The sequence below is a fragment of the Acinetobacter sp. DMC2 genome, assembly GCF_056314305.1.
In genome coordinates this window covers 761,180-876,522 of sequence record NZ_JBQUYP010000001.1, presented here as the reverse complement: position 1 = coordinate 876,522, position 115,343 = coordinate 761,180, and the positions used below count along the sequence as shown (strand labels likewise).

At 38.0% G+C, this 115,343-nt stretch carries 93 protein-coding genes, 1 tRNA gene and 2 pseudogenes (2 of these 96 running past the window's edge); 52 read left to right on the top strand and 44 right to left on the bottom strand.

From position 1 onward, the window contains the following. On the top strand, window positions 1-738 hold the 3' end of the coding sequence (gene glpD, locus ACT53H_RS04145) for a glycerol-3-phosphate dehydrogenase (RefSeq protein WP_476008677.1). The gene continues 780 nt to the left of window position 1, outside the view; the window shows 738 of its 1,518 coding nt (coding positions 781-1,518); its start codon lies off the left edge, out of view; its stop codon occupies window positions 736-738. Window positions 739-779: 41 nt separating this feature from the next. Here the strand turns inward: glpD and ACT53H_RS04140 are convergent, their stop codons facing one another. After that, entirely contained in the window at window positions 780-2,612 is a 1,833-nt protein-coding gene (locus ACT53H_RS04140) for a phosphoenolpyruvate carboxykinase (GTP) (protein WP_005307903.1), read from the bottom strand. A 389-nt stretch (window positions 2,613-3,001) separates the two neighbouring features. Here ACT53H_RS04140 and ACT53H_RS04135 point away from each other — a divergent pair, with 389 nt between their 5' ends. From ACT53H_RS04135 to groL, 5 genes are all read left to right on the top strand, one after another. After that, the gene (locus ACT53H_RS04135; RefSeq protein WP_476008676.1) at window positions 3,002-3,940 is read left to right on the top strand and encodes a diacylglycerol/lipid kinase family protein; all 939 of its coding nucleotides are present in this window, start codon (window positions 3,002-3,004) and stop codon (window positions 3,938-3,940) included. Further along, window positions 3,921-4,679 carry a metallophosphoesterase family protein gene (locus ACT53H_RS04130; protein WP_476008675.1) on the top strand — a complete coding sequence of 253 codons (759 nt, stop codon included), beginning with the start codon at window positions 3,921-3,923 and terminating at the stop codon, window positions 4,677-4,679. Before ACT53H_RS04135 ends, ACT53H_RS04130 begins: the two co-directional genes overlap by 20 nt. Window positions 4,680-4,982: 303 nt before the next feature. Further along, entirely contained in the window at window positions 4,983-14,336 is a 9,354-nt protein-coding gene (locus ACT53H_RS04125) for an Ig-like domain-containing protein (RefSeq protein WP_476008674.1), read from the top strand. Window positions 14,337-14,576: 240 nt separating this feature from the next. Beyond that, entirely contained in the window at window positions 14,577-14,867 is a 291-nt protein-coding gene (locus ACT53H_RS04120; protein WP_002120604.1) for a co-chaperone GroES, read from the top strand. 58 nt (window positions 14,868-14,925) lie between these two features. Then, a complete protein-coding gene (gene groL, locus ACT53H_RS04115) occupies window positions 14,926-16,560 on the top strand; it encodes a chaperonin GroEL (protein WP_004790490.1) in 1,635 nt (544 codons plus the stop codon). Window positions 16,561-16,730: 170 nt separating this feature from the next. Here groL and ACT53H_RS04110 read toward each other — a convergent pair whose 3' ends face one another. Next, complete coding sequence (locus tag ACT53H_RS04110; RefSeq protein WP_004790498.1) at window positions 16,731-17,105, bottom strand: diacylglycerol kinase; 375 nt, start codon at window positions 17,103-17,105, stop codon at window positions 16,731-16,733. Window positions 17,106-17,210: 105 nt separating this feature from the next. On the opposite strand from ACT53H_RS04110, the gene ACT53H_RS04105 reads away from it, so the two are divergent. Then, window positions 17,211-18,173 (top strand): MBL fold metallo-hydrolase, encoded by a 963-nt coding sequence (locus ACT53H_RS04105; protein WP_476008673.1) that lies wholly within the window; start codon window positions 17,211-17,213, stop codon window positions 18,171-18,173. 44 nt (window positions 18,174-18,217) lie between these two features. On the opposite strand, the gene ACT53H_RS04100 is transcribed toward ACT53H_RS04105, so the two are convergent. Continuing rightward, window positions 18,218-19,360, bottom strand: coding sequence for a glycerophosphodiester phosphodiesterase (locus ACT53H_RS04100; RefSeq protein ID WP_476008672.1), 1,143 nt, complete (start codon window positions 19,358-19,360; stop codon window positions 18,218-18,220). 263 nt (window positions 19,361-19,623) lie between these two features. On the opposite strand from ACT53H_RS04100, the gene ACT53H_RS04095 reads away from it, so the two are divergent. After that, complete coding sequence (locus ACT53H_RS04095; RefSeq protein ID WP_476008671.1) at window positions 19,624-22,719, top strand: multidrug efflux RND transporter permease subunit; 3,096 nt, start codon at window positions 19,624-19,626, stop codon at window positions 22,717-22,719. Between the two features lie 72 nt (window positions 22,720-22,791). Next, window positions 22,792-23,367, top strand: a complete 576-nt coding sequence (locus ACT53H_RS04090; protein WP_440202688.1) for a DUF4112 domain-containing protein — start codon at window positions 22,792-22,794, stop codon at window positions 23,365-23,367. A gap of 49 nt (window positions 23,368-23,416) precedes the next feature. On the opposite strand, the gene htpX is transcribed toward ACT53H_RS04090, so the two are convergent. Both htpX and ACT53H_RS04080 read right to left on the bottom strand, forming a co-directional pair. Next, window positions 23,417-24,322, bottom strand: coding sequence for a protease HtpX (gene htpX / locus ACT53H_RS04085; RefSeq protein WP_002118851.1), 906 nt, complete (start codon window positions 24,320-24,322; stop codon window positions 23,417-23,419). A gap of 246 nt (window positions 24,323-24,568) precedes the next feature. Next, window positions 24,569-24,685, bottom strand: a pseudogene (locus ACT53H_RS04080) (lytic transglycosylase domain-containing protein); the annotation flags it as partial. A gap of 189 nt (window positions 24,686-24,874) precedes the next feature. Between ACT53H_RS04080 and ACT53H_RS04075 the strand changes: the two are divergent. Continuing rightward, window positions 24,875-25,675 (top strand): hypothetical protein, encoded by an 801-nt coding sequence (locus ACT53H_RS04075; protein ID WP_440202687.1) that lies wholly within the window; start codon window positions 24,875-24,877, stop codon window positions 25,673-25,675. A 107-nt stretch (window positions 25,676-25,782) separates the two neighbouring features. On the opposite strand, the gene ACT53H_RS04070 is transcribed toward ACT53H_RS04075, so the two are convergent. Next, window positions 25,783-26,640 (bottom strand): lytic transglycosylase domain-containing protein, encoded by an 858-nt coding sequence (locus tag ACT53H_RS04070; protein ID WP_476008670.1) that lies wholly within the window; start codon window positions 26,638-26,640, stop codon window positions 25,783-25,785. 505 nt (window positions 26,641-27,145) lie between these two features. Here ACT53H_RS04070 and ttcA point away from each other — a divergent pair. Together ttcA and ACT53H_RS04060 are read left to right on the top strand one after the other, a co-directional pair. After that, entirely contained in the window at window positions 27,146-28,051 is a 906-nt protein-coding gene (gene ttcA, locus ACT53H_RS04065) for a tRNA 2-thiocytidine(32) synthetase TtcA (protein ID WP_238613029.1), read from the top strand. 205 nt (window positions 28,052-28,256) lie between these two features. Beyond that, window positions 28,257-28,640: an SCP2 sterol-binding domain-containing protein gene (locus tag ACT53H_RS04060; RefSeq protein WP_002118641.1), complete on the top strand. Its 384-nt coding sequence runs from the start codon at window positions 28,257-28,259 to the stop codon at window positions 28,638-28,640. Window positions 28,641-28,730: 90 nt separating this feature from the next. Here ACT53H_RS04060 and ACT53H_RS04055 read toward each other — a convergent pair whose 3' ends face one another. Further along, window positions 28,731-29,843 carry an MltF family protein gene (locus ACT53H_RS04055; protein WP_004790511.1) on the bottom strand — a complete coding sequence of 371 codons (1,113 nt, stop codon included), beginning with the start codon at window positions 29,841-29,843 and terminating at the stop codon, window positions 28,731-28,733. A 372-nt stretch (window positions 29,844-30,215) separates the two neighbouring features. On the opposite strand from ACT53H_RS04055, the gene greB reads away from it, so the two are divergent. From greB to ACT53H_RS04030, 5 genes are all read left to right on the top strand, one after another. Further along, a complete protein-coding gene (greB, locus tag ACT53H_RS04050; protein WP_004790517.1) occupies window positions 30,216-30,710 on the top strand; it encodes a transcription elongation factor GreB in 495 nt (164 codons plus the stop codon). A gap of 89 nt (window positions 30,711-30,799) precedes the next feature. Further along, window positions 30,800-30,889 (top strand) — tRNA-Ser (locus ACT53H_RS04045). Window positions 30,890-31,227: 338 nt separating this feature from the next. Then, a complete protein-coding gene (gene posA, locus ACT53H_RS04040) occupies window positions 31,228-35,226 on the top strand; it encodes a delta-poly-L-ornithine synthetase PosA (RefSeq protein ID WP_476008669.1) in 3,999 nt (1,332 codons plus the stop codon). Between the two features lie 465 nt (window positions 35,227-35,691). Further along, on the top strand, window positions 35,692-36,570 hold the full coding sequence (locus ACT53H_RS04035; protein ID WP_005307722.1) for a MetQ/NlpA family ABC transporter substrate-binding protein: 879 nt from the start codon (window positions 35,692-35,694) through the stop codon (window positions 36,568-36,570). 172 nt (window positions 36,571-36,742) lie between these two features. Further along, on the top strand, window positions 36,743-37,249 hold the full coding sequence (locus ACT53H_RS04030) for a hypothetical protein (RefSeq protein ID WP_476008668.1): 507 nt from the start codon (window positions 36,743-36,745) through the stop codon (window positions 37,247-37,249). Window positions 37,250-37,455: 206 nt separating this feature from the next. Here ACT53H_RS04030 and ACT53H_RS04025 read toward each other — a convergent pair whose 3' ends face one another. Next, window positions 37,456-37,941: a hypothetical protein gene (locus ACT53H_RS04025; protein ID WP_476008667.1), complete on the bottom strand. Its 486-nt coding sequence runs from the start codon at window positions 37,939-37,941 to the stop codon at window positions 37,456-37,458. Window positions 37,942-38,670: 729 nt separating this feature from the next. Between ACT53H_RS04025 and ACT53H_RS04020 the strand changes: the two genes are divergently transcribed. Further along, complete coding sequence (locus ACT53H_RS04020) at window positions 38,671-39,240, top strand: TetR/AcrR family transcriptional regulator (RefSeq protein ID WP_476008666.1); 570 nt, start codon at window positions 38,671-38,673, stop codon at window positions 39,238-39,240. 69 nt (window positions 39,241-39,309) lie between these two features. On the opposite strand, the gene ACT53H_RS04015 is transcribed toward ACT53H_RS04020, so the two are convergent. After that, window positions 39,310-40,173, bottom strand: a complete 864-nt coding sequence (locus ACT53H_RS04015) for a metal-dependent hydrolase (protein WP_476008665.1) — start codon at window positions 40,171-40,173, stop codon at window positions 39,310-39,312. A 107-nt stretch (window positions 40,174-40,280) separates the two neighbouring features. Here ACT53H_RS04015 and ACT53H_RS04010 point away from each other — a divergent pair, with 107 nt between their 5' ends. Next, window positions 40,281-40,898: a TetR/AcrR family transcriptional regulator gene (locus ACT53H_RS04010; protein ID WP_476008664.1), complete on the top strand. Its 618-nt coding sequence runs from the start codon at window positions 40,281-40,283 to the stop codon at window positions 40,896-40,898. Window positions 40,899-41,020: 122 nt separating this feature from the next. Here ACT53H_RS04010 and ACT53H_RS04005 read toward each other — a convergent pair whose 3' ends face one another. Beyond that, entirely contained in the window at window positions 41,021-41,638 is a 618-nt protein-coding gene (locus ACT53H_RS04005) for a TetR/AcrR family transcriptional regulator (protein ID WP_005307701.1), read from the bottom strand. 79 nt (window positions 41,639-41,717) lie between these two features. Here ACT53H_RS04005 and adeD point away from each other — a divergent pair, with 79 nt between their 5' ends. Together adeD and adeE are read left to right on the top strand one after the other, a co-directional pair. Further along, complete coding sequence (adeD, locus tag ACT53H_RS04000; protein WP_476008663.1) at window positions 41,718-42,842, top strand: multidrug efflux RND transporter periplasmic adaptor subunit AdeD; 1,125 nt, start codon at window positions 41,718-41,720, stop codon at window positions 42,840-42,842. A gap of 9 nt (window positions 42,843-42,851) precedes the next feature. Next, window positions 42,852-45,965 (top strand): multidrug efflux RND transporter permease subunit AdeE, encoded by a 3,114-nt coding sequence (gene adeE / locus ACT53H_RS03995; RefSeq protein WP_476008662.1) that lies wholly within the window; start codon window positions 42,852-42,854, stop codon window positions 45,963-45,965. A 77-nt stretch (window positions 45,966-46,042) separates the two neighbouring features. Here adeE and ACT53H_RS03990 read toward each other — a convergent pair whose 3' ends face one another. Beyond that, on the bottom strand, window positions 46,043-46,648 hold the full coding sequence (locus ACT53H_RS03990; RefSeq protein ID WP_174731911.1) for a nitroreductase family protein: 606 nt from the start codon (window positions 46,646-46,648) through the stop codon (window positions 46,043-46,045). Between the two features lie 52 nt (window positions 46,649-46,700). Next, window positions 46,701-47,843, bottom strand: coding sequence for a glycerate kinase (locus ACT53H_RS03985; RefSeq protein ID WP_476008661.1), 1,143 nt, complete (start codon window positions 47,841-47,843; stop codon window positions 46,701-46,703). A gap of 398 nt (window positions 47,844-48,241) precedes the next feature. On the opposite strand from ACT53H_RS03985, the gene ACT53H_RS03980 reads away from it, so the two are divergent. The 5 genes from ACT53H_RS03980 (at window position 48,242) to epmA (ending at window position 54,202) form a co-directional block, all read left to right on the top strand. Then, complete coding sequence (locus ACT53H_RS03980; protein ID WP_476008660.1) at window positions 48,242-50,650, top strand: FdhF/YdeP family oxidoreductase; 2,409 nt, start codon at window positions 48,242-48,244, stop codon at window positions 50,648-50,650. Between the two features lie 78 nt (window positions 50,651-50,728). Continuing rightward, window positions 50,729-51,514 (top strand): formate dehydrogenase accessory sulfurtransferase FdhD, encoded by a 786-nt coding sequence (gene fdhD, locus ACT53H_RS03975; RefSeq protein ID WP_476008659.1) that lies wholly within the window; start codon window positions 50,729-50,731, stop codon window positions 51,512-51,514. Between the two features lie 150 nt (window positions 51,515-51,664). Then, window positions 51,665-52,057: a YkvA family protein gene (locus ACT53H_RS03970; protein ID WP_049837281.1), complete on the top strand. Its 393-nt coding sequence runs from the start codon at window positions 51,665-51,667 to the stop codon at window positions 52,055-52,057. A 106-nt stretch (window positions 52,058-52,163) separates the two neighbouring features. After that, window positions 52,164-53,231: a 4-phosphoerythronate dehydrogenase gene (locus tag ACT53H_RS03965; RefSeq protein WP_476008658.1), complete on the top strand. Its 1,068-nt coding sequence runs from the start codon at window positions 52,164-52,166 to the stop codon at window positions 53,229-53,231. Next, the gene (gene epmA, locus ACT53H_RS03960; RefSeq protein WP_005307666.1) at window positions 53,228-54,202 is read left to right on the top strand and encodes an EF-P lysine aminoacylase EpmA; all 975 of its coding nucleotides are present in this window, start codon (window positions 53,228-53,230) and stop codon (window positions 54,200-54,202) included. Before ACT53H_RS03965 ends, epmA begins: the two co-directional genes overlap by 4 nt. A gap of 58 nt (window positions 54,203-54,260) precedes the next feature. On the opposite strand, the gene ACT53H_RS03955 is transcribed toward epmA, so the two are convergent. Both ACT53H_RS03955 and radA read right to left on the bottom strand, forming a co-directional pair. Continuing rightward, window positions 54,261-55,253: a Tim44 domain-containing protein gene (locus ACT53H_RS03955; RefSeq protein ID WP_013197042.1), complete on the bottom strand. Its 993-nt coding sequence runs from the start codon at window positions 55,251-55,253 to the stop codon at window positions 54,261-54,263. An 82-nt stretch (window positions 55,254-55,335) separates the two neighbouring features. Then, window positions 55,336-56,724: a DNA repair protein RadA gene (gene radA / locus ACT53H_RS03950; RefSeq protein WP_004790569.1), complete on the bottom strand. Its 1,389-nt coding sequence runs from the start codon at window positions 56,722-56,724 to the stop codon at window positions 55,336-55,338. A gap of 342 nt (window positions 56,725-57,066) precedes the next feature. Between radA and ACT53H_RS03945 the strand changes: the two genes are divergently transcribed. The 7 genes from ACT53H_RS03945 to ACT53H_RS03915 all read left to right on the top strand — a co-directional run bounded on the left by ACT53H_RS03945 (window position 57,067) and on the right by ACT53H_RS03915 (window position 64,375). Further along, window positions 57,067-58,560, top strand: a complete 1,494-nt coding sequence (locus ACT53H_RS03945; RefSeq protein ID WP_476008657.1) for an alanine/glycine:cation symporter family protein — start codon at window positions 57,067-57,069, stop codon at window positions 58,558-58,560. A gap of 315 nt (window positions 58,561-58,875) precedes the next feature. Beyond that, window positions 58,876-60,282, top strand: coding sequence for an amino acid permease (locus tag ACT53H_RS03940; RefSeq protein ID WP_174731640.1), 1,407 nt, complete (start codon window positions 58,876-58,878; stop codon window positions 60,280-60,282). A 140-nt stretch (window positions 60,283-60,422) separates the two neighbouring features. Beyond that, window positions 60,423-60,644 (top strand): LPS translocon maturation chaperone LptM, encoded by a 222-nt coding sequence (lptM, locus tag ACT53H_RS03935; RefSeq protein WP_004790575.1) that lies wholly within the window; start codon window positions 60,423-60,425, stop codon window positions 60,642-60,644. Between the two features lie 22 nt (window positions 60,645-60,666). Continuing rightward, window positions 60,667-61,917 (top strand): diaminopimelate decarboxylase, encoded by a 1,251-nt coding sequence (lysA, locus tag ACT53H_RS03930; RefSeq protein ID WP_151964215.1) that lies wholly within the window; start codon window positions 60,667-60,669, stop codon window positions 61,915-61,917. 5 nt (window positions 61,918-61,922) lie between these two features. Beyond that, window positions 61,923-62,768 carry a diaminopimelate epimerase gene (dapF, locus tag ACT53H_RS03925; RefSeq protein WP_005307649.1) on the top strand — a complete coding sequence of 282 codons (846 nt, stop codon included), beginning with the start codon at window positions 61,923-61,925 and terminating at the stop codon, window positions 62,766-62,768. A gap of 79 nt (window positions 62,769-62,847) precedes the next feature. Next, on the top strand, window positions 62,848-63,771 hold the full coding sequence (locus ACT53H_RS03920; protein ID WP_476008656.1) for an ADP-ribosylglycohydrolase family protein: 924 nt from the start codon (window positions 62,848-62,850) through the stop codon (window positions 63,769-63,771). 1 nt (window position 63,772) lies between these two features. Next, on the top strand, window positions 63,773-64,375 hold the full coding sequence (locus ACT53H_RS03915) for an alpha/beta fold hydrolase (RefSeq protein WP_476008655.1): 603 nt from the start codon (window positions 63,773-63,775) through the stop codon (window positions 64,373-64,375). Between the two features lie 50 nt (window positions 64,376-64,425). Here the strand turns inward: ACT53H_RS03915 and ACT53H_RS03910 are convergent, their stop codons facing one another. Next, entirely contained in the window at window positions 64,426-65,049 is a 624-nt protein-coding gene (locus ACT53H_RS03910) for a LysE family translocator (protein WP_476008654.1), read from the bottom strand. A gap of 169 nt (window positions 65,050-65,218) precedes the next feature. Between ACT53H_RS03910 and xerA the strand changes: the two genes are divergently transcribed. From xerA to gyrA, 6 genes are all read left to right on the top strand, one after another. Beyond that, a complete protein-coding gene (gene xerA, locus ACT53H_RS03905; protein ID WP_476008689.1) occupies window positions 65,219-66,109 on the top strand; it encodes a site-specific tyrosine recombinase/integron integrase in 891 nt (296 codons plus the stop codon). A 461-nt stretch (window positions 66,110-66,570) separates the two neighbouring features. Then, window positions 66,571-67,320 (top strand): electron transfer flavoprotein subunit beta/FixA family protein, encoded by a 750-nt coding sequence (locus ACT53H_RS03900; RefSeq protein ID WP_133747167.1) that lies wholly within the window; start codon window positions 66,571-66,573, stop codon window positions 67,318-67,320. 17 nt (window positions 67,321-67,337) lie between these two features. Then, on the top strand, window positions 67,338-68,270 hold the full coding sequence (locus ACT53H_RS03895; RefSeq protein ID WP_013197050.1) for an electron transfer flavoprotein subunit alpha/FixB family protein: 933 nt from the start codon (window positions 67,338-67,340) through the stop codon (window positions 68,268-68,270). Window positions 68,271-68,348: 78 nt separating this feature from the next. Further along, entirely contained in the window at window positions 68,349-69,191 is an 843-nt protein-coding gene (locus tag ACT53H_RS03890) for a helix-turn-helix domain-containing protein (RefSeq protein WP_476008653.1), read from the top strand. 90 nt (window positions 69,192-69,281) lie between these two features. Next, window positions 69,282-70,241 carry an MBL fold metallo-hydrolase gene (locus ACT53H_RS03885; protein ID WP_476008652.1) on the top strand — a complete coding sequence of 320 codons (960 nt, stop codon included), beginning with the start codon at window positions 69,282-69,284 and terminating at the stop codon, window positions 70,239-70,241. Window positions 70,242-70,646: 405 nt separating this feature from the next. Continuing rightward, a complete protein-coding gene (gene gyrA / locus ACT53H_RS03880; protein ID WP_476008651.1) occupies window positions 70,647-73,361 on the top strand; it encodes a DNA gyrase subunit A in 2,715 nt (904 codons plus the stop codon). A gap of 53 nt (window positions 73,362-73,414) precedes the next feature. Here gyrA and ACT53H_RS03875 read toward each other — a convergent pair whose 3' ends face one another. The 8 genes from ACT53H_RS03875 to ACT53H_RS03840 all read right to left on the bottom strand — a co-directional run bounded on the left by ACT53H_RS03875 (window position 73,415) and on the right by ACT53H_RS03840 (window position 82,325). Then, complete coding sequence (locus tag ACT53H_RS03875; protein WP_174740044.1) at window positions 73,415-75,061, bottom strand: ArnT family glycosyltransferase; 1,647 nt, start codon at window positions 75,059-75,061, stop codon at window positions 73,415-73,417. 9 nt (window positions 75,062-75,070) lie between these two features. Further along, entirely contained in the window at window positions 75,071-75,451 is a 381-nt protein-coding gene (locus tag ACT53H_RS03870; RefSeq protein ID WP_151964208.1) for a GtrA family protein, read from the bottom strand. After that, a complete protein-coding gene (locus tag ACT53H_RS03865) occupies window positions 75,451-76,431 on the bottom strand; it encodes a glycosyltransferase family 2 protein (protein ID WP_151964207.1) in 981 nt (326 codons plus the stop codon). The genes ACT53H_RS03870 and ACT53H_RS03865 overlap by 1 nt, the downstream gene beginning before the upstream one ends. Beyond that, window positions 76,428-77,222: a ChbG/HpnK family deacetylase gene (locus tag ACT53H_RS03860; protein WP_476008650.1), complete on the bottom strand. Its 795-nt coding sequence runs from the start codon at window positions 77,220-77,222 to the stop codon at window positions 76,428-76,430. The genes ACT53H_RS03865 and ACT53H_RS03860 overlap by 4 nt, the downstream gene beginning before the upstream one ends. Before the next feature lie 259 nt (window positions 77,223-77,481). Then, complete coding sequence (locus ACT53H_RS03855) at window positions 77,482-78,573, bottom strand: A1S_2622 family ABC transporter permease subunit (RefSeq protein WP_476008649.1); 1,092 nt, start codon at window positions 78,571-78,573, stop codon at window positions 77,482-77,484. Continuing rightward, window positions 78,570-79,700, bottom strand: coding sequence for an ABC transporter permease (locus tag ACT53H_RS03850; RefSeq protein ID WP_476008648.1), 1,131 nt, complete (start codon window positions 79,698-79,700; stop codon window positions 78,570-78,572). The genes ACT53H_RS03855 and ACT53H_RS03850 overlap by 4 nt, the downstream gene beginning before the upstream one ends. Window positions 79,701-79,703: 3 nt before the next feature. Beyond that, a complete protein-coding gene (locus ACT53H_RS03845; RefSeq protein ID WP_013197057.1) occupies window positions 79,704-80,825 on the bottom strand; it encodes an HlyD family secretion protein in 1,122 nt (373 codons plus the stop codon). Between the two features lie 12 nt (window positions 80,826-80,837). Continuing rightward, the gene (locus tag ACT53H_RS03840; protein ID WP_476008647.1) at window positions 80,838-82,325 is read right to left on the bottom strand and encodes a TolC family protein; all 1,488 of its coding nucleotides are present in this window, start codon (window positions 82,323-82,325) and stop codon (window positions 80,838-80,840) included. Between the two features lie 385 nt (window positions 82,326-82,710). On the opposite strand from ACT53H_RS03840, the gene serC reads away from it, so the two are divergent. After that, complete coding sequence (gene serC / locus ACT53H_RS03835) at window positions 82,711-83,790, top strand: 3-phosphoserine/phosphohydroxythreonine transaminase (protein WP_476008646.1); 1,080 nt, start codon at window positions 82,711-82,713, stop codon at window positions 83,788-83,790. A gap of 59 nt (window positions 83,791-83,849) precedes the next feature. Here serC and ACT53H_RS03830 read toward each other — a convergent pair whose 3' ends face one another. Together ACT53H_RS03830 and ACT53H_RS03825 are read right to left on the bottom strand one after the other, a co-directional pair. Beyond that, a complete protein-coding gene (locus tag ACT53H_RS03830; RefSeq protein WP_217487420.1) occupies window positions 83,850-83,996 on the bottom strand; it encodes a hypothetical protein in 147 nt (48 codons plus the stop codon). Window positions 83,997-84,029: 33 nt separating this feature from the next. After that, window positions 84,030-84,971: a hypothetical protein gene (locus ACT53H_RS03825; protein ID WP_174742139.1), complete on the bottom strand. Its 942-nt coding sequence runs from the start codon at window positions 84,969-84,971 to the stop codon at window positions 84,030-84,032. Window positions 84,972-85,216: 245 nt separating this feature from the next. Here ACT53H_RS03825 and ACT53H_RS03820 point away from each other — a divergent pair, with 245 nt between their 5' ends. Further along, window positions 85,217-85,705: a YaiI/YqxD family protein gene (locus ACT53H_RS03820; RefSeq protein WP_144732160.1), complete on the top strand. Its 489-nt coding sequence runs from the start codon at window positions 85,217-85,219 to the stop codon at window positions 85,703-85,705. A 7-nt stretch (window positions 85,706-85,712) separates the two neighbouring features. Next, window positions 85,713-86,621: a DMT family transporter gene (locus tag ACT53H_RS03815; protein ID WP_144732157.1), complete on the top strand. Its 909-nt coding sequence runs from the start codon at window positions 85,713-85,715 to the stop codon at window positions 86,619-86,621. A 29-nt stretch (window positions 86,622-86,650) separates the two neighbouring features. Here the strand turns inward: ACT53H_RS03815 and ACT53H_RS03810 are convergent. Next, window positions 86,651-86,731 (bottom strand): annotated as a pseudogene (locus tag ACT53H_RS03810) (PilZ domain-containing protein); the annotation flags it as partial. Window positions 86,732-86,880: 149 nt separating this feature from the next. On the opposite strand from ACT53H_RS03810, the gene ACT53H_RS03805 reads away from it, so the two are divergent. From ACT53H_RS03805 to ACT53H_RS03795, 3 genes are all read left to right on the top strand, one after another. Beyond that, a complete protein-coding gene (locus ACT53H_RS03805; protein ID WP_004790618.1) occupies window positions 86,881-88,116 on the top strand; it encodes a lipoprotein-releasing ABC transporter permease subunit in 1,236 nt (411 codons plus the stop codon). Then, window positions 88,109-88,795, top strand: coding sequence for a lipoprotein-releasing ABC transporter ATP-binding protein LolD (gene lolD, locus ACT53H_RS03800; protein ID WP_005307591.1), 687 nt, complete (start codon window positions 88,109-88,111; stop codon window positions 88,793-88,795). The genes ACT53H_RS03805 and lolD overlap by 8 nt, the downstream gene beginning before the upstream one ends. 83 nt (window positions 88,796-88,878) lie before the next feature. After that, entirely contained in the window at window positions 88,879-91,311 is a 2,433-nt protein-coding gene (locus ACT53H_RS03795; RefSeq protein ID WP_476008645.1) for a DNA internalization-related competence protein ComEC/Rec2, read from the top strand. Here ACT53H_RS03795 and ACT53H_RS03790 read toward each other — a convergent pair. Next, on the bottom strand, window positions 91,264-92,247 hold the full coding sequence (locus tag ACT53H_RS03790) for a lysophospholipid acyltransferase family protein (RefSeq protein ID WP_476008644.1): 984 nt from the start codon (window positions 92,245-92,247) through the stop codon (window positions 91,264-91,266). The two genes, ACT53H_RS03795 and ACT53H_RS03790, sit on opposite strands and share 48 nt — an antisense overlap. A gap of 133 nt (window positions 92,248-92,380) precedes the next feature. Between ACT53H_RS03790 and sppA the strand changes: the two genes are divergently transcribed. After that, window positions 92,381-93,397, top strand: coding sequence for a signal peptide peptidase SppA (gene sppA, locus ACT53H_RS03785; RefSeq protein ID WP_004790623.1), 1,017 nt, complete (start codon window positions 92,381-92,383; stop codon window positions 93,395-93,397). A 21-nt stretch (window positions 93,398-93,418) separates the two neighbouring features. Next, a complete protein-coding gene (locus tag ACT53H_RS03780) occupies window positions 93,419-94,228 on the top strand; it encodes an alpha/beta fold hydrolase (RefSeq protein WP_476008643.1) in 810 nt (269 codons plus the stop codon). 67 nt (window positions 94,229-94,295) lie between these two features. On the opposite strand, the gene purN is transcribed toward ACT53H_RS03780, so the two are convergent. Together purN and purM are read right to left on the bottom strand one after the other, a co-directional pair. Beyond that, window positions 94,296-94,925, bottom strand: a complete 630-nt coding sequence (purN, locus tag ACT53H_RS03775) for a phosphoribosylglycinamide formyltransferase (protein ID WP_476008642.1) — start codon at window positions 94,923-94,925, stop codon at window positions 94,296-94,298. Beyond that, entirely contained in the window at window positions 94,922-95,992 is a 1,071-nt protein-coding gene (gene purM, locus ACT53H_RS03770; RefSeq protein ID WP_004790630.1) for a phosphoribosylformylglycinamidine cyclo-ligase, read from the bottom strand. Before purM ends, purN begins: the two co-directional genes overlap by 4 nt. A gap of 135 nt (window positions 95,993-96,127) precedes the next feature. Between purM and cxpE the strand changes: the two genes are divergently transcribed. The 4 genes from cxpE to ACT53H_RS03750 all read left to right on the top strand — a co-directional run bounded on the left by cxpE (window position 96,128) and on the right by ACT53H_RS03750 (window position 102,681). Next, window positions 96,128-97,321, top strand: a complete 1,194-nt coding sequence (gene cxpE, locus ACT53H_RS03765) for a chloramphenicol efflux transporter CxpE (protein ID WP_004790632.1) — start codon at window positions 96,128-96,130, stop codon at window positions 97,319-97,321. 20 nt (window positions 97,322-97,341) lie between these two features. Next, window positions 97,342-98,040 (top strand): DnaA regulatory inactivator Hda, encoded by a 699-nt coding sequence (gene hda, locus ACT53H_RS03760; protein WP_144732148.1) that lies wholly within the window; start codon window positions 97,342-97,344, stop codon window positions 98,038-98,040. A gap of 330 nt (window positions 98,041-98,370) precedes the next feature. Beyond that, window positions 98,371-100,230, top strand: a complete 1,860-nt coding sequence (gene rbtA / locus ACT53H_RS03755; protein ID WP_476008641.1) for a rhombotarget A — start codon at window positions 98,371-98,373, stop codon at window positions 100,228-100,230. A gap of 18 nt (window positions 100,231-100,248) precedes the next feature. After that, complete coding sequence (locus ACT53H_RS03750; protein ID WP_476008640.1) at window positions 100,249-102,681, top strand: CSLREA domain-containing protein; 2,433 nt, start codon at window positions 100,249-100,251, stop codon at window positions 102,679-102,681. 96 nt (window positions 102,682-102,777) lie between these two features. Here the strand turns inward: ACT53H_RS03750 and ACT53H_RS03745 are convergent, their stop codons facing one another. The 5 genes from ACT53H_RS03745 to ACT53H_RS03725 form a co-directional block, all read right to left on the bottom strand. Next, window positions 102,778-103,167, bottom strand: coding sequence for a DUF3106 domain-containing protein (locus ACT53H_RS03745; RefSeq protein ID WP_004790640.1), 390 nt, complete (start codon window positions 103,165-103,167; stop codon window positions 102,778-102,780). Further along, a complete protein-coding gene (locus ACT53H_RS03740) occupies window positions 103,157-103,477 on the bottom strand; it encodes a hypothetical protein (RefSeq protein WP_476008639.1) in 321 nt (106 codons plus the stop codon). Before ACT53H_RS03740 ends, ACT53H_RS03745 begins: the two co-directional genes overlap by 11 nt. Next, a complete protein-coding gene (locus ACT53H_RS03735) occupies window positions 103,467-104,081 on the bottom strand; it encodes an RNA polymerase sigma factor (RefSeq protein ID WP_005045802.1) in 615 nt (204 codons plus the stop codon). Before ACT53H_RS03735 ends, ACT53H_RS03740 begins: the two co-directional genes overlap by 11 nt. A 159-nt stretch (window positions 104,082-104,240) precedes the next feature. Next, window positions 104,241-105,017, bottom strand: coding sequence for a TrmH family RNA methyltransferase (locus ACT53H_RS03730; RefSeq protein ID WP_476008638.1), 777 nt, complete (start codon window positions 105,015-105,017; stop codon window positions 104,241-104,243). 59 nt (window positions 105,018-105,076) lie between these two features. After that, a complete protein-coding gene (locus ACT53H_RS03725; RefSeq protein WP_476008637.1) occupies window positions 105,077-106,048 on the bottom strand; it encodes a class 1 fructose-bisphosphatase in 972 nt (323 codons plus the stop codon). 184 nt (window positions 106,049-106,232) lie between these two features. Here ACT53H_RS03725 and ACT53H_RS03720 point away from each other — a divergent pair, with 184 nt between their 5' ends. After that, window positions 106,233-106,418, top strand: coding sequence for an NF038105 family protein (locus ACT53H_RS03720; protein WP_003650227.1), 186 nt, complete (start codon window positions 106,233-106,235; stop codon window positions 106,416-106,418). Window positions 106,419-106,476: 58 nt separating this feature from the next. On the opposite strand, the gene pal is transcribed toward ACT53H_RS03720, so the two are convergent. From pal to ACT53H_RS03670, 10 genes are all read right to left on the bottom strand, one after another. Beyond that, window positions 106,477-107,037: a peptidoglycan-associated lipoprotein Pal gene (pal, locus tag ACT53H_RS03715; protein WP_013197071.1), complete on the bottom strand. Its 561-nt coding sequence runs from the start codon at window positions 107,035-107,037 to the stop codon at window positions 106,477-106,479. A gap of 27 nt (window positions 107,038-107,064) precedes the next feature. After that, window positions 107,065-108,345, bottom strand: coding sequence for a Tol-Pal system beta propeller repeat protein TolB (tolB, locus tag ACT53H_RS03710; protein WP_016137340.1), 1,281 nt, complete (start codon window positions 108,343-108,345; stop codon window positions 107,065-107,067). 93 nt (window positions 108,346-108,438) lie between these two features. Continuing rightward, window positions 108,439-109,896 (bottom strand): cell envelope integrity protein TolA, encoded by a 1,458-nt coding sequence (gene tolA, locus ACT53H_RS03705; RefSeq protein ID WP_476008636.1) that lies wholly within the window; start codon window positions 109,894-109,896, stop codon window positions 108,439-108,441. 3 nt (window positions 109,897-109,899) lie between these two features. Beyond that, the gene (gene tolR / locus ACT53H_RS03700) at window positions 109,900-110,352 is read right to left on the bottom strand and encodes a protein TolR (protein WP_004790658.1); all 453 of its coding nucleotides are present in this window, start codon (window positions 110,350-110,352) and stop codon (window positions 109,900-109,902) included. After that, entirely contained in the window at window positions 110,352-111,050 is a 699-nt protein-coding gene (gene tolQ, locus ACT53H_RS03695; RefSeq protein ID WP_004790660.1) for a protein TolQ, read from the bottom strand. Before tolQ ends, tolR begins: the two co-directional genes overlap by 1 nt. A 23-nt stretch (window positions 111,051-111,073) precedes the next feature. Next, the gene (gene ybgC, locus ACT53H_RS03690; protein WP_004699892.1) at window positions 111,074-111,481 is read right to left on the bottom strand and encodes a tol-pal system-associated acyl-CoA thioesterase; all 408 of its coding nucleotides are present in this window, start codon (window positions 111,479-111,481) and stop codon (window positions 111,074-111,076) included. 213 nt (window positions 111,482-111,694) lie between these two features. Further along, window positions 111,695-113,029, bottom strand: coding sequence for a M20 family metallopeptidase (locus tag ACT53H_RS03685; protein ID WP_476008635.1), 1,335 nt, complete (start codon window positions 113,027-113,029; stop codon window positions 111,695-111,697). 203 nt (window positions 113,030-113,232) lie between these two features. Continuing rightward, window positions 113,233-114,237, bottom strand: a complete 1,005-nt coding sequence (gene ruvB / locus ACT53H_RS03680; protein WP_004790665.1) for a Holliday junction branch migration DNA helicase RuvB — start codon at window positions 114,235-114,237, stop codon at window positions 113,233-113,235. A gap of 7 nt (window positions 114,238-114,244) precedes the next feature. After that, window positions 114,245-114,844 carry a Holliday junction branch migration protein RuvA gene (ruvA, locus tag ACT53H_RS03675; RefSeq protein WP_005307546.1) on the bottom strand — a complete coding sequence of 200 codons (600 nt, stop codon included), beginning with the start codon at window positions 114,842-114,844 and terminating at the stop codon, window positions 114,245-114,247. A gap of 93 nt (window positions 114,845-114,937) precedes the next feature. After that, window positions 114,938-115,343, bottom strand: the 3' portion of a protein-coding gene (locus tag ACT53H_RS03670; RefSeq protein ID WP_004790671.1) for a deoxyguanosinetriphosphate triphosphohydrolase. Its footprint extends 935 nt past the window's final position; only the last 406 of its 1,341 coding nucleotides appear in the window; its start codon lies beyond the right edge, outside the window — the gene reads right to left on this strand; its stop codon occupies window positions 114,938-114,940.

Sequence of the window (115,343 nt, the reverse complement as noted above, 5' to 3'; positions counted from 1 at the left end):
ATCGTGTTTGCGATTCCATATTTAGAAAAATACACATTAATAGGTACGACAGATCAGGAATATATAGGTGATCCACAAAAGGTAGAGATTACCGATGTAGAAATAGATTATCTTTTGACAGTCACAAATTCACATTTTAAAAAGCAGCTGACCCGTACAGATATCGTCAGTCAGTTTTCTGGAGTCCGAGCTTTATGTGATGATGAGTCAGATAATCCGTCTGCAGTTACACGTGACTATACTCTGGCACTGCAGGCTGAATATAAAAAAGCACCTTTGTTATCTGTATTTGGTGGCAAGATCACGACTTATCGGAAACTGGCAGAGGCTGCTTTAGAAGATCTATCCCCGTTTTTTAGTAATATGGCAGAGGAGTGGACTGCAAATGAAGTATTACCTGGGGCGGAGAATTGGACCACACTTGAAGATTTAGTTATAAAGATTCAAAACCAAGTTGAAGGGGTAACCGAGCAGCTCGCTACTCGTTGGGCAAATGCCTATGGCTCTAGGATTTTGGGTATTTTGCATGAGCGAAAAGCTCTTGAGCAGTTAGGGCAAGATTTTGGTCACGGTTTATTCGAATCTGAAGTTCAGTATTTATGTGAAAATGAATGGGCAAATACGGCAGAAGATATATTGTGGCGTAGAACTAAGTTAGGTTTGGCATTTGATGAAAAACAAGTAAAAAATTTGGAAAGTTATTTGGCTGGACGTCGACAAAAAGATGATGCTGCATAATAAAAAAGGCCGCACAAGGCGACCTTTTTTATATTTAGCAATTAGAAGCCAGTTTTTACAGCTTCAAGTAAAGCTGCTTGACGTTCTTTTAATGCTTTTGGTAAGCGCTCACCAAGTTTATTGAATAACTCAGTGTGGCTTTCAATTTCAGTAACCCACTGATCTTTATCTTGAGCTGTGATAAGGTCAAATTCTTCTTTAGAGAATTCAGTACCTTCCCAGTTCAAGTCATCGTAAGTTGGAACAAGACCAATTGGTGTTTCAACAGCGTTTGCACGACCTTCACAACGGTCAATGATCCACTCAAGAACACGCATGTTTTGACCGAAACCAGGCCATACGAAGTTGCCTTCAGCATCACGACGGAACCAGTTTACATTAAAGATTTTTGGTAATTTATTACCAGCAGCTTCAGCTTTTGTACTTACTTCTTGACCAAGGCTTAACCAGTGATCGAAGTAGTCAGCCATGTTGTAGCCAGCAAATGGAAGCATCGCGAATGGGTCACGACGAACGATACCTTGTTGACCAACAGCAGCAGCAGTAGTTTCAGAACCCATAGTTGCAGCTTTATAAACGCCATCAACCCAATCGAAAGCTTCAGAAACTAAAGGAACCGTATCTGCACGGCGACCACCGAAGATAAATGCAGAAATCGGAACACCTGCTGGATTTTCCCAGTCAGCATCGATAGAAGGGCATTGACCAGCAGCAACAGTGAAGCGCGCATTTGGATGAGCAGCCTTTTCACCATTTACGTGAGGTTGACCTTTCCAGTTAGTTAAGTTAGTTGGAATTTCTTTAGAAAGACCTTCCCACCATACTTGACCGTCATTAGTTACCGCAACGTTTGTATAGATAACATCTTTGTGAAGAGTTGCCATACAGTTAGGGTTAGTCTTGGTATTTGTACCAGGAGCAACACCAAAGAAACCAGCTTCTGGATTGATTGCGTATAGACGACCGTCTTCACCTGGTTTGATCCAAGCAATATCGTCACCTACAGTCTCAATTTTCCAGCCTTCATAGCCTGCTGGTGGAATTAACATTGCGAAGTTTGTTTTACCACATGCAGATGGGAATGCTGCAGCGATATAGTGTTTTTCACCTTGTGGGTTAGTCACACCAAGAATAAGCATATGTTCAGCTAACCAACCTTGTTCGCGACCCATAACAGAAGCGATACGAAGTGCTAAACATTTTTTACCAAGTAATGCGTTACCGCCATAACCAGAACCGTAAGACCAGATTTCACGAGTTTCTGGGTAATGAACGATGTATTTTTCAGGGTTACAAGGCCATGCAACGTCTTTTTGCCCTTCAGCAAGTGGAGCACCTACGGTATGAATACAAGGAATAAATTCGCCGTCTGTACCTAATACGTCATAAACTGCTTTACCCATACGTGCCATTTTACGCATGCTAACAGCAACATAAGGAGAGTCAGTTAACTCGATACCGATATGAGCAATATGGCTTCCAAGTGGACCCATAGAGAAAGGCACAACGTACATTGTACGACCTTCCATTGATCCTTCAAACAAACCATTTAACTTTTCACGCATAACAGCTGGTTCTTCCCAGTTGTTTGTCGCGCCAGCATCTTCTTTCTTTTGAGAGCAGATGTAAGTACGATCTTCAACACGCGCAACGTCAGATGGGTCAGAATTTGCAAGATAAGAACCAGGATGTTTTTCTTGGTTTAACTTCTGCATGGTGCCGTTAGCGATCATCAAGTCGATTAGACGTTGATACTCTTCTTCGCTTCCGTCACACCATTCGATTTTTGCTGGTTTGGTTAAGTTTGCAATTTCTTCAACCCATGCGATAAGCTTAGGATGACGAACGAATTCTGGTGCGTTCACTGTGGTCATGGTGAGGCCTATTCAAAATATGTACAACGTACAAGTCATTCATTGAGGTACAATGAAAGATCAAATAAAAAAGTGGCTGTATTAAAGCACAAAATCATAAAAAAAATAAGACTAAAGAATAAGAAATAAATATTTTGATTTTTTATTTTTTTTAATTTAAATCATATGCTTATTGTTTTTTGACGTATTTTATTCTTTACATTTTTATGTTGTATGTGTGTTATTTATATTATTTATTTTTTTTAAAATCAATAACTTGATGTTTAAATTTTTCTTGAGAATTATTATTGATTAAACAAATGATCATCATTCGAAATTTACATAAAGAGACTTTTATTAGGCGATTTTCTATACAAAATACAAGGTGAATCCTCTTTAAGATAATAAAAATGCGGACTTTAAAACCTCTCTCAATCATCTATAACCAGAAGTCGGGTTTTCATGCTTCAAAACATGAAGATATGTATGAACAATTAATGACTGTACTCACCGAATTTGGGTTTGAAATACAAGTTTTTGAATTAGCGGAAGATATTTCATTTGATGATTTAATGGATAAAGTGATTCATCGGCATAGTCAAAACGCGAATTTAGGCGTTGTGGTAGCAGCAGGTGGGGACGGGACTTTAAATGCAGTAGCATCAAAACTTCGACATACCAATATTCCTATGGGAATTTTGCCTTTGGGGACTTTTAACTACGTCGCTAAAGTTTTAGATATTCCTTTAGATTTGTTAGAGGCGGCTGAAGTTATTGCTACAGGTACACCCCGTTCTGTACATATTGCGACTATTAATGACCATGTTTATTTGAATAATGCGAGCCTAGGCCTTTATCCATTGTTTATAAAAAAACGTGAGCTCTACAATAAATACTTAGGACGTTTACCTTTACATGCCTATACCTCGGCTTTAGATGTTTTATTAAGAGAAAATAAATCTATGAAACTTTCCGTCACAGTTGATGGAAAAAAATATCCAGTCAAAACCCCTCTAATTTTCTTTGGTAATAATCAACTTCAACTATGTGATATGAAATTAAGAATTGCTGATTGTGCTGCACAGGGGAGAGTCGCTGGAGTAGTTATTACAAAAAGTGATAGGCTTAGTTTATTACATATGCTTTGGCAATGGATTCAGGGAAAGGTTGAAGAGACAAAAGATGTTTATAGTTTTTGTGCTGATCATGTCATTGTTGAATGTGCAAAAAAATCAAAACTTACTGTAGCTTTAGATGGTGAAATATTAGAGATGAAAACACCATTAAATTTCACTGTAGAAAAGAATGCTTTAAATATTATGGTGCCTAATGTTATTACATCTGTCTGATTTGCATTTTGGAACAGAAATTGAGGCCTGTTTAGATGCAATTCGGCTTTTTTGTACCGAACATAAACCTGAAGTTATTATAGTGAGTGGAGATATTACTCAGCGAGCCAGATATCAACAGTTTTATAATTGTCGTCAGTTTTTAGATAGTCTTAATATTCCTTATCTTGTTGTGCCTGGTAATCACGATATTCCGTTGTACCATGTCTGGAACCGTTTTTTCTCACCATTTACTCGCTATCAATATTTTTTTGGCCAGCTTGAACCAACTTTAGAAACTGAACATTTCTATATTGTTGGCGTAAACAGTATACGCCGCCGTTATCATACGCGTGGACATATTTCGATTGAGCAAATTCAAACTACATATGAGCGATTACAGCAAGGGCCAGAGAATAAAATCAAATTAGTTGTTTTTCATCAGCCTTTTTATACCCCGCCTGATGATGAGCATGGTATTAAAGATTGTCCCGTATTAGGAAAAATGGCTCTCGAAAAATGGAGTACGACTGGGCTATTTGGTATGTTACATGGGCATCTGCATAAAACAGCTGTATATGATTTAACGCAAATTTATCAATTAGAAATAGATCATCCTATTTATGATATTCATGCAGGAACAGCCACATCTAGCCGTTTGCATTATCATGTTCCAAATAGTTTTAATGTCATTTCAAATGAAGGGAAAGTTAATCATTATTGGTTTAATTATGATTTAAAGATTTTTCAAGTAATTTAATTTATAAAAATTATATAAGACATTTAACTTAAGAGTAGATTGATAAAATTTTATCCATTACAATGCCTAAGCTTTAAATTCTATATATGGGGAATAGGAAAACATTTTAAATGTTTTATCATTTTAAAAATAATATTAATGGATACATAAAAATTTTTAACTATATAAAAAGCCGTGTTTTTAACTAGCTATAATAAGGGTTTTAGTATTTTATGAAATTTAATAATATTTTATAAGATGAGTATCTATTGACTTAATATTTTAGAAAAACTTAATAATTATTTAAAATTTCATGGTGGATAAATGGTACAAGTATCATTAATGGCAAATAATGCTTCAAAAAATAATACAGTTGATATTGATGTAGGCCAGACAAAAACTATTGTAGTAGATCCTAAAGAAATCGCAAAAATCGATATAAGCCCAGAAAAAATTGCCTCAATAACAAGAGAGGGAAATAATGCAATTATTCATCTAAAAGATGGAACTGAAATTATTTTAGAAAACTATTTTATTAGTGAAAATCCGCAAATTCTTTTAAATGAAGGGCAGAGTTATTGGACTGCCAGTTTAGGTGAAGATGCTACTGGGCAGACTACTGTTAATTATTTAGAAGTAAAAGATGCACCAAAAATTATAGACTCTTCATCTTCTGTACCTCTCTGGACTGGGGTGGTCAGTGCTTTAGCGGGCGCAGGAACAATTGCTTTATTGTCAAGGAAAGATCCTAAAGACACGACGCCTCCTGAGTCAGGTAATTTGATTCTCAAAAATCTTTTAGACTCAGGCACCTCAACAACCGACCAGATCACTCAAGATAAAAACTTCACTTTAAAAATTGAGGGACAGGAAAGTGGAAGTCGAGTAACGTATTTGGTCTCTACCGATGATGGTAAGACGTGGCAAGAAACAACAGTAACTCAAAAAGATTTAGCGGATGGAAGTTATCTTTACAAAGCTATAGTAACAGACCGAGCTGGAAATACATCGGAAACCGCTATACAAAAAGTGGTTGTGGATACCACAGCACCCCAAGCAGGTGAACTGACTTTATCTGATTTGAGCGATACAGGCGTCTCAGCAACGGATCTGATTACGCAAGATCAAACTTTTGATTTAAAGATTAGCGGACAAGAAGTAAATAGCCAAATCACTTACTGGATATCGAAAGATGAGGGTAAGACGTGGCAGGAAACAACAGTAACTCAAAAAGATTTAGCTGATGGAAGTTATCTTTACAAAGCTGTAGTAACAGACGTTGCAGGTAATACCTCAGAAACTGCTATACAAAAAGTGGTTGTGGATACCACAGCACCCCAAGCAGGTGAACTGACTTTATCTGATTTGAGCGATACAGGCGTCTCAGCAACGGATCTGATTACGCAAGATAATAATTTTACTTTGGAGCTAACTCAACCAATTGTGATCGGCGAACAAGCTGCTTTACTAGACCACTATGAAATTTCGAAAGATGAAGGAAAAACTTGGCAGGAAACAACAGCTGAACAAAAAGATTTAGCTGACGGTATTTATCACTATAAAGCCGTAGTAACGGATCTTGCAGGCAATACCTCAGAAACCGCTGTACAAAAAGTGGTTGTAGATAATTCTTTAAATGTTGAATCAACTACAGTAACTGTAAAGCCGATTACTGAAGACAATACAATAAGTCTAGTTGAAAAAGATCAAGTTATTTCTATAAGACTGGACGTAGATAATCTACCAATAGATTTAAATAGCTCACTGACTTCAATAAATACGACATTAAATAATGTTGTTTATAACTTTCATTTTGATGAGCTAACCCAAGAATGGGTTGCTGAAATTCCAGCAGAGTTCTTGTGGTCAGAAGAATCGCAAACCAATATATCAATTGATATTAGCCTTACTGATCAAGCTGGCAATACAGCGATTATTAAACAGATTCAAAATTATAATGTAGATCATACTCCGAATTCACCAAAACTAGATTCTCTAACTTTTAATAATATAGATGGAGCTATCATTTCGGGTAGCGCATATAAAGGAAGTATAGTCGATATCTACAATAAAAATGGTGGTTGGCTTGCAAGTACAATAGCCAATGGAGAGGGGAAATTTACCTTAAAGAATCTTTCAATTAGCTCAAATGATGAGGTTTATGCAATTGCTACTTATAATGGATACAGCAGTGAAAATTCATCAATTGGACTAGTTACTGAAGTTCCAGCTCTTAGTATTTTACGAATTAGTCCAGAAGGTGTGATCACTGGTTATGCGACTGAAGGCAGTCATTTTATTGTAAAAGATCAGAATGGAAATATTCTACAAGAGTTTAACTCTATTGCATTTGAGAGCTCAGGTATTACACCTTTTAGTGTAATGGCATTAGGTGAAGTTAGACCATTTACTTTGTCCCTCGACCAACCTGTGAAGGAAGGTACTCAAATTATTATCTCTATAGATAAAGATAATGTTTCAGGCCATCCACAATATATTACTGCAGACTATACGCCCGCAGTATTTTTAGAAACTCCACAATTTGATATCAGTGGCGAAACTTTATCAGTACATGTCAATGAACCTAACAGCCTTATTCTTGTGTTTTCCGGAACAGGAAATCTAATCGCTAACGGTGTTACAGATGAACAAGGCTTTGCAAGTTTACCTGTGTTCCAATTTTTAAAAGAAGGTGAGTCGGTTACTGTACAAGTAGTAGATAAAAATCAAAATACGAGTGAAGCCCTAATCGAAGTTCCAAACTTTGCTTATATTCCATATGTTGAACGTATTACACAAGAAGGCTTAATTTCTGGGTTTGCTGAAAACAATAGTACGGTAATTGTGCGTGATGCTGACGGTAATGAATTAGGAAAGGTTACATTAGGTGATGACAATAGTTGGAATGAATTTAGTCATTTTAGCTTGAGTGTAAATAGACCTTTAATTGATGGAGAGCAAATTTCCGTTCAAATTATTGATAATAAAGGTCTGATGAGCCCTGAGCAGAATATTGTTGTAGATCTCACTCCTCCACCTATTCCAACAGATTTAAATTTCAATGATGCTGGTGATTTAGTTTATGGTCATGCAGAACCTTTCTCTGAAATTTTAGTTAAAGATGGACAAGGAAACATTCTTAATAAATGGTTCTGGAATAACTGGACCGACGAAAGTGGAAGTTTCTCGATAGAGCTCGGTATGTTTTTAACCAATGCCGAGACAGTTTATGTCACGGCTACCGATGTAAATGGAAATGTAAGTTTAGCTGCTCAGATACAGGCACCTAACTATGCTTTTGCCCCATATGTAGATAGCTTTACTTCGGACGGAGTAATAAGTGGGCAAGCTGAAAATAATAGTACTCTCATTGTTAAAGATGCCAAAGGGGAAATCGTAGCTGAAATTAAAGTCGGTGAAGATAATGGCTGGAATGGATCAAGTTATTTTAAACTCCAACTTGATCGCCCTCTTGTTGATGGTGAGCAGTTGTTCTTATCAATTAAGGATGCTCGTGGTCAAATAAGCACCGATACTGTAATTACTGCTGATACAGTTCCTCCTACACCAGCCAGTAATTTAGTTTTCTCAGAAGATGGTTCATATCTTACGGGTGTAGCAGAACTGAATACTACGATTCAGGTTTTTGATCATAATGGTCAACTCGTGAATATATGGGATAACACCATAAACTCGGACGGTACATTTACTATTTTCTTAGGTGGCAATAATTTACATGGAGAGGCATTCACGGTCACCGTTAAAGACCAAGCCGGAAATGTGAGTGAAGCTGTTTCAATAAATGCTCCACTTGATGATATTGCACCGGATCCAATTAAAAATATTTTACTTGATGCCAACGGTCAAAACTTTACAGCACAAGCAGAAGCAAATAGTCGGATTGAAGTTTTTGATTCATTAGGTAGTCAGACGGGTTGGGGCTCTACAGATAATGCGGGTAATGTCTCAGGCTTTTTCAGTCAAATCTATTTACATGGTGAAGAACTTACTTTTGTTGTCATAGATCGAGTTGGTAACCGAAGTGTTGAATTTAAGCTAAATGCTTTAATTGATACCATTGCGCCAAATTCAATTGAAAATATCATCTTCAACGAAGATGGCCACAGCTTTACAGCTCAGGCAGAAGCGGGAAGCTCTATTGATGTATTCGATCAGGATGGAAATAAGATTACTACTAGTTATACCGATAGCTTAAGTAATGTATTTGGTTATTTCCCGCAAGTTTACTTACATGGTGAGGAACTTACTTTTGTTGTAGTAGATCGAGCGGGTAACCGCAGTGCAGAGGTCAAGCAGAGTGCTTTGAATGACGATGCCGCGCCAAATCCGATTGAAAATATTGTATTAGATATCAATGGACAGAGCTTTACAGCTCAGGCTGAAGCGAATAGCCAGATTGAAATTAAAAATACCAATGGTGACATTATTGGTTATGGATCAGCAGATAGCACAGGCAATGTTTCTGGTTACTTGTATCAGGTCTATTTACATGGCGAAGAGCTTACTTTTGTTGTCGTTGACCGAGCGGGGAACCGTAGTACAGAAGTTAAGCAGAATGCTTTGATTGATGAGATTGCACCAAATCCGATTGAAAATATTGTATTCGACTCAAACGGTCAAAACTTTACGGCGCAAGCAGAAGCAAACACTCAAATTGAAGTCAAAAATGCTGCGGGTGAGGTCATAGGTTCAGGTTATGTAGATGGCGCTGGTAATGTGTCAGGTTATTTATATCAAGTCTATTTACATGGAGAAGAACTTACTTTTGTTGTCGTTGACCGAGCGGGTAACCGTAGTGCAGAGATCAAGCAAAACGCTTTAACTGATGATATCGTACCAAATCCAATTGAAAATATTTTACTTGATGCGAACGGACAGAACTTTACAGCTCAGGCAGAAGCAAACACTCAAATTGAAGTCAAAAATGCTGCGGGTGAGGTCATAGGTTCAGGTTATGTAGATGGCGCTGGTAATGTGTCAGGTTATTTATATCAAGTCTATTTACATGGAGAAGAACTTACTTTTGTTGTCGTTGACCGAGCGGGTAACCGTAGTGCAGAGATCAAGCAAAACGCTTTAACTGATGATATCGCACCAAATCCAATTGAAAATATTTTACTTGATGCGAACGGACAGAACTTTACAGCTCAGGCAGAAGTAAATACTCAAGTTGAAGTTAAAAATGCTGCAGGTGAGGTTGTAGGTTCTGGTTATGTAGATAGTGCTGGTAATGTCTCAGGATACTTGAATCAAGTTTATTTAAAAGGTGAGGAGCTCACTTTTGTTGTGATTGATCAAGCTGGTAATCGTAGCGTTGAAGTAAAACAAGCAGCCTTTCTTGATAATACGGCACCAGAAAATGCGACTAATTTAGTATTTAGCGAAGATGGTTCATATCTAACTGGTATGGCTGAGCCAAATGCTACGATTCAAATATTTGATCAGAATGGTCAATTGGTAAATCAGTGGAATAATAATGTTAATTGGGATGGAACATTTAACATCTCTTTATACAGTAACTACTTGCATGGCGAAGAGTTTAAGGTAGTTGTAGTAGATCGGGCTGGTAATTTGAGTGGTGGGGTTACTGTAAAAGCACCGCTTGATGATATTGCTCCTGTGGCTGCAAGTAATCTCACGTTTAGTGAAGATGGTTCATCCCTTTCTGGTGTAGCAGAGCCAAATACCTTCATCCAGATTTTTGATCAGAATGGTCAACAGGTGAATACGTGGAGTCAGAGTGTAAATGCTGATGGTACATTCACTATTTTCTTGGGTAGCTCTAATTTACATGGTGAAGAATTCACAGTTATTGTTAAAGATCGAGCTGGAAATGTGAGTGATGTTGTTTCAGTTAAGGCTCCATTTGATGATATTGCGCCAAATCCGATTAAAAATATTGTACTTGATCCGAACGGTCAAAACTTTATAGCGCAGGCAGAAGCAAATAGTAATATAGAAGTCAGAAATGCTGAGGGTGTGTTAATAGGTCATGGTTCTGCAGATAACGCAGGTAATGTGACAGGTTACTTCTACCAAGTTTATTTACATGGAGAAGAATTAACTTTCGTTGTCATAGATCGAATGGGCAATCAAAGTGTCGAACTTAAGTTCAATGCTTTGGTGGATACCATTACGCCAGATCCAATTGAAAACATCATCTTTGACGAAAATGGGCAAAATTTTACGGCACAAGCAGAAACCAATAGTTTTATTGGTGTCAAAAATGCTGCGGGTGAGTTTGTCGGTTATGGTTATGTCGATAGCACTGGTAATGTAACAGGCTATTTCAATCAGGTTTATTTAAAAGGTGAGGAACTCACTTTTATCGTTATAGATAAAGCAGGTAATCAAAGTGTCGAGTTTAAGCAAAATGCTTTAATTGATGATATTGCACCAAATCCGATTGAAAACATCATCTTAAATGAAAATGGTCAAAACTTTACAGCGCAAGCGGAAGCAGATAGTCGAATCGAAGTTAAAAATGCTGTTGGTGAGGTTGTAGGATCTGGTTCAACCGATAGCATGGGTAATGTTTCTGGTTACTTATATCAGGTCTATTTACATGGCGAAGAGCTCACTTTTGTTGTCGTTGACCGAGCGGGGAACCGTAGTATAGAGGTCAAGCAGAATGCTTTGATTGATGATATCGCACCAAATCCGATTGAGAATATTGTGCTCGACTCACGCGGTCAAAACTTTACGGCGCAAGCAGAAGTAAATACTCGGATTGAAGTCAAAAATGCTGCGGGTGAGGTGATAGGTTCTGGTTATGTAGATGGTGCGGGTAATGTGTCAGGTTATTTTAATCAAGTCTATTTACATGGAGAGGAATTAACTTTCACCGTTGTAGATATAGCAGGTAACCGAAGTATTGAGGTTAAACAAAATGCTTTAATTGATGATGTCGCACCGCCAGCTGCTGCAAATATTACATTAACCTCCGACGGATTGCTTTTTGGTGAGGCTGAGCCAAATGCAACGATTGAAATTATTGATCAATATGGTGCAGTTATCACAACAATGTATGTTGGATATGATGGAAAATTTTATCAATGGATCAATCTGAGCCAATATCAGACACAAAATTTGAGTATTGTTGTCAAAGATATTGCTGGCAACCGAAGTGAAGTTGCTCATCAGTTAGTACCTGTATTTACGAACTCACCAATTGCTGCAACAGAGCTAAAATTGGATGTAAATGGCCATATTCTTACAGGTAAGGCGACAGCAGGAATGACGATTGTTGTCACATCTACTGATGGTCAAAGCATTAATTGGGGGTGGAACAGTGTCGTGAACGAAGATGGTAGTTTTGCTATTGAGTTAAATGACTATTATCTAAAGGGACAGATATTACAAGTTCGAGTTTATGACCAGAATACCAATCAATATAGCCCAATCTCTGAAATTATTGCGCCTTTAGACAATATTGCTCCAGTGATTGACGATGTGGTGATTAGTAATTATGGAGATAGTGTCACTGGATGGGTTGATTCAAAAGCAACTATTAAGATAATAGATGCGGATGGGGATGTAAGAGCCGAGTTCCAAACAGATATGTCTGGAAATTTCAATGTTAGTATTTATCCACCCCTATTACGTGGAGAGCAGTTATTTATCACGGCAATCGATTTAGCCAAAAATATAAGTACCCCACTTAATATTACTTTTAATCCAGACTCTAATGCACCACCATCCGTAGAACACGTCTTTGTATCTGAAAATGGTTTCTTTATTGAGGGAACAGCTTCACTAAATAGTGAGGTGCGGATTTTTGATGTCCATAATAATGCTATTGCCAGTGGCTATGTAGATGAAGTAGGACACTTTAATATTCCGTTATACCCACCTCAGGCGAATGGACAAATTTTACGCATTGTTGTGGAACAAAATGGCTATCAAAGTGCGTATACCGACATTAAAGCACCTATAGACATCGTCGCGCCAAATGCAGCAACTCAGCTTGTTTTAGCAGATGGAAATATACTTTCAGGGCAAGCTGAAGCATATTCAACTGTTAATATTTTTGATGCTGATAACAATCAGATTGGTCAGACCACTGCCGGAAGTAGCGGTACTTTCTTGGCACAATTATGGTCACAATATTGGCATGGGGAAACATTAACGGTAAAAGTAGTGGATGCCAATCAAAATGAGAGCGCAGGTACAACGATTGTTGCTACAACTGATACAACAGCACCGAATGTAGCCACGCAGCTTGCCATAAATGAATGGGGTAGGCTGCTGGTAGGTCATGCCGAAAGCAATGCTACTGTTGAAGTCACTTATTATTTTGCTGATCAAGAACCTTCTGTAACGAATACTACCGTCTTGGCAGATGGAACTTTCTCTATCGATGCCTATGTAAATACAACATCATTTGACCTTACTGTTATTGATCGTGCTGGAAATCGTAGCGAAATCATTAATCAAGTAATTAATGATTTACCGAACATAACCATTGATCAGTTTAAAGGTGATGCTACTGATAATACTTATGTAGTTGATCATGAGAGTGATTTTATTCAAGAGTATACGGTTGATATTATTGAGATACTTGAGGAAGTCTGGGTAGATACCAGTTATTACGAAGAGCAATGGGTAATTTCTGGCTATACTGATCATATATGGGTAGATACAAGCCATTTTGAAAATGTTTGGATAGATACAAGTTATTCCCAAGATATTTGGATTGATACTAGCTATTATCAAGATACATGGATCGTTGATGGCACAAGAGATGTTTATACCGATCAAAATGGAGTAAACTACTATTTAGATGATGATTCGTATAATCAATATGTGAATAATTATTATGATTATAATTTAAATCAGTGGCAGTCAGGATATGGACTAACGGGTCCTTATACTGAAGAGACTGGACATTTTGAACAACAGCTCATTCAAGATGGGCATTATGAATCTCAATGGATTGAGCAAGGCTATTATGAGCAACAATATGTGTTTGATGGTCATAATGAAGAGACTTGGATAGATACGAGTCATTACGAAAATGTGTGGGTTCAAAGTGGTTATTTGGGAACACAACCAGTTGGGTCTGAACCTAAAGATCTAGATTTAGGAGGACATGATAAAATTATCAGTTCTGTTAATTACAGTTTGGTTGGTTTATATCAAACAGTAAATGATCCCATGACCGTAGATTCGTTTTTGGAAAGTGGTCGTTATGTTGAAGACTTGGAGCTGGTTGGTTCTGCCCATCTAAATGCAACAGGTAATGCTTTAGATAATCTTTTAACAGGTAACTCTGGTAATAACGTTTTGAATGGGCGTGAAGGTAACGATACGTATATGACTAATGAAGGTACCGATACCATTCTGTTCCAATTGCTAAATAGCCAAGATGCGACAGGCGGAAATGGACATGACACAGTGTTAGATTTTACTTTAGGTGATGTAAGAACTGACCTCCAAGCTGACAAAATTGATTTAAGTGAACTATTAATTGACTATTCTAAAGATGTGACCACATTAGCGAAATTTATTAATGTAGAGCAAGATGCTGGAAACACGACTATTAGTCTTGACCGAGATGGAGAAGGTACAAGGTTTAGTAGTGTGTCATTGATAACTTTAAATCAGATAAATACAACATTAGATGAATTGTTGAATAACCAGCAACTCTTTGTTTAACATTAAAATTTATCTTTATAAAAGAGGCTGTGAAAATAGCCTCTTTTATTTTGTGCTTTAAATTTAATAAAAACTCTTCACAACCTGTTAAAAAATGACCAAAAAAGATAAGTTTTTTTTCATTTTCCCCTTGAAGCCTTTTTTTTCATCCCCACAAAAGTGACATCTAAATATTTTGTTATTGCTCTGGATTAAAGCAATAACGATTAATCAAAAAGACTTAGTCTGATGGAGTTAATTATGAGCAACATTCGTCCATTACATGATCGCGTTGTAATTCGTCGCGTAGAAGAAGAAACCAAAACTGCTGGTGGTATTTTACTTCCAGGTTCTGCTGCTGAAAAACCATCTCAAGGTGAAGTAATTGCAGTTGGTAATGGTCAAATCACTGAGAATGGCGTACGTGCTTTGGATGTTAAAGTTGGTGACAAAGTATTGTTTGGTACTTATGCAGGTACAACAGTGAAAGTAAGTGGTGAAGAACTCTTAATCATGAAAGAGTCAGACATTTTAGCTGTGTTGGAAGGCTAATCAATCCATAACTCAATTCATTATCAGATTCAGTATTTAAAAAGATTCGGAGTTTAATATGTCAGCTAAAGACGTAAAATTTGGTGATTCAGCTCGCTCAAAAATGATTGCAGGCGTAAACGTACTTGCAGATGCGGTTAAAGTGACTTTAGGCCCTAAAGGTCGTAACGTAGTGATTGACCGTTCTTTCGGTGCTCCGCACATCACTAAAGACGGTGTAACTGTTGCTAAAGAAATTTCTTTAAAAGACAAGTTTGAAAACATGGGTGCTCAACTTGTTCGTGAAGTTTCTAGCAAAACTAACGACATCGCTGGTGACGGTACTACAACTGCAACTGTACTTGCTCAAGCAATTTTAAATGAAGGGATCAAATCTGTAACTGCAGGTATGAACCCAATGGATTTAAAACGTGGTATCGATATCGCAGTAAAAACTGTAGTTGAAAATATCCGTTCAAATGCAAAACCTGCTGATGATTTTAAAGCGATCGAACAAGTTGGTTCTATCTCTGCTAACTCTGATACTACTGTTGGTAAACTTATCGCTCAAGCGATGGAAAAAGTAGGTAAAGAAGGCGTAATCACTGTAGAAGAAGGTTCTGGCTTCGAAGACGCATTAGACGTTGTAGAAGGTATGCAGTTTGATCGTGGTTATATCTCTCCGTACTTTGCAAACAAGCAAGATACTTTAACGGCTGAGCTTGAAAACCCGTTCATCCTTCTTGTTGACAAGAAAATCGGCAACATTCGTGAATTGATTTCTGTTTTAGAAGCAGTTGCGAAAACTGGTAAACCACTTCTTATCATCGCTGAAGATGTTGAAGGCGAAGCGCTTGCTACACTTGTTGTAAACAACATGCGCGGTATTATCAAAGTATGTGCTGTTAAAGCTCCTGGTTTCGGTGACCGTCGTAAAGCAATGCTTCAAGACATCGCAATCTTGACTGGCGCAACTGTTATTTCTGAAGAAGTTGGTATGTCTTTAGAACAAGCAACTCTTCAAGATTTAGGTACTGCACACAAGATCACTGTTTCAAAAGAAAACACTGTAATTGTTGATGGTGCTGGTGATGCAGCTGCTATTGCTGAGCGTGTTCAGCAAATCCGTGCTCAAATTGAAGAATCTTCTTCAGAATACGACCGTGAAAAATTACAAGAACGTGTTGCTAAATTAGCAGGCGGTGTTGCTGTAATTAAAATCGGTGCGGCAACTGAAGTTGAAATGAAAGAGAAGAAAGACCGCGTAGACGACGCACTTCATGCAACTCGTGCAGCAGTTGAAGAAGGTGTGGTTGCTGGTGGTGGTGTTGCGCTAGTACGTGCTGTAAATGTATTAGACAACCTAAAAGGTGCTAACGAAGATCAAACAGCGGGTATCAATATTTTACGCCGCGCGATTGAAGCTCCACTTCGTCAAATCGTTTCAAACGCTGGTGATGAGCCATCTGTAGTGATTAATGCAGTTAAAGCGGGTGAAGGTAACTTCGGTTATAACGCTGCAACTGGCGAATATGGCGATATGTTAGAAATGGGTATTCTTGACCCTGCTAAAGTAACTCGTTCTGCACTTGAACACGCTGCTTCTGTAGCTGGTTTAATGTTAACTACAGAATGTATGATTACTGACATTCCAGAAGATAAACCAGCTGTTCCAGATATGGGCGGTATGGGTGGTATGGGCGGAATGATGTAATAACGCATCAACGCTTTAACCAAAAAATCCCTGCTTATGCAGGGATTTTTTATTTTTAAGTGATTTTAAGAAATAGTTAAGTTCAATAACTTATATTAAAAAACAGGAACAGCAGCTAGAAGTTCCTCTTTGTTACAGCCATGCTTATTTACTTATAAGCATGGTTTTTTTTATCCTAATAAAATAAACAACCATGTAATCGCAATGATAGAAAGTGCAACAAATTGAGCTGCACTTCCCATATCTTTTGCATTTTTAGAAAGCTGATGTTTTTCAAGAGAAACTCGGTCAACGACTGCTTCAATAGCCGAATTGAACAATTCAACGATCATTGCAAATAGACATACAATAATGAGTAAGACGTGTTCACTGCGGGTTACGTCAAGAAAAAAACTAACTGGAATTAAAATAAGATTAATCAAAACAATTTGACGGAAAGCTGCTTCATTTTTATATGCTGCTTTAAATCCGGAAATCGAGTAGCCCGTTGCATTGAGTATGCGTTTAAGACCACTTTTACCCTTATAAGGAGAATAGCTATTCATTTACTTATATTTCTGACACATTTCATGCATTATATAATTTGGGTCTTAAAAAATTATTAAATCTTTTTAAAGATTTTGACTTTATAACTGAATAGAGAAGAAGAGATGAAAAAAATTTGTGTAGCTTTGAGTCTTGCATTTTGTAGCATGCATGCTGCGTATGCCGAGCAAACTCTTACTCAACAAGTACCTGGATATTATAAGCATCAATTCGGAAAATACCGGGTAACGTCTTTACTTGATGGCACGATTTATCTAAATCCTAACTTGTTTAAAAATTTAAATCAGACTGAGAAAACTAAAATATTAACTAAATATGCTGCTGTGAATGAGAAGGGTATTCAAACTTCGGTCAATGCATTTTTAGTAGATGATGGTAAGAGTTTAACGCTTGTTGATAGTGGGGCAGCAAGTTGTTTTGGCCCACAATTGGGTTCGATTGCAAAAAATATTGAATTGGCAGGTTATCAACTTGCTAATGTAAAAACAGTGTTGCTCACACATTTACACCCAGACCATGTATGCGGAATTGCTCAAAATGGGAAAGCCGTATTTCCTAATGCAACCGTTTATGCACATGAACGCGAAGCTGATTATTGGTTAAATCCTGCTTCTGAAAGGATAGTACCAGCAGACAAAAAAGAAAATTATTTGGGTACTGTTAAAAATGTAAAAACTGCTCTTGCTCCATATCAAGCAAAAAAAGCATTCAAGACATTTAAAGATGGTGATGTTATTCAAGGTTTTGAAGTGATCGATACGCGCGGTCATACACCTGGGCATCATAGCTTTCGCTTAAAGAGTAATGATCAGCAAATTATTTTTGTTGGAGACATTGTTCATTCACATTCTTTGCAGTTTGATGCTCCAAAAACTGGTGTGGATTTTGATGTGAATTCTGAGCAGGCGATTAATACCCGTTTAAAAATGTTCGCTGAAATTTCAAATAAACAGCAATGGGTCGCAGCACCACATTTACCATTCCCAGGCATTGGCCATGTTTATAAAGTAAATGCTGAGCAATATCAGTGGATCCCACTTTATTTTGATAATGTTGTAGAGAAATAAAAAAACAGGGCATTTATTGCTCTGTTTTTTATTAAAAATTTTAATTATTTTGCGGCTTTTTCATAATTAATAACGGCTTCACGGCCAAGTGCTGGGTCATCTGTAAAGACTCCATCAACACCTGCTTTGAAGTAGGCTTCAAACTCTTTTAAAGCACCAGTTGGGCAGCGCTCAGCTGGTTTATCTTGACTACATTTTAAAGGCTTTGGTAAGAAATTATTTTCTGGACGGAAAGTATAAGGATGTACTTTTAAGCCAGCTTTATGCGCATCAGAAATAAACGAAGTCGTTTGAACTGAACCTTTGTCATTAAAGTTTAGAATATAACCTTTACTTGGTCCTACACCGTTTGCATACTTAGCAACATCTTTTAAGCCTTCTGCTGTGGCTAAATCAGCATAAGTTTTAGTTTCACCAGATTCAACGAAGTCGGCTGGTTGCGAAGTTTTAGCGTCATATAATTGAATAATTTGTGCATATTTAAGTGTCTTATGAAGATCAAGCTCTCTTTTTAAATCTTTTAAGTTTTGAACTTCAAAAGACTGTAAATAGACAGGTGCAATATCACGTGTATATTTATATTTGGCTAAGGTTTTAAGAAGGGTATCTTCCATTGCCAGATTATGATTTTTAAAGTAAGTCGGATGTTTAGTCTCAATATATAAGCCAATAATTTTTCCCGTTTTTTTATAATTTGCTTCTGCCAGCTCAATCACTTGTTCTAGAGTCGGGACAGGGTAGAGATCATTATAAGCTGTGTTTGCAGGTCGGAACTCTGGAATACGTTCACGCGCTTTAAGCTGCTGTAATTCACTTAAAGTGAAGTCCTCTGTAAACCAACCTGTTAGGTCTTTACCATCAATATTTTTTGTTGTTTTACGGTCTGCAAACTGAGTTAACGTACTTACATTGGTTGTTCCACCAATCTCATTTTCATGACGAGTAACTAACACGCCGTCTTTTGTAGACACTAAATCTGGTTCAATAAAATCCGCCCCATCATCAATGGCTTTTTGATACGAAGCTAAAGTGTGTTCAGGACGTAAAGCGCTAGCGCCACGGTGCCCAATCACTAAAATCTTAGGAAGTTGATACTCTGGTGTAGTTGGTGTGTTTTCAGTTTTATCATCGTCATTACAACCAACCAAGCTAATTAAACTTAAGCATAAAATTGCTCTTTTAAACATAATTCTACTCATATTGTTTTAGTTGAAACGGCTCTAGTCTGCTTATTGAGTTTGACGTGATCATGAAGAATTCATGAATTTTCAGTGACACTTGTTAAAACCTTCTTTATGGGTTTGTAGGAAATAGCCCTTCCTGCTTTGTTTTTGTCCTAATTGCATTTATTGTGTTAATTCTACTTGTCTTTTATATATCGCTCGTTGATGATCAAGATGCCGAATTCGGTATTGCCACCTGTTAATTGACGATTTAATTCTGAGCAGCCATGCTATCTAAATTTTTTATTCAGCGCCCTATTTTTGCCAGTGTACTTGCAATTATTGTTATGGCATTTGGTATTTTCTCGGTACTGAATTTGCCAGTAGAACGCTATCCCGATATTGCACCTCCAAAAATTACAGTATCGGCAAGTTATAGTGGGGCAGATGCACAAACGGTTGAGCAAAGTGTTACTCAGATTTTAGAACAGCAAATACAAGGTATTGATCACTTACTTTATTTTAGTTCTACCAGTGACTCGTCGGGACGTAGCCGAATTACCATTAGTTTTGATAATGGAACAAATCCAGATACGGCACAGGTACAAGTACAAAATAGCATTAGTGGCGTGATAAGACGTTTACCAGATGAAGTACAACGTCAAGGGGTGACGGTAAGTAAGTCTCTGGGCGATACTTTCATGGTAGTAGGTTTATATGACTCGACTGGTAAAGCGGGGAATATTGAGCTATCAGACTATTTAACGACACACGTGGTCGATAACCTGAACCGTATTGAAGGGGTGGGTGAGTCTGATGTCTTTGGTTCGCAATATGCAATGCGAATCTGGTTAAACCCTGATAAATTAAAACAATATAATTTAATGCCAAGTGATGTTGCCAGTGCAATCACCGCTCAAAATACCCAAGTGGCTGCGGGTGCAATTGGCGATTTACCTGTTATTGATGGGCAATATTTAAATACTAAAGTTACAGCTGGTTCTCGACTAAAAACAGTTGAAGATTTTAAAAATATTGTGGTGAAAGCCAATCAAACAGCGAGTTATGTCTATTTAAAGGATATTGCTAGAGTCGAGTTGGGTGCAGAAAATTATCAGTCTTTTAATACCATTAATGGCTATCCAGCCGCTGGTTTAGGTATTTCGTTATCTTCGGGCGCAAATGCCATTCAGACCTCTAAACTCATCCATCAAACTCTAGATCAGCTGACAACTAAATTGCCTGCGGGTTATAAAATTGTTTATCCACGAGATAACACGCCGTTTGTTCAAGAGTCGATTAAGGAAGTCGTAAAGACCCTTATTGAAGCCATTATTTTAGTTATTTTGGTAATGTTCTTGTTCTTGCAAAGCTGGCGCGCGACACTCATTCCGAGTATTACCGTTCCAGTTGTTATTTTAGGAACTTTTGCTGTTTTATATGTGCTCGGTTTTAGTATTAACACCTTAACCTTATTTGCATTGGTACTCGCCATTGGCTTGTTAGTGGATGATGCGATTGTAGTCGTAGAAAACGTTGAACGGCTTATGCATGAACAGCACTTAACACCCAAAGAAGCTGCGATTGAGTCAATGGGCGAAATTAGTGGTGCTTTAATTGGGATTACATTGGTATTAACTGCTGTTTTTATTCCAATGTCTTTTTTAGGTGGCTCAATTGGGGTGATTTACCGCCAGTTTTCCATTACCTTAGTTGCCGCTATGGCGTTATCGCTCGTCGTTGCCTTAGTGCTTACACCTGCGTTATGCGCTTTAATTTTAAAGCCTAATCCAGAGCCTATGCGTTGGGCGGTTTGGTTTAACCAAAAAATTGATCAACTTAAAAATCAATATATAAAAATTGTCCAAACAAGCATTCGCTACAGTAAATCGGTTGTGGTCATTTTTGTGGCTTTGATCGCTGTGTTTATGCTGTTTTATAGCGGTTTAAAAAGTGGATTTATTCCCAAAGAAGATCAAGGCATTTTAAGTGTTCAAATTAAGCTTGTTGATAGTGCACCAATTTCGCAAAGTCAGAAAATTGGAGAACAAGTCCGTCAATACTTCTTAACCCAAGAAGATAAGAATGTGGATTTGGTTTTAATCCGCTATGGTCGAAATTATTCTGGTACAGGGCAGAACTTGGCACAAGGATTTATTGCTCTAAAACCTTGGGATGTACGTACTGATAAAGAAAATTCGGCTGACGCTATACAAAAGCGTGCGATGAAATATTTTAGTCAATTCAATAATGCACAAATTAATGTGACATTACCTGCTTCGGTTAATGGTTTGGGTCAAACCGATGGTATGGATTTATGGATTCAAGATTTAAATGGGCAAGGACAAGATTTTCTAGATAGCACCTTCCGTCAGTTGCAAACTCAAAGTAAAAATTATTCAACTTTTGAAAACTTTGATAAGCAATCAACCAATAGTAAAGCAAATCTCAATATCAAAATCGATCAGAAACAAGCATTAGCAAATGGTTTAGAACTCCCTGCAATTAACAACACTTTGTCGAGCGCATGGGGTGGAACATATGTGAATGACTTTATTGACCGTGGCCGTATTAAGCGTGTCATGATTCAAGGTGATGCCGAGTTCAGATCGAAACCTGAAGATTTATATAATTGGTCTGTACGTAATAACCAAAATGAAATGGTGCCTTTTAGTTCATTTGCTAACTTTAGTTGGGGTGGCGCTCCTGAAATCGTAAAACGCTATATGGGTTATAGCGCCTTGCAGTTACAGGCAGATGTTGCGAGTGGCAGCAGTTCAGGTCAGGCAATGAAAGATGTTGAACAACTTGTAAATCAGCAAAAAGATGTTGGTTTAGCTTGGACAGGTTTATCTTTTGAAGAACAGAAGTCGACAAATCAGGCCGTCTGGTTGTATTTAATTTCGGCAGGCTTTATTTTCTTATGTTTAGCCGCTCTATATGAAAGTTTGAGCATTCCAGCCGCTGTGATGACCTCTATTCCGCTAGGCGTCGGAGGAAGTGTCATTTTCTCTTATATTTTTGGACTACCAAATGATGTGTATTTCCAGATTGCACTGTTAACCACGATTGGTTTGTCATGTAAAAACGCAATTTTAATTGTTGAGTTTGCAGCCTTGGCTCAAGAAAAGGGTAAGAATGCCATTCAGGCGGCTTTAGAGGGCGCTAGCTTGCGTCTAAGACCGATTTTAATGACATCTTTAGCTTTTGGTGCAGGTGTGGTTCCTCTCGTGTTTGCTCAAGGTGCTGGGGCTGTGAGCCGTCAAGAAATCGGTATTAGTATTTTAGGTGGCGTGATGTTTGGTACGGTGCTGGTTTTATTCTTTATTCCAGTTATGTATGTGTTATTGCGTTCACTATTTAGATCGAAACCATCTAGTTAAAAGTAAACAATTTAAAAAAAGGCATTAAATCAAGTATATTAAGTTTAACTTCTCTTCATATATTTGATTTAGATGCCTCAAGAAAAAAAATTAACAGAGCAACAGGTCATCGCATTAGAACGAGACCTTGCCAAGTTTGCCACCATGATGGACAGCGCAGTGCGTATTCCTTTTACAAAGCAGGGCATCGGTGCCGATGCTGCACTGAGCACGATTCCAATTGCTGGTGATGTCGCAGGTTTTGTGCTGACGTGTTATGCGATTTATAAAGCTAAACAGATTGGTGTACCACAACATAAGTTAACTCCAGTTATCAAACTGGCAGTTGTAGATGCTGTAGTGGGTTTTGTTCCCGTTGCTGGGACTATTTTTGATATTTTTATACGTCCTAGTAGAAAAGCATTAGATGTGGTTCATACGCACATACGCGAAGAATATGCGATTCAGAGCGATATTCATGTTGTTCATCCATATTTGCATGAAAAACTCGAAAAGAAGCAGCAGCACTCAGCTTTCTGGCGTAATCCTGTGGTGAGCTGGTTATGGTTGCATATACCCGATTTATTAGGCGCGTTTGTACTACTTTTAATTGGCTTCGCTGTTTGGTGGGGTGCAAGTTATTTGTGGGGTCTCTATCAAACCATCTAATAAAAATAAAGCCTCACGTTGGAGGCTTTATTTTTTCACGTTAAACGTTTTATGGGCAATCTAATTGATGTAAAGCTGCCACACGTTGTTCAATTGTTGGGTGGGTTTGGAACAAAGCAGCTAAGCTAAAACCTTGTTCTTTACCTTCCGCAATTGCGAAAGCTTTCATTTCTTTTGGCATTTGATCTGGCATTTCAGTCTCAGCTTGTAGACGTAATAATGCAGAAATCATTGCTTGTTTACCTGCTAAACGTGCACCTGCTTCATCAGCACGGTATTCACGATAACGAGAGAACCACATCACAATGGCAGAAGCGAGAATACCAAAGACGATATCCAATACCATGGTAATAATGAAGTAACCCATACCAGGGGCTTCATCATCTTGACGACCAAAAACGTTACGGTCGATAAAGTCACCAACTACACGAGCAAAGAACATAACAAAGGCGTTCACGACACCTTGGATGAGTGCGAGGGTAACCATGTCACCATTCGCAACGTGACCAATCTCGTGCGCAAGCACAGCACGTAGCTCATCTTTGTTCATACGCTCAAGTAGACCAGATGAAACGGCAACTAAGGCATCATTTTTGTTCCAGCCTGTTGCAAAGGCATTGGATTGATATGATGGAAAAATACCAACCTCTGGCATGTTAATACCAGCGCGTTGAGAAAGTTCAGCGACTGTTTGCAATAACCAGCTTTCAGCTTGGTTACGAGGAGCATTCGGGTCAATCAGTTCTGTACCGGTCGTTTTCTTAGCCATCCATTTTGACATGAATAGCGAGATTAAAGATCCCACCATACCAAACACAAAACAGATCACTAAAAGGTTGCCTAGATTCAAGCCACCCGCGCCATGGTAACTACCGACACCGAAGAGTGACAAAATAATGCCAGCTACAACCAGTACCGCGAGGTTGGTAAGCAAAAACAAACCAATCCGCATCATTGAGAAAATCCTCTTATAAATAAAATGTTATCTGATTTACAAATTTTAAATCATGCAGCTAATATGCGGGGCTTAGGGGAAAAATTCAAGATAAAAATAAGGAATTGATACATTCTTTCACGAAGTAGAATGTACCGAAATTTAAAGAATAATTGGCTAAATTCGCCTAAATGGTAAGGATCAGGTAATAGATCATTACAATTTAAAGCACATAAACTTGACGGAATAAACCCTCAGTAAACGTTCTTACTCTATTCGGATATGTGCAATTGCTGTGGCATTGTTTGTGACATAAGTACCTGTAGGCGCATCAGTAAATGTTCCATTAGATAAAGTCACAATTTGACGAGAATTGGAATATTTAGGGGCTAGAACTGGAGTTTAAGTTAAGTTCATTAGATAAGAACTTACCGAAAGAAATATATCTGATAAAACGTAGAAATATAATATATAGATCATATTAATCTTGTTTTTTTTATTATTATCAATAAAATAGGATAGATATTCAAAAATAATTAATTTCGATAATTATCAATAGGAATACTATCAATAATGAAAAAATTGATTTTATTTACATTCGTAGCTTTATTTCCTATAAATGCTATGCCAGGGGTTATGTATGTCTATGAAAATTTAGATGGAAGTACTATGTTAACAAGTAAAAAAAGTCAAAATCCATCTATGAAACTAGTTCAAGCGAAGTTAACTAACAATCAATTAGTCTTTTATAAAAAAAACGAACTAGAATTTGAAAGAGAATATAAAAATTGGGTAAAAGCAGGTAAACCAAAACCAGCATTACTTATGCCAGAAGTAACCTCAAAAGAAATTGGTTTTACAGGTTATGTTATTTTTTCCTTATATGAAGGAAAAGGTCTAATTTCTAATACTCCATATAATACTGATTATACTTATAATACATATGATGATTGTATTAGTGAAGGAAGTCTTCATATAGCAGAATTTAAAAAAAGTTCAATGAATCGATTAAATCCTAATTACATTTATCCTAAGAATACAAGAAAAGAATATCACTATCGATGTGTTTCGGAAGTTGTTCCTATTACAAGAAAAGTTTTTAGCACCGCAACATTAAAAAAATGGGAAAAACAGGCAATTGAAGAAAAAGAACAAGAAGTAAATTCATTAAAAAAGGATTTATATGACTTAGAAGAGGCTGAAAAGGAGATTGAGTTTAACATACGTCAAAGAAAGAATGCCTCTCAAAGAACTATAAATAGTAATGGAAGTGATAAGATTAGTACTTCACAAGAATATGATGAGAATGAAAAATTAAAAAATAAAAGAAAAATAATTCAATTAACAGATGGAGCTTTTATTGATTCTAATTAATATTTTATGAAGCTTAATTTTAAGTTAAGCTTCTTAAATATGATCAATTAAAATATATTATACGAATATGTACATTTTAATTGATCATATTTTATATTTCATTATTCCTAATTGAATGAGATATTTGCAGATGCAATTGCTTTATCTGTAGAATAAGTCTTATTTTGTGCATAGCTAAAACTATTTCCTTGTTGAATAATCGCACGATTATTATGGGGTATTGGTGTTGGCTTAGTTTGATTTTTTATTAATGATGTATCATTTGCTAAAGTAATAGTATTGTTACTACTTGAATCCAAAATTGAAGAACCTACACCTACACCTGACGCATACAAATTTTGATATCGGCTGGTTACACGGCGCACGTAATCTTGTGTTTCACGAAAAGGTGGGATCCCGCCGTATTTATCAACATTACCTTCACCTGCATTGTAAGCAGCCAATGCCATTTGGGTATTGCCACCAAAACGTTTGAGTAACCAGCTTAAATATTTTGCACCTGCAAAAATATTTTGCTGAGCATCAAAGGCATTGGTCACGTTAAATCGACGTGCAGTCGCAGGCATGAGCTGCATAAGACCTTGCGCTCCGACTGGAGAGCGGGCATTGACATTAAATCCTGACTCGGTATGCATGACAGCCTTAATCAAGCCTTCAGATACACCATGTTGTAGAGCAGCTTGTTTAATAATATGGTCAAAAGCATTTTTATTTTTATTGTAGCTTGGCAGAACAGAGGCCTCTGACGCTCCCCAGTTTTTATAACTATGAATATTACTATCAGGGTAATAGGTCACTTTTACTTTTTTAAGTGAGTGATCATAACTTTTTTGGTTGGTGATCAATGTACTACCATTTTTATCTTGGTAGACATACATTTGGCCTGCTGAACTCGAAGTTATGCCGACCGTAAAAGTGGTCATCCCCAGCAAACAAGAAATAAGAAATTGAACCGAATTTTTCATTTTATGTTATTCACAATTTTAAGGTATTTAAAACTTGTCAAAGAGTTTATCAAAAAATATTACTTAAAGAACTTTTGTGTAATTTTTTTTATTTCGACTCTTTCAAAAAATCAAGCTGTTTTGTTCGAATGCTCATCAAAAAAAATTAAAAATTATTTTTAAAATGATTCTATTGACTTGAATAACATGTTGATATTAAAGGGTAAAAAACATTGGTTAAAAAATGATCAATTTAAATAAAACCCTTAACAGAAGGTCAAAACAGTTTGTCAAGTACGAAGAAATCCACAATTTTATCCACAGGTTTTGTGGAAAACTGTGGAAAAGTCCAAAAAGTAAGCATTTTGCACATTTTTTGAACGCTTCAGTCAAAAGTAGAGCATCACTTTTGCATCATGCATGAGCAATGTTACGGCTTCAAGAATTGAAACTATTCTTTTGATGCGATTCTCTTCCGAATCATATAAAATTGCGCGGTATTTTTATTTATGGGTATATCTCGTCTATGTACGCGCCAGTTGAGTCCAATCAGGGATTTAATTTTAAGCCTGAACTTCCAACAAGCTCGGCCTATTACCGTTTGCTCAAGAAGCTTCGCCGTCAAGTTGGGCATGCTATTCGTGACTTCAATATGATTGAAGAGGGCGATAAGGTCATGGTGTGTGTGTCTGGTGGTAAAGACAGTTATACCTTGCTCGATATCATGTTGCAGTTTAAGCGTATTGCACCAATCAATTTTGATGTTGTTGCGGTTAACCTTGACCAAAAGCAGCCGGGCTTTCCTGAAGATGTGTTACCTCGTTATATGGAAGAGAATAACATTCCATATTACATTTTAGAAAAAGACACCTATACCATTACTAAACGTTTAACACCGGAAGGTAAAACCTACTGTGCAGTATGTTCGCGTTTACGCCGTGGTTCTTTATATGGCTTTGCACAAGAAATTGGTGCGACTAAAGTTGCTTTAGGGCATCACCGCGATGATATTCTTGCAACGTTCTTCTTAAACCTGTTTCATGGCGGAAGTTTAAAGGCGATGCCTCCAAAGCTTTTATCATCGGACAAGAAGAATATTTTGATTCGTCCATTGGCATATGTTGAAGAAAAAGACATCATCAAATATGCAGAATTGCGTCAGTTCCCGATCATTCCATGTAACCTTTGTGGTTCGCAGGAAAATTTACAGCGTGCCATGCTCAATGAAATGCTACGTGATTGGGATAAAAAATATCCGAAACGCTTACACAGTATTTTCGGTGCGTTACAAAACGTATCACCGTCTCAGTTAGCAGACCGTGAATTGTTCGATTTCGAAGCTTTAGATTCTCAGCGCGAGTTAGATTTTAAAGATCCGGAAGAGCTTAAAAACCGTTTAGATGTCGTAAACTTAAGCTTTGCTGCTGAATAAACGCTAGACATAGACAATGTTAAAGGCACTTTATAAACAAGTGCCTTTAATGTATCAAAATACTAAAAAATGAATGTTCCGTACAAAAAGTCATAGCCCTAAATTTAAATTACATGCTATAACAACGCTCAAGCAGAATTGCTTCACATGATGTTGTCTGGATAGACAACTAGAGAAATTGAACAAATAAATTTGAGGAAGAATCATGCCTGCATTTTTAACTGAAGATTGGTTTGCTACTGTCGAAAAATTAACTGCTGAAGCAGGGGATCTTAATTTGCCACCTGCTCTTGCGAATTTGGCAATTAATTTAGTAGTTACAGATGCTTCTGGAAATACCGAATTAGCTTTAGATGGGGGTAAAATCCAAAAAGGTTTGTCTTCAAATGCCAAAACAACTTTAAATATGGATGCTGAAACTTTACGTAAAGTATTCTTAGAGTTTGATATGGCTGCTGCTATGCAGGCATTCATGACTGGTAAAATTAAAGTTCAAGGCGATATGTCTCAATTAATGGCTTTACAAACAGCTAAGCCAAGCCAAGAACAAAAAGATTTGTTTAAGAAAGTATTAGAGCATACTGCTTAATTCTAAAAGAATTCATATAAAAAGCTTACCCTAAGAGGTAAGCTTTTTATTCACACAAACAAAGAATTTATCAACTTTTAAATAATAAAATTAGATATTGATTCGTGTTTGCGCTGTTTTGATATGTTCAAGATAAGCACGAATACGAGTGACATATTGAACCGCTTGCTTATATCGACCATTACGCGTTTTATTACTTTGCAAATAATCGTAGAGATTAACCCATTGGTTCGGGTCTTTCCCTTGTGCTTGCAAGCGCTTCTGAATCTGGTTTACCGCACCTGGTCCCATATTATAGGCCACCAGCGCATACCAGTTCCGATCAGGGAAAGGAATATCATCATATTCACTTAACATCTGGTCGTAATACTTCGCGCCACCTTGAATGCTTTGAGCTGGATCACTACGATTGCTCACACCCATTGCTCGAGCGGTGCTATTGGTCAGCATCATTAAGCCACGAACACCTGTGGGAGAAACAGATTCTGGCTTTAAATATGATTCTTGATAACCAATTGCGGCAAGTAAATGCCAGTCGAGATCGTATTTAGCTGCACTTTGTTTAAAGCTCGCTTTATAAATCGGTAAACGCGTCGTTAAGTCACGTTGAATGGTTGACCAAGCTTCTGGTTTCACCACATTACGATTATAGAAAGAAGCGAGTTGCTGAGTCACACCATTTTGCTTACTTTGGCATACAAAGCCACTAGCGGTCTGGGTGAGGGGGTCATCAGCTTGTTTAAACACCCAGCTTAACTCAGGATTTAAACCGTTTTTTTGCAAATCGGCTGTGTCACCACAACTTGCAGAAAAAGACATTAAACCTTTGTTCTCGATGGTACTTAAACCAGCACTAGTCATCGCAAAGTTTGCTTTACCTTGCTGAACCCATCTAAGGGCAGTGGCATTGTCTGCCACGATTTTAAAGTCCAGCTTTACATTAAGGCTTTGTGCATAGTTACGGGCTAAGTCGTAACCGAAACCATGTAAAAACTGATCTTCTTTGAAAACGGTTGTCGGGCTTTCTACCGCAACAACAGTTAAAGTGTTTGTATTTACTACAGTATTGTACTGTAGGGTTTTTCCTGCATTAATACTATGAAATGGAAAAAGCATAGTACTAAGTGCAAGTGCTTTTAACGGGAGAGAAGAAAATAAAGAGTTAAGGCAAAGCCTCGACCCTGAACTTGAATTACTGTGCATGTTGTCTCCGCTACAGGTAATTTATGCCCCAAAAGTTAGACAAAAAGCTGCCATAACTTCTAAAAGTTGATAAATTCAATAAGGGGTGGGCAGTCATGACGTCATTCAAAATGACATGAAATGAAAAAAACAAACTGTGTAGAAAATCTACATAGTTTTCTGGAAGGTTAAAAATTGCTCAACATTTAATCTGCGCGCATCATAATATTGAAAAAAAGTATTGTCAAATTTCGTACAATTAAATATTCGATATATCATCATAAACACATGAATTTCTTAAGGAAGAAAATTTATACACTTCTGATATGAGAAAATAGGGTATAAAATGCTACATCTTGTAAGCGATATGTTGTTGAACAGTGGTTTTTAATCATGAAATCTAACTTAATCACTCGATCTGGGCATGACAAATTAGTTGCTGAATTAAAACAACTTTGGCATGAAGAACGACCGGAAATCACAAAGAAAGTGAATTGGGCTGCAAGCTTAGGTGACCGCAGTGAAAATGCCGATTATCAATATAATAAGCAGCTACTTAGAAAAATTGATCGACGAGTACGTTATTTAGGAAAACGTTTAGAAGAATTAAAAATCATTGATTACGCGCCTGAGCAAGATGGTAAGGTTTACTTCGGCGCTTGGGTAGAGATTGAAAACGAAGAAGGCGAGCAAAAAACTTTACGCATTGTAGGGATCGATGAAATTTATGACCATCACCCGCAGCATATCTCAATTGAATCGCCGATGGCTCGTGCGTTGCTCGGTAAAGAAGTCGATGATGAGATTGAAGTACACACGCCATCTGGAAAAAAGCTTTGGTATATCAATACAATTCGCTATGAAAAGAATGAAAACCCAGAAAACTAAATTAATTTGTATTTATTTTGAGCGTTTGAATTAAAAGTTAAATAAAAGGTTTGCCAACTTGAGTTTTTATTTATATTATAGCGCTCGTTGGAAGCGTGGCAGAGCGGTTTAATGCACCGGTCTTGAAAACCGACGAGGGTGTGAGTCCTCCGTGAGTTCGAATCTCACCGCTTCCGCCAAATTCTTAAAAAGCCCTTGTTAATGACGAGGGCTTTTTTTTATACCTATTATTTTATTGCTCTGCTTATATCAATTTTGAATAACGCTATTTAATTTTTATAAAAATATGTGCTTATATTTTTCCTTATTGTCATTTTAGTTTGATTTATAAGTAATAAAAATCGTTTGTTCTTCTCATTTAATAGTTCACTCTTCATTTTTAAAATAAAAACTTTAATCTTCATTTAAGTTCAACTCTTTAATTTATTACATAGCAATTGATTTCTTTAATAGGTCAGAAAAACTCAAACATGACTTTATTTTAGCTAAATCAAAAAATTAAAGTGAGTTATAAAAAATGAACCAATTCGTAACAAGTTCGAAAAATATTATTCGTGGTAAATTTCACCCCGAATTTTTGCAAGATGAAGTACTCGCCGATATTTTTATTCAAACTGCTCAAAATCTCTCAGATAAAACAGCTTTAATTGAAGCAAATAAAACGTTGACGTATGGGGAGTTATATCAGCAAGCCTTAATTATGGCTCAACATTTGACGATAAGAGGGGTAAAACCAGGTCATATTGTTGGGTTATGGGTACCTCGTGGTATTGAACTTTTAAAAGCCCAATTGGCGATTTGCTTGAGTGGCGCAGCTTGGCTTCCTTTTGATATGGATACGCCAGCCGACCGTATTGCGGTTTGTCTTGAAGATGCTGAAGCTGTCGGGATGATTACTACCGATGAATGGTATGAACACTTAGCTGAAGTGCCACAAACAAAATGGACAAATACTGAACTTCAAAAGCCACTCAGTGAAAATATTCCTTTAGCTAGAACGACCTCCGATCAACCTGCGTATATTATTTATACGTCAGGCTCAACGGGTAAGCCGAAAGGGATTGTAATTACTCAAAAAAATATTTGTCACTTTCTACGTAGTGAAAATAATGTTTTGGGTATTCAAGAGCAAGACAAAGTCTATCAAGGCTTTTCTGTCGCTTTTGATATGTCATTTGAAGAAATCTGGCTGTCTTATTTGGTTGGTGCAACTTTGTGGATTGCACCTAAGTCGCTTGTCAGTGACCCTGAACGTTTATGTCAAACATTAAAGCAGGAACAAATTACTGTATTACATGCTGTTCCAACTTTACTGGCTTTATTCCCTGAAGATGTACCTAACTTAAGAATTATTAACTTAGGTGGGGAGATGTGCCCAGACTCACTCGTGGACCGTTGGGCATTACCTCACCATCAAATGTTTAATACCTATGGCCCAACTGAGACTACGGTTACTGCAAGCCTTGAGTCGTTAGAACGTGGTAAACCCGTCACGATTGGGAAACCATTACCAAACTACGGTATGTTGGTTATTAACGCAGAACGAGAATTATTGGCTCAAGGTGAAACAGGTGAACTGTGTATTTTCGGTCCGAGTGTGGCACCAGGCTATTTAGGCAGACCTGATTTAACGGCTGATAAGTTTATTGAAAACCCGTGGGCAATGAGTGCGGATGAAGAGTTGCTTTACCGTACTGGTGATTTGGCAAAAATTGATGAATTTGGTCAAGTCCATTGCTTAGGGCGTGCTGATGATCAGGTAAAAATTCGTGGTTTCCGTGTTGAACTCGGTGAAATTGAAGCGGCGCTTTGTGATATTGAAGGTATTGGTACCGCGGCTGTAATTCTACGTCAAGAAGACGGAATTGATCAGCTTATTGCTTTTATTGCAGCTGAGCTTGATGCCAAACAACCGATAGAAATTAAGCAACTTCGACATACTCTAGCTCAACGTTTACCACCTTATATGGTGCCGAATCGTTTTGAGATTATTGAAGAAGTACCGCGTTTATTATCTGGAAAAATTGACCGTAAAGCGTTAAAAGTAAGACCACTTACGAGTGTAATTGACCGCAGTGAATCAGATCAGCCACAAAATCCAGCCGAAGAAATTTTATTTGAAATTTTGAACCGCCTGTTTCCTAACATGCCGATTAAACTAGATTCGGATTTCTTTGATGATTTAGGTGGTCATTCGCTATTAGCAGCCGTTTTAATTTCAAACCTGCGTGAACATCAAGAATATAGCCATCTTACAATTCAAAGCTTATATCAAGCGAGAAGAGTGGGGGCAATTGCTGCTTTAATGTTGGAACAGCCAGAACCTACATTATTTGATAGCCAGATTGGGCAAGACAACCCGCGTAATCAAACTTATAAATGGTTATGTGGTATTGCGCAGCTTGTGACCATTCCAGTTTTAATTTCGATTAATATTTTGCAGTGGTTAGCACCATTCTTTACCTATCACTATTTTACAGGTGGAACCCGAGACAGCATTCCATATGCAATCGCGTTGTCTCTGTTGGTTTATATCAGCGTTATTATTAGTAGTTTTGTGCTTTCAATTACGGTGAAACGATTATTAATGCTGGGTATTGGTGCAGGACGTTATCCACTTTGGGGAATGACGTATTTCCGTTGGTGGTTAGCAGACCGTATTAGCAATATTTCACCAGTTTATTTATTGTCAGGTTCAACTTTGCTGAATCTCTATTTAAAAGCACTAGGCGCAAAAATTGGACATGATGTCACCATTAGTTCAGTTCATATTCGCATGCCATCTTTATTAACAGTTGAAGATGGCGTGAGCATTGGCTCTCAAGTGAATTTGGAAAATGCCAAAGTCGAACATGGTCATTTGGTGTTGGGTTCAATTCATCTTAAAGAAGATAGTTATGTTGGTTCATATGCTGTATTAGAAGAAAATACAGTGTTAGAAAAACAAGCTCATGTAAATGCCTTAACTTCAATTGAATATGACACAGTTGTACCAGCCGGAGAAATTTGGGATGGTACGCCAGCTAAGAAAATAGGGCATGTAGATGAACACGCTAAAATGCCAGAACGTCCTAAATTATCGTTTATTCGTAAGATCGCTGAATATGGATATTATGGTGTTAGTGCATTAATCATTGCTTGTCTGTTCTTTATTCCAATTTTCCCAAGTTTCCTTTTGGTCGATTGGTTAGATGTAAACGTATTTAATATCAATCCGAATAACCACCTGCAAATCGCACTTTATTATTTTGCTTTAGCTATTCCAGCTAGTGCAATGATGATGATGATTACGGCTGTCATTTCTTCAGCAATACGCAAAATTGCATTGCCTCGTCTTGAGACTGGAACGTACGCTGTTCATGGCAGCACGTATTATCGTAAATGGTTTGCATCTCAAATTTTAGAAACAAGCTTACAAACATTGCACGGCCTGTTTGCTACGATTTATGCGCCTACATGGTTCCGTATGTTAGGGGCGAAAGTAGGTAAAAATACTGAAATTTCTACCGCAAATGGTGTTATTCCAGAAATGCTGACTTTGGGCGAAGAAAGCTTTATTGCCGATGCTGTAATGTTGGGTGATGAAGAGATCAAAGGCGGTTGGATGACATTAAAATCGACCAAAATCGGTAACCGTAGCTTTGTCGGCAACAGTGCTTATATTGCTGATGGAACTGTTTTACCAGATAACGTTTTAATTGGCGTACAGTCAAAAACACCAGATAACCTTGAAATGTATGATGGTCAAACTTGGTTTGGTTCGCCGCCATTATTATTGCCTGCACGTGAAGCTGCCGAAAAATATCCTGACCACTTAACGTTTAAACCAAGCTTCAAGCGCCGTTTCATGCGTGGTTTTATTGAAGGCCTTCGTGTTGTATTACCAGCCGCACTCGCAATTGGTGTGGGTTATATGATTGTGCTTGAAGTGATTGATGTTATTAATAAATACAACATTCCAACTGGTTTATTGGCTTTAACGCTTGCTGGTTTACTCTATGGTGTAGGCTGTTTCATTATTGTTGCATTGATGAAGTGGACATTAATTGGGCGTTATCAACCGCGTTCAGCGCCAATGTGGACCATGTTTGTGTGGTTAAGTGAAGGGATTACCAGCTTATATGAATCAGTTGCGATTCCAAACTTCTTAAATTACTTAAGAGGAACGCCAATGCTGCCATTCTTCTTGCGTATTTTGGGTGTTCAAATTGGTAAAGATGTTTATATGGACACAGCGGATATCACTGAGTTTGACTGTGTAAGCATTGGTGACCGTGCAGAGTTTAATAGCTTCTCAGGTCCACAAACCCACTTGTTTGAAGATCGTATTATGAAAATTGGACAAGTGAATATTGGAAATGATGTAGTTGTAAATTCACGTAGTATTATTTTATATAACGCTAATGTTAGCCATCATGCAGTGTTAGGGCCATTAACTTTGGTTATGAAAGGTGAAAATATTCCTGCTAAATCTGCGTGGATTGGCTCACCAGCCGTGCCTTGGGTTCATAAATAATTGAAACTGAGCTTAACTAACTAATTTAAAAAGCCTTTGTGAAAACAGGGGCTTTTTTTTATGCATACGGCATAAATTACAGTCATAGTTAGCTTAAATATTGCTAACAAATCCTGAAAATTTCATATAAATCAAATAAGTACACATTTTAGTCAAAACTGTTTTATTTATATAATATGTTTTTTATTATCAGTACCTTACCAAGAACACCTCTATATATCAAAATCGAACAAGTTATTTGTAGAATATTCACTTATTGATATATGATGATCCAATATTTAGAAACTGATTCAAAACATAATTCTGTTGTTCAGCGAGCAAGATCAAGGAAGAAATAAGGCTGAATTCAGGCTTCTAAACCCTTATATCTGGAATTACTTCCAGCCAAATATTGCATTTCGACCCAATGGTTGGGAATGCCGCGCTCTTTTGTAGAGTAGGCATTTCCTATTTTAGGATGTATCTATGAAAAAATTATTTAGTGTCCTGTTCAGTGCATCTGTACTCACACTGACTGCATGTAATAAACAACCTGCACAAACTGAAAATTCAGCACCAGCTAAAGACAAAACTGAGTCAGTACGCACAATTAAACTTGTTTCAACAGGTTCAGACACTGACGTATGGAAATATGTTGCAACGCTTCCTGAGACTAAAGAAGCGGGCATTAAACTCGAAGTGACTAACTTGACTGACTACGTTGTGTTGAACACATCTGTAGCAAGTGGCGAACAAGATGTAAATGCGTTCCAGTCATTTAACTATTTAGCAGCTTACAATGCTTCAAACACAGCTAAAGTTGCGGCTGTTGCGACGACTTACTTGGAACCAATGGGTCTTTATGCAAATAAAGTTAAAACTGTTGATGAGTTCCCACAAGGCGCTACAATCGCGATTCCAAACGATACTGCTAACGAAGCGCGTGCATTAACATTATTACAGTCTGCTAAACTTATTAAACTTAAACCAGACTTTGACCCTGTAAAAGGGACAACGAATGACATCGCTGAAAACCCTAAAGGTTTAAAATTAAAACCAATTCAAATGACAACAGCAGTTCGTGTTAAAAACGACGTTGATGCAATTGTATTGGGTAATACATTGGCACTTGAAGGCGGTTTAAACGTTCTGAAAGATTCTATCTTCCGTGAACCTATTGACCAGTCTACAAAGCTTTATGTGAACTTATTAGGCGTGGCTGAAGCGAATAAAAATGACCCGATCTATACGAAATTGGGTGAACTGTACCACTTACCTAAAGTACAAAAGTTTGTGAGCGAAAAATTTGCTGGTACAAAAGTTGAAGTTAACAAACCTGTTTCTGAGTTTACTGACATCAAATAAGTAATTTTTTAATTAAAATTATTTTAAAGCTAAGCCCCAGTAATTGGGGCTTAGCTTTTTTATTTAGTCCATTGTATTTTAATTAAAATTTATTAAGTAAATTGTTTATATATTTCTTTAATAATATATATAATCTCAATGTGACTATTGAATATATAAGAACATCAAGTTAATGAAATACTCAAGTGAACAAATTAAAAAAGCTTTATTGCTTACTCCATTGCCATTACTTTTATGGCATTTCTTTTTTAAATTCATGGATGTGGATAAAGTCGAATTTAACTTAGATCACATTTTTGCATTTTTTCTTGGTATTATAGGTTATAGCATTGTTTATTTAGCTTATTGTATTTTGACTGTACCTTTTACCTTTATTTTTTCCATGCTTTTAAATCATTATAATTATCTCAATGTGTGGACTATCTGTATTAGTTCGATAGTTATAACCTCGCTGTTTTTCTTTTTCTTAGGATGGATTTTTACAGGAGAAATTTCTCCAAAAATGAATTATATGGAATCTATGGAGGGAGAAGCACCTCCAAAATGGTGGATGATGTACACCGATATATCTTTTATTATTTTTATATTATTTCCTGGTCTATGTTATTGGGGATTTTTAATCTTTCTTCAAAAGAAACAATCAAAGATTATTAGAAGTCACTTTTCAAACTATTTCTAAAATTAACATACTGCACCTGATAAAAAAACTCTCTAGCTTAAAAAACAGCCTATCATAAATAGGCTGTTTTGATTTGTCATCCTTCAAATAATGGCATAACTCCAGAGATAGGATAGGTATTAAATGACTTAGAGCATGAATTGGAAAATTATTAAAAGATATGATATAGCCTTCTTGAGTGAGGCTAATTTCTAAGAGCAGTTATTCTATGAAAGAAGCTCACATCGTAATGAAAGCCAATTTTTAAGATCATTTAAGAAGGTAGGCCATATCTCATCTAGCTCTAATTTAGCTATGCCTTCTAAAGCTAGATATAATTCATCATCATAATAATTTATAAAATCGTATAGCTCTTCATCTTCAGCAAATCTAGATATCTTTATTAATATTGAAAATAAATTAGAAATGAATTCTATTGAATATCCGATAGAGGGCGTTATCTCTATATATTTTTTTAATATTTCATAAAGAATTTTTTTCTTAAGAGTGGGTTCTACGTTAGTTTCAGCAATACTAATATTATTAAAATAATCTAAGATTTCCTCATCTTTAGAGAAAAAACAAATGTCTAAAGCTAATAGATCTGCTGGGTTTTTGTCTAATTTATCTATAGCCCATTTTTGAATGTCTTGAGCAGATTTTAAGCTTAATGTTAACTCCAGTTTGAGCTGAAACTTCTCTGCATCATTCATTTCATATTATTCACTTCACTTAGAATTAATAGAATATACCTTATGCAAAGAGTTTGTCATAGGGCGGCAGTTTTCTCTATATCCCTTTTATATATTCTATTCTTACCTATCTAAACTAATATATCGATATAAATTTCACTCCCCTTTATAAACCCCCATTTAACAATAACTTCCTCATTATTTATCCTTACTTTTTAATGATCTAATTTAAAACAAATATCATTTTGTGTGCTTGACTGCAAACGGGCAGAGCACTATCCTTTGCCTGCTGGCCTACATTGCCAGACGGTTTTAGCAGACCGTACTCAAGTACATTGAAAAAACTCGTTTTTTTTAATGTAGACCCGTTCGTCTCCCTTTTGTTGCGGTAGGACGGAAGGGGGACACCTTCGGGTGTGCTGGGTCTTGAGCCAGTCTGCTAACCCCCTTTCGTTCTGCCACCATAATTCCTATTCATGTCTGGCAGAACTCCCAATAAAAAGGAGTTGGCTTTGCACATTCTTAATTTCTTGGCAACCTTTGCCAAAGTCTATATCGACACCACTTAAACTTTTAAAGCAGTTTGATGGCCATTGGGCTTTTCAGGGTTTAAATCGTCACGACCAAAAACTTAATCAACAATAAAACTTGAGATGTGCCATGCACAGTCTTTACGGCTTTGCTATGCCTTTTTTTCTCCCAAAAAAGTATCTCATTTATCTACAACAATAATTTTATAACGGTAAAACTATGCGACATTTAGTGATCTCTCCACGTGCCATACAAGTCGTAAATAAATCGATTGATCTGTTTCACCACCACGGATTTCATACGGTTGGAATCGACAGAATCGTGAAAGAATCTCAAATTCCCAAAGCCACTTTTTATCATTATTTTCACTCTAAAGAGCGGTTTATCGAAATCTGTATGACTGTGCAAAAAGAACGCTTAAAAGAAAAAGTAGTTTCAATTGCTGACTACAACCAAGGTGCAGGTGTGATGGATAAACTCAAAGCACTTTATCTTTTACACACCGATGTAGAGGGGTTGTACTATTTATTATTTAAAGCCATTTTTGAAATAAAACTGACCTATCCAAAAGCCTATCAAATTGCAGTGAGATATAGAACGTGGCTACTTAATGAAATTTATAGCCAACTTATAAAACGAAAAACCGATGTTTCCTTTCAGGATGCCAAATTATTTTTATATATGATTGAGGGGGCAATTATTCAGCTTTTAAGCTCAGATAAAACTGGGGAACGAGAGATGATATTAGAATGTTTTTTGAAGCAGTTTAAATTCGGCGAGCCTATGTAGTCTCTACACATTTTTAAAGGAAATCAAATTTGTAAAAGCCCTCAGATGAGGGCCTATATATTAATTTTTCTAGCTGAGAGACTCTTTCAAAACCCCTTGTTGGCCAAATAGCTTTTCTCTGAATTCAGCTTCTAATTGTTCGGTTTGCATGTGTAAAGGATTAAAATTTTCATCTCTGACATCAAGCATATCCACAAATGCTTTCGATAAAATTCCTAACCGATTAACTCCACCAAATCCTAAATAAACGCCATCCTTTAACTGCTTTAAGCTAAATCTAATATCTTTTCTTTTTAAAATTTTTATCCAATATTCAAACATAATAGGCATGATAAGTTTTGTGACTCTAGCTAAAGCGAGTTTTCTATTTTTGCTCGAGTTGCCACCGATGGCATTTAACACATCAAATGCAACCGACTTATGTTCAAGCTCTTCGAGTGCATGCCACTCCCAAAGATTTCTGCTCTCTTGTGTAGTTTTTCGTTTAATTAACTGATCTGTAAGCAATAGACGAGCGAGGGTGGCTGTGTAGTGTTCCATGACTACTGTCGCCGCGACTTGTTCGACCGTTGAAAGTTTACGTAATTTATCTAAACGTGCTTTAGTCTTGGTCTCAATCTCGATTACTTCTGGATAGTTAGAATGTATGAGGTGATTGTTCAATGTTTTATGTTCACGGCTATGAAAGGCTTCTTGAGCAATAAAGGCTCTGATATCTTCTAAAAGTTTTTCATCCTTAATTTGATTTCGAACGTTTCTGATACTTTCAATAAAGAACATTTCACCCGGAGGAAACATGGCGGAAAGCACAACGAATAAAGACGTAACGACAGGATTTTCTTCGTAATAAAAAGAGTAACTTTTATTCGCATCGTAAGAAAGTTCAACATTACGACGAACAATTTTTTGATTTGTAGCGAGAGCTGTATTCATTTTTTTAACTCATCTTTAAAAAATAATTGATCAAATTTTGATTTCCATTAGAATTTATCAATGAATTTATACGGAAAAAAGACGGATTTTTTGAAGGATAAAACACAATGGTAACTATAAGAAAACCAAAACAAAATAGAGCTAAAAACACATTTGATTCTATAGTAAGTGCAGGATTTATATCTGTTATGAAAAATGGCTTGGACCATACAACTGTACTTAAAGTGTGTGAGATAGCAGGTGTAGGATCGGGGAGTTTTTATGAATATTTCAAAAATAAAGAAGCACTTTTTATTGAAATGCAGCAGCACTTTATTATGGAAATATCAAAAGTCATTTATGACGTAATTCCTGAAATTTTAGATTTAGAGATCCCTGAAGCAATCAGAACAATTTTTTTAAAAATCGGTGAATTTTTGGCAAAAGATCATAATAAATATTTTTATTGGCTCAGTGTTTCTTCTAAATATAGTACCGAAGCAAGCCATGTAAAAGCTGTAAAAGCGATCAATGTCTTAGCCATTGAATATGCTATGAAGCATCCTGAAGTATTAAATATCAAAAATTTGAAAATGATGGTTTATATTTTGATTCATTCAAGTATTGCCTTAACCATGAACTTTTTTGCTTCACAAAATATGGGTTTTACTTTTGAAGAGTTAGTTGACTGCTTAATTAACCTTACGATGTCATACATCGAAAATGATCGGAATAAGGTGGTTTAGCTTAGGGGTTATGAGGTTCTCATATTAGAAAGTTCATCAGTCATATTTGTATTCACAAAGAATCTAAATGAACTGATCTAATCATTCAAAAAGCCCTTCTTATAAAAGGGCTTTTTTAAAATCTATTCTTTATATTGCCATGCTTTTAAAAAGGTTCGGCAAACCTCTTCATTTAACTGTTGTAGTTCTTGAGGAGTCGGAATGTTTCCACTGATCAGTGTAGCTGGATAAGCATATCCCATCACAGCACCAAGGAACGCTTTTGTTGCTTCCTCAGGTTGATCAATTTTAACAATGCCTGCATTGTGTGCTGTTGCAAGAATATCGGTTAACGATCTTTTAATATTTCCTTGAGTACGCTGTTGAATTTTTGGAAGAATTTCCTTCATTTCAACTAATGCAATAATCAACAATCTTTGCAGACGAATGACGTCAATATTATAAAAATGATTTTGTACAGCCTGCCCAATTTCTAAGAGTAATTGATCTAGGCGCTTATTTTTTAATTCATGTTGTTCAACAAAAGGTACTTCCATTTCTGTTTTTAAATGATCAAAAACTTCAATAAGTAGAGCCGTCTTAGTTGGGAAATGATTATATAAGGTTTGTCGATTTGTTCCGGCTTTAGCTGCAATAGCTTCCAAACGAACTTCTAATCCATGCTCAAGAAATAGTGCACGTGCCGCTGCAAGGATAGTAGGGCGAATTCGAGAAGGGCGACCTGGAGATTTTTTTAACATATGAGAGCTTTCTTGCACATCCTAATTATTTACTTTACAGTAAAGTAAATAAATTGTCTATAAGTCTGGGGTCCCAGATATGCTTGATCTAAGTTTTAATTATCGTAAGTTTTTATATTTATTGCCGTTATTGGTTTTTTTAAATGGATGTGATTCTGATCAGCCTGTCACTAAAAATATTCAGCAGGTGGGAATTATCACAATAAAACCAGAGTCCATTGAATCTACTTATCAATTGGCTGGCAGAACAGTAGCTTCTGAAATCTCTCAGGTTCGCCCGCAAGTCAATGGGGTAGTGATAGAGCAATTATTTAAAGAGGGGACACAAGTAAACAAAGGAGAACCCCTTTATAAAATTGATTCTTCACTTTATCGGGATGGTGTTGATGAAGCTGTAGGTAATCTTGCACTTGCTAAAGCAACAGTCAATTCGACTCGTTTGCAAGCCGAGCGCTATAAAGAATTAATTAAAGTAAATGGCGTGAGTCAGCAAGAGCTCGACAATGCTCGAAGCGCATATGAACAAGCAAAAGCTACAGTTGCGGTAAATGAGGCTGTACTTAAAACGGCTCGCACCAATTTACGTTATACGCAAGTTACTGCGCCTATTTCAGGACGGATAGGGCGTTCTTCGATTACACGTGGGGCTTTGGTCACTTCTGCTCAAACAGACCCTTTAGCAACAATTCAAAAATTGGATCCCATGTATGTCGATTTGACCCAGTCGAGTGATGAGTATATGGCACTGCGTAAACAGCTTACTGAAAATGGAATAAAACCAACTGAACTTTCAGTACGTTTGCAGCTTGAAAATGGTACGACTTATGCCGAACAGGGAACATTTAAATTTAGTGATGTTGCTGTAGATGAAGCGACAGGAAGTGTCACCTTACGTGCGGCATTTTCCAATCCCAATAATGCTTTATTACCGGGTCTGTATGTGCGGGCAGAACTAGGAACGGGCACACGGCCTAACAGCATCTTAATTCCTCAAGGCGCACTTTTTCGAGATGCCGAGGGAAATCCACTTGTATGGGTTGTTGGAAAAAATAATAAAGCCGAGCAACGAAAAATTACTTTAGGCCGTGCGATTGATAACCGTTGGTTAGTGACCTCTGGCTTGAGCTCAGGAGATCAAGTCATTGTTGATGGCCTACAAGGCTTAAGTGCTGGCATGACGATTGAACCTACCCCAATGAGTTGAGGATTCCCTATGTTGTCGAGTTTTTTTATTGCACGACCTATTTTTGCTTGGGTCCTCTCTATTTGTATTATGGCGTTAGGTGCAATTTCTATTTTGACTTTGCCGATTGAGCAATATCCCGACATTGCACCACCAGGTGTAAATGTCACAGCAAATTATCCGGGCGCATCGGCCAAAACTGTTGAAGACAGTGTGACCCAGATTTTGGAGCAACAAATTAAAGGGATTGACGGTCTGCTTTATTTTTCATCGAGTAGTAGTTCGGCGGGGCAAGCACGCATAAGTCTTAGTTTTAATCAAAATACTAATCCTGACACTGCACAGGTTCAGGTACAAAATGCTGTCAATCAGGCGCTGAGTCGATTACCTCAAGAGGTTCAGCAACAAGGGATTACTGTAACAAAGTCACAAGGCGATAGTTTACTAGTCTTTGCGCTTTATGATGAAAGTGGGACTAGATCTTCTGTTGATATATCAGATTATATGGTGAGCACACTTCAAGACCCATTAAGTCGGGTTGATGGGGTAGGTGAAATCACTGTATTCGGTGCTCAATATGCAATGCGTATATGGCTTGATCCTCATAAATTAAATAGTTATGGATTAATGCCTGCAGATGTTCGGACTGCGATTGAAGCACAAAACACTCAAATTACAGCGGGAGAATTAGGCGCATTACCTACGCGTGATGGGCAGGCTCTAAATGCAACAGTAACTGCACTATCTCGGTTACAAACTGTAAGCCAATTTGAAAATATTATTTTGCGGACAGAAACAAATGGTGCGGTCGTATTACTTAAAGATGTTGCCCGAGTCGAGCGTGGTGCTGAAAGTTATCAGACTTCTACACGTCTGAATGGAAAGCCAGCTTCGGGGATGTCTATTCAACTTGCATCAGGTGCCAATGCATTAGAGACGGCTGAGAGAGTTAAGGCTGAGGTCACGCGTTTAACTGCCTCTATGCCAGCAGGTCTAAAGGTTGCATATCCACGTGACAGTACTCCATTTGTGGAAGCTTCAGTAAAGGGTGTTATTAAAACCTTAGCTGAAGCGATTGTGCTCGTTATTATCGTCATGTTCATATTTTTGCAGAGCTGGCGTGCGACTTTAATACCGGCAATTGCTGTTCCAGTCGTATTGTTGGGAACATTTGGGGTGTTGAGCGTATTGGGCTATAGTATTAATACACTGACTTTGTTTGCCATGGTTTTGGCAATTGGTTTGCTTGTAGATGATGCAATTGTGGTCGTGGAAAATGTTGAGCGGGTTATGCATGAGCAAAATCTTGATGCTCGGCAAGCCACCATAATTTCAATGCAAGAAATATCTGGCGCACTCGTTGGTATCGCAATGGTGCTCGCTGCGGTATTTTTACCTATGGCATTTTTTGGTGGCTCAGTCGGGATTATCTATCGCCAATTTTCGGTAACGCTCGTATCGGCAATGGTACTTTCGGCAATTGTTGCTTTAACACTTTCACCTGCGCTATGTGCAACCTTACTTAAACCTGCAAATGAAAAGCATAAGCAGAAGAAGTTTTTTACTTGGTTTAACCGTAAAGTTGAACAAGGGCAGTCAGGCTACCGCACAAAACTGCTTGCAGTTTTAGGTAAACCTAAAATATTTATGATCATATTTGTGGGTATTACAGCTTTGTTAGGCTGGCAATATACGCGTATGAATACGGGCTTTTTACCACAAGAAGACCAAGGTTCAGTTATGGTCCAATTTAGTACGCCAGTTGGCACGACACTCGCTGAAACAGAACGGGTTGGTAATCAAATCGCAGATTATTTCTTGACGAAAGAAAAGGATAATCTCAATGTGATTTTCATGGTGATGGGTAGAAACAATGCGGGCAGTGGTCAAAATGTGGGAATGGCGTTTGCTGGACTCAAACATTGGGATGACCGAGAAGGTGGTGAAAATACAGCCGAAGCTGTGATTGCTCGTGCAAATGCGCATTTTAAGTCACTGCGTAACGCACGTGTTCAGGTGCTTTCACCCGCTGCTGTAAGAGGCCTTGGGCAATCAAGTGGTTTTGAACTTTGGTTGCAAGATGCTGAAAATAAAGGACGAGATGCTTTAATCACTGCACAAAATAATGTGTTAAAAGCAGCAAGTGCTGATTCTGGCCTAGCAGCAGTTCGGTTAAATAGTTTAGAAGATAAAGCTCAGTTACAAGTCGATATCGATCAAAGAAAAGCCAGTGCTTTCGGCTTGGCTCAAGCAGATATTAGCAATACGCTGTCGTCGGCATGGGGCGGATCTTATATTAATGATTTTATTGATCAGGGGCGTGTTAAGCGAGTTTATTTACAAGGCGAAGCGAACTATCGCTCTTTACCTCAAGATATTGGGCAGTGGTATGTTCGTGGTTCTAGCGGTGAAATGACGCCATTTTCTAGTTTTTCGTCTGTAAAGTGGCAAATGGGGCCTCAAATGCTGCAACGCTTTAATGGTCTTTCAGCCGTACAACTTCAAGGGTCTGCTGCAACGGGTGAAAGTTCTGGTGGGGCTATGGATAAGATTCAGCAATTGGTCGATCAACAACAAGGCTTTAATCTTCAGTGGAGTGGGTTGTCTTATCAAGAGAAGCTCGCGGGTGGACAAACGATCTGGTTATATTTGGCTTCAATTATCTTTATCTTTTTGTGTTTGGCAGCACTTTATGAAAGTTGGTCTATTCCTGTTTCTGTCATGTTGGTTATTCCTTTAGGTCTTATTGGTGCTGTAGTTGCTGCAAGTCTGGCAGGTTTTGTTAACGATATTTACTTTCAGGTGGCTATGCTTACCACTATTGGACTTTCTGCCAAAAATGCCATTTTGATTGTTGAATTCGCGGCAGCCAAATTAGAAGCTGGTCAAGCATTAATGGACGCTATTATTGAAGGTGCTGGTCAGCGATTACGGCCAATTATTATGACATCTCTGGCTTTTGTTGCAGGTGTTCTTCCATTAGCTGTATCTACAGGAGCAGGAGCTGTCAGTCGAAAAGAAATTGGTATCGCCGTAACTGGTGGGATGATTTCGGGAACTCTACTTTCTATTTTCTTTGTGCCTTTATTTTTTCTTTTAGTTCGGCGTTTAACCAATAAGTTAAATACCAAAAAAGCCAAATGATTTTACAAAACAGAATGTCATTAACAATTAGGCCCTCATGCCATAAATAGCATGAGGGCCTAAATCTGACTAAAAACTTAGAATGTATTTTGAATAATTACATCGTCGTAAGGAAGTTTGCCTACACGTGGGTAAGGCTGAGAGGCTGACTTACCAACTGCAATCATTAAACACACCACATGATCTTCAGGTAAGTTAATGAGCTTTGCCATCGCATCAAAGTCAAAACCATCCATAGGGCAACTGTCTAAACCATGCTCTTGAGCAAGTAACATTAAAGTTTGAGCAAAAATACCCGCACTACGCATCACTTCGTCACGTTGGGTTTGTGGCCGGTCACGGTAATATTGGTCAATTGCGCCAACCATAATATTTTGAACCTCTGGAGTCGCGCCATCCCACACACGTTTAGCATCGGCCTCCCACGAGCTTACTTTTGCACATAGCACAATCAGTAAGGATGACTCTGTAACTTGCGGTTGGTCCCAAGCAATGGTGCGAATCTTTTGTCTGAGTTCAGCGTCTTCTATCACCACAGGACGCCAGTGCTGTAAATTAAACGCACTTGGTGCATTTGCTAAAACTTCTTGTAATAACTGCTTTTTATTATCTTCAGAGATTTGAAAAGAAGGGTCGAAGCGTTTCACTGCACGGCGGTTACGGATGGCATCAATAACATTCATAAGATTTTCCTACTTGTTGGTTTGACCGTTTTTTAAAATAACAAAGAAATGTTTAGGATTGGTTCATATTAAACTGAATTAATCTTGCAATATCGACAGTTCTCTCATAAATAAGTTCCGATGCATTTTCGCAGGCTTGCTCTAATGTGATGGGACCATTAGTTAGCGAAAATGCAGCCGTAACACCGTGCTCATAAAGCGCTTGGTAGCCTTCGCCTAATGTTCCTGCAATGACAATGACAGGAACATTGTGTGTTTTGGCAATTTGACTCACCCCAAAAACTGTTTTACCACTTAAGGTTTGTTGGTCAAATTTACCTTCGCCTGTAATGACCCAATCCGCGTTAGAGATTTTATGTGCAAGCTGATTGAGTTCAGCCACAATCTTAACTCCAGCCTTAAACTCAGCATTTAAATAACTTTTGGCTGCAAAACCTAAACCTCCCGCAGCGCCAGAACCCGCTTCATCTCGTTTATCGAAATCTAAAAGCTTAAGCGAGACATCGGCAAAATGGGTCAGTGCTTCATCGAGTAACTGTACTTGAGCAGGTGACGCACCTTTTTGTGGACCAAAAATATGAGATGCGCCGTTTGGACCACAAAGTGGGTTGGTCACATCGGCAGCCAGTAAAAACCGTGTATGCTGAATACGCGAGTCGAAATGTGTTAAATCAATTTTTGTTAGGTTTTTAAGAGCAAATCCACCTGCGGGTAAAACGTTTTGGTTAGCATCGAGCAAAACTGCCCCTAAAGCACTGAGTAGTCCTGTGCCGCCATCATTGGTTGCACTGCCACCTACAGTTAAAATAATATCTTTTGCACCTGCGTTTAATGCATCCAAAATGAGTTGGCCTGTGCCAAACGTTGTGCTATGGCAGGCATCACGTTCAGCCGGTGAAACTAACTGTATGCCGCTGGCTTGAGCCATTTCAATGATGGCGATTTTTTGTTTTTCTAACCATCCCCATTTTGCTTGAACAGACTGACCTAATGGTCCCATTACGGTTTTTTCACGCCATTCACCTTCACAGACCTCTAACACAGCTTCTATAGTTCCTTCACCACCGTCTGCCATAGGGCATAAAATCGTTTCAGCATCTGGAAAAACGTTTTGCCATCCTCTGGCAATGGCTTGAGCGACGCCCAAAGCCGATAGGCTGTCTTTAAAAGAGTCTGGCGCAATCACAACCTTCATAAGTTCTCTAAATCTGTTTTTTTCAATTAATTTATACTGCTTAAACCCATAAAAACCTACTTAAAATGACGTAAAATTCAGCTCATTACATCATTTCTATTTTTAAAAAATATAAAGTAAATTATGTTTTTATCTGTAAAAATTAAGTCTTTGTATTTTTAAGTTATTGTTATTATTGAATTTAAATAATTTTTTGGTTTGCGCTGAATGATTGTAATTATAAAAAATATGGCACATATTATAACTAGCGTTGAGGCTGCCTCTAAATATCATGAATAAGATAAAAGTGGATTTTTACTTATTTAAGATAAGTAGCAAAATGGCATAGATATAACCATAATTAAGTTGTGAATTTATTGCACCTATAGAATGTGTAAAAGTAATAAGAGGATGAAAAAGTGGATAATTCAGAAGAACAAAAGCATATTCAGGAAAATAACGGCTTTGCACGAATTGAACCCTATACTCATCCTGCGGGCGGGTGGGGAGCACTTCTTAGTGTCGCTCGTAACTTAAAGCGACAAGATATTTTAAAAAAAGGTTCAATTACCTTACTCAACATTAACCAGCCTACCGGGTTCGACTGTCCCGGTTGTGCTTGGCCAGAAAAGAAAGATGCTCACGCATTTAACTTCTGTGAAAATGGCGCAAAGGCAGTGGCTTTTGAAGCGACCAGTAAAACCGTTACTCCTGAATATTTTGCAGGTCACACTGTTAGTTGGTTATCAGAACAAAGTGACTTTTTTCTAGAAGACTTAGGTCGCTTGACCGACCCAGTTCGCTACGATGCTGCAACCGATAAATATGTCGCAATTTCATGGGATGAAGCATTTCAGATTATTGCTAAGCATTTACATGCCTTAGATCACCCAGACCAAGCTGCGTTTTATACCTCTGGCCGTGCCAGTAATGAAGCAGCATTTCTATATCAATTGTTTGTGCGAAGCTTTGGAACAAATAACTTCCCAGACTGTTCGAACATGTGCCATGAAACCACAAGCGTTGGGTTACTTGATTCGATCGGCTTAGGAAAGGGCACAGTCACCCTAGAAGACTTTGATTTAGCCGACGCAATTTTTAGTTTTGGGCATAACCCCGGAACCAATCACCCGCGTATGTTAGGTACTTTACGTGAAGTGTCTAAACGTGGCGGTAACATTATTGCGATTAACCCGATTAAAGAGCGGGGTTTAGAGCGTTTCCAAGACCCGCAAGCACCGCTTGAAATGATGACCAACGGCAGTACGCCAATTAGTCGTTATTATTTCCAGCCTAAAATTGGTGGTGACTATGCACTCATGTTAGGGATGTTAAAGCATTTAAATGAGTGGGATAAAAAAGCACTTGCCTCAGGTAAACCAAGCGTTTTTGACCGAAACTTTATTGCGGTGAATACCGTTGGTTTCGATGAAATGATTGCCGAGGTGGAAAGAACTGAGTGGGCAGATATTTATAAGCACTCAGGTCTGTCGCCTGAACATTTAGAAAAACTCTCTAAACTCTTTTTAGAATCAGAGCGTTCAATTTTCTGTTGGGGAATGGGCATCACTCAACATCGCCACGGAACCGCTAACGTACATATGCTGGCAAATTTATTGTTGGCGCGTGGTCAAATTGGCAGACCGGGTGCAGGACTATGTCCGGTTCGTGGGCACAGTAACGTGCAAGGCGACCGCACCATGGGGATTAATGAACTGCCTAGCCCTAAACTACTCGACAATATTGACCGCGTGTTTGGGATTAAATCTCCTAGAAAAAATGGGCATGGTGTGGTTGAAACCATTAAAGCTATGGCTGAAGGCGAGGTTAAAGTCTTTATTGGTCTAGGCGGAAACTTTGCAGTAGCGACACCAGATACACCGTATACCCAAGAAGCACTTAGAAAGTGTAATTTAACCGTTCATGTCGCAACCAAGTTAAACCGTAGCCATTTGGTTTGTGGTAAAGAGGCTCTGATTTTGCCATGTTTGGGCCGTACCGAAATTGATGAGCAGCTTCATGGTCCACAGGCCATTTCAGTCGAAGATTCGATGAGTAATATTCATTTGTCGGCTGGGCGTAATACCCCAATTTCTGAAAATATTTTATCTGAACCTGACATCGTGGCAAGAATGGCTGAAGCCGTGCTGCCAGACAGTAAGATCAAATGGAAATGGTACATTGAAAGTTATGACCGTATTCGTGACTCAATTGCTGAGGTTTTTGATGAGTTCCATGATTTTAATTTACGTGTCTATAACCCAGGTGGTTTCCATCTAGAGCACCCGGCTAATCAGCACATCTGGAACACAAAAAGTGGTAAAGCACAGTTTATGATTACACCACTGAGTGAAGTCTATGGTGATAAAGAAAATCAATATGCTGCCGCCTATACCGATAGCAAAGTTTATACCTTAATGACCACTCGCTCTCACGATCAGTACAACACTACGCTATATGGTCTCGATGACCGTTACCGCGGAGTCTTTGGGCAGCGCCGTGTGTTATTTATGAACCAAGCCGATATTGATGAAGCGGGCTTTGAAGCAAATCAGTGGGTTGATATTGAAAGTGTTTTCTCAGATGGTATTAAACGTATTGTGCATAGTTTCCGTATTGTGCCGTACAACATTCCACGTGGCAGTTTAGCTGCGTACTATCCAGAGACCAATCCTTTGGTGGCGTTAAGCAGTCATGATAAATATGCCAAGATTCCAGCTTCAAAAAGTGTTCCTGTGATTTTGCATGCTGGTGATGCACCTGCACACTTTAATTTGGCAACGGCAGTTGACCCTGAAGATGCAGATAAGAAAGTAAGTAACCTTTAAATTAACAGCGATATTAAAAGTGTAATTCAAACAAATGGCGCTCTAAACAAGCGCCATTTCAAGATAAAGGAAATTATTTTGACACCACATTCTTATGGGGTTGAAACATTACAAGTAAAGCGGTTTAAAAAAACCGAATCTGAAAGTGTTTTAGATAATATTGTTCAAGAGCATCCGATTGCTTTGGTATATAACGGCATTTCTCATGCAGTGATGATGGCAACGCCTACCGATGTGAAAGTGTTCGCTAAAGGTTTTAGTCTGTCCGAAGGAATTTTAACAAGTTTAAAAGAGTTGTACGCCATTGAGATTTATGAAAGTGAATTGGGAATTGAAGTGAACATGACCATTTCATCTAGAGCATTTGCTGCGTTAAAAGAAAGGCGGCGTATGTTGGTGGGTCGTACAGGCTGTGGTTTATGTGGGATTGAAAGTTTGGAGCAGCTTCAGCTCGATATTTCTAAAATTACCATCGAACCTTCCAAAGAGTGGCTTGAACAAATTCCAGTCGCGATTTCTCAATTAAAAGATCAACAAAAAATTACTGCCTTAACAGGTGGCGCTCATGCCGCTGCTTGGGTGGTTCAAGGCAAAATCATGGCTTTGTTTGAAGATGTCGGCCGTCACAATGCCTTAGACAAACTACTAGGTTATTTAGCTCAAGAAAACTACGACACCAGTTTAGGTTTTGTTGTTATGACCAGTCGTGCAAGCTACGAATTAATTCGTAAATGCGCTCAGCTTAATATTGGTTTATTGGCTTCAATTTCTGCCCCAACCAGTATGGCTATTCGGCTCGCAAAAACTTCTGGCCTAACTTTAGCAAGCTTTTGTCGTGGAGATGATTTCGTTTTATACACATAAAGGTCATGCATTGAAATATTGATCAGATCAGCTCAAATGCTAAGAATGATCAAACACAATGGAAATATACATTTCTATTTTGCCTAATTTTAAGTTAAGCACGAACTTTATACTTTATGATCAGACTTATGTAGTTCAGAGTGTGTCCCAGTGGCTTGGTTACAGTCCATAAAAGATTGGGCAAAACGTCTAAAAAAACAAATTATTATGCTTTGGTTTGCATCAAAGCATCCTCAAATGCCGATATTGCCTAAAATTTTGGCTGTGATTGCTGTTGCCTATGCTTTTAGCCCCATCGATTTAATTCCAGATTTTATTCCTATTTTAGGTTTTGTTGATGATGCTTTAATTTTGCCCATTCTTATTTGGTTAGCTGTTCGTTTTACGCCTAAGCAAGTCATTTTAGATGCAGAACAACAAGCTGATGAATGGCTAGAACAGCAGGAGCGAAGACCTCAAAATTATTTGGTCGCTGTGTTAATTATTTTAGTTTGGGTAACGCTAGCAGTAATGGCCTATTTCTATTTTGGTGGTGGTTTGTAAGCCTTAAATGTGCAAGATATAGAAACATGAATATAAAGGCATTAACATTGTGCTTTGCTACAACTCAAAGGATAATAACGTTTTTATAAGCTTTGAGTTGCAGATAATGAAAATCGTCGCAGATGAAAATTTGGCATTTACCGATTACTTTTTTTCAGAGTTTGGCGATATTCAACACCATGCGGGACGCACCTTAACACATGCAGATGTAAAAGATGCAGAAGCATTATTGGTTCGCTCAGTCACTGCGGTGAATGCAAGCTTAATCGAAAATACAGCATTAAAATATGTGGGTAGTGCCACAATCGGAACCGATCATTTAGATATTCCTGCTTTAGAAAAACAAGGGATTACATGGGCAAATGCAGCAGGTTGTAATGCGCAGGCAGTTGCTGAATATGTCATTACTGCTTTACTTCATTTAGATATGAACCTTTTAGAACAACAAGAAAAATTTACGTTAGGCATCGTTGGCCTTGGAAACGTCGGTAAGCGTTTGGCATATATGGCCCAGTTGCTTGGCTGGAACGTGATTGGCTTTGACCCATTTGTGCAGTTAGATTCAATTAAAAATGTGAACTTTCAAACATTGTTGCAACAAGCTAATGCAATTTCAATTCATGTACCGCTTACCAAAAATGGTGAACATGCGACGTATCATCTGTTTAATGAGCAAGCGTTTGCTGCACTTCAACCGAACACTATTTTAATTAATAGTGCGCGTGGTCCAGTCGTGAAAGAGGCGGCTTTAATCGAAGATATTCAGCGTACAAAGCGTAAAGTTGTGCTCGATGTGTTTGAGCATGAACCTGTCATATCTGAAGAGCTTATCGATATGTTGGCTTTAGCAACACCGCATATTGCAGGTTATAGCCTTGAAGGGAAGGCTCGCGGTACGCAAATGATTTATGAAGCGTTCTGCCAAAAGTTTGGGTTTGATATAAATAAACGTTTCGAGACGCAGTTGCCTGCATGTGACGACTATTTTTCAGGCAATGATTTAAAAGCGGTGTTAAAGCAAAAATTAGCTCACATTTATGATATTGCTCAAGATGATGCCAATATTCGTGCCTGTATTAAAGAGGGCAAAGTAGAGCAAAAAGCATTTGATTTATTACGTAAGAATTATCCGCTGCGCCGTGAATGGGCAGCCCATGGAGGACCGCAGGCATGAGCTTAAGTTATCAACCAACTTGTTCAATTGATGCCTTAAAAGCACGTGCTAAGCTTTATAACCAGATTCGTCAGTTTTTTGCTGAACGTGATGTCATGGAAGTGGAAACACCGATTGTTTCACAAGCAGGTGTCACCGATGTGCATTTAGCGTCTGTTCAGACTTTACGTCATATTAATGGCAAATTGCAGACTCAATATTTACAGACTTCACCTGAATTTGCTATGAAGCGTTTGTTGGCGAGTGGCAGTGGGCCGATTTATCAAATCTGTAAGGTTTTTCGAGACGATGAACACGGGCGTAAACACAATAGTGAATTTACCATGCTCGAATGGTACCGTCCGGGTCTAGACTTAAAAGCTTTAATGCATGAAACCGCCGATTTATTGCAGACTTGTTTGCAGCATCGTTTTGGTGAAGTTCGTCCATTTATTTTAAGTTATAAACATGCTTTTCAAGATCGTCTAGATATTAACCCTTTACAAGCAACATTGAAGCAACTCAAAGATACGGCAAATCGTGTGGGATTAAATCTTGATTTAGGCGATGACCGTTTAGCTTACATGGATTTATTATTTTCGCATTTTGTTGAACCAAGTTTAGGGTTTGATGCACCTGTTTTTTTAACTGACTTTCCACCAGAAATGGCGTCTTTGGCAAAAGTGAAAGTAGATGAAGATGGGGAAGAGGTCGCAGCACGTTTTGAGGTTTATATTGAAGGTTTAGAGCTTGCCAATGCTTACGATGAATTGCTCGACGCAGAGGTGTTACGTTCACGTTTTGAAGCAGACAATGCAGAGCGAGCTAAGCAAGGTCTTCATGTGATGCCTTTAGATGAGCATCTTTTAGCAGCGTTGCCTCATATGCCAGAATGTTCAGGAATTGCTTTAGGTATAGACCGCTTACTCATGGTTGCAATGGATCAGGTCAAAATTGAAAAAGTCATAACATTCCCAGCAGAAATTGCTTAAAAACTGACAAATAAAAAAGCCACAATATTGTGGCTTTTTTATTGAGGGTTTATTTAGCTTAAGCTTGTTGAATACCAGCAACAACCCAGTCTTGCTGAGAACCAGCAGGTTTAACAAAGTGCCAGATTTCAGTAAATGGTTGTGGCAAGCTGTTTAAATCTTCACTCACAGTACCAGTGAAGCGTACGCTTACAACGTATTGACCATTTTCAGTCGCGCTGTCTACAACCATTGCATTTAAGTTACTAAATTCAGCAACGTCTTGATCTTGGTTTTCCATGATGTCGTTATACATAGAACTATAAAGTTCTGGTGTTAAGTAACGGCGAATTTCTTCAATATTACTTGCAGTATTCATCGATTGGATGTGATTAAAACGTTGACGTGCAATACGTAAGAAAGCAGCAGGTTCACTACCATCTGGAAGTTGATTGCCATTGCTTGTTGTTGCACCGCCAAAAGGAGCTTGGGTTGCTGCACCGCCACCAACAGATTGACCAAAGATATTTGTATTATCTCCAGCATTACGTGGTGTCGCTTGTGGTGCAGCAGAACGACCAAATGGGTTTTGACCGTCGTTATTTGGTGCGTAAGGATTATTAGCTGCTAATTTTTTTTTTGCGCCCAATTTGCGGAAAACAAAAAAGGCTAAAGCTGCTGCGAGTAATACCCAAAGCCAGCTAGGAATTCCACCTTTTTTCTCTTCTTGTTGGGCTTGAGCAGCTTGTTCTGTTCCAGCTTGAGTTGCTTGATGTTCAGTTGATGTTGGTTTGTCATCAGCTAAAGCATTTGCTGCAACAGCACCTACGGCAGCACCAGCCACACCAGCTGCAACCATTGAACCAACACCCGGACCTGATCTTTGAGGTGCCGTAGCAGGTTGTTGAGCAGGAGTCACTTGACGAGGTTGTTGATAAGACTGGCTTGAAGTAGTAGAACGTGCCATACCGTGGCTTTTACCACCACCTGCACGTTTAGCTTCAGCAAGAGGAGAAATTGCTAAAGCAGCCATTAAAATACCGGTAATCAAGCCACGCTGGTGTACTTCCATAGGAAATTCCTGTTTAAAGTTAATTTATAATAGTATTTATGCAGGTATTTACTCTAAATTTCAACCTTAAAAGTATGTTTTTTTATGTCAATTCATCACTGAGTTGCATCGCTTCGGTCAACGCTTCATGCAAGCGGGCAACGGCAATGACTTGTACTCCCGGAATTGCTTTTTGCGGTGCATTACCTCTCGGTAAAATGACATATTTAAAGCCATGTTTTGCAGCTTCTTTTAAACGCTCTTGTCCGTTAGGAACTGGGCGAATTTCACCAGAAAGACCAACTTCACCAAAAACTGCAAGCTGTTGAGGTAACGCTTTAGTACGCAAACTTGAAGCGCATGCTAATAAGACAGCCAAGTCAGAACCTGTTTCGGTAATTTTTAGACCACCTACAATGTTCACATAAACGTCTTGTCCAGTAGTTTGAACACCACCATGACGATGCATTACAGCAAGCAGCATATTTAAACGGTTTTGCTCAAGGCCCAATGCGACACGTCGTGGTTGACCTTGGGCATCATCTACTAAGGCTTGAACTTCAACTAACAGAGGGCGGGTTCCTTCCCGGCTAATCATAACAATTGAACCAGGAATCGCTTCATCATAACGGCTTAAGAAAATAGCAGAAGGGTTGGCAACTTCACGCAAGCCTTTATCTGTCATGGCAAATACGCCAAGTTCGTTCACTGCACCAAAACGGTTTTTAACAGCACGAATCATTCGATAACGTGAGTCTGATTGACCTTCAAAGTAAAGTACACAATCCACCATATGTTCTAAAACACGTGGACCTGCCAGTGCACCTTCTTTGGTCACGTGCCCAACAAGAAATAGCGCCGTGCCACTATTTTTTGCATAGCGTGTAAGTAATGCCGCAGATTCACGAATTTGAGAAACACCACCCGGTGCCGATTGGAGTGTTTCGGTGTAAAGAGTTTGAATCGAATCTAAAATAGCAACCGCAGGCTTTTCTTGTTCTAAAACTTCACAAATTCGTTCAACACAGGTTTCGGCCATGGCTTTTAATTTGTCAGTTGGCAAATCAAGTCGTTGAGCACGAAGAGCAACCTGAGATAACGATTCTTCACCCGTAATATAAAGTGCAGAGCTTTTTGCACTTGCCATGTGGGTCGCTGTTTGTAAGAGAATGGTTGATTTACCAATGCCAGGGTCACCGCCAATCAGTACGACTGAACCCGTAACTAAGCCTCCGCCAAGTACTCGATCAAATTCGCTGATACCTGTCTGTAAGCGTGTTTCATGCGAAACTGAAACTTTATTTAGTGTTGTAATATTTGCGACTTGACCTGCATAGCCTCCAATTTTTGGACGTGCGCGGTGAGCAGTGGTCGGCTCAAGTTTGACTTCAGTCAGAGAATTCCATTCACCACATTCTGAGCATTGACCAGCCCATTTAAGATGATCGGCACCACATTGCTCGCAACGGTAAACAGTTTTGACTTTGCTCATAAAAAATTGAAATTTTGCTCGATATTATATAAATATAGTTCTTAGGAAGTTCTTCATTCTTGTTTCCTGAAATTTTCGTAAAAGATAATGAGGAAATTTGAAGGGTATTTCTAAGGAACTAGTAAGGGAAAGACGTCAAAAATAACACGATATAGGATTTTTACAAGTCAGATAGAGTTTGTTTTAAATGGATATAAAAATCTAATCGATCCCCAAGGAAGGTGTTTTTACTGATGTATGTATCTAACTGTTTATTATAGATATGGCATGGATATTGCTGAAGTGAAAAACGAACAAAATAATATGAGTATTGTATCTTAAAGATACAAAAGGTTGATATCTATGAGTGCAGCAGAAATTGTTGATTGGGTAAATAGCATAATTTGGAGTAAAGGGCTTATTTATCTGTGCTTAGGTGCAGGTTTATTTTTTTCTATTTTGACAAGGTTTGTTCAAGTACGCCAAATGAAGGAAATGGCTAGACTTTTAATAAAAGGTACTTCTTCAGAACAAGGGATTTCATCTTTTCAGGCTTTAGCGGTTTCATTATCAGGGCGAGTAGGTGTAGGTAATATTGCTGGTGTAGCGGCAGCAATTGGTTTCGGTGGACCTGGTGCTGTTTTTTGGATGTGGTTAGTTGCATTTTTAGGAGCAGGCACTGCATATGTAGAGTCAACTCTAGGGCAAATCTATAAAGTTGAATATCAAGGACAATATCGTGGTGGCCCTGCTTTTTATTTTGATAAAGGCTTAGGTCAGCGTTGGTTAGGCGTTGTGTTTGCTATAGCAGCGATTGTTTCTTGTGGTTTGTTCTTACCAGGGATCCAAGCAAATGCTGTGGGTAAGGCATTTACACAGATTACAGGTGAAGGAGCAATTATATTTGGCGATATTGGGTTATTTAAGCTTGTTGCACTTGTAGTCATTGTTGGTTTACTTGCTATCATTATTTTTGGTGGGATCAAACGAATTGCACGTTTTGCTGAATTTGTGGTTCCTTTCATGGCAGCTGGTTACATTTTAATGGCTGTCGTTATCGTTATTGCTAATATTCATGAATTACCTGGTGTAATTAAATTAATTTTTGAAGATGCTTTTTCTCCTATGGCAGGCCTTGGTGCTGCGATCGGTTGGGGCGTAAAACGTGGTGTTTATTCAAATGAGGCGGGACAAGGAACTGGTCCTCATGCCGCGGCTGCTGCAGAAGTTCAGCATCCTGCTCAGCAAGGTTTTGTACAAGCATTCTCCGTTTATGTAGATACTTTATTCGTATGCTCTGCAACAGCATTCATGATCTTAATTACCGGCAAATATAATGTGCAAGGAACATTAGAAGCTGGTCAATTCATTGTGCAACATGTTGGAGCTACTGTAGAAATAGGTTCTCCTGCATTTACCCAGATGGCAGTGAGCACAATGTTTGGTAATTTTGGTCAAATCTTTGTTGCTTTAGCGGTTTTCTTCTTTGCATTCACCACCATAGTTGCTTACTACTATATTGCTGAAACCAATATTACTTACCTAAGTTATATTACAAAATCTCCATCATTATTATTTGTGACCAAGTGCTTTATTATTTTATCAGTATCTTATGGGGTATTAAGTGCAACTGGCTATATATGGGGAATTGGCGATATCGGTGTAGGTTTAATGGCATGGATTAATATCGTTGGCATTATAGTGACTTATTTTGTTTGGAAACCAACGATTAAAGCACTAAAAGATTACGAGGAGCAGCAAAAAGTTGGAGTAAAAGAATTCACATTTGATCCTGTTAAATTAGGAATAAAAAATGCGACATTCTGGGAAGAAAGACTGAAGAATAAGCAAAAGTAAATTTTTAAAAGATTACTGTATTTTTTGTCTCTTCATCAAAAAGGCTACCTCATCGGTAGCCTTTTTATATAGGTTGGAGTTAAACAAGTGCGACAAAAGTTGACTTGATAGTCCGTTGTATTGCAGAAGGCTTGTGCGTATTATCGGCCCTAATTGTATGTAGCTTAAAGTCATTAGCAATACAGACAAATATTGGTTAGCTGAAAAGTTGTCAAAAAATATACATTTAAAAGATACCTGCAAATGGTGCGATATCGTCTTTTTGATTTGATTTTAGCTAACGGACTAAAAAAATTACTGGAGTGTATTTATAAAATGTCGAATCAAAATCTGAGCGAGCCTCATGAACAAGGTGAGCTCCATCGAAGCCTCTCCAATCGGCATTTACAGCTGATCGCGATTGGTGGTGCAATTGGTACCGGATTATTTATGGGATCAGGCAAAACAATTAGCCTCGCTGGTCCGTCGATCTTATTCATTTATTTGATTATTGGTGTGATGGTGTTTTTTGTCATGCGTGCGCTTGGCGAATTACTTCTTTCAAATCTTGCCTATAAATCATTTATTGACTTCACAACAGATTTAATCGGTCCATGGGCAGGTTATTTCGTCGGATGGACCTACTGGTTATGTTGGATTACGATTGGTATCGCCGATCTGTCTGCAATTATCTATTACTTACAGTTCTTCAATAATGGTCTGCCTTTCTCACCTGTCGAAGGGGCGATGATCAGTGTTGCGGCTATTGTATTTATTATGGGTTTGAACCTACTGACAGTACGTTTATTTGGTGAGTTAGAGTTCTGGTTTGCGCTCATTAAGATTCTTGCGATTATTATTTTAATTGCTGTGGGTCTATGGATGATTTTTACTGGCTTTACTTCGAGTACTGGTGAAGTTGCTTCATTTACTCATCTTTGGGCGAATGGTGGTTTCTTCCCAACAGGCGTACATGGTTTCTTAGCTGGTTTCCAGATTGCAATCTTTGCCTTCGTTGGTGTAGAACTTGTGGGAACAACAGCTGCCGAAACGAAAGATCCAGCCCGTAACTTACCAAAAGCAATTAACTCAATCCCAATTCGTATCATTATTTTCTATGTGTTCGCATTAATTATTGTAATGTCAGTAACACCATGGAATAAAATTGATCCGGCGATCAGTCCATTTGTAAACTTGTTTAGTCAAGCTGGTGTTGCAGCTGCAGCGATCTTGATGAACTTGGTGGTGTTGTCTTCAGTAATGTCATCAATGAACAGTGGCGTGTTTTCAACAAGCCGTATGTTGTTTGGTTTATCGCGTGAAGATCAGGGACCCAAAGCTTTTGGTAAATTGAATAGACGTGCGGTACCTGCAAATGCATTGTATTTTTCTGCTGCGTGTTTGCTGTTAGGTGCAGCATTACAGTATTTCGTACCCAATACCGTTGAAGCATTTACGCTCGCAACAACACTTTCAACGATTTTGTTCATTTGCGTGTGGTTACTGATTATCTGGAGTTATATCCGTTATTACACTACACGTCCTGAGCTACATGCAAAATCAACATTTAAATTACCTGGTGGTCTATTTACATGTTGGATCACGATTATTTTCTTTATTGGTATGATTTACGTGTTGTCTTTAGAGCCAGATACGTTTAAAGCGCTTAAAGTCAGCCCAATTTGGTTTATTATCTTAATCATTGGTTATTTCTTCTTCTATAAACCGCGTCATAAAAAGTAATTAAATTTATTTAGTTATGATCAAACGCCGGCTGAAAAGCTGGCGTTTTTTATGCATATTGTTTTTCTCTTTAAGTTTACTCTTTAGCCGTCTGCATGATCACGGTATACTGCATCGAATTGTTTAAATCAGGTGCTCAGATGCGTCGTGTCATTTGCCTCATCAGTTTATTGAGCAGCAGTATTTTACTAAGCGCTTGCGGTCAGTCAGGAGCATTACAGCTACCTTCTGATCCGAATTATGACAAACGCGCGAAATACTTGCTCTATCGTAATAAAGAACAGAAACAAGTTGTGCAACAGGATGAACAAGCTGATCAGCCAGTTGAATCATCAGCCCCAACCCAAACAACTTCACCTTAAGCTTTGAAATAAGGACACATTCATGAGTTTCACTCGCATTAATGGAGTATTGCACGCAGAGCAATGTTCTATGGAGCAGCTTGCGCAGCAATTTGGCACACCTTTGTATGTTTATTCAAAAGCAGCTTTTGAAAAACATTACTTAGATATGGATCGTGCTTTTGATTTTATTGATCATCAAATCTGTTTTGCGGTGAAGTCTAACTCAAATTTAGCTGTTCTTAATGTATTGGCAAAACTTGGTGCTGGTTTTGATATCGTATCAGGTGGTGAGCTTGCACGTGTTTTAAAAGCGGGTGGAGATGCATCTAAAGTTGTTTTTTCTGGCTTGGGTAAAACTGAAGCTGATATTGAAACATCGTTAAATGTAGGCATTGCTTGCTTTAATGTAGAGTCTTATGCCGAACTAGATCGTCTTCAAAAAGTTGCAGCTCGTCTAGGCAAAAAAGCGCCGATTTCCTTACGTGTAAATCCAGACGTAGATGCAAAAACACATCCTTATATTTCAACAGGCCTTAAAGAAAATAAATTTGGTATTCCAAGTGATACCGTTTATGAAACTTATCAATATGCGGCATCTTTACCAAACCTTGAAATCATTGGAATTGACTGCCACATTGGTTCGCAATTAACCGAGACTAAACCATTTGTTGATGCTTTAGATCGTGTCATGGTGATGATCGAAGAGTTGAAAAAACTTGGTATCAATCTTAAACATATTGATATCGGTGGTGGTTTAGGTGTTTGTTATAAAGATGAAACACCACCAAGTGTTGAAGAATATGCAAATTCAATGAAACCTGCTTTAGAAAAGCTAGGTCTCAAGGTTTATATGGAACCGGGCCGTAGCATTAGTGCAAATGCAGGTGTGCTTTTAACCAAAGTGGATTTACTCAAACCAACGAGCCATCGTAATTTTGCCATTATTGATGCAGCAATGAATGATTTAATTCGTCCTGCATTATATGAAGCTTGGATGGATATCCAACCTGTGGTACCAAGTTCAGATACTGAAGAAAAAACTTGGGATCTCGTGGGTGCAATCTGTGAGACAGGTGATTTCATTGGTAAAGATCGCTCATTAGCGTTAAAAGAAAATGACTTGTTAGCTGTTCTAGGCGCTGGCGCTTATGGTTTTGTAATGAGTTCAAATTACAATACTCGTGGACGTGCCGCAGAAGTAATGGTGTCTGGCGACAAAGCCCATTTGATTCGTGAACGTGAAACAGTTGAATCCCTTTGGGAAAAAGAAAGTTTATTGCCTGAGGAGTAAATGAAATGTTATTAGAATTTACTAAAATGCATGGTCTAGGCAATGACTTTATGGTGGTTGATCTAATCAGCCAACGTGCCTATTTGGATACAGAAACAATCCAACGCTTAGCCGACCGCCATTTCGGTATTGGTTTTGATCAACTTTTAATTGTTGAACCACCTGATTTGCCGGAAGCAGATTTTAAATACCGTATTTTTAATGCTGATGGTTCTGAAGTTGAACAATGTGGTAACGGTGTGCGCTGTTTTGCTCGCTTTGTACATGAGCGTCATTTAACCACGAAAACTAGTATTACTGTTCAAACCAAAGCAGGGATTGTTAAACCTGAACTGGGGCAAAATGGTTGGGTTCGCGTGAATATGGGCTACCCGAAATTCTTGCCGAATGAAATTCCATTCATTGCTGAACAACCTGAAGCTTTATATACACTTGAGTTAGCCAATGACCAAAACATTAGTATTGATGTGGTCAATATGGGCAATCCTCATGCTGTCACTATTGTTCCAGATGTATTAACTGCAGATGTTGCTGGCATTGGCCCACAAGTTGAATCACATAAACGTTTCCCTGAACGTGTGAATGCTGGCTTTATGCAAATCATTGATGAAAAGCATGTACGTTTACGTGTATTTGAACGTGGTGTAGGTGAAACACTTGCATGTGGCACAGGAGCTTGTGCGGCGGCGGTAAGTGGTATGCGCCGTGGCTTATTGGGTAACTCAGTGGAAGTTGAACTTGCTGGCGGTAAGCTACAAATCGAATGGCAAGAAGGTGATGTGGTCTGGATGACGGGTCCAACAACTCATGTATATGATGGGCGTTTGGATTTACGTTATTTCCAAGGTTAAGTAAGATTTGTCTTAGGGGAAAGGCCTTAAAATAAGGCCTTTCCCCTTTATTTTTACAAGAATAAATATTGAGAGAAAAATGCAAAATAGAATTAGAGGAGCAATTTATGGTTTGCTGATTGGTGATGCTGTCGGTGTACCATATGAATTTCATTCAGCTTTGCAGCTTCCACCTTACTCACATATTGATATGATTCCACCTAAAGATTTTAGGCGAACTTATCCAGATATCCCAATTGGAACATGGTCAGATGATGGAGCTCAGGCTCTATGCTTATTAGCATCACTATTGCATTGTCAGAAACTCGATAGTATCGATTTTGCTAACCGTCTTCGCAATTGGTACCGTTATGGTTATATGGCGGTTGATTATCAAGTGTTTGATATTGGAGTACAAACTGCTCAGGCGTTACAACGTTATGAAGCTGGGGTATCTGTAGAAGAGATGGCTAATGCAGATGAACATTCGAATGGTAATGGAGCGTTGATGCGCACATTACCTTTAGCATTATGGCATAGAGGATCTGATCAGCAATTAGTTGAGTTAGCCTATCAGCAGTCTCATTTGACCCATGCTCATCTTCGATCAAAAATTTGCTGTGCTTTATATTGCTTATGGGCAAAATATTTATTGAAAGGACAACCAGTTAATGATGCTTGGAAATCTAGTATTTCTATACTGATGCAACTTTATAAAAATAGTGTTAATGAACAACAAGAACTTAATCATATTATTGATTCAGCACATGAGAAAGAAGTATCGGGCAGTGGCTATGTAGTGGATTGTTTACATTCAGCTCGTTTTGCTCTGCAACAAGGTAATTATGAGGATGTCATTAAAACGGCTATTTCCTTAGGACAAGATACTGATACAACCGCTTGTGTTGCAGGAGGACTGGCCGGAATTGTGTTTGGATATGAAGGGATTCCACAAATATGGTTACAGCAGTTAAGAGGAAAAGAATTGCTAGAGCCGCTATTAACACGATTAGAAGAAGCATGACATGAATTTAATTTTCTTACCCGGTGCATCAGGTAGTACAACATTTTGGCATCCATTAATTGAAAAATTACCTCCGCATTACCAGACACAAATTATTGGTTACCCTGGTTTTGGAGATATACCTGAATCCTTTGAAGTCAAAAGTTTTGAAGACCTAACAAACTACGTAGTCAATCGGATTAATGAAGAATCTGTAATTGTTGCGCAATCTATGGGGGGCATTTTTGCTGTTGCGGCAGCGTTGCAAAAAACTCAGCTGGTGAAAGGGCTAGTTTTGATTGCAACTTCTGGTGGAATTAACCTTGAAAGATTTAATGTACAAGACTGGCGAGAAGCATATCGCCAAGCATTTTTAAAATATCCAGATTGGTTTGTTACTACTAATGCCAACTATGAAGAGTTTTTATCAGATATAAACATTGAAACTTTATTAATCTGGGGCGATAACGATCCAGTGAGTCCCGTTCAGGTGGGACAATATTTAAATCAAAAGTTTGAGAATTCGACGTTATATGTTGTGAAAGGTGGGGACCATCAATTGGCAGAAAAACATGCCGATGAAGTTTCAGTTCAAATAAAAACCTACTTAGAAAAACTAAAGTAGGTTTTAAAGTCTTATTTAGCGTGCTATCTATCAGCACGCTTTTTTAAAATTTATCTTTTACTCAAAGCCAATTTCAAAGCAAACAACACAAAAATACTGCCCGTAATTCGGTCCATATATTTCACAAATTTGGGTTGCTTAAGGTAACGTAACAGTGGTTGCATAGCCAAAATTAATAAAATTGACCATAAGGTTCCAATCACCACATGAATCATTACAAGCCCCATAATCCAAGTGACAGCCGATGCTTGTGGTGGAATAAATTGTGGAAGAAATGAAATATAAAAAATTCCGACTTTGGGATTAAGTAAGTTACCCAAAAAACCTTTAATAAACCAATTTTGTGAAGAAGGGACATTGGAGTTGCTTTCTTGCATGTCTGAAAGTTGGCTACGCGGTTTTAAAATCATATTCAAACCTAGCCAAGCTAAATAAGCAGCCCCCATCCATTTCAGAATATTAAAAGCTAAATCAGAAGCCATGAGCAAAGCACCCAAACCACAAGCAACCACAATTCCCCATGCAATACAGCCAAGGCTAATACCTACTGCTGCTTGAAATGCTTTCGATTTTCCTTCAAGAGTAGCAGTACGAATAATTAAAGTCGTATCCAGACCAGGTGTAAGCGTAAGTAAAGTAATGGCAATTAAGTAGGGAATGAGTATGGTAGTCATGACAGCAGGGTTCCGACGAATACTTAAAATGAAGTGTAATATATAAGGTAATGAGTTGTTATGCTGTACGATCTTAAATTTCCTGAACAACTACTTTTTGATACACTGAAAAAATAAAATGAGCAAATAAATGGAGAGCAATTTGGATTTTGCATTACAGCTGCTCTCAATGTGGTTAAAAGAAAGAAAAATTCAGAATCAGTCTGAGCACACGATTACAGCTTATGAAAGAGATGTTAAAAGCTTTCTTGAGTTCTGCGAGCTCAAACAAATTGATTTAAGAAATATTGAAGCTTCAGATTTACGTGAATATTTGGCCCAGCGTGTTGAGCAGGACCAGTTAAGTTCAAGCAGTATGCAGCGTCATCTCACTTCAATTCGCCAGTTTATGAAATGGGCTGAACAAGGTAAATATCTAGAAATTAACCCTACTGATGACTTTAAGTTAAAACGTCAGCCTAGACCTTTGCCGGGTATGATTGACATAGAAACAGTTAATCAAATTTTAGATCAGCCTATGCCTGAAAAACCAATTGATCAGCAATTATGGTTAAGAGATAAAGCCATGCTCGAGTTACTTTACTCAAGTGGTTTACGTCTGGCTGAACTGCAAGGCTTAACAATTAAAGATATCGATTTTAACCGTCAACTGGTACGTATTACCGGTAAAGGAAATAAAACCCGAATTGTACCATTTGGGAAAAAGGCGAAAGAAAGCCTATTGAATTGGCTGAAAATTTATAAAATCTGGAAAGACCATTTTGATCAAAATGCTTCTGTTTTTATTTCTCAAAGAGGCGGTGTGTTAACCCCACGGCAAATTGAAAAGCGCGTAAAGCTTCAAGCGCAAAGAGCAGGTGTGAATGTAGATTTACATCCTCATTTATTACGACATTGTTTTGCTAGCCATATGTTATCAAGTAGTGGTGATTTGCGGTCAGTACAAGAAATGTTAGGCCACAGTAATTTGTCTACGACACAAATTTACACGCATATCGATTTTGATCATTTGGCACAAGTCTATGATCAAGCTCATCCGAGAGCACAAAAGAATGAATAGATTTAAGAACAATCTTAATAACAAAGTTGATTAAAATGGCAAGTCTTATACGAATGTAGACATCATTTGTATTTTTTTAGAAATTTGTTTAAGAGAAATAGGGGAAATAGTCAAATTGACCATTTTGATCTTGGGATATTTTGTCGGTACCCCTGAGTCAAAAACATCTAATCTCGATTATTTTAAGGCGATCTTATGTTTCTGGCTAATAAGCTAAATAAGATAAAAAGATAATAAAAATCAATATATAAAATAGAGTGTAAAAAGAACGAAATAGCACCGAATAAGGCATAATATTTTTTTTATGAACTGATGGTTTCATTTTTTTTGTGCTGTTCTGGAAAATTGTGACTTGACCGAAATGCCAAACACATTGCAAGATAGGGTACCTAAAAAATTTTAATTGAAGAGTTAATATACTTTTCTCAACATTTACTTTTGCTAGAACAGCCGAGGATTACATGAAGGCTCTTGTTGCTGTAAAACGCGTGGTTGATGCCAACGTCAAAGTTCGTGTTAAGCCGGACAATAGTGGGGTTGACCTAACTAACGTTAAAATGTCAATTAACCCATTTTGTGAAATCGCAGTGGAAGAAGCGGTTCGCTTAAAAGAAAAAGGAACAGTAACAGAAATCGTTGTTGTTTCTGTGGGTCCTAAAGAAGCTCAAGAACAAATCCGTTCTGCAATGGCTTTGGGTGCAGACCGCGGTATTTTAGTTGAAACCACTGATGAAATTGGTGCTTTAGAAGTTGCTAAAATTTTAAAAGGTGTTGTTGACGCTGAAAAACCAGAACTTATCCTTCTTGGTAAACAAGCAATTGATGATGACTCTAACCAAGTCGGTCAAATGCTTGGCGCATTATTAGGTGCGGGCCAAGGTACATTCGCTTCTGAAGTGAAAGTTGATGGCGGCAAAGTACAAGTAACTCGTGAAGTTGACGGTGGTTTACAAACTGTTGAACTGGCACTTCCTGCAATCATTACAACTGACTTGCGTTTGAATGAGCCACGTTATGCAGCATTGCCTAACATCATGAAAGCTCGTAAGAAGCCACTTGATACTAAATCTCCTGCTGATTATGGCGTTACAGCTGGTACTAAGCTTAAAACTGTTAAAGTTGAAGCTCCAGCAGAACGTAAAGCTGGCGTACAAGTGAAATCTGTAGATGAGCTTGTTGAAAAATTGAAAAATGAAGCGAAAGTGATCTAATACGGAAGGATAAAATCATGAGTATTTTAGTTATCGCTGATCACAACAACCAAGTACTTAACGGTGCTACTTTAAACGTTGTTGCTGCAGCACAAAAAATCGGTGGTGATATTACTGTATTAGTTGCTGGTTCTGGTGCTCAGGCAGTTGCTGATGCTGCTGCTAAAGTTGCTGGTGTAAGTAAGGTTTTACTTGCTGACAATGCTGCTTATGCAAACCAGTTAGCTGAAAACGTAGCTGCTTTAGTTGCTGATTTAGCTAAAGGTTACAAATACGTATTAGCTGCTTCTACAACGACTGGTAAGAACATTCTTCCACGTGTTGCTGCTCTTCTTGATGTAAGCATGATCACAGACATTATTTCTGTTGAATCTGCAAATACATTCAAGCGTCCGATTTATGCAGGTAACGCGATTGCGACTGTTCAATCTGACGAAGCAATCATTGTGGGTACAGTTCGTGGTACAGCATTTGATCCAGTAGCTGCTGAAGGTGGTTCTGCTGCGGTTGAAGCAGTAAGTGACGCGAAAGATGCAGGTATTTCTCATTTTGTATCTGAAGAAATCGTTAAGCTTGATCGTCCAGAATTAACTGCGGCTCGTATCGTAGTTTCTGGTGGTCGTGGTGTAGGTTCTGGTGAGAACTACCATAAAGTACTTGATCCATTAGCTGACAAGCTTGGTGCAGCACAAGGTGCTTCACGTGCGGCAGTTGATGCGGGCTTCGTACCTAACGACTTCCAAGTGGGTCAAACTGGTAAAATCGTTGCGCCTGACCTTTACGTTGCTGTAGGTATTTCTGGTGCGATCCAGCATTTAGCTGGTATGAAAGATTCTAAAGTTATTGTTGCAATCAACAAAGACGAAGAAGCGCCAATCAACAGTGTTGCTGACTACTGGTTAGTTGGTGATTTGAACACTGTAGTACCAGAGTTAGTAAGCAAGTTGTAATTTACAGCTTGTCACTTATTCGAAAAACGCCCTTGTGCTATAAATAGCCAAGGGCGTTTTTTTATTTAGATCATCATTATGAATATTAATTATTCCGCTTCCCTAGAAGCCCCCCAATTGCATCAATCACTTGTGAGATTGGCACGGGCAGATATGGCACGAGATTATTTATGTATTCGTTCGAAAAATCAGCATGGACTATCCAATATTAAAGTTAGTCAGTTGCACATGGGGTTTATTTTATATGGGCAACAACAATTAAATCTTCAAACAAAACAAATCAATTTTAATGCCGGCGATCTATACATTATAAAACCCGATACGGTTATCGATGCAGTTAATCTGCCGGACCCTATAACGGGTGAATATCTTACTATTCTTGTGCCTATGTGTGACGAAGTCATTCAAGCTGCACAAATGATTTGGGCTAAGCCAGTTGTAGACAGAACTGAAGCAATATTAAAGTTTTCAATTGATGATTTCGCTATATCTTTAGCTGAGTGGCAAACGGCTTTATTTAATCATGACGTGGTGAAAGCACGTTTATGTATTACCGCCATACTTGTACAGTTATGCCAACAGCATTGTTCAGATGTGTTAATTGTACCTCCACCTAAATTGACAAAAATCATTCATGATTGGGTCATAGAGAATCCACAGCACCATTGGCAGTCTAGTGAGTTTGAAATGCGACTAGGTTTGAGCAGTGCCACACTGCGCCGTAAGCTTAGCCATGAAGACACATCCTTAAGAGAAACAATTACCCACGCACGGCTTACTTTTGCACTTGAGCTGTTGTATTCGAAAAAATTACCTATGAAAACTATTGCGGCAAAATCGGGATACCAGTCTGTTGCTATTTTTCGTGATCGCTTTGTAGAGCGTTATGGTATAGATCCTGCTGTTCTGGCTGCCGAATAAGTCAATTTGAGCGTTTCTTATCGCTTATTGAGCGATTTAAATAGATCAAAACCAATAGCGTTAAAGTATGAAAATACGAAGGACTCTATGATGAAATCATTAAAATCACTTACGATATTATTGCTACTGAGTGCCAGTACAGTTATACATGCAGAACAAACGCCAAGAGTACATCAAGTCGATGGTTACTTTTTACAACCAGTAGGCAACCTTAAGGTAACAGCATTGTTTGATGGGGAACTGGGACTGCCTCGTAGTGATTTACTAGGTATTTCAGCTGAAAAAGCCAATCGACTGTTTGCAGAAAACTTTGTTCCTGTAGATGAGCATAATCAAATTGTCACAGATTTCTCTGCCTATCTTGTTCAAACACCCACACAAAATATTTTAATTGATGCTGGCACTGCAAAATGTTTTGGTCCAACCTTGGGCCATGTGCGTGAAAATTTAAAGAAAGCAGGCGTACAGCCTGAACAAATAGATACCATCTTGATTACACATGCTCATCCTGATCATTTATGCGGTATTACACTTGATGGCAAAATGGCTTATCCGAATGCGAAAGTTTATCTGGCTAAAGAAGATGTAGATTTTTGGACATCGCCAGCGAATGAAGCAAAAGCTACCGATTTTTTTAAGCCAATATTTAAAATGACGAGAGATGCATTACAGCCATATCAAAAGGCAGGGCAACTCGTCGCTTTTACCAAAACCTCTTTTAACGTACCGAATGTTCAACTCATCATTACTCATGGTCATACTGAAGGGCATTTTTCATATTTAGTAGATGGGCAAAACGGTCAAAAGTTCTTAGGACTAGGCGATGTTGTGCATTACGGTGCAGTACAGTTTCCTTATCCTGATGCAAGCTACAAACCTGATACTCACTCGAATCAGGCTATAGCTGTTCGTAAGAATATCTTTGAACAAGCTTATAAAAACCACTGGTGGGTAGGGGCATCACATATTGCTTTTCCTGGCATTGGACACATTGGTAAAGGCTCAAAAGGATATCAGTGGATTCCTGCTCAATATCGGCCTACAAAATGACATTTCAAACCTATTATTAAAAGAATAATAGGTTTACAACAAGGCAAGTATATTTAAGCTAAATATTATTTATTTTGGCTAATAAACTAAGTTTTGTTTTTAAGATTAGATGAAAAGTGCTCTAAAGAGAGCACTTTTGTGTTGTCTATATTTTGGTCGAACTGTTGAGTTTTAAGAAATACATTTAAAACTAGAATTCTCTAATTTTAACTTATTAATTCTAATGAAATTTTTATTGTAAAAAAATGCTATTTTCAGATTGCTAAACTCCCAGTTAACGAGCAGTTTGTGCTATACTATACAGCTATATTTTTTTCGATTTTAGTTCAGTTTTCAGAACTAAATTTTTTGCAAGATCAAGACATATTAGCAGATGGAAATTTCTATCTGTAAGAAGGAGTATGCATGAGCGTATCGGAAATCCGACCGATTGCCATTGAGGATGAACTCAAGCATTCATATTTAGATTACGCAATGAGTGTAATCGTATCTCGTGCATTGCCGGATGTGAGAGACGGTCTGAAACCTGTTCACCGTCGTGTGCTATTTGCTATGCACGAATTGGGCAATGACTATAACAAATCCTACAAGAAATCTGCACGTGTTGTTGGGGACGTAATCGGTAAATATCACCCTCATGGTGACTCAGCTGTTTATGAAACTATTGTACGTATGGCTCAAGATTTTAGCTTACGTTATTTATTGGTAGATGGTCAGGGTAACTTCGGTTCGATCGATGGTGATAGCGCGGCAGCAATGCGTTATACCGAAGTCCGTATGACTAAGTTAGCGCACGAGCTTCTTGCAGATCTAGAAAAAGACACAGTTGACTGGGAAGATAACTACGACGGATCTGAGCGTATTCCTCAGGTACTTCCAACACGTGTTCCTAACCTGTTAATTAATGGCGCTGCTGGTATTGCCGTAGGTATGGCAACCAACATGGCACCGCATAACATGACAGAAGTTGTGAATGCATGCTTAGCCTATGCTGACAATCCGAATATCTCGATTGAAGGATTGATGGAATACATTACTGGTCCTGATTTCCCTACAGGCGGTATTATTTACGGTAAATCAGGTATTGTTGATGCTTACCGTACAGGTAAAGGCCGACTACACATTCGTGGTAAATACCATTTCGAAGAAGATGAAAAGACAGGTCGTACAACCATCGTCTTTACTGAAATTCCATATCAAGTTAACAAGGCAAGAGTTATTGAGCGTATTGCTGAGTTAGTTAAAGAGAAAAAACTTGAAGGTATTTCAGAGCTTCGTGATGAGTCTGACAAAGATGGTATGCGTATTGCAATTGACTTGAAACGCGGTGAAAACGCAGAAGTCGTTGTAAATAACTTATTCTTAAATACGCAGCTTGAAAACTCATTCAGCATCAACATGGTTTGTCTTGATAACGGACAACCAAAATTGATGAATCTGAAAGATATTATTGCGGCATTTATTCGTCACCGCCAAGAAGTAGTGACACGCCGTACCATGTTCGAATTACGTAAAGCACGTGAACGTGGTCATATCTTAGAAGGCTTAACTGTTGCTTTAGCCAATATTGATGAAATTATTGAAACCATCAAAACTTCTGCTAACCCAGCTGAAGCGCGTGAGCGTTTACTAGCAGGTGAGTGGGCTGGTGGTGGCGTTATTTCTTTACTTGAAAAAGCTGGCGCTATTTCTGTTCGCCCAGATGAAATCGAAGGTGAAAACCCAGATCGTCCATTTGGTCTAACTGAATCAATTTACCGTTTATCACCAACGCAAGTGGGTGCAATTTTAGAATTGCGTTTACATCGTTTAACGGGTCTTGAGCAAGACAAATTACATGCAGAATATACTGAAATTTTAGGTCAAATTGCTGAACTTACGGCAATTCTTAATGATTTCAATTTATTGATGGCTGTAATTCGTGAAGAATTAGCGCAAGTACTACAACAGTATGGTGATGGTCGTCGTACAGAAATTATTGAATCACGTATTGATTTTAGCCGTGAAGATTTAATTCCTGAAGAACAAGTTGTATTAACGGTTTCACAAACAGGTTATGCAAAAACTCAACCACTTTCAGACTATCAGGCTCAGCGCCGTGGTGGACGTGGTAAGTCTGCAACCTCAATGAAAGATGATGACTTTATTCAACATCTGATTGTGGCTTCAAACCATGCGACTGTACTCTGCTTTACTAACGTAGGTAAAGTGTATCGTCTTCGCGTATTTGAAGTACCTCAAGCATCACGTGGTGCTAAAGGCCGCCCGATTGTAAACTTGTTACCTTTAGATGCGAATGAAACAGTTACAGCTATCTTGCCGTTAACTGAATTCCCAGAAAACCATTATGTATTTATGGCCACAGCTTCTGGTACGGTTAAACGTGTTGATTTGGAGCAGTTTGCTAACATTCGTTCAAATGGCTTACGTGCAATTGAACTGAATGAAGAAGATACATTGATTGGTGTTGCGATTACTGATGGTAATCAGCAGATCATGTTGTTCTCGAATGAAGGCAAGGCAATTCGTTTTGCAGAAACTGACGTGCGTTCAATGGGTCGTACTGCTAAAGGCGTCCGTGGTATGCGTGTTAGCTTTGCAAGCAGCACTTTAAGTGAAGAAGATGCAGAAGTTGAAAATGATGAATCTGATGACAACGAAGATTCAGCAGATTTAAATGTCGTAAGTCGCATCGTATCGCTTGTTGTTGTTCCTGAAACGGGCGAAGTGTTATGTGCGAGTGCCAATGGTTATGGTAAACGTACTCCTGTAAATGACTTCCCAACCAAAAAACGTGGTGGTAAGGGCGTTATTGCGATTAAGACAAGTGAACGTAATGGTGAGCTTGTAGGTGCAGTATCTATTGATGAAAGCAAAGAACTGTTGCTTATTTCTGATGGTGGTACATTAGTTCGTACTCGTGCTGCTGAAGTTGCAATGACTGGTCGTAATGCACAAGGTGTTCGTCTGATTCGTTTAAGCGAAGAAGAAACTTTAGTGGGCGTTGTGTCTATTGAAGCTGTCGAAGATGAAGAGGAGTTTCTCGAAGGAGAAGTTGATACTTCAGAAGTAGATGGTGAAGATGCAGTTTCTACGAATGACGATGTGTCAGAAGAGTAAGTCTTAATTAAATAAAAAAAGGAAGCGTAAGCTTCCTTTTTTTATTGGGTTATTCATTTGTTTGAGTGGAAGATAAACACATCATAATTTCGATAATGTAGTGTTTTAACAGATGGATCTTTAGTTGCAAAATTATTAGGCTGACTTACGACAATCAAATCTTGTTTTTGTGTTAAAGCATCTTGAAGCTGTTGCTCACTCCATAAGTATTTTTTGCGTTGTGGTTCAAACAATAACCCATCTTTAATTTCTAAAGAAGCACTATCTGAATGCACTGTATCCCATTGATTCACAATATATACAGGCTGTTTTAGCTGTAAAAGGAAAGGCACATCATAGAAATAGTAATTGTAGAAAACTATTTTTGTTGATGGTGTCATATATTCAGAAAAACTCGTTTGTCCCACATTATTTTTGGTATCTAAAATACGAACGGCAAAAGGGACTGAACTACACAAAACAATTAAACTGATAAAAATATAGTTCAAATAGTTTAATTTCTGCTTTTTATATAACCAGACTAAAGCCAGTGGAAGCACAACTAATAATGCGCCAATGATATAAATAAATACCGCTTGGTTTTGGAAAAAGGGTTGATGGGCACGCATAAAATGCGGTGTAGCAGCAATACCTATTCCAACAAACATAATAAATATAGGTAAACCCCAAACCTGTAATTTGGTTTTATAGTCACTTTCAATTACATGGTTGATAACAAGAGCCAAGAAAACAGCGAGCGGGGGCACAGCTGGTAAAATATAGCCAGCTAGCTTAGATGGAGGAATAGAGAAGAAAACCGTAACAGAAATAAACCACCATACAAGTAAGGCTAGTAAAGCGGATTTCTTATAATTTTGAAATACGGCTTTAATAGATTGAAATCTACTCGAAAGAATCCACGGTAAAAAACTGACAAATAAAATAAGCAGATAGAAACACCATGGTTGCTTATTATTAAACTCTTTTGAGCTGAATCGACTAAATTGCTGGTCTATAAAGAAATAATGTAAAAATTGAGGGTATTTAAGTTGAACTGCATAGAGCCATGGACTAACCAATAATATAAATAGCAAAATCGCCAAAGGGTTAAGCAATGACGGGATTTTTTTCCATTGTTTGGTGTAAAGCAACCACGGTAAGAGAATCATACCGGGAATTAACACACCAATCAGGCCTTTACTTAAGAACGCAGCCGCGCCTGCAAAATATCCTAAAAATAAAATAGATTTGCGTGCTGAAATTGTGAAATCAACAAAACATAAAACACTGACTGTAATCCATGAAGCAAGCAGTAGGTCATGGTTAATATATTCACTACTACCAAAAAACAATAAATTGGTGCCTAAAATAATGGCAGTAAGTTGTGCTACACGTTCTGAAATGTGCTTTCTAACGAATAAGAATAGGCTGACGAGCATGAGTGTAGCTGCTAGCACTGGAACTAATCTCAACACCCAAATATGCATACCGAACAGTTCCATAAATATAGAACTTAACCAGTGTAATAGAGGGGGTTTATGCATAAATGGCAAGCTATTGATACGGGGAATCAACCAATCTCCCGACTCAAACATAGATCGACTAATATCTCCGTAGCGTCCTTCATCTGGCACAGAGAGAGGTCTTATCCAAGACAGAACAAACAACCAAATCGGTAAAAATATTAATAAGAATTTGGAACTACGAAGCCATTGCTGCATACATAATCCTTAATGTTGAAATGCAAAAAAACGATTAAGCAAGAAAGTCACAATTGAAGTCAGGACAATAGCCACACAAACCAATGTTGAAACAGGGGCGCTGAAATACAAATTAGAAAGTAAGAGAAAACTCTCATTGAATAAAAAACCTAATCCAGCGACTAATGTAAATTTGGGTAGTGTGCGTCGATGAGAAATATGCTGAGCTTTAAAAGTAAAAATACGATGCCCAAAATAGCTCACCCAATAGGCAAGTAGAAAGGCCACTAAATTGGCATACTGCAATGCAATGTTTCGTTTAAACAAGAGCATGACAATACTGTAGTGTGTAAGTGCCGCTGCGGCCCCAGTCGTGGTAAACCGCGCAAGCTGAAAAATATGTGCAAACATTAGAAACTAGAGAACGTATTTTCGGAGTGAGTGATTGGGTGTTCTTGCTTAATACGAGAATGTTCAGTTGAAACAATATATTTTGGTCGATTTTTAACTTCTGCATAAATTCGGCCAATGTATTCACCTAAAATTCCAATGAATAACAATTGAATGCCACCTAATAGCGTCATACCTGCTGCAAGAGTTGCCCAACCAGGTACAGAAATTCCTTCAATCAGAGTTTTAATAATGATCCAGACACCATAACTCATAGCGCCTAAAGCCAATAGGGCACCTAGATAAATACAAATTCGTAAAGGTAAATCTGAAAACCCAGTTAGACCCGACATTGCCAGATTGAATAATGACTTTACGTTAAAACTAGAACGACCATGTTGACGTTCTTGCTCCGAGAAATTGATTCCGATACTTTTAAAACCGACCCAAGCATATAGTCCTTTCATATAGCGATTTTTTTCTGGTAATTGTTTAATCGCCTCGACAACTTTTGCATCTAGAAGTCTAAAGTCACCAGCACTTTCAGGAATATCAATAGGCGAGCTTAAGTTTAATATGCGGTAATAACCGTGGGTTAAGGTTCGTTTTAACCATGATTCAGTGGTACGGTTTCGAATGCCATAAACCATGTCATAACCATTTTTCCAAAGGTTAATCATGGTCGGAATTGCTTCAAAAGGATGTTGAAAGTCAGCATCAATGAGTAGCGCAACTTCACCATTTACATGGTCTAAACCTGCGCTTAAAGCAGCTTCCTTACCAAAATTTCGTGATAATTCCAGTACAACTAAAGGATAATCTTCGATCATCGTTTGCAAGATCGGAATAGTATCGTCCTTACTGCCATCATCGACCACAATAATTTCATAGCTAAGATTTTGTTGCTTTAAGCTGTTTGCTAAAGCTGGAATAAATGTCTTTAAATTCTCGGCTTCGTTATAAGCGGGAACAACGCAGGATAAAAAAGGTTTTGTGCTCATTGCATTGCCCCTAGTCTAGTAAGTTGGATGCCATTTTTCTGGCAATCAAGAGGGAACTGATCAGAAGAAAAATATTGGTATTCTTGGATCCGTGCATGCTGGATCGGATCTTGCTCACTTGGTGTAGAAAGTGAGGGATGGCACATAATCAGTAAGTGGTCTTTTGCTTGAGCAAGCCAATATTGATTCAGTTCGGCATAATCAGTTTGTTTAAAGTCATAGATACCAGCGAAATATTCATTTTGGCTAAACTGGTAGGTCTGGCATGCCTTTGCTAAGGCATTTGATCCAAGTGCAGAAAGCATATGAGTTTTAAAACGATAATGGGGTAGATAAATTGGATGTTGTAAATTACGTATCCAACCAGTGAAATTTTTCTCTTTTAAAAGTTGTAGCAAAATATCCCGTATAAACGGAAATTGATGAATATGTTGGTGCCCATCAATAAAATCGGGTTGTTTTCCCATGACTGAAACAAATGCATCCCATTGCTCTTCAATACACTTGGTAATTAATTCACGATTAAGATTTGATGACCATGCACGAAACATGAGTGCAGGTAATGAGAAAACCGTATTACCTGAAGTAAACGCATGAGTGAGATTTAAATGTAAACCAATATCAATTTGATTCGAGAAAGGTTTGAGTTTGGCAGCAGCTGTTTCCCAGAGTTCAGATTGGGTCATACATGAGGTCGCTTGCAGTACTCCTCTTTCAATTAACTGAATAATTGCATGAGATATCTCTGCATTCATTGCAAAGTCATCTGCGCAATAACATACCTTTGCCATATCAAATTCCGTCATAGAACAGGGTAGCAGAGTTACCCTTTTAGGCTGCTGAAAAACTAAACAGTTTTACTATGGAGAAATTTCCTTAATTTCAACTTAAAGTTTTTTTAAGGTTTTATGACAATTGTTACTAATTAATAATTTGAATTTATTGATTTTTATATATTTTTATGGTCAATAATTTTTAAGAAATGACTTTTAACTATCAGATTTCATAGTAAATAAAAATATAATTTATGCTCCAAGTTTAGAAAACTCTTCACTTGGAACTTTTTAAACGTGAATATGCCCAGATTAAAAAAATAAGACCGATTGTCGTAAGAAATATCAGTTTTGGTACAACTGTGGCTAACGGAACACCCATCTGATTAAGTTGTACAAACATTTGTACTCCATGTGTTGATGGTAAACACCACGCGAACCATTGTAGCCATTCAGGCATTGCTTGATGTGGCCATGCAGCGCCAGTTAATAAGAATAAGGGTACAGAGCTAAACACAATAATATGTCCGGCACGTTCTGGTATATCTAAAAGTGAACCAATCAGCATACCTAATCCAATCACACAACTAATAAAAATAGGAACAGCAACGAGTAAACCAATGAAGTTTCCACCGTGTGGATAGTCGTTGAACCACAAGGTAAAACCAAAAAGATAAAAACTGCTTAAACAACCAATGGTAAATATACTTGCAAAAATTCCAGCGAAGCGAACAGCTGTAATTTTTTGGTGTTGCTCACGATAGCTTGCAATTAACATCGCTAAACCTAACACAATGGTTTGATGAATAATTAAAGATGCAACAGCCGGAAAAATATAACTTCCATAGCCTGAAAGGGGGTTAAATAAAGGGACTTGATGAATAGAAAGCGCGGGTTGGAAATGTGTGCGCTCTCCAAATTTTTCGACATATTCTTTTAAGGTGGCTTCAATGGATGTAGCTAAGCCTAAACCAATTTCTTTAGTTTTTAAAAAGTTGGTTGTACTTAAATATAAGCCAATTCCGCCAGTTTCTCCGCGGCGTAGGCTCTGTGTTAAGTTATTGGGTAAAAGCAAAATACCATCTGCTTTTTGTTCACGAACCATCTGTTCTGCTTGTAAGAAATTGCTTGTAACAGTAACAATATGAACATGGGGACTATTTGCACTTTGACCGATTAATTGAGAAGTTAAGAGACTTTGCTCTTCATCAACAATGACAATAGGAATTGATTCTGCCCGCTCAGCTTTATAGGCGGTAGGGTAAAAAAAACTATAAAGAATGACCGATAAAATCAGAGTCGTGAAAACTGAACTATTCCTTACAATATCTTTAAAAGTTTGCAAATATGCATTTAAAAACTCTTTCATTGTGCTGCCCCCTGAATTAATTTTTTAAGAAGCAAACAACTTACGAAGAAATAAATAAGGCAATAACCGATGAGTATTAAAAAAGGAATTATTGAAATGAAAACTGGACTTCCAATTACCCATTGTTCAGTTTGTAGCTTGGCATAAGGGGTATAGGGAATAATGAGTGACCAAAACTTGGTGAAAATAGGAGCATTATTCAAAGGCAGAGTAACGCCTGCGAAACTTAAAGAGGACCCACCATAGACAGCGATAAAGCCAAAAGTTTTGCTTAAATTTTTGGTTGCTAAAATAACTGTGCTGCTAATCAAAGCGTAGGCAAAATAAAGTAGGAATTGTGCGCATAGCAATAAGCTAAGAGAACCCGCTACAAACCAGCCACGGATTTCGACTAGCCAAAACATCCATAACCATGTCCAGAAACAAAAAATAAGACTATAGAGCAAATTTTTAGCCAATAAACCTTGAATAAAACTTTCTCGGTTAACCCACTGGGTTAATGTGCCACGTTTCAGTTCTTGTCCAATGGCAAAGGCAACACAGCAGCATAGCAATAGATGCAATACGGCTGGAACCATGAAGGGTTCTAAATAAAACTCATAGCTCATGCTTGGGTTATAAAGCGTTGAGATTTTGACATGAGCGGTAGGAACATCTAAATAGGGAATATTATTTGCGAGATAACTCTGGCCTGCATAGTCTGCTAAAGCATTGAGGGTACTGACCAACATTGCAGAGGAAATCGTATTCCCGACACTAAAAAAAGACTGGTTAAATGCAATGCTGATTTGAGCATCTTGCGCTTTCACAAAGCGTTTTTCAGCGCCGTCTGGAATGAAAACATAGCCCCATATTTGGGTTTCATTGAGTAGTTGTTCCGCTTCTGTGGAGCTTGCCGTAACTGTTTTAATATCTACCGTATGATTTAAAGAAAGATACTTTTCAATATTACGGCTGAGTTCACTTTGGTCCTGATCAATAATCGCAATTGGTAAGTGTTCAGCTTTACCCGCGTAGAACATGCTGCTAAACATAAAAATGATAAAAGCGGGGATGAGTGTCACCATACACAAATCCCATTTGTTGCTTTTTAGATAGTTTAGTTCACGTAATATACTGGCAAACATGCTTTATTTTTCTTCTTTAATTTTAAATAGAACACTCATCCCAACTTTTAAATCTTGCACTGGACGCTCAGGCACAAGATGCAATTTAAAGCTGCGAATGTCATAGCCTCCAGTTTGGCGAGTCGTTTTTATGGTGGCAAATTCACCTTCAGCATCTATATTCTTAATTTTAAAATTCACATTCTGATTAAGTGCTGGAATGAATCCTTCAAGGGTTTTATTTTTATAAACAGAGGCATATTGATTTTCACCCACGTTTAAACTTACCCATAAATCATCATCTTCTAAAATGCTGACAACAGGAACACCCATAGCGACTAATTCAGAAGGTTTACCATAAGTTTTTGAAACCGTACCTGAAATAGGAGAGAGTAAACGTGTTTCTTCCTCTAGTGCTTTTGCTTCACCTACAGCTGCTTTTGCAATTTCAACCTGTGCATCTGCTGTAGATTTTTGTTGGCTCGTACTACCACGTTTTGCACGAGCATATTGTTGATAAGAGGCTTCACTTAATTCTTGAGCAGAAGTTTGTGCTGCAAGCATTTCATCTCGTCTTTGACGCGAAATGACGCCTTGTCTATATAAATTTTCACCACGTTGGTAAGTAGTTTTTGCAAGGTTTGCTTGTGCTTTCGTACTTTGCCAGTTTGCATAAAGTGTATCGATATTCTCTTGTTGAGAACCACGATCTACCGTAGATTGAAATGCTAAAGCAGATTGTAAGGTAGCCAAAGCCTGTTGTTTTTTAGCTTCTATTTCCGGGCTAACCAAACGAACAAGTGGCTGGCCTTTGGAAATTTTCTGGCCTTCTTGTACATATATTTCTTCAATACGACTCGGAACTTTTGTACTTACATGAATTGTTTCGGCTTCAACTCGGCCTTGTAGTTCAATAGGCTTTGGCTGATAACTTTTCCACAAACCAAAAATAATTAAACCTAATAGGGCAATAATGATTACACCAATGATCAGTTTAATTTTTGAATTTTTAGGTGGTTTGGAGTCACTTTTATTTGTGCTTGATTCTTGATGATCACTCGCTTGATCATCTTTTTGAACTTGGTTGGTTTCTGCTGTATCCGCAACAGGAGCATCTTGTTCTGAATGAGCTGAGTCTTGATTCATTTTATACTCCCCTTAACGAATATAGTCGGTATGTGGTTGATTAACGTATGCTTTAAACTCATCAATTGAGCCGTGACTTTGTAGTAAAGTCGCGAGTGACATGACATATTTATAAGCATTTAAAGCCATTTCAGTTTTTAACGCACTTAATGCATTTTGTGCATCAATCACTTGGGTTGCTGTACCCATTCCTTCACGGAAAGAAAGCTCTTGGATACGTAGGTTTTCTTGAGCGGCATTTACGTTTCTTTGTAAGAGCTGATGACTTTGTTGAGCAGAGTTAAGTTCGTTATATGACTTATTCAAAAGAGCTTCGATCTCTTGTTTAGTTCGTTCAGTCATGAGTTCAGAGGCATAGCGCTTCAATTCGGCAGCGTGAATATTCTTATTTTTATCTACACCTGAAAATAGGTTGTATTTTGCCATTACACCGACAATCCAGTTTTCATTTTTATCGAGAGCATATTCACCAAAGGCAAAAAGACTTGGTTTTTTTGCAGCTTCCTGAGCTTGAATATTTACATTAGCTAGTTGAGTATCCATCTGCATTTTTTGTACAAGGCTAGATTTTTGTGAATAACTGGTTAAAAGAGATTCTAGAGACTGGCTTGGGGTGTTATTTACAAATAGTGGCGTACTTAAATCTATATTGTTTTGTTGATGTAAAAGATTATTAAGACTAAAGCGACTGGCATTTAAGTTGGCTTGAGTATTTTGTAAAGTACGTTCCGCATTATTACGGGCGACTTCAAATTGCATGCGTTGCCCTTTACTAATAAATCCTTGTTGTTCGAGCTTTAGAGCATTGCTGTAATGTTTCTGCATTGCATTAAAGTTAAATAAACTACTTGCTACCAGTTGCTGCTGTAATTGAACATTAAAGTAACTTTGTACCACTTCAAACCGCTGTATATCTTGTTGTTGCTGGCTTGAAAGCTCCGAACGCTGTGCTTGAATATTTGCTAGTTTTTTTGCACTGCTGGTTAAACCACCTGTATAGAGTGGCATAACGACTGAAATAGAAGGGCGCACAACCTGATCTTCAATGGTCAGATTCGCATAATCTGGAAAGCGGTTTATACCGTCATGTATGGTTTGATTGGCGCCTTCTTGAACTTGTCCCAGCACATCCGATGGAATGACATTGTTCCACTGTGAAAGTTTGTCATTTAGTCCTTGACTTAAATCATTCTCAAGTTTTTGTTTAAAAGAGCCAAGAGGTACATCTGTTTCACTGTGAAAAGCATAGGCTCTCACATTTAAATCAACTCGAGGTAATCCGAGGCCCTTTACTGCTTCAGCTTCTAATTGAGATGCTTGCTGTAATGCTTGGTTGGCTTGGGTGCTATATGAACTTTTCAAAGCTTGTTGTTCTGCTTCTGCATAACTTAAGCTTTGGGCATATAAATGATTAGTGAAAAAAAAGCCTAAAGCCAAAGCAAGATGTTTAGGTTTAAATAGAAAGGGAAAAATAGACTGTCTATATCGATGTGCTGGCATTTTAAATAACAATTTCTGGCATCCCTTATAGTTTAAATTTCTTGTTATTAAATTCAATTATCATATTGTTTATTATACATTTGTATAAAAACATTTTGATTTTAGCTCCTTTAATTATTGAATTTACTAAGCCAATATTTTTTCTAATATCTACCAAGGTATGTGAAATTATAATCACAAGTCAAGTTGATCTTTTTGCTTAAAAATCTTTTTAAATTTGGAAGGCAGTAATTAAAAGTAAGTAAATAACGATACTAATAATTGAAAAAATAAACTTAAATACAGTCCAGCATTGAAATATTTACTTGAGAAGCTGCTGCAAGCTTAAGCAATCTGTGGTTAAATGCCATTTTTATTGTGTTTGACTTTATACAAGGGAAAAATCATGCGCGCGTACAATTTCTGTGCTGGTCCTGCTGCATTACCTACTGCCGTTTTAGAAAAAGCTCAACAAGAATTGTTGGATTGGCAAGGTAAAGGTCTATCCATCATGGAAATGAGTCATCGTAGTGCTGACTATGTTGCTGTGGCTGAAAAAGCTGAAGCAGATTTACGCAAGTTAATGAATATTCCAGAAAACTATAAAGTACTGTTTTTACAAGGCGGTGCGTCATTACAATTTTCTGCGATTCCTTTAAACCTTTTGGGTAAGAACAGTAAAGCTGATTATATTGATACAGGCATCTGGTCTGAAAAAGCGTTAAAAGAAGCTCAACGTTATGGCGACATTAATGTTGTAAAAGCTGGTATTAAAGTAGATGGCAAGTTCGCAATTTCTGAGCAAAGCGAATGGAATTTGTCTGATGATGCAGCATATGTACATTATGCAGATAATGAAACGATTGGTGGTTTACAGTTCGCAGGAATTCCTGATGTAAAAGCTCCACTCGTTTGTGACTATTCATCAAGCATTTTATCTGCTCCATTAGATGTGACCAAGTTTGGTTTGATCTATGCTGGCGCTCAAAAAAATATTGGTCCTGCTGGTTTAACCATTGTCATTATTCGTGATGACTTACTTGATCAAGCTAAACCAGAAATTCCAAGTATTTTAAAATATAGTGACCAAGCGAAAAATGGTTCTATGGTAAATACACCATCAACTTATGCATGGTACTTGTCTGGTTTAGTATTTGAATGGTTGCTAGAGCAGGGTGGGGTAGATGCGATCCATAAAGTTAACCTTGAAAAAGCTCAGTTGCTCTATGGTTATATCGACTCAAGTGATTTCTACAATAACCCGATTGCAATTCCAAACCGTTCAATTATGAATGTACCGTTTACTTTGGCAGACGAAGCTTTAGACAAGCAATTCTTAAAAGAAGCGGAAGCAAACCATTTGTTGAATTTAGCTGGACACCGTTCTGTAGGTGGTATGCGTGCAAGTATTTACAACGCTGTACCATTAGAAGGCGTGCAGGCTTTAATTAGCTTTATGGATGATTTTGCAAAACGTAATGGTTAAGCAAATCAAATAAATAAAGCCCTCAACTGAGGGCTTTATTTTTGAATAAATTTTATAAACTAAAAAGGCACTAAACCAAGTTGGTGCATGAATATGGCAGCTAAAAACATACCCAATACAAAAAAGCAAAACGCACCAGTATCGACCTTTACGCGCAGGTTACTAGATTGAATGAGGCTGGTAGTTTGTTCGGGTATAATCTTCATTCAATAACCTAATTATTAAAATATTAGTGAAATTCAATTAGTTTCACCCTTTTTAGCACAAATAGTCGCCTGAATCCAGATATTACCGCGAATATATTCGCCAATATTAAAGTTTTTATACAAATCGTTTTTGGTCGCAATGCGCACTAATATGGCAGGAAGATCATCTTCTAAAACCAAAGTGACATCATAAAGGGTATATTCTTCCCCCATAAATGTCATAGAAGTTTTGCCAACAATATTACCTTGGAACCATGCCTCATCTTCTTGACCAAGATTTTCGCCATATAAATATGCAACCATTTTAGAAAAATCAACAGTTACAGGTTCTTGATCTTCTGGAGTTTTTGGCTGCCATTCATTAATGAGCTCCTGTAAGTTTTCAGGAGCAATACCATTATGTTCAGTCAAAATTGCATTTAATGCACGGTGATGTTTAATTGAAGCTGGGTCATCAACAACAATTTTTTCGCCTGCTGGAACGGGTTCTAATTCATAAGCCCATGCATTAAATTGAACTTGATAGTTTTGATTTTTGTCATATTGACAAGCGTTAACGCTAAATAAATTATCAAATGCATAAACGGTTGTATTTTTATTTAGTCTTAAACTTAACACGGCTTGCGTTGCAGAGTCACAAGTAATGATACGTTCAATTTTTGCATTATATTGATATGGACTTTCAAAACTTGGAAAGGCTGTTTTGAGTGCTCGCGGCTTTTGGTTTTCAACCGCAATAATCTGGTTGATTGTAACTTTTTGGTTTTGTGGACCTTGAATCAACCAAAAAGATTGATCCATATCTTCTTCATGTTCGCATAAGCCCATCGGCATTACTGGTGCATCAAGTGCTAGTCCTAACCATTTTGGTACATCTGTTTCAGGATGGGACGTCAATAGATTCCAATGTTCGCCATGACTACCAAAATTTTGGTCATTTACTTTAATTACTTCTGGACTGTTTTGATTTTTCATAAGCACGATGCTGTTGGGTTCACATTACTTGTTATATTAAATCGAGGGTGTTTACTATTTTTCAAGTCATCATGTGTAAATTCTCTTGTAAAAGCACATATTTAGTCATTTAAAGAGAAATGCGGCTTCTATTTATAAATTAAAAGGAAGCTTCCTCTATAAAAACTTGAATGTTGAAATTAAAAATAAGTTTAATGTTTATTTCTACTCACCTTCGAAAAGCATCTGTTAGACTTAGATTTTTAGTGGAAATAGAGAATAACGTGCTGCCATTTAAGCTATGGGTAGACGCAGACGCCTTACCAAAAATTTTACGTGAAGTAATTTTGCGCGCATCAGATCGTTATCAATTAGAAGTTATTTTTGTTGCCAATCAGAATGTTGGGATTACACCTTCTGTTCGTATTAAGTCAATACAGGTTTTAAGTGGTGCAGATCAGGCCGATAAAGAAATAGTTGATCGTATGAATGAAAATGACATTGTCATTACGCAAGATATTCCACTGGCAGCTCAAGTGATTGAGAAAGGAGGCGTTGCTATTCATCCACGTGGTGAAGTCTATACAACGGCGAATGTTAAAGCACGTTTACATCTGCGTGATTTCATGGATACGCTTCGTGGTGCGGGTGTGCAAACTGGTGGACCGCCGCCTATTTCCGAACGAGATAAGCGTGAATTTTCAAGTTCATTAGATCAAACAATTTTAAAGCAAAAACGTAAAACAGCTAAGTGAGCGTCACATGCCATCGCAAACCAATTTGGCTTTAACTTATGCCTTGTTAGTGTTCATTTGGGCAACCACTCCATTGGCTATTGTTTGGAGTGTGTCTGATTTACATCTGATGTGGGCATTGTTGTTACGCTTTTTTATTGCATTGCCTTTGGCAGTAATCATATTACTGATTTTAAGAACACCTTTTCCGACTCATCGACAAGCAATTCATAGCTACATTGCCGGATCTTTTAGCTTAATTGGTTCCCAAATTTTTACTTATGCCGCAACCCAATATTTAAGTTCAGGCATGATTGCACTTATGTTTGGCTTAGCACCTATTATGGCAGGGCTTATTGGTCGGTTTGCATTTGGTCAACAACTTTATAAGCTGCAATGGCTGGGCATGGCAATTGCTGTCAGTGGGTTAGCGATTATTTGTTTGAGCGGTGCAAATCAGCACGTGCATCCGTTTGGTATTGTCCTTATGCTGATCAGTGTGTTTGTTTATTCTTTTTCAATTTTCTGGGTTAAGAAAGTTAATGCCCAGATCCAGCCGATGGCTCAGGCAACAGGTTCTATTTTAGTGTCTTCTATTTTTGCTAGTTGTTTTATTCCATTTATTTGGCAATATGCACCGACACATTTGCCAGAAGCTAAATCTTTATTTGCCCTAATTTATACGGTACTCATGGCTTCATTAGTCGCCATGTTTTGTTATTTCAAACTTATACAAAATATTCAGCCAACGACTTTATCTTTAACGACAGTAATTACACCAATGTTAGCGATGATGATTGGAGCTGCTTTAAATCATGAACAACTTTCGATTATGGTTTTTGTAGGGGCTTTAATTATCTTGTCTGGGCTCTTTTTATATTTCTATAAAGACATTCAGGCAAACCGGAACTTTGCTCAACATATGAAGTCTAAATAGGAGAAGATTTGGGTAATTTGTTGAGCTTATTCATTAAATTGTTCTAATTCGTAGCGAAATGCATGATCAAATTGATCTCCTAACTTAAGTAGTAGAAAATAGCGCAGCAATATAATATTAGGATTGTTAAGGAAAGATCAGAACTTACTGATTTTTAAACCTTAATACAGCATCTAACGATATGGCCAAATAGTAAATGTGAATGTAATTTGACATTGGCATCTGCTATTTCCCATCAATCACCTTGGATTTAGAAGGTATGTTTAAACCAATCTCACTGTATATAGGGTTGAGATATACTCGCGCAAGACGCAGTAATCATTTTATTTCTTTTATTGCATTGGTTTCGATGGTCGGTTTGACACTAGGTGTCGCAGTGCTGATTACGGTACTTTCTGTAATGAACGGTTTCGATCGCGAATTGAAAAACCGTGTTTTGGGAATGGTGCCGCAAGCGACAGTTTCATCTACACAAATCCTCACGGATTGGCCTGAACTGGTAAAACGAGTTGAACATCATCCACATGTAACTGGGGTTGCACCTTTTACCCAATTGCAAGGTATGTTAACCGCGCAAGGGCAAGTCGCTGGTATTATGGTGACGGGTATTGACCCAAAATATGAAAAAAATGTGTCTATCATTCAAAATCATATTGTTGCCGGGAGTCTAGATTCACTTAAAAAGGGTGAGTTTGGTATTGTGCTTGGTAAAGATATGGCTGATTCATTGGGCTTACGTCTAAATGACAGTGTGACATTGGTTTTACCTGAAGCAACGCCATCTCCAGCCGGTGTTGTACCTCGTTTCAAGCGTTTTAAAGTGGTGGGTATTTTTAGTGTAGGCGCTGAAGTCGACTCTATGGTGGGTTATATCGCTCTATATGATGCTTCAACCTTATTACGCTTACCTGATGGTGCTCAAGGTGTTCGTTTAAAACTAGATGATATTTTTGCAGCACCACAAGTTGCCGATGACTTGGTAAAAAGTTTACCAAGCAATTTCTATGCAACGAACTGGACCTATACGCATGGCAACCTATTTAATGCCATTCAAATGGAAAAAACACTAGTTGGTTTATTGCTTGTACTTATCATTGTGGTTGCAGCATTTAATATTGTTTCGTCGTTAGTCATGGTTGTGACTGATAAAAAATCAGATATTGCCATTTTACGTACATTAGGCGCGTCGCCATCAATGATTACTAAAATCTTTATGGTGCAAGGCACCGTGATTGGTGTAATTGGTACAGTTGCAGGTACGGTTTTAGGTGTAATTTTAGCTTTAACCATTAGCGATATCATTTCATGGTTTAACAATGTATTGGGCTTAAATCTATTTGATGCTTACTTCGTGCATTACCTTCCTTCTTATTTAAGATGGCAAGATGTGACGATTATCGTGATTGTTTCTTTACTTTTAAGCTTCTTGGCGACTATTTATCCGGCGCTTCGTGCTGCCAAAGTTCAACCTGCCGAGGCACTGCGCTATGAGTAAAATTGTTTTAGAAGCGAAAGAAATATATAAACATTTTGATGATGGTAAATCTAAGGTTGAAGTCATTAAAGGTCTTTCTTTACAAGTTGAAGCAGGGCAGTTTGTTTCGATTGTTGGTGCAAGTGGTTCAGGTAAAAGTACTTTGCTTCATGCGTTAGGTGGTCTAGAGCAACCAACACAGGGACAAGTATTTTTAAATGGTCAGCGTTTTGATAATTTAGGTGAAGCCGAACGTGGTTTTCAACGTAACAAATACCTTGGTTTTGTTTATCAATTCCACCACTTATTACCTGAGTTTTCTGCGCTTGAAAATGTGGCAATGCCTTTAATGCTTCGAGCAGACAGTCAATACAAATCGGTAAAAGCGCAAGCTGAATATTTACTAGATCGAGTGGGATTATCTCACCGTATGGATCATAAACCTGGTGAGCTTTCAGGTGGTGAGCGCCAACGTGTTGCTTTGGCGCGTGCTTTAGTCACTAAACCTGCCGTAGTTTTAGCAGATGAGCCAACGGGTAATTTGGACCGTAAAACAGCTGTTGGTATTTTCGAATTACTGACTGATCTTAAGAAAGAGCTTAATATGGCTATGCTTATTGTGACCCATGATGAGCAGTTGGCTCAGGCAGCAGATTCAATCTTGCATATGGAAGATGGTCTGTGGGTAAGCGGTTCTTAAAAAATTGTCATTAAATCACATTGTTAAAGCCCACTCAGTTGGGCTTTAATTTTGCCCCTAAAAAGATAACGATATGATTTTAAATGTTAAAGCTTATTTTAATGGGGTGGGTTGTAGGTATTGCATTTATGGGAATAGATCTTCCTTTCATAACGCAATATGGTTGGATTGGTAAAGTTTTGCTCTTTATCTGCTTAATGTTTTATATTTTTAAGCGGCATCTTGTTGTAAATCGTCCCATATTAAAAGGAGTTTATTATTTAATCTGTGGTCTAAGCCTTTTTATTATAGGCCATCAGTATGCTCAGCATGCCTTAAATGAAAGACTACAACTACGGGAGATGCAACCTGAGTCTTTAGATATTATTGTTTATATAGACCGACTAAGTGAAGAAAAAGATAATAAGACACAGCAACTCGCTCAGGTTCTAGGGCGGTCATCCCATGTGGTGAATTGGTTGCTATATTTAAAAAATGAAAATGAGAGTGCATTAATAGAGGGGCCAAAATTAAAATTAGGTCATTACTATCGAATTTCGGGTAAAACCAGACCAGCTCATAGTTATGCAGTATCAGGTGCTTTTGATCAAGAACAATGGTTCATTCAACGAAATATAATGTCAGGTTTCAGTGTTCAGCATATTGAACCTTTAAACTCGAATGAAATTTATCGGTTGGGCTATCAAAGTCATTTAAAACAGCAACAAAATTTTTTGACTAGACAACGGTTAAATATAGAAAAACTCCGTCTAAAATTTAGATTAATGCTAAAAAAATCTCCCTTTCAGAATAAAGGACTATTATTAGCGCTCCTAACTGGGGATGAAAGTCTTTTAAATGAAGATATTAAAAATCAATTTAAACAGTTAGGAATCTCTCATTTGTTGGCGATTTCAGGGCCTCATGTCCTCATTTTTGCAATCTTGTTATCTTGGGGATTACATCAATTAGTACAACGTTATTATTCTCAGCTTTATTTGTGGCAACCCAAACAAATATTAGCAATGATTCCGTTATGTTTTGGTGTTTTGATTTATACAGCTTTTGTCGGCTTTGAAATTCCAGCCTTAAGAACGTTACTCTCAGTATTTTTATTTGCCTTTTTGTTGTTGGTCAAACTGCCTGTTAAGCCATTTTCGCTCTTGGTTTATAGCGCAAGTCTACTTTTACTTTTTGATCCATTTAGTGTTTTATCGGCAGGTTTTTGGCTCTCTTATGGTTCTTGCTTTATTTTATTACGCATTTATCAAACCATAGTACAGGTTCCAAATCTTGCCTCATTGAGTTTGCTATCTAGAATAATTCTTTTAGCAAAAACCCTAATTGAATCTCAGGGCAAAATATTTATTGCTCTATGTCCTCTAATGTTGATTTTCTTCCAACAGATTTCATGGGTAGCACCTCTCACAAATATTATTACTGTTCCTCTGTTAGGAGGAGTTATTGTTCCTTTAAATATTTTCGCTGCTTGTGTGTGGCTTATTTTTAATTCACTTGGAAATGCACTCTTTCAGCTTAATGATATTTTGCTCAGTATGGTGCTGACATGTTTTAGTCTTTTAGAGAAATTATCTCTATCGTTGCAAGGTTTTAGTCTGACACCACTGGCTTTGATAGGCTTAAGCTGTGCCATTATTATTTTATTTTTACCACGTGGTGTTTTACCAAAATCTTGGAGTCTTATATGTTGTTTACCCTTAGTCATTCCGAATAAAACCTCACAGCAAATTCAATTAAATATTATAGACGTAGGCCAAGGACAAGCGATTTTTCTACAACATCCAGAGCAGACATGGTTAATTGATACGGGTGGTTCTTATGATGAGAAAGCTTTCAGTATTGGTCAAAATGTAGTAATTCCATATTTACGTCAGAAAGGTATTAAGCAACTAGATCATGTGGTGTTATCTCATCTTGACCAAGATCATAGTGGGGCATTTCCTTTTATCGCTCAGGCTTTTCCTATCAAACAAGTCATATCAAATCAGCTATGGGCAGAGAAGGTGAAAGAACCATTTACCTATTGTCATCAAGGGCAAAAATGGCAATATCCACAGTTAGATATTGAGATACTTTGGCCTAAAGAAAATGATTTAAATTTAGTTCCTACTAACCAAAATGAATATTCTTGTGTCGTTTATATTCATTTAAAACAAGTACGGGGTTATCAGAATTATTTAATTATGGGGGATGCGGGATGGGAAGCAGAATATCAATTGATAAAAGAATATCCTGATTTAAAAGTAGATGTTTTGGTCTTAGGTCATCATGGTAGTAAACATAGTTCAGCCTATGACTTCTTAGCGACGTTAAACCCCAAGCTTGTTATTGCGTCTGCCGGCTTTAATAACCGATATGGTCATCCTAGCAAAGAGGTTTTAGCGAGAATACAAGAACTTAATATTCCATTTAAAAGCACAGTTGAGCAAGGAACATTAAGTTTTGTATCTGAGAATCATCAAATGATTTTATACACTCGACGTTTCGAGCGTACTTGGCTTCACAGAAATTTGTGAAGCTTCTGCTTTAAGCTTATCCACAATTTGAAGAGCTTCAGCTGGATCAATATTATAAATATTATCTAAAGCAGGGTTTGCTTTAAAACGTTTATAACTCCAGTGATAATGTTCTGGATAACGATGGATGAGTTGTTCAATAGCCTGATGAATGACATAAGTTCCATCATCTGCATTACCTTCGTAGATTTTCTCATCCATAGGTTCAACGTGCATCGTGAAACCGTCATTTTCGTTACGAATCGCGTAAAGGAATAAAGCTTTTGCTTTAGTTTTTTGAATAAGCTTAGTACTTAAATTACTTGAGGCAAGGGGAACACCAAAATAATTGATCATACTGCCGCCGATGTTAGGCGTATGGTCAGGCAAAATTACGGTAGTTTCACCTTGTTTTAAAGCTTTAAAAATTTGTCTTACACCAGTTTCGTCAGTAGGAACCAAGTGAGCTTGTTCACGACTACGTGCTTCTCGAACAAAACGGTCTGCATCTTCATTTTTTACTGGCTTGTATAAAATTGTCATTGAAGTGAATTGTGAACACCAAGCATTCAGGATTTCCCATGTACCAAAATGTGGAACAATCAAAACCACACCTTTTTTTGCTGCAAGTGCTTCATGAAAGTAATGCTCACCTTCAATATGATGAATTCTTTCGATATTCTTACTATTTGATGAGCCCCAAATACTTAAAAATTCAAAGTATGAGGTGACTTCATTACGAATAGCTTGTTGCGTAATTTCTATTCGCTGCTGTGGCGTTAAATGTGGAAGGGCGATTTGTAGATTTAGTTCTATACTTTTTGATGTTTTAGTAATTTTTAAAGTATTGATTAACCCTGCCAACATACGAGCAAGAAAACGTCCAAATTGAATTGGCTGGCGGCTAAAAGTTTTGAGTAGGTAGTAGTTCATGCTTTTTGTATCTAATTTGGTCATCTATCGCGGTAAAAAGGAAGCAATAATTAAAAAAAGATAAAATTATTATAAATGAAATCATATTATTTAGACAGTTTTTATCAAATCAACGTATATAATGACATCATTTTAGATTAATTTGGATTGGAATTTTATGTCCGATTGGCCACCAAAACCACAAAATGAACCTATAATCCCTAAACAAAATGGACCAGAATGGCAAATTCTTGAGAAGGCTGTACTTGCTTCAGTAGAGGAGCAGCGCCGTAGTCGCCGTTGGGGAATCTTCTTTAAAACATTAACTTTTATTTATTTATTATTCATTATTGTACTCATGGGTAAAGGCTGTTCAACCAGCAAAGAAGGCTCTGCTGTAAGTAGCAGTAGTGCCCATTTGGCTGTAGTGGATATTATTGGAACTATTGATGCTTCGAGTAATCAATCAGTAAATAGTGAAGATACCAATAAAGCGCTTAAACGTGCTTTTGAAGCTTCAAATAGTAAAGCTATTGCACTTAATATTAACTCACCTGGCGGTTCCCCAGTTCAGTCTGATGAAATCTGGCAAGAGATTCGTTATTTGAAAAAACAGCATCCAGATAAAAAGGTTTACGCTGTAATTGGTGATATGGGCGCATCAGGTGCTTATTATATTGCGTCTGCTGCGGATGAGATTATTGTCAATCCATCAAGTCTAGTCGGTTCAATTGGTGTGATCATGCCTAACTATGGGATTACTGGTTTAGCTCAGAAACTTGGCATTGAAGATCGCACTTTAACGGCAGGAACGAATAAAGACATTTTAAGTATGACAAAACCGATTGATCCTGTGCAAAAGCAACATATTCAATCTGTTCTTGATAATGTCCACACTCACTTTATCACTGCAGTTAAAGAAGGGCGTGGAAAGCGTTTGAAATCGAACGATCCAGCTATTTTTTCTGGTTTATTCTGGACTGGCGAACAAGCAATCCAATTGGGCGTTGCTGACCGTTCAGGTAACATTACGAGCTTGATGCGTGAACTAAACCTTGATAATAAAGTTGACTACACAATTGAGCGCAACCCATTACAATCCATTTTAGGTCGTATGGGAGCACAAATCGGGCAAGGGGTAAGTGAATCTATTGCTCAAGAAGTGCAGACTCGTCAAAGCGCAAAATTACAATAAAATCTGTTTTAGGATAGCGGTATGTCAATGAAACCAGTTATACACTTTGCTCATGCGAATGGCGTGCCATCAAAAGTGTATCAAAAACTGTTTGACCAGTTAAAAGGGGAATATGACATTATTTATGTTCCCCTGATTGGTCCTGATAAACGCTATCCTGTGACTAACCATTGGCCTGCTTTGGTTGATCAGGTAATTGACAGTATTGTACGACAGGCGAAAGGACGTAAAGTGATTGGACTTGGGCATTCTCTTGGTTCGGTTTTAACGTTGATGGCATCTTTTCAGCGTCCTGAACTCTTTTCTCAAGTCATTATGTTAGATCCGCCTCTTATTTTAGGACGATATTCATTTGCTTTTCATATGGCAAAATTATTTCGTCCTAAATTGGTTGATGCGATGACTCCAGCTGGTTTATCTGCACGCCGTCGTGAACATTGGGACTCGAGAGAGCAGGCTGCTGAGTTACTACGTCCTAAAGGTTTCTATAAAGATTTTGATCAAGATTGTTTTCAAGCCTACATCGACTATGCTTTGAAAGAGGATTCGGTTCGCGGTGGAGTTACTTTAACGATTTCTCGTGAGGATGAAGTTGCAATTTTCCGTAAAAATCCTTCTTGGTGGTGGCTGCCTATGCCAAAACCTAAGATGCCTGTGCATTTAGTTGTGGGTAAAGGAAGTGATTTCTTAAAAAGAGGCTTTCCTCAAATGGCAAAGCGAAAAATGGGAATCCCATTTACTGTGGTTGAGGGCGGGCATATGTTCCCTTTAGAGCATCCTATTGATACAGTGAATTCTATAAAGAAATTGATTCATCATCAGCCAAATTAATTTTTAGACTTATAAAAAAGGACATGCTGGCATGTCCTTTTTTATTTTTGCTTTTGAGTAAAAAGTTTTACCAATTTGCAAAACGAATAGGGTGTTCAAGAACTTGATCACGGAAATAAGCTTGGCCATTTTTCCATGTAAGTTGACCGTTACATAACCACTCTGCTACTTGTGGGTAGATAAAGTGCTCAAGTGCATGCACTCGATTTGCTAATGAAGCGGCAGTATCATGTTCTTTAACTGAAATAGCGGATTGGGCAATTGATTGACCAGAATCCAGTTCAGCCGTTACAAAGTGTACGGTACAACCATGTAAACGATCACCTGTGTTTAAAACACGTTGATGAGTGTTCACACCTTTATAAGCTGGAAGAAGTGAAGGATGTATGTTCAGCATTTTCCCTTGCCATTTGTTGACAAAGGTGGGAGTTAAAATGCGCATGAAACCGGCTAAAATAACCACATCCACTTGCCAAGCCAAGAGCTGTTGATGCATTGCTTCATCAAACACTTCACGAGTTGGAAAGTCTTTATGAGAAATAACGGCCGTAGCAATATTGGCTTTTTGAGCACGCTCTAGGGCATAAGTATCTGCTTTATTAGACAGTACACCTACAATTTGCCCTGATAGATTTGCATCTATCAAGGCTTGTAAATTACTGCCGTTCCCAGAGACTAGAACAGCAATTTTTATCATGCAAAGATCACACGAATTTTTTCGTCTGCACCTTCTACTGATTCAGCATTTTCTTGGATGTGACCAATTTTCCAAGCTTTTTCGCCTTGAGCATTAAGCACTTCAATTGCTTTTTCAGCATCATTTGCATCAACAGCAATGACCATACCTACGCCACAGTTAAACGTACGGTACATTTCAAAGCGCTCTACATTGCCTTCGCGTTGTAGAAGTTGGAATAACTCAGACCATTCCCAAGAAGCTTCATCAATGACTGCTTGAGCACCATTTGGTAATACACGTGGTAAGTTACCAGGTAAACCGCCGCCAGTGATGTGTGCCATAGCATGCACATCAACTTGTTTGCAAAGTTCAAGAACTGGTTTTACATAAATACGTGTTGGTTCCATTGCAACATCTGCAAGAGGGCGACCATCAATTATTTGAGTTAAATCAACGTTTTTAACGTCTAAAATTTTACGTAGTAATGAGTAACCATTTGAGTGAGCACCACTCGATGCAACACCGATAAGTACGTCACCAGACTTTACTTTAGTGCCATCAATAATTTTGCTTTGCTCAACAACACCAACCGCAAAACCAGCAAGATCGTAATCTTCGCCTTCATACATGCCTGGCATTTCTGCGGTTTCACCACCTACAAGTGCGCAACCTGCAAGCTCACAACCTTTACCAATACCAGTAACAACATTTGCAGCAACGTCAACATTTAAGTGACCAGTCGCGTAATAATCAAGGAAGAATAATGGTTCTGCACCACAAACTAAAAGGTCATTTACACACATAGCCACAAGATCTTGGCCGATTGTGTCATGACGATTAAGATTAAGTGCCAAACGTAATTTAGTTCCTACACCATCGGTTCCCGAAACTAAAACAGGCTCTTCATAACCTTTAGGAATTTTGCATAGTGCACCAAAGCCACCAAGACCGCCCATTACTTCAGGACGACTTGTACGTTTAGCGACTGACTTGATACGATCGACCAGTGCGTCGCCCGCTTCAATGTCGACACCCGCATCTTTATAGCTTAAACCGGTATTTGGGGTAGAAGTTGAGTTGCTCATAAATGAAGTCTCCGCATTGGCGGCAGATTATAACCTGAATATACGAAACTCTTATGTTATTTATGCTCGAAAATGCTATCTTTAATAAAAATATTTTTTCATTTATAACGATTAAATCAAAAAAGGCTAGATTTTATGCAAGATCGTATACTGCGCCGTATTCTTTTACTCGCAGGTATTGTATTGCTGGTATGGGTATTGTACTTACTCAAGCCTGTAGTCATTCCTTTTATCGGTGCTTTTTTCCTGGCTTATTTATTCAGTCCACTCGTTGATGTTCTGGTAAAAATCAAATTGCCGCGCTGGTTAGCAATTAGCGTGGTGTTCATCGGAATTGGTGTAACACTAACCATTGCATTATGGTATTTGGTTCCTCTGATCTGGAAACAATTGGTTTACGCCCGAGATAGCATTCCAGCAGGCATTCACTGGATTAATGCTGAACTATTACCATGGGTTTCTTCGACATTTAATGTTCAGCAAATGGAAATTGATACTGATCAAATGTCCAAAGCTGTCATGGATTATGTTCAGACAAATTACAGTGCCGATAGTATTCAAGCTGTCTTATTAAAGCTTGCACAATCAGGTCTCAATTTTATTCAAATTGGTGGAACAGTTGTTCTAATTCCAATTATTGCTTTTTATTTTTTATTAGACTGGGACCGTATGCTACAAAACTTACGCCGTCTCATTCCACGCCCATATGAAGCAACTACTTTACAGATCGTTGGTGAATGCCATAGCGTTTTAGGAGCGTTTGTTAAAGGTCAATTTCTCGTCATGCTATTGCTAGGCGTAGTATATGCAGTTGGTTTACAGCTCATTGGTTTGGAAGTTGGTCTTATTATTGGTATGGTAGCTGGTCTTGCCAGTATTATTCCTTATTTAGGATTTGCCGTAGGTATTATTGCTGCAGTTATCGCGAGCTTATTCCAGTTCGGATTGGATTGGATGCATTTATTACTGGTTGGTGTAGTATTCATGATTGGCCAAGCGGTAGAGGGCTATATTCTTCAGCCATTCCTACTAGGCGATAAAATTGGTTTATCTCCTGTGGCAGTTGTTTTTGCCGTATTGGCAGGTGCACAGCTTGCAGGATTCTTAGGAATGCTAATTGCATTGCCTGTTGCTGCTGTTATTGTAGTGTTGTTGAAGCATTTAAGAGAGAATTATGAAAGAAGCTCACTTTATGCTCCACCTTCTACATTAGTGATCCAACATGGCGATATTGAGCAAATTCATGTAGAAACCGAAAGCACTAAGCTTGATCTTGAAGTTAAAACACAGCAAGATACAGATGAACTGAAATCCCCTAACCAGAAATAATTTCAAGGTTAATTCAATATATGCGTCAACTCCAACTGGATATAGAACCTCAACTTGATGCCCGAATCAGTGATTTTTCGGGACCAAGTTGGGGGAATGTAGTCGATGCTGTGCGTCAACTGCATGCAGGTCTGGTAAGTAGGTTTTATATCTACGGTGGAGCAGGGACAGGAAAGAGTCACTTACTTTCCGCAATTTGTGACTCTTATTTAGAAATAGGCAAATCTGCAATTAAAGTTTCTTTGCTTGAACTCCTCGATGCTCCTATCGAAGCAATTACTTCTTTAGAGCATTATGATCTTGTCGCTTTGGATGATATTGAATCAATTAGTGGTGTGCCTCATTGGCAAAAAGCTGTCTTTCATTTAATGAATAACCACGAAGGACAGCTAGTATTTTCTTCACGTGTAGCGCCTATCGAATTAAAGCTAGAATTGCCAGACTTACAGTCACGACTTACGCAAGCCGTTAGCGTTAAAGTGCCGAGTGGAAGTTTATATGCAGACCGTTATTCTTTGGTTACGTCTGTAATGTCTAGACGTGGTATCCATTTTGATCAGCAAATTGTTGACTATTTATTATTACATGGTCCTCATCAAGCTTCTCTTTTACTACAGACAGTTGCTCAGTTAGAAAAACTTCTCAAAGGCGAAAAAACAAAACTTTCCAATGCAACTTTAAGACAAATTTATGCTTTGATTGATGAATATCAACAATAGATATCCTTTAATCTTGTCTTATTACTTCACCTGCGCATATAAAAAACTATTAAAAATAGAGTCTCTGACATAAGATTTCTAATTTCAGAGCACTTACTTCTACATCTTTTAAAGCTTCTTCTAATTTTAAACCATTCACATTTTTGTATTTAAAAAAGTTTTTTAAATGTATGAAGCTTTTTGTAAGCTGGTTCAAAAATGACTCTACAGACCGACCAAAATGTCTTGAGAAATTCTACTTGCTGTGACAAAGTACGCACAAAGGATGCGATTGCAAAAGCGGAAATTTTGCAATTTTGACAAAGAAAAATGAAAAAAAGATGTAAGGAGATGGGTATGCTCAAACGGAGCATTGCTTTTGCTTTATTGGCTGCTGCTGGACACGCTTATTCTGCCGATATTCAAGTCACAAGCTTAATTGATGAAGATAAAGACGATACGTTATGTACGTTGCGTGAGGCTGTACAATTTCTTAATTATCGAGCATCTTCCAATGCTGCTGATGTTGAAAAATATGCAACTGGTTATCATGGATGCGGAAGTAAAGATGCCTCTTCAAATATTATTTTGCAGCGTGATAAAGAATATACTTTGAATAAAAGTATAACAATTACTGTTCCCGTAGCTATTAGTACAGCAAAAAATGATTCTACTCTTGTTGAGGAAGGAGCACCCAATTCCCATAATGCCACTATTAAAATGATAGGTACGGATCAACTATTCCGTGTAGATGATGGTAGTGTTGAAAAAGCCTCTTTTACAGTTTCATTTACTGATGTCAATTTAAAAGGTGCCGGATCAAAAAGTGTAGTACCCGATGGTGATGGTGGACTAATTTATAACCATGAACAATTGGTTATTCAAAATTCACGTTTAATAGATGGGTATGCTACTCGTGGCGGGGCAATTTATAACGCGGGGATTTTGTCCAATACTACAAAAACAGCAGGCTCGGTAATGATTACTAATAGCCTGATGCAGAATAATAAAGCGAGTCAGGGTGGCGTTTTATATAGTGATATGCCACTTTACTATATTGGTCGCTCTGTCATACGTGATAATGAAGTGACTGCTGCAGATGGCGCATTGTTCCATGCACAAACTAAATTTGCTGATGAAAGTACAGGTGGCTATTTAACTTCTCGTGCTATTGGTTTAAGTAATAGTACGATTTTTCATAATAAAGGTAGTTTCATTGCCAATGTTCGTGATGGCATGGTAATCAATAATATTACTCTGATTAAAAATATGGGGGGCTTGTATTTTGATGCTCCACAAGGAAAAGCATCTGTCTCTAATAGTATTTTAGTAGGTAACACGACAAACTGTAAGGTATCTACAACAGATAAAACGATTGTGCAGAGTAATTTAGTAACAACGGAATGTAACCTTAATGCTTCGGCAGAGTTACCAAATATTATATACCCTGCAAGTGAAAAACTAATTGCTGGTAATACAGATGAAGGAACCTGTGATGTACCACCAGCAGATGGATTGCTTTGCCCTTATTCAACACCGAGTGATAGTTTTTTAGGATTCTTTAAACCTCGAGTTTTAGATAAATATACTAGCCTTTCGCAATCATTGTTAATTAACAAAGGCCGCTTATATAGTGATGGGACTTCTGTCGGTTTGGCGAGTTGTGAAAAGCAAGATCAACGTGGAAAAAATCGTAGCGCTTATGATGAGTTATGTGATTTAGGGGCGATTGAATTAATTATCAACCGCGATGATATCAGTACACATGGTCAAGATATTAAATATGGTGAAATTGCCAAATTTAATATTGCCGATGTTGTAGGTGATGGAGAGTTAGTTTCTCCACAAATATGTGAAAAAATGTTTGGAAAAAGAACAGATGGTCAAGCTTGGCAGTCTGGGTGTATGAAGATTGTTCAAACGAGTACACCATCTAAAGGGACTTTATCCATTGATGCTCAGGGAAATTTAACTTATGTTCCAAATGGAAACTGGCATGGAGCAGATGTATTTAATCTATTAGTCGTTACTACTACGACACGTTTTAATGATGCTGCGGATGTTTATCTAAATGTTCCAGTTCAAATCGTACAAGATCCACCATCAGGTATTGAAGATAAATCTGTAAGCGCGGGTGGCGGTGGAAGTCTAGGTGGTGGTTTAGTTTTAGGTCTATTTGGCTTAGTTGCTTTAAGACGTTTAAAGTCATAATCAAGGATGATAACGGCTATGAAAAATTATAAAAAGGCTTTTTTAGCATTAGCTGTGATTGCTGCAATGCCATTATTTGCAGATACTACGACTGGAAGAATTGATGTTACAACTTTTGATGATGAAGATGGTGAAAATACTAATGCATGTTCATTACGCGAAGCGATTAAGACAGCTGAGCTACGTAAGTCATATGGCGGATGTGCTGTTATTGATACACGTGAAACTACTCAAAAATCGATTCAGCTTAAAGCAGGAATGTACACTCTAAATAAGGAATTAGTTCCAAATGCGAATATTGCTATTTTTGGTGCTGATCCCGTAGATTGGCAGAAAAAAAGCGTATTAACCAATGATTATCCTGCACAACTTGACTTACAAACACGTATTAATGCTCAAGGTAAATCACGCATTTTCAATACGACTACCTATAAACAGCCCTTGACCTTAAATAATGTAATTCTTGAAAATGGCGTTACAACTGGCCAGGGTGGCGCGATTTATGCTGGTGCTGATATCGCTTTGCAAAATAGTCAGATTTTATCATCTCAAGCAACAAACGGTGGAGCAATTTATTTAGCTTCACCTAATATTACTTTGTCAGTAAATCATTCATTACTTAAAGGTAATAACGCAACACAAGGTAGTGTTTTATCAATGGGGTGTTTTAGTGACACTGTCTATGCACCACGTACCATCACCCTTACATCAAATAGTATTGTGAATAATGGTAATACAGCTTCAACAAGTACATTTGAGTTCTGTGGTAAACCTACTGCGACATTATCAGTTAATACCATTGCAAAAAATATAGCGAATAGTACTAGCGGCAGTATTATTAAGTTTACTGGTGATACCAATAATCCAGCCAATACATCAAGTATTTTAAGTTCAAGCAGTAGTTTAGTACTTTTAAATAATACAATTGTTGAAAACAACGCGAATAGTACTTTCCTCTACGATAAATTGGGCGCAAAAAAGCTAAGTTTTAACGTATTGGCTTATAATACCGGAAGTTATGCCTGTAAATATCTTTTAGGGGCGGCGGCAGAACAAAAGAGTGTAGGTTTAACGCTGAGTTTCAATGCACTTGACTGGACATCTACGGCAGCAAAATGTGATGTTCCGAAAGAATCTTTACCTGATGGTCATACGAATATTAATATTAGTGGTCAATCATTTAGTAGTGTACTAAGTCCACAGACTGTATCGGCCTATACAGGTTGGTTACCTATTTATTATCCAAAAGAGATTGTTGATACTAATCAAGTAGATTTGATTAATGTTGATCAAAATAGCAAAGGAAGCTGTGCCACAATTGATCAACGTGGTTTGAACCGTTTGACAGACAGTACTTCATACTATCAGCCAGAAAGCCGTAATAGTTGTGATATTGGTTCTATTGAATTAATGAAGCTCACTGCAGGTGATTTAGAGGATGTTAGTAATATTTCATTAACGACTTTAATTGATACTTATCAACAAAATTATGATTTATTTGATAATTATATTAAAGACCCTAAGACACCTTCTAACTTTATTACTTACTATAAAGTACGTTTGGCGGAGTTTAAGAATCTAATTGATACAACTAAGGCAAATCTTAAATATCGCGCAATTTATCTTGATTTAAAGAACTATGATTTACCATTACCGACAGAAGATGCTAATCATGTGCTGAAGTTCTTCAACACAACAGACTATCGTATTACAACTGAGCCATTAGGTATTGGATCTCTTGATGATAAATATGATGCTCAACAAGTTAAAGATCTATCTGATCAGGACAAGTTATTCTGTGAGTGGAATAGTGCTTTACAGCAAATTGTTTTTTATCGCAAGGACGATGTAGTTACTCAAGCTGGTACCTATGCTTATTGTAAATATACAATTACTACAGCCGATAATAAATTAAGTTCAAGCGGTTTGATTAAAGCTCGTTTTAATAATATTGAACCAGTGTCTGGTGATGGAACAATTACATTTAAATATCTTGCAAATGAAACTATTCCATTGAACTTGCTTAAATATGCTAATGATGATGGTGATGGACCTGTAAATACGCTTTTAAAACCTAAATCACAATTTTGGGTAAATGAAGACGGTGTGGAGTTACCAATTTATTTACCAAGCAAAACTTCAAAAGATGGAATCTTTAAGGTCGTTAAAGCAGATCGAGAAGGACCTTGTCCTAAGGATGATAAAGATAAAACTTGTTATGGTGGAAATATTTATATACAGGCAAATAACGTCTTTAACGTTTTCAATGATTCATTAAGTTATAACGTTTATGATGCAGATGGTAAAATTTCATCTAAAGCTGGCACAATTAACTTGATAAGTACAGCAACTACAACGGATGATTCTCGAAGTGGCGGTGGTGGTGGCTTAGGAATTCTATCTATAGCATCTTTAGTTGGTTTAGCAGCGTATAGACGCTACCGTAAATAAACGATATAAAATAAAAAAGCCTCCAATTGGAGGCTTTTTTATAGAAGGTTATGTAATACATTAAATTCACAGTATACGAATTTTACAGAGTTATATTTAATGTTCTAAATACTTGTTCATATACTCTTCACGAATAGCTGTTCTTTCTTCGCCATTCGCTTTAAGCATACGCTGGCGTAAATCATTACGCTCTTGTGTACTCATTTTTTGCCATGCTTCACGCATTTTTTCTTTTTCAGCATCGGGAAGTTGAGTAAACCAGTCCATACGTTGCTGTAGATTCGTACTTTGATTCGCTGGTAACTCTTTTAAGCTCTGGTAGCGTTTAATAACTGCACGTTGTTCCTCTTCAGAAAGAGCATTCCATGTGTCATCAACTTGTGTATTGGCATCCTTAGAAAAAATCCAAAATCGTTCAAAACCTGCAAAACTCGTTTGCAGGAAACTTAATGAACAAAGGATAAGTGCTAATTTTTTAGCTGCCATGTTGTATTTTATCCTCACCCAAGACCATTAGCATTTCTAAATCTTCCACCATTTGTGGAGATAATTTAGGATTTACAATCACTTGATTTTGTGGCTTATCAACAATATCTGCTGAATTAGGTAAAATTACAAAACCTGTGATCGCAGCTGCAAGTGCAAAACCAGACATTTTCCAGACACTATAAAAAGAGGCCGGTTTTTGTTGAATATGGTCAAGCACATGATTCATGACCACTGTTTTATTTTTATGGTGATGTGCCAAACTATCAAGTTTAGACGTTACCTTTTTAGTGAAATCATCATGATTCATCAGAACCTCCCAAGGGATTTAAATGGGCTAAGTACTCTCTAAGTCCCTGAATTGCTCGGTGATAATGGGTTTTTACACTACCTTCAGTACAGTTCATGATCTGAGCTGTTGTGTGTGTGTCAAAACCTTCCCACGCACGTAACATAAATGCCTGTTGTTGACGAACAGGTAGCTTTGAAATTGCTTCTCGAATTTCTTCGATAGTTACTGCTTGATCAAGAAAATCCGCAGGATTAATGGCTTTTTCATCAACTACATCAATAATTTCGTCGTCATCATTATCCAGACTAACTTTTTTGAAGAATGAAAATGGGTTTGCTCTACGAGATTCTTTGCGGCGCCAGTCCTGAAGTTTGTTGTTTAAAATAGTATAAAACAGGGGATACCATTCTTCAGTACTTTTATCGGCATAAGATTTGTGTAAAGCAATAAATGCTTCTTGAACCAAATCCATTGCAATACCTTGTTGACCTTGGGTAGCACTCTCCATCATCACCAAAGCGCGACCAGTAACATCTTGCATGAAAACTTTCAGGCGTTGCTCAGCCGTGCTTGCATGAGCACTAGATGTTTCCGATCGAGACTTTTTCGGTGCTAAATCCATGGAGATGGAAAATCCTGTCATTGGACATACCCACCTTATCTTCAATATATCTCTTATATAACGTTGAAAAGAGGTGGGAGGTTGACAACAATCGGTTATTTTTTACTAGTGTAATTGATTTTTTTCACAAATATGTGAGATGTAAAATAAATTAACGTTTTACTGGCGTTGACGAACCATCTCAAAAAAACAAATAGATCCTGCTATTGCTACATTTAAAGACTCTTGTCCACCAGGCTGAGGAATAGTTACAGATTCTGCATGATCTAAGGCGTAATCACTTGCACCTTGGCCTTCATTTCCTAAAATCCAGACACATGGTTTTGAAAGATCTTTTGAGTAAAGACTGGTTGAGCGATGAGAACTGGTAACAAAAACTGGTATTTGAAATTTTGGAAGAATATCTGTGAGTTGGAAGTTTTCAAAACAATGTAAGCTAAAATGAGCTCCCATGCCTGCTCTTAAAACTCGTGGCGACCAAAGTGATGCAGATCCTTGTGTGCAAATAATTTGTTTAATATTTGCTGCCGCTGCTGAACGTAGCAATGTGCCTACGTTACCTGGATCTTGTATATTTTCCAGAATTAACGTATCTACTTTATAGTCAATTGTTGATGCAGTTTTAGGTAAATCAATAATAGCTAAACAAGGCAGACTCGTACCTAATGTACTCAAATCTCTATATAAAACTTCACTAATAACAAAGATATGACCTTGATGCAGTTCGATTATTTCTTTTAAATCGTCGTGTTCTAATGCTTGTTCTGTCGTAAATAAAGAGAAAAGCTTCTTCTGTTGCTGTAGCCAAGCTAAACAAAGATGAGTGCCTTCAAGGACTGTTTGCTGGTGTTTTTTTCGGGCGTTACTAAGTTCGATTAATCCACGCAAATGTTTAATTTTTGCATTGTCTTTTGATTCTAAAAAAATAACAGCCATAAGGAAATATCCAACAAAAGGGCACCATCATACTATGATGCCCTAAGTAATTAAAATTATTAATGATAGCTTGTTACGCGTTCAACTTCATTTTTAGAGCCAATAATCACAGGAACTCGTTGATGAAGTTCTGTTGGTTCGATGTCTAAAATGCGAACACGGCCTGTAGTTGATGCGCCACCAGCTTGTTCAATGAGCATACTCATTGGATTCGCCTCATACATTAAACGTAAGCGACCCGCTTTTTTCGGATCTTTTAAGTCATATGGATAAAGGAAAATACCACTGCGGCATAAAATACGGTGAATATCACCCACCATACATGCTACCCAGCGCATGTTGAAATCTTTTTCACGAACAGAGGTTTTACCTGCAAGTAATTCATCAATATATTGTTTTACAGGATCTTCCCAATGACGCTGATTAGAAGCGTTAATTGCAAACTCTTGAGTATCTGCTGCAACTTGAACATTGTCAGTAGTGAGCAAGAATGTTTGAGTTTCTGGGTCTAAAGTAAAGAATGCTACGCCATTTCCAACTGTTAAAGCCATCATGGTTGATGGGCCATAAAGTACATAACCAGCAGCAACTTGCTGTGTACCAGCTTGCATGAAATCTTCTGCTTGTGTTACCGCATTTTTTGCAGGCAGGATAGAGAAAATTGTGCCTACACACATATTAATATCGATGTTACTTGAGCCATCTAATGGGTCAAACAAAACTAGATATTTACCATTTTCTTGGGCTGGTGTGAATTCATCAAGCTCTTCAGAAGCAAGACCACCTACTTGTGGATGAACTTTTAATGCATCGATTAAATAGTCATTAGAAATCACATCAAGTTTTTTCTGTGTTTCACCTTGAACATTTTCATTACCAGCACTTCCTAAAATACCAGCGAGCGCACCTTTTTGTAAGGCTTGATCGATAGTTTTACAGGTTGTGGCGATAGTATCGATGACTTGAGCCAACTCCGGTGTTAGATTCCCTTTTTGTTGTTGTAAAAATTGGGACAATGTGAGGTTGGACATAAAAAAAGCTCCTGTGCTTCAAGCATCAAAATGAGTCAGATAAATACGTGGCATATTCTAGATGAGAATGTCACAAAATAAAAATTATCTTACTTTATTTGTGTTGGATTTATGCTTACAACCCCCATTTTAAATGGTATGTTGATGATATGACAACGGACTGTATATTTTTAGGAGAATCGAAATGACAACAAAGAAGTTTGATGCGACCCCAACAGCAGGTGAACCAATCAATCTAGATGAAATTTCGAAAGAGAATGTTCAGGATGCTTGGAAAGATTATGAGGCAAAACCTGAATATAAAGATTTTAATAAGCATGATTTGATTGAATCGATGCAACATTCTGAAGAAGAAAAGAAATCTTCCTAAGTTTTGTTGTTATAAAAAAACGCTCATAAAAATATGAGCGTTTTTTTATGCGTATTCTTTATTTTAATAAAGGAGGCACTGCTTCGTAATTAATTTCAACGCGGCGATTTTCTTTCCACGCAGATTCATCATGTCCTGCATTAACAGGAGCTTCTTTACCATAACTTACAGCTTCAAGTTGCTGTGGATTTACACCATTGGTAATTAAGTAGCTTTGTACAGCTTTAGCACGACGCTCACCTAAAGCCATATTGTACTCACGTGTACCACGTTCATCTGTATGGCCAGTTAATGCAACTTTTGAATTTGCATTTGCCATAAGGAATTGAGCGTGAGCTTGAAGCGTTTGATAGTCTTCAGTAGATAAATCACTGCTGTCATAATCAAAATGAACAACGCGTTTAGCCAAAGCAGCTTTATTTGCTTCAGTTACACCTTTCGATGAAGCACCAGCCAAATTTTGAGCATTTAATGCCGCATCTTCACTTAAACCAGAAGTGTTAACTGTACTTGGATTTGTGCCAGTTGCAGTAGTTGTTGCTGGTTTGCGGCTTGCACAACCCGTCATTACAAGTGCTACGCTAAGAAAGGGTAAAGCTAAATATTTGATTGATTTCATGATCTTCTCCATCAATGGAATTAAAAGTTATTTTGGTGCCCAAGCTGGTTCACGTACTTCACCTTGTTCACTTGGTAAATTCATACGGAAACGTCCATCAGTAGACATGATAGATAACAAGCCACGGTTGCCTTCACGAGTCGCGTAGACCACCATTTGCCCATTCGGTGAGAAACTTGGTGATTCGTCTAAACTGGTTGGAGTAAGAATATTGGTGATGCCAGTATTAATGTCTTGAATTGCAACTTTATAACTGCTGCCACTTGGACGATGAACAAGAGCAATCTTTTTGCCATCTGCACTCAAAGTTCCGCGCGCATTAAATGAACCTTTAAACGTTAGACGTTTTACTGAACCATCAGCAAAGGTATAACGATAGATTTGGGCTGAACCACCACGGTCAGAAGTGAAAATAAACGATTTTCCATCTGGTGTATAACGTGCTTCTGTATCAATTGCCGAGTCGTTTGTCATACGTTTAACTTGGCGAGTTGATAAATCCATTTGATAGATTTCTGGATTGCCATTCATTGATGCTGTAAATAGCATTGATTGGCCATCAGGTGAAAAACTCGGTGCGCCATTTAGGCCTTTAAAGCTAGTGAGTACTTCACGTGTTCCAGTAGATAAATCTTGTAGATAAATTGCTGGACGTTTGGTTTCAAAAGAAACATAAGCAATTTTCTTGGCATCTGGTGTCCATGCCGGAGAAAGAATTGGGTCACGAGATGACAAAACAGTTTTTGGCTGTTCACCGTCAGTATCTGCAATTTGTAGAGTATAACGCTCTGCAGGGGTGGCAGGATTTCTGAGTACGTATGCAATACGGCCACTAAAATCACCTGGAATACCAGTAAGTGCCTGATAAATAGCATCACTCACCATATGGCCAGCTTGACGTATCCGTGAAGCGGGTACATTTAAAAGTTCATTTAAAATGTATTGTTGCTTTTGTACATCATAAAGTTGGTAATGAACTTCAAAACCTGTAGCTGTTTGTTTAATTTGTCCAGTAACTACATATGGAATTCCGGCAGCTTGCCAGTCAGAAGCTTGAATCTGATTGATTGCAGCATTGGCAGGCAAATTTTTAGATGAGCTTGTAAAGCGCCCAGAACGGTTTAAGTCAGTTTCAACAATAGGAGAAAGCCCATTGTCATTGTTAAACGGGACAATAGCAATTTTTGGTGCCTGATCTGGTGCTTTGGCAATTTCCAGATATAACTGGGCAAAAGCAGTTGTAGAAGCAATAGGGCTTAAGGCGGTGATCAATGCTAAAGATAGCAGGTGTTTGCGGCTCGTATTCATAAGTTTAAAGTCATAGCAGGTATTTTTGTGACTGTTGATTTTGTAGCATAGTTACATGCCTTAAACTATTTAAAGCATGTAACTCTTTCAAAATTATTGCGCTCTAAATGTAGAGTTAACACTTCTTGCTTCGCGTCTTGCATCAGGGTCTGATGGCATAGGATATGGTGCAGATGCTTGAATTGCAGCCTTAATACTTGCATCTAAAGCATCATCGCCACTTGAACGTGTGATCACAATAGAATTAACGCTACCTGAGTCTGAAAGGGTAAAACGGACACCAACTGTTTTACCGCTACTGCCAGTCGGAACATCCCAAGAGCGTCGAATTTTTTGCTCAAAATCACGTCTAGCAGAAGAAGCAATTTTTTTAGCTTCGGCTTTCTTCTGAGCTGCTTCTTCTTGTGCTTTTTGAGCAGATACAGCTTTTGCTTCGGCCTCAGCTTCAGCTTTACGTTTAGCATCATCAGCAGCTTTTTGCTGCTTAGCTTTAGCGTCTGCTTCAGCTTTACGTTTAGCGTCGTCAGCTTTTTGCTGCTTAGCTTTAGCATCTGCTTCAGCTTTACGTTTAGCGTCGTCATTGGCTTTTTGCTGCTTAGCTTTAGCATCTGCTTCAGCTTTACGTTTAGCATCATCAGCTTTTTGCTGTTTAGCTTTAGCGTCTGCTTCAGCTTTACGTTTAGCATCGTCATTGGCTTTTTGCTGCTTAGCTTTCGCATCGGCCTCAGCTTTACGTTTAGCGTCTTCAGTTGCTTTTTGCTGCTTAGCTCTAGCATCTGCTTCAGCTTTACGTTTAGCGTCTTCAGTTGCTTTTTGCTGCTTAGCTCTAGCATCTGCTTCAGCTTTACGTTTAGCATCTTCAGCAGCTTTTTGTTGCTTAGCTTTAGCATCAGCTTCGGCTTTTCGCTTAGCTTCTTGTTGTGCTTGAAGTTTAGCGTTTTCAGCCTTTTGAGCTTCACGTTTTAATTTTGCATCGGCCTCAGCTTTACGTTTAGCGTCTTCAGCAGCTTTTTGACTGGCCTTAGCTTCAGCATCAGCTTTTGCACTTTGTTCAGCCTTACGTTTTTGTTCGGCTTCTAATTTTGCTTTAGCCTCAGCTTGGCGTTTAGCTTCAGCCTGCTGTTTTTGAGTTTCCTCTATGCGTTGCTGTTCTGCTGCTTGTTTCGCTTTCGCAGCTTCTTCAGCTTTACGCTTTTGCTCAGCTAACTTGGCTTGCTGGGCCTGTTCGGCCTTTTGCTTTTGAGCAGCAAGTTGTTGAGCTGTTGGAGGAGGAGGTACAACTGGAAGATTTTGAGGTAGCGTTTCATCCACAATAGGGGCTAATACCTCTTTTGCTTCATTGGTAGCTGTAGTCTCTTGTTCAACTTCTTTGGCTAAAGGAGGAGGTAAATCTTCTGGCTTAACTAAAATAGTTGTTAGCTTTTTTGGCTGTTCAGGTGGTTTACTCAAGCCTAAAAAAAGCAAGCCAACAATGGCAATTGCATGAACTCCTAGTGTAAAGCTCAATGCAATCGCATTTTGTTTAAAGTGTGGCTTTTGATTTTTATTCATAGCTTATTTTAAAGGCTCTGTCAGAAGGCCAACTTGAGTTAAACCTGCTTCTTGTAAACTTGCCATTAATGATACGACTTCTCCATAAGGACGAGACTTATCACCATTGACTAAAACTGTGAGTTGTTTATTTTCTTGTTCAGCTTGTTTTTGAGCACCGCTTAAAACTTCTTCAAGTTTTTCACGAGACAATGGTTCACTATCTTTGTAATCTTCGTACTGAAGATAAATATTGCCATCTTTACCAATGGTTACCATGGCAGGCATATCTTTTGATTCGATTGGATGGTTATTTGCTTGAGGTAAATCGACTTTAATACCACTAGTAATCATGGGAGCAGTCACCATGAAAATAACCAAAAGTACGAGCATAACGTCAATATAGGGTACGACGTTCATATCACTTTTTAATGGTTTTTTTATACGCTCAAAGCGCCCTGAACGCTGTATTGCCATTATGCATCTTCCTGTGATGAACCCACAGACTGACGTTGCAATAAGGCAATCATCTCTTCAGCAAATAAAGCACGATCAGAGTAAACACTTTCACTTTTAGAAGTGAAGTGGTTAAAAGCCAACACAGCAGGAATTGCAGCAAATAAACCAATTGCGGTTGCAATAAGTGCTTCGGCAATACCAGGTGCAACAGTTGCCAAAGTGACTTGATCAACAGCAGCTAAACCGATAAATGCATTCATAATCCCCCAAACGGTACCGAATAGACCGATGTAAGGAGCTACAGAGCCAATACTTGCTAAAGTACCTAAGCCGTATTCTAGATGGCTCTGATCACGACTCAAACCTACTCGCAAAATACGTTCAGTCCCTTCAATCGTTTGTGAAACAGGGGCCTGACGTTTTTTAAGTTTAAAAAACTCACTCAACCCTTGATAAAAAATATCTTCAAGACCTGAGCGTTTTGAGTTGAGCTGAGCATTGTTGTAAAGCGTATTGAGTTCAGCACCCGACCAGAACATTTTCTGGAAATGTTCATCTTCTTGATGGGCTTTTTTATAACTCATATGTAACTTGGCAATCAGATACCAACTAAAGATTGATGCTAACAATAAAATTAGCATGACCAACTGAACGACTGGACTTGCCTGTAAAATAAGGTCAGAAATATGCAGGGTTGATTCAATGTTTGTTGCCATAGTTACATATGCCGGTTGTTTTTTTAGTCTTGTTCCAATTCTTTACGAATAAGATCACGTATTTCTTCTGGAAGACGACGAGCTACAAGTTCTTTGCTTAAACATGCCAACTCAACCTCGCCAGAAGCAAGCAAGATTTCACCACGATAAATATTTTGTTGCAACACAAATGACGCAGCTTTACATGAAACTACACGTGCTGTAACAGTAATTAAATCATCCATTAAAATAGGACGCATGTATTTTACGTCAATTTTGTGCACGACAAAGTTGTAGTCTTTTTGATGCCAGTAATGATCAACGCCAGAAGCACGGAGCCATTCAGTACGGGTACGTTCCATATAGCGAATGTGGTTGGCATGGTAAACAATACCGCCTGCGTCCGTATCTTCAATATAAACACGAATGTTGAATTCAAAATGATTCGCCATGAGAGGATTCCGTTTTAGTTCACTATAGAGCTTTGCATTTAAAATATGACTGCTGAATAAAACATTAGTTCCATTCAAAAGCCATACATCTGCTTTTAAATACGGGGCAGTTTAGCAGATTGCATACTAAGTCCTATGGCACAACCTTTCAATTGCGATTGCTGAATTTCTAATCTAAAAACGCTACATCTTATGGCTAGCAAGCTTTTTAAGTTAAGAGGGCTTCCATGAAGTTTGGACTTGTTTTGATATATTCGGATAATCTAATACGAACCTTACATGTAGCTCAGTTCCAGTTTTTAAGGTCTTGTCATCTACAATAAAATAGGGATTATGATTCGGTACAGCCTGATTTAAGTCTTGATTTTCTGGTGTCGCCCCTAAGAAGACAAAGAATGAGGGCATTAACTTGCCATAATAGGCAAAATCTTCACTTGCACTCGCATTATGGTCTAAAACATGAAGTTTTGACTCGCCAGCAACTTTAGCTAATGTTGGCTGAATAAGTTGAGTAAGGGTTTTGTCATTCATGGTGACTGGCGCATAAGGCGCAATTTCAACTTTAGCAGTGACATCATTGGCTTGAGCGTTATGCTCAATCATGACTGGTAAACTTTTTAAGATGTTATTTCTTATTTCTTCGTTATTAGAACGAATGGTACCGATCATATTGACCTGTTCGGGAATCACATTTCCTGCTGTACCACCTTGAATATTGCCAATACTGACCACGCCCATACCTTGGGTTAGATCTGTTCTTCGGCTAATAAGACTTTGTAAATTATTAATCATTTGTGCCGATGCATAAATTGGATCTCTGCCTAACCATGGCGTCGAACCATGAACCTGCTTGCCGTTGACCTGAATACGTAAGTGGTCTGCACTATTTAAAATAGCACCATCTTTATAATAAAGATGACCACTTTTCATACCCGCAATCACATGCATTCCAAAAATAGCTTCTGGTTTGTAGTCTTTAAAAGCACCATCAGCGATCATTTTTCGTGAACCGATTTGATCACCCTGAGTGAAGTTATCTATATCTGCACCACCTTCTTCAGCAGGTTGGAAAACAAAAATAACTGTGCCCGATATTTTATCTTTATTCGCAGCTAAAATTTTTGCTGCGCCTAATAACATTGCAGTGTGTGCATCATGTCCACATGCATGCATCACATAAGTTTCCTTACCTTGATAAATTGCTTTTTGTTTACTGGCAAAGGAAACACCGCTCTTTTCTTCCATAGGTAAAGCATCCATATCCGCTCTAAGCGCAATAATAGGCCCAGGTTTATTACCTTTTAAAATACCTACAACACCTGTTTTCGCATAGCCTGTTTTGACTTGAATGCCATAAGACTTTAATTCTTTTTGAACAAGGGCAGAGGTTTTAAATTCCATATTGCCAAGTTCAGGGTGTTGATGAATGTTTTGTCTTAGCTGAATGACTTGATTTTCATTTTGTTGGGTAGCATCGTTGACCCAATCTGCTAGGCTTAGCTGAGTCATGAAGGCAAGTGGAAAAAATAAAGCGGCTTTCTTATACATGTCCTTATCCTAAAAATATTATTGTTCATAAGATTTAATATCTAGATTTCTTATAATTCAGTTTTTGAAAATATTAAAAAATCAATAAGGTATAAAGAAAGACTTAAAAGGTATCGAGTGGCTAATCTATTGATAAGAAAATAATTATTTGAGTTGGAGGAATAGAATAATTAAAAAAGGAAGAGAAAATTCTCTTCCTTTGATTAGTTTTTAGGCTCAGGTGGTGTCATTCCAAACTGTAAATAAGATTGGTTCGTTGCAATGCGACCTCGCGCAGTACGCATCACATAACCTTGTTGAATTAAATACGGTTCAATTACATCTTCAAGTGTACCGCTATCTTCAGCCATTGCTGCTGCAAGCGCTTCGACTCCAGCAGGGCCGCCATCAAAACGCTCTAACAGCATGCTCAAATAACGGCGGTCTAGGGTATCTAAACCTGCTTTATCAACATTGAGCATATCAAGCGCACGTTGTGCCATTTCATGAGTCACTTCGCCTGTACCTTTCACTTGAGCATAGTCACGAACTCGACGTAATAAACGATTGGCAATACGAGGTGTTCCGCGTGCACGGCGTGCAACTTCTTCTGCACCCTCAACTGTAATGGGTACATTCATCAGGTTTGCAGAGCGTGAAACAATATGAGTTAAATCTTCTACAGAGTAGAACTCAAGACGTTGCACAATACCAAAACGGTCACGTAGAGGAGAGGTGAGCAAGCCCGCACGTGTAGTTGCAGCCACAAGTGTAAAAGGCGGTAAATCGAGTTTAATTGAACGAGCAGCAGGGCCTTCACCAATCATAATATCTAATTGGTAGTCTTCCATTGCTGGATAAAGAATTTCTTCAATCACTGGTGAAAGGCGGTGAATTTCATCAATGAACAAAACGTCGCCTTCTTCGAGGTTGGTCAACATTGCTGCTAAGTCGCCGGCACGTTCCAAAACTGGTCCCGAAGTAGATTTAAGATTTCCACCCATTTCACGCGCAATAATGTTGGCAAGGGTGGTTTTACCTAAGCCCGGTGGACCAAAAATCAGCGTGTGGTCAAGTGCTTCACCACGACCGCGAGCTGCGCCAATGAAAATTTCCATTTGCTCGCGTACTACAGGTTGTCCGATGTAGTCGGCAAGAGAAGTTGGTCGAATAGCCCGATCAAAATGATCTTCAGGCTTTTCTGCTCCACTGATTAGACGGTCTTGCATAAGTGTTTTACTTCATCATTGATTTAAGAGCAGCACGAATAATATCGGCTGATTCTGTGTAATCGGCTTTAACCGCAGCAACAGCTTTTTGTGCTTCAAGTGGCTTATAACCTAAAGATTGCAAAGCGGCTTCTGCTTCTGCCACAGGCGAGTTTGCAGCGAACTGAATTTGAGGCAGGCTAGCTGAAGTAGAAGTACCTTGGGCTAATGTTTTGAAACGGTCACGAAGCTCAATCATTAAACGTTCAGCTGTTTTTTTGCCAACACCCGGAACTTTTACTAACGTGTTAATGTCGTCATGCTCAATGGTGTGAACCAATAGCTCAACGCTTAGTGTCGATAGAATACCCAATGCCATTTTCGGACCAACACCATTTACTTTTAATAAGGTGCGGAAAATTGTTTTTTCTTGAGCATCACTAAAACCGTAGAGTTGCTGTGCATCTTCACGGACAACCAAATGCGTCCATAACGTAACTTTTTGGCCTTTTTGTAATTGGCAAAATGTTGAAAGTGGCGTATCGATTTCATATCCCACACCATTTACATTCAGTAAGACAGTAGGGGCTTCTAGGGCAAACACTTCGCCAATTAAACATCCGATCATAGAGTAATTTCACTTATTCATAACTGTAAATCTGATCGTTTTAACATTTATTGAAAACGATACAGGTTTTATTTCTTTCTATATTAAGCCAGCTTAAAACAAGCCAATTTTATTACCTTGTAGCTCTTGAGCCAAGCTATAAGCCTGATGATCTGAGAACTTACTGATAATATCGAGTACTTGCATAATATTGCTGTAATGATTATTGCTAAAGTTAGCACCATACAGATTAAGGATAGACATTAAACGTTGTTCTTTAAAGCTTAAAGATTTATGTGGTGTGGTCAGCGGCACAAATGCATCTAAAATCGTTTGCAAACTTTGATGCGCAATAATTTCTAAGCCAGACTTTTGTGGATGCTCAAAAATTTTATCACGCGCCAGATTTTTGGCTGTTTCAATACCAATTGCAATATCGGGTGAACAATATTGTAAAAGGTTGCCTTTAAGCTGACCGGTAATAATTTCATAATGATGTTTAGCAAAAGCTGTGGTGACT

Coding starts and splice junctions, on each gene's coding strand:
- cxpE (WP_004790632.1), top strand. CDS start 96,128: ATGCAAGATCGTATACTGCGCCGTATTCTTTTACTCGCAGGTATTGTA.
- ACT53H_RS04110 (WP_004790498.1), bottom strand. CDS start 17,105: ATGAATAGCTATTCTCCTTATAAGGGTAAAAGTGGTCTTAAACGCATA.
- ACT53H_RS04105 (WP_476008673.1), top strand. CDS start 17,211: ATGAAAAAAATTTGTGTAGCTTTGAGTCTTGCATTTTGTAGCATGCAT.
- pal (WP_013197071.1), bottom strand. CDS start 107,037: ATGAAATCAATCAAATATTTAGCTTTACCCTTTCTTAGCGTAGCACTT.
- ACT53H_RS03840 (WP_476008647.1), bottom strand. CDS start 82,325: ATGCCAGCACATCGATATAGACAGTCTATTTTTCCCTTTCTATTTAAA.
- ACT53H_RS03955 (WP_013197042.1), bottom strand. CDS start 55,253: ATGGAAGTACACCAGCGTGGCTTGATTACCGGTATTTTAATGGCTGCT.
- ACT53H_RS04135 (WP_476008676.1), top strand. CDS start 3,002: ATGCGGACTTTAAAACCTCTCTCAATCATCTATAACCAGAAGTCGGGT.
- purN (WP_476008642.1), bottom strand. CDS start 94,925: ATGATAAAAATTGCTGTTCTAGTCTCTGGGAACGGCAGTAATTTACAA.
- ACT53H_RS03720 (WP_003650227.1), top strand. CDS start 106,233: ATGACAACAAAGAAGTTTGATGCGACCCCAACAGCAGGTGAACCAATC.
- ACT53H_RS03795 (WP_476008645.1), top strand. CDS start 88,879: ATGTTAAAGCTTATTTTAATGGGGTGGGTTGTAGGTATTGCATTTATG.
- ACT53H_RS03750 (WP_476008640.1), top strand. CDS start 100,249: ATGAAAAATTATAAAAAGGCTTTTTTAGCATTAGCTGTGATTGCTGCA.
- dapF (WP_005307649.1), top strand. CDS start 61,923: ATGTTATTAGAATTTACTAAAATGCATGGTCTAGGCAATGACTTTATG.
- ACT53H_RS03920 (WP_476008656.1), top strand. CDS start 62,848: ATGCAAAATAGAATTAGAGGAGCAATTTATGGTTTGCTGATTGGTGAT.
- ACT53H_RS03865 (WP_151964207.1), bottom strand. CDS start 76,431: ATGAGCACAAAACCTTTTTTATCCTGCGTTGTTCCCGCTTATAACGAA.
- ACT53H_RS03985 (WP_476008661.1), bottom strand. CDS start 47,843: ATGAAGGTTGTGATTGCGCCAGACTCTTTTAAAGACAGCCTATCGGCT.
- ACT53H_RS03900 (WP_133747167.1), top strand. CDS start 66,571: ATGAAGGCTCTTGTTGCTGTAAAACGCGTGGTTGATGCCAACGTCAAA.
- ACT53H_RS03845 (WP_013197057.1), bottom strand. CDS start 80,825: ATGAATCAAGACTCAGCTCATTCAGAACAAGATGCTCCTGTTGCGGAT.
- ACT53H_RS04120 (WP_002120604.1), top strand. CDS start 14,577: ATGAGCAACATTCGTCCATTACATGATCGCGTTGTAATTCGTCGCGTA.
- posA (WP_476008669.1), top strand. CDS start 31,228: ATGAACCAATTCGTAACAAGTTCGAAAAATATTATTCGTGGTAAATTT.
- ACT53H_RS04015 (WP_476008665.1), bottom strand. CDS start 40,173: ATGAATACAGCTCTCGCTACAAATCAAAAAATTGTTCGTCGTAATGTT.
- ACT53H_RS03735 (WP_005045802.1), bottom strand. CDS start 104,081: ATGGATTTAGCACCGAAAAAGTCTCGATCGGAAACATCTAGTGCTCAT.
- ACT53H_RS03740 (WP_476008639.1), bottom strand. CDS start 103,477: ATGAATCATGATGATTTCACTAAAAAGGTAACGTCTAAACTTGATAGT.
- ACT53H_RS03830 (WP_217487420.1), bottom strand. CDS start 83,996: ATGAAGATTATACCCGAACAAACTACCAGCCTCATTCAATCTAGTAAC.
- serC (WP_476008646.1), top strand. CDS start 82,711: ATGCGCGCGTACAATTTCTGTGCTGGTCCTGCTGCATTACCTACTGCC.
- ACT53H_RS04055 (WP_004790511.1), bottom strand. CDS start 29,843: ATGCACAGTAATTCAAGTTCAGGGTCGAGGCTTTGCCTTAACTCTTTA.
- ACT53H_RS03745 (WP_004790640.1), bottom strand. CDS start 103,167: ATGGCAGCTAAAAAATTAGCACTTATCCTTTGTTCATTAAGTTTCCTG.
- htpX (WP_002118851.1), bottom strand. CDS start 24,322: ATGATGCGGATTGGTTTGTTTTTGCTTACCAACCTCGCGGTACTGGTT.
- tolR (WP_004790658.1), bottom strand. CDS start 110,352: ATGGCAATACAGCGTTCAGGGCGCTTTGAGCGTATAAAAAAACCATTA.
- radA (WP_004790569.1), bottom strand. CDS start 56,724: ATGAGCAAAGTCAAAACTGTTTACCGTTGCGAGCAATGTGGTGCCGAT.
- sppA (WP_004790623.1), top strand. CDS start 92,381: ATGTCCGATTGGCCACCAAAACCACAAAATGAACCTATAATCCCTAAA.
- ACT53H_RS03825 (WP_174742139.1), bottom strand. CDS start 84,971: ATGAAAAATCAAAACAGTCCAGAAGTAATTAAAGTAAATGACCAAAAT.
- hda (WP_144732148.1), top strand. CDS start 97,342: ATGCGTCAACTCCAACTGGATATAGAACCTCAACTTGATGCCCGAATC.
- ACT53H_RS03965 (WP_476008658.1), top strand. CDS start 52,164: ATGAAAATCGTCGCAGATGAAAATTTGGCATTTACCGATTACTTTTTT.
- ACT53H_RS03940 (WP_174731640.1), top strand. CDS start 58,876: ATGTCGAATCAAAATCTGAGCGAGCCTCATGAACAAGGTGAGCTCCAT.
- ACT53H_RS03910 (WP_476008654.1), bottom strand. CDS start 65,049: ATGACTACCATACTCATTCCCTACTTAATTGCCATTACTTTACTTACG.
- tolA (WP_476008636.1), bottom strand. CDS start 109,896: ATGAATAAAAATCAAAAGCCACACTTTAAACAAAATGCGATTGCATTG.
- ACT53H_RS04005 (WP_005307701.1), bottom strand. CDS start 41,638: ATGTTAAAAAAATCTCCAGGTCGCCCTTCTCGAATTCGCCCTACTATC.
- ACT53H_RS04010 (WP_476008664.1), top strand. CDS start 40,281: ATGGTAACTATAAGAAAACCAAAACAAAATAGAGCTAAAAACACATTT.
- ACT53H_RS03730 (WP_476008638.1), bottom strand. CDS start 105,017: ATGGCTGTTATTTTTTTAGAATCAAAAGACAATGCAAAAATTAAACAT.
- tolQ (WP_004790660.1), bottom strand. CDS start 111,050: ATGGCAACAAACATTGAATCAACCCTGCATATTTCTGACCTTATTTTA.
- greB (WP_004790517.1), top strand. CDS start 30,216: ATGAAATCTAACTTAATCACTCGATCTGGGCATGACAAATTAGTTGCT.
- purM (WP_004790630.1), bottom strand. CDS start 95,992: ATGAGCAACTCAACTTCTACCCCAAATACCGGTTTAAGCTATAAAGAT.
- ACT53H_RS03790 (WP_476008644.1), bottom strand. CDS start 92,247: ATGACCAAATTAGATACAAAAAGCATGAACTACTACCTACTCAAAACT.
- ACT53H_RS03805 (WP_004790618.1), top strand. CDS start 86,881: ATGTTTAAACCAATCTCACTGTATATAGGGTTGAGATATACTCGCGCA.
- ACT53H_RS03875 (WP_174740044.1), bottom strand. CDS start 75,061: ATGCAGCAATGGCTTCGTAGTTCCAAATTCTTATTAATATTTTTACCG.
- ACT53H_RS04095 (WP_476008671.1), top strand. CDS start 19,624: ATGCTATCTAAATTTTTTATTCAGCGCCCTATTTTTGCCAGTGTACTT.
- ACT53H_RS04090 (WP_440202688.1), top strand. CDS start 22,792: ATGCCTCAAGAAAAAAAATTAACAGAGCAACAGGTCATCGCATTAGAA.
- ttcA (WP_238613029.1), top strand. CDS start 27,146: ATGTACGCGCCAGTTGAGTCCAATCAGGGATTTAATTTTAAGCCTGAA.
- ACT53H_RS03990 (WP_174731911.1), bottom strand. CDS start 46,648: ATGAATGTTATTGATGCCATCCGTAACCGCCGTGCAGTGAAACGCTTC.
- ruvA (WP_005307546.1), bottom strand. CDS start 114,844: ATGATCGGATGTTTAATTGGCGAAGTGTTTGCCCTAGAAGCCCCTACT.
- lptM (WP_004790575.1), top strand. CDS start 60,423: ATGCGTCGTGTCATTTGCCTCATCAGTTTATTGAGCAGCAGTATTTTA.
- ACT53H_RS04125 (WP_476008674.1), top strand. CDS start 4,983: ATGGTACAAGTATCATTAATGGCAAATAATGCTTCAAAAAATAATACA.
- ybgC (WP_004699892.1), bottom strand. CDS start 111,481: ATGGCGAATCATTTTGAATTCAACATTCGTGTTTATATTGAAGATACG.
- ACT53H_RS04035 (WP_005307722.1), top strand. CDS start 35,692: ATGAAAAAATTATTTAGTGTCCTGTTCAGTGCATCTGTACTCACACTG.
- ACT53H_RS04140 (WP_005307903.1), bottom strand. CDS start 2,612: ATGACCACAGTGAACGCACCAGAATTCGTTCGTCATCCTAAGCTTATC.
- ACT53H_RS03685 (WP_476008635.1), bottom strand. CDS start 113,029: ATGTATAAGAAAGCCGCTTTATTTTTTCCACTTGCCTTCATGACTCAG.
- ACT53H_RS04020 (WP_476008666.1), top strand. CDS start 38,671: ATGCGACATTTAGTGATCTCTCCACGTGCCATACAAGTCGTAAATAAA.
- ACT53H_RS03780 (WP_476008643.1), top strand. CDS start 93,419: ATGTCAATGAAACCAGTTATACACTTTGCTCATGCGAATGGCGTGCCA.
- adeD (WP_476008663.1), top strand. CDS start 41,718: ATGCTTGATCTAAGTTTTAATTATCGTAAGTTTTTATATTTATTGCCG.
- rbtA (WP_476008641.1), top strand. CDS start 98,371: ATGGGTATGCTCAAACGGAGCATTGCTTTTGCTTTATTGGCTGCTGCT.
- xerA (WP_476008689.1), top strand. CDS start 65,219: ATGTGGTTAAAAGAAAGAAAAATTCAGAATCAGTCTGAGCACACGATT.
- groL (WP_004790490.1), top strand. CDS start 14,926: ATGTCAGCTAAAGACGTAAAATTTGGTGATTCAGCTCGCTCAAAAATG.
- epmA (WP_005307666.1), top strand. CDS start 53,228: ATGAGCTTAAGTTATCAACCAACTTGTTCAATTGATGCCTTAAAAGCA.
- ACT53H_RS03860 (WP_476008650.1), bottom strand. CDS start 77,222: ATGGCAAAGGTATGTTATTGCGCAGATGACTTTGCAATGAATGCAGAG.
- ruvB (WP_004790665.1), bottom strand. CDS start 114,237: ATGCAAGACCGTCTAATCAGTGGAGCAGAAAAGCCTGAAGATCATTTT.
- ACT53H_RS03870 (WP_151964208.1), bottom strand. CDS start 75,451: ATGTTTGCACATATTTTTCAGCTTGCGCGGTTTACCACGACTGGGGCC.
- ACT53H_RS03895 (WP_013197050.1), top strand. CDS start 67,338: ATGAGTATTTTAGTTATCGCTGATCACAACAACCAAGTACTTAACGGT.
- ACT53H_RS04060 (WP_002118641.1), top strand. CDS start 28,257: ATGCCTGCATTTTTAACTGAAGATTGGTTTGCTACTGTCGAAAAATTA.
- tolB (WP_016137340.1), bottom strand. CDS start 108,345: ATGAATACGAGCCGCAAACACCTGCTATCTTTAGCATTGATCACCGCC.
- ACT53H_RS03890 (WP_476008653.1), top strand. CDS start 68,349: ATGAATATTAATTATTCCGCTTCCCTAGAAGCCCCCCAATTGCATCAA.
- ACT53H_RS03915 (WP_476008655.1), top strand. CDS start 63,773: ATGAATTTAATTTTCTTACCCGGTGCATCAGGTAGTACAACATTTTGG.
- lolD (WP_005307591.1), top strand. CDS start 88,109: ATGAGTAAAATTGTTTTAGAAGCGAAAGAAATATATAAACATTTTGAT.
- ACT53H_RS03885 (WP_476008652.1), top strand. CDS start 69,282: ATGAAATCATTAAAATCACTTACGATATTATTGCTACTGAGTGCCAGT.
- ACT53H_RS03850 (WP_476008648.1), bottom strand. CDS start 79,700: ATGTTTGCCAGTATATTACGTGAACTAAACTATCTAAAAAGCAACAAA.
- ACT53H_RS04075 (WP_440202687.1), top strand. CDS start 24,875: ATGAAAAAATTGATTTTATTTACATTCGTAGCTTTATTTCCTATAAAT.
- gyrA (WP_476008651.1), top strand. CDS start 70,647: ATGAGCGTATCGGAAATCCGACCGATTGCCATTGAGGATGAACTCAAG.
- ACT53H_RS04130 (WP_476008675.1), top strand. CDS start 3,921: ATGTTATTACATCTGTCTGATTTGCATTTTGGAACAGAAATTGAGGCC.
- ACT53H_RS04025 (WP_476008667.1), bottom strand. CDS start 37,941: ATGAATGATGCAGAGAAGTTTCAGCTCAAACTGGAGTTAACATTAAGC.
- ACT53H_RS03815 (WP_144732157.1), top strand. CDS start 85,713: ATGCCATCGCAAACCAATTTGGCTTTAACTTATGCCTTGTTAGTGTTC.
- ACT53H_RS03945 (WP_476008657.1), top strand. CDS start 57,067: ATGAGTGCAGCAGAAATTGTTGATTGGGTAAATAGCATAATTTGGAGT.
- ACT53H_RS04070 (WP_476008670.1), bottom strand. CDS start 26,640: ATGAAAAATTCGGTTCAATTTCTTATTTCTTGTTTGCTGGGGATGACC.
- ACT53H_RS04030 (WP_476008668.1), top strand. CDS start 36,743: ATGAAATACTCAAGTGAACAAATTAAAAAAGCTTTATTGCTTACTCCA.
- lysA (WP_151964215.1), top strand. CDS start 60,667: ATGAGTTTCACTCGCATTAATGGAGTATTGCACGCAGAGCAATGTTCT.
- ACT53H_RS03725 (WP_476008637.1), bottom strand. CDS start 106,048: ATGTCCAACCTCACATTGTCCCAATTTTTACAACAACAAAAAGGGAAT.
- adeE (WP_476008662.1), top strand. CDS start 42,852: ATGTTGTCGAGTTTTTTTATTGCACGACCTATTTTTGCTTGGGTCCTC.
- ACT53H_RS04100 (WP_476008672.1), bottom strand. CDS start 19,360: ATGTTTAAAAGAGCAATTTTATGCTTAAGTTTAATTAGCTTGGTTGGT.
- ACT53H_RS03855 (WP_476008649.1), bottom strand. CDS start 78,573: ATGAAAGAGTTTTTAAATGCATATTTGCAAACTTTTAAAGATATTGTA.